The organism is Coleofasciculus sp., assembly GCF_046565525.1.
In the GTDB taxonomy this organism is placed as follows: Bacteria; Cyanobacteriota; Cyanobacteriia; order Cyanobacteriales; family Coleofasciculaceae; genus Coleofasciculus.
In genome coordinates, this window is sequence record NZ_JBKHUP010000004.1 from 57,672 (window position 1) to 147,943 (window position 90,272).

The 90,272-nt window shown below is 45.3% G+C and carries 62 protein-coding genes, 2 tRNA genes and 2 pseudogenes; 36 read left to right on the plus strand and 30 right to left on the minus strand.

All coding sequences use genetic code 11. The features are described from left to right. Positions 1–4: 4 nt before the first annotated feature. From ACLGGO_RS02190 to ACLGGO_RS02205, 4 genes are all read right to left on the minus strand, one after another. A complete protein-coding gene (locus ACLGGO_RS02190; protein WP_446418115.1) occupies positions 5–526 on the minus strand; it encodes a hypothetical protein in 522 nt (173 codons plus the stop codon). A gap of 19 nt (positions 527–545) precedes the next feature. Further along, positions 546–974, minus strand: a complete 429-nt coding sequence (locus ACLGGO_RS02195; protein ID WP_446418116.1) for a hypothetical protein — start codon at positions 972–974, stop codon at positions 546–548. A gap of 194 nt (positions 975–1,168) precedes the next feature. Next, a complete protein-coding gene (locus ACLGGO_RS02200) occupies positions 1,169–1,351 on the minus strand; it encodes a CsbD family protein (protein ID WP_446339927.1) in 183 nt (60 codons plus the stop codon). Between the two features lie 279 nt (positions 1,352–1,630). Continuing rightward, complete coding sequence (locus ACLGGO_RS02205) at positions 1,631–2,020, minus strand: hypothetical protein (RefSeq protein WP_446339925.1); 390 nt, start codon at positions 2,018–2,020, stop codon at positions 1,631–1,633. A gap of 303 nt (positions 2,021–2,323) precedes the next feature. On the opposite strand from ACLGGO_RS02205, the gene ACLGGO_RS02210 reads away from it, so the two are divergent. The 3 genes from ACLGGO_RS02210 to ACLGGO_RS02220 all read left to right on the plus strand — a co-directional run bounded on the left by ACLGGO_RS02210 (position 2,324) and on the right by ACLGGO_RS02220 (position 4,947). Beyond that, positions 2,324–3,172, plus strand: coding sequence for a tetratricopeptide repeat protein (locus ACLGGO_RS02210; protein ID WP_446418159.1), 849 nt, complete (start codon positions 2,324–2,326; stop codon positions 3,170–3,172). 277 nt (positions 3,173–3,449) lie between these two features. Continuing rightward, complete coding sequence (locus ACLGGO_RS02215) at positions 3,450–3,650, plus strand: hypothetical protein (protein WP_446418117.1); 201 nt, start codon at positions 3,450–3,452, stop codon at positions 3,648–3,650. A gap of 232 nt (positions 3,651–3,882) precedes the next feature. After that, positions 3,883–4,947, plus strand: coding sequence for a tetratricopeptide repeat protein (locus ACLGGO_RS02220; RefSeq protein WP_446418118.1), 1,065 nt, complete (start codon positions 3,883–3,885; stop codon positions 4,945–4,947). A 47-nt stretch (positions 4,948–4,994) separates the two neighbouring features. On the opposite strand, the gene trxB is transcribed toward ACLGGO_RS02220, so the two are convergent. From trxB to ACLGGO_RS02235, 3 genes are all read right to left on the minus strand, one after another. Beyond that, complete coding sequence (gene trxB / locus ACLGGO_RS02225) at positions 4,995–6,395, minus strand: thioredoxin-disulfide reductase (RefSeq protein ID WP_446418119.1); 1,401 nt, start codon at positions 6,393–6,395, stop codon at positions 4,995–4,997. 75 nt (positions 6,396–6,470) lie between these two features. Then, a complete protein-coding gene (locus ACLGGO_RS02230; RefSeq protein ID WP_446339919.1) occupies positions 6,471–6,728 on the minus strand; it encodes an LmeA family phospholipid-binding protein in 258 nt (85 codons plus the stop codon). A gap of 340 nt (positions 6,729–7,068) precedes the next feature. Continuing rightward, entirely contained in the window at positions 7,069–8,865 is a 1,797-nt protein-coding gene (locus tag ACLGGO_RS02235) for a hypothetical protein (RefSeq protein WP_446418120.1), read from the minus strand. A gap of 530 nt (positions 8,866–9,395) precedes the next feature. On the opposite strand from ACLGGO_RS02235, the gene ACLGGO_RS02240 reads away from it, so the two are divergent. From ACLGGO_RS02240 to ACLGGO_RS02255, 4 genes are all read left to right on the plus strand, one after another. Beyond that, on the plus strand, positions 9,396–14,999 hold the full coding sequence (locus ACLGGO_RS02240) for a trifunctional serine/threonine-protein kinase/ATP-binding protein/sensor histidine kinase (protein WP_446418121.1): 5,604 nt from the start codon (positions 9,396–9,398) through the stop codon (positions 14,997–14,999). Positions 15,000–15,090: 91 nt separating this feature from the next. Then, positions 15,091–15,486: a response regulator gene (locus ACLGGO_RS02245; protein WP_446339913.1), complete on the plus strand. Its 396-nt coding sequence runs from the start codon at positions 15,091–15,093 to the stop codon at positions 15,484–15,486. Between the two features lie 89 nt (positions 15,487–15,575). Continuing rightward, positions 15,576–17,726 carry a PAS domain S-box protein gene (locus tag ACLGGO_RS02250; protein WP_446418122.1) on the plus strand — a complete coding sequence of 717 codons (2,151 nt, stop codon included), beginning with the start codon at positions 15,576–15,578 and terminating at the stop codon, positions 17,724–17,726. A 3-nt stretch (positions 17,727–17,729) separates the two neighbouring features. Beyond that, the gene (locus tag ACLGGO_RS02255; RefSeq protein WP_446418123.1) at positions 17,730–17,909 is read left to right on the plus strand and encodes a hypothetical protein; all 180 of its coding nucleotides are present in this window, start codon (positions 17,730–17,732) and stop codon (positions 17,907–17,909) included. Positions 17,910–18,542: 633 nt separating this feature from the next. On the opposite strand, the gene ACLGGO_RS02260 is transcribed toward ACLGGO_RS02255, so the two are convergent. Beyond that, the gene (locus tag ACLGGO_RS02260; protein WP_446339907.1) at positions 18,543–18,683 is read right to left on the minus strand and encodes a hypothetical protein; all 141 of its coding nucleotides are present in this window, start codon (positions 18,681–18,683) and stop codon (positions 18,543–18,545) included. 79 nt (positions 18,684–18,762) lie between these two features. Here ACLGGO_RS02260 and sfsA point away from each other — a divergent pair, with 79 nt between their 5' ends. Further along, positions 18,763–19,512, plus strand: a complete 750-nt coding sequence (gene sfsA, locus ACLGGO_RS02265; RefSeq protein ID WP_446418124.1) for a DNA/RNA nuclease SfsA — start codon at positions 18,763–18,765, stop codon at positions 19,510–19,512. 64 nt (positions 19,513–19,576) lie between these two features. Here sfsA and ACLGGO_RS02270 read toward each other — a convergent pair whose 3' ends face one another. Beyond that, on the minus strand, positions 19,577–20,173 hold the full coding sequence (locus ACLGGO_RS02270; protein WP_446418125.1) for a restriction endonuclease: 597 nt from the start codon (positions 20,171–20,173) through the stop codon (positions 19,577–19,579). Next, positions 20,154–20,393: a helix-turn-helix domain-containing protein gene (locus tag ACLGGO_RS02275; RefSeq protein WP_446418126.1), complete on the minus strand. Its 240-nt coding sequence runs from the start codon at positions 20,391–20,393 to the stop codon at positions 20,154–20,156. Before ACLGGO_RS02275 ends, ACLGGO_RS02270 begins: the two co-directional genes overlap by 20 nt. A gap of 110 nt (positions 20,394–20,503) precedes the next feature. Between ACLGGO_RS02275 and ACLGGO_RS02280 the strand changes: the two genes are divergently transcribed. The 3 genes from ACLGGO_RS02280 to ACLGGO_RS02290 all read left to right on the plus strand — a co-directional run bounded on the left by ACLGGO_RS02280 (position 20,504) and on the right by ACLGGO_RS02290 (position 26,211). Further along, a complete protein-coding gene (locus tag ACLGGO_RS02280) occupies positions 20,504–21,778 on the plus strand; it encodes a DNA methyltransferase (protein ID WP_446418127.1) in 1,275 nt (424 codons plus the stop codon). Between the two features lie 326 nt (positions 21,779–22,104). Continuing rightward, positions 22,105–23,556, plus strand: a complete 1,452-nt coding sequence (locus ACLGGO_RS02285; RefSeq protein WP_446418128.1) for a polysaccharide biosynthesis/export family protein — start codon at positions 22,105–22,107, stop codon at positions 23,554–23,556. A gap of 300 nt (positions 23,557–23,856) precedes the next feature. Beyond that, a complete protein-coding gene (locus ACLGGO_RS02290; RefSeq protein ID WP_446418129.1) occupies positions 23,857–26,211 on the plus strand; it encodes a GumC family protein in 2,355 nt (784 codons plus the stop codon). A 133-nt stretch (positions 26,212–26,344) separates the two neighbouring features. Here ACLGGO_RS02290 and ACLGGO_RS02295 read toward each other — a convergent pair whose 3' ends face one another. After that, positions 26,345–27,349, minus strand: a complete 1,005-nt coding sequence (locus ACLGGO_RS02295) for an NAD-dependent epimerase (protein ID WP_446418130.1) — start codon at positions 27,347–27,349, stop codon at positions 26,345–26,347. A gap of 73 nt (positions 27,350–27,422) precedes the next feature. Here ACLGGO_RS02295 and ACLGGO_RS02300 point away from each other — a divergent pair, with 73 nt between their 5' ends. The 6 genes from ACLGGO_RS02300 to ACLGGO_RS02325 all read left to right on the plus strand — a co-directional run bounded on the left by ACLGGO_RS02300 (position 27,423) and on the right by ACLGGO_RS02325 (position 38,010). After that, positions 27,423–29,147 (plus strand): DUF6798 domain-containing protein, encoded by a 1,725-nt coding sequence (locus ACLGGO_RS02300; RefSeq protein ID WP_446418131.1) that lies wholly within the window; start codon positions 27,423–27,425, stop codon positions 29,145–29,147. After that, positions 29,122–30,873 (plus strand): hypothetical protein, encoded by a 1,752-nt coding sequence (locus ACLGGO_RS02305; RefSeq protein ID WP_446418132.1) that lies wholly within the window; start codon positions 29,122–29,124, stop codon positions 30,871–30,873. The genes ACLGGO_RS02300 and ACLGGO_RS02305 overlap by 26 nt, the downstream gene beginning before the upstream one ends. Positions 30,874–31,029: 156 nt before the next feature. Further along, the gene (locus tag ACLGGO_RS02310; RefSeq protein ID WP_446418133.1) at positions 31,030–32,739 is read left to right on the plus strand and encodes a hypothetical protein; all 1,710 of its coding nucleotides are present in this window, start codon (positions 31,030–31,032) and stop codon (positions 32,737–32,739) included. A gap of 136 nt (positions 32,740–32,875) precedes the next feature. Next, on the plus strand, positions 32,876–34,456 hold the full coding sequence (locus tag ACLGGO_RS02315; protein ID WP_446418134.1) for a glycosyltransferase family 39 protein: 1,581 nt from the start codon (positions 32,876–32,878) through the stop codon (positions 34,454–34,456). Between the two features lie 114 nt (positions 34,457–34,570). Further along, complete coding sequence (locus tag ACLGGO_RS02320) at positions 34,571–36,268, plus strand: hypothetical protein (RefSeq protein WP_446418135.1); 1,698 nt, start codon at positions 34,571–34,573, stop codon at positions 36,266–36,268. 122 nt (positions 36,269–36,390) lie between these two features. Next, positions 36,391–38,010: an ArnT family glycosyltransferase gene (locus ACLGGO_RS02325; RefSeq protein WP_446418136.1), complete on the plus strand. Its 1,620-nt coding sequence runs from the start codon at positions 36,391–36,393 to the stop codon at positions 38,008–38,010. A gap of 56 nt (positions 38,011–38,066) precedes the next feature. On the opposite strand, the gene ACLGGO_RS02330 is transcribed toward ACLGGO_RS02325, so the two are convergent. Then, positions 38,067–38,300: a hypothetical protein gene (locus tag ACLGGO_RS02330; RefSeq protein ID WP_446418137.1), complete on the minus strand. Its 234-nt coding sequence runs from the start codon at positions 38,298–38,300 to the stop codon at positions 38,067–38,069. Positions 38,301–38,720: 420 nt separating this feature from the next. On the opposite strand from ACLGGO_RS02330, the gene ACLGGO_RS02335 reads away from it, so the two are divergent. Then, positions 38,721–42,446 carry a PAS domain S-box protein gene (locus ACLGGO_RS02335; protein WP_446418138.1) on the plus strand — a complete coding sequence of 1,242 codons (3,726 nt, stop codon included), beginning with the start codon at positions 38,721–38,723 and terminating at the stop codon, positions 42,444–42,446. 160 nt (positions 42,447–42,606) lie between these two features. After that, positions 42,607–43,983, plus strand: coding sequence for a hybrid sensor histidine kinase/response regulator (locus tag ACLGGO_RS02340; protein ID WP_446418139.1), 1,377 nt, complete (start codon positions 42,607–42,609; stop codon positions 43,981–43,983). A gap of 142 nt (positions 43,984–44,125) precedes the next feature. On the opposite strand, the gene ACLGGO_RS02345 is transcribed toward ACLGGO_RS02340, so the two are convergent. Next, a complete protein-coding gene (locus ACLGGO_RS02345; protein ID WP_446418160.1) occupies positions 44,126–44,896 on the minus strand; it encodes a hypothetical protein in 771 nt (256 codons plus the stop codon). 248 nt (positions 44,897–45,144) lie between these two features. Here ACLGGO_RS02345 and ACLGGO_RS02350 point away from each other — a divergent pair, with 248 nt between their 5' ends. From ACLGGO_RS02350 to ACLGGO_RS02360, 3 genes and pseudogenes are all read left to right on the plus strand, one after another. Continuing rightward, complete coding sequence (locus tag ACLGGO_RS02350; RefSeq protein WP_446339879.1) at positions 45,145–46,407, plus strand: DUF3747 domain-containing protein; 1,263 nt, start codon at positions 45,145–45,147, stop codon at positions 46,405–46,407. Positions 46,408–46,444: 37 nt separating this feature from the next. After that, a complete protein-coding gene (locus tag ACLGGO_RS02355) occupies positions 46,445–47,110 on the plus strand; it encodes a class I SAM-dependent methyltransferase (RefSeq protein WP_446339877.1) in 666 nt (221 codons plus the stop codon). A 113-nt stretch (positions 47,111–47,223) separates the two neighbouring features. Beyond that, positions 47,224–47,403 (plus strand): annotated as a pseudogene (locus ACLGGO_RS02360) (FAD-dependent oxidoreductase); the annotation flags it as partial. A gap of 1 nt (position 47,404) precedes the next feature. Here the strand turns inward: ACLGGO_RS02360 and ACLGGO_RS02365 are convergent. Beyond that, entirely contained in the window at positions 47,405–48,625 is a 1,221-nt protein-coding gene (locus tag ACLGGO_RS02365) for an RNA-guided endonuclease InsQ/TnpB family protein (protein ID WP_446418140.1), read from the minus strand. A gap of 104 nt (positions 48,626–48,729) precedes the next feature. Between ACLGGO_RS02365 and ACLGGO_RS02370 the strand changes: the two are divergent. The 3 genes and pseudogenes from ACLGGO_RS02370 to ACLGGO_RS02380 form a co-directional block, all read left to right on the plus strand. Further along, a pseudogene (locus tag ACLGGO_RS02370) lies at positions 48,730–49,884 on the plus strand (NAD(P)/FAD-dependent oxidoreductase); the annotation flags it as partial. Positions 49,885–50,104: 220 nt separating this feature from the next. Continuing rightward, positions 50,105–50,404, plus strand: a complete 300-nt coding sequence (locus ACLGGO_RS02375; RefSeq protein WP_446340042.1) for a type II toxin-antitoxin system HigB family toxin — start codon at positions 50,105–50,107, stop codon at positions 50,402–50,404. Beyond that, entirely contained in the window at positions 50,388–50,807 is a 420-nt protein-coding gene (locus tag ACLGGO_RS02380) for a helix-turn-helix domain-containing protein (protein ID WP_446340040.1), read from the plus strand. Before ACLGGO_RS02375 ends, ACLGGO_RS02380 begins: the two co-directional genes overlap by 17 nt. Positions 50,808–50,972: 165 nt before the next feature. Here the strand turns inward: ACLGGO_RS02380 and ACLGGO_RS02385 are convergent, their stop codons facing one another. The 4 genes from ACLGGO_RS02385 to ACLGGO_RS02400 form a co-directional block, all read right to left on the minus strand. Then, positions 50,973–55,172, minus strand: a complete 4,200-nt coding sequence (locus tag ACLGGO_RS02385; RefSeq protein ID WP_446418141.1) for a CHAT domain-containing protein — start codon at positions 55,170–55,172, stop codon at positions 50,973–50,975. 120 nt (positions 55,173–55,292) lie between these two features. Further along, a complete protein-coding gene (locus tag ACLGGO_RS02390; RefSeq protein WP_446418142.1) occupies positions 55,293–56,249 on the minus strand; it encodes a succinylglutamate desuccinylase/aspartoacylase family protein in 957 nt (318 codons plus the stop codon). A 175-nt stretch (positions 56,250–56,424) separates the two neighbouring features. Next, positions 56,425–57,330 carry a 30S ribosomal protein S6--L-glutamate ligase gene (gene rimK / locus ACLGGO_RS02395; RefSeq protein WP_446340034.1) on the minus strand — a complete coding sequence of 302 codons (906 nt, stop codon included), beginning with the start codon at positions 57,328–57,330 and terminating at the stop codon, positions 56,425–56,427. Positions 57,331–57,337: 7 nt separating this feature from the next. Beyond that, on the minus strand, positions 57,338–57,802 hold the full coding sequence (locus ACLGGO_RS02400; RefSeq protein ID WP_446369279.1) for an ATP-dependent zinc protease family protein: 465 nt from the start codon (positions 57,800–57,802) through the stop codon (positions 57,338–57,340). 193 nt (positions 57,803–57,995) lie between these two features. Between ACLGGO_RS02400 and dapB the strand changes: the two genes are divergently transcribed. Both dapB and ACLGGO_RS02410 read left to right on the plus strand, forming a co-directional pair. Beyond that, complete coding sequence (dapB, locus tag ACLGGO_RS02405; protein ID WP_446340029.1) at positions 57,996–58,823, plus strand: 4-hydroxy-tetrahydrodipicolinate reductase; 828 nt, start codon at positions 57,996–57,998, stop codon at positions 58,821–58,823. 158 nt (positions 58,824–58,981) lie between these two features. Then, positions 58,982–59,680 (plus strand): phosphate ABC transporter permease, encoded by a 699-nt coding sequence (locus tag ACLGGO_RS02410; protein ID WP_446340027.1) that lies wholly within the window; start codon positions 58,982–58,984, stop codon positions 59,678–59,680. 177 nt (positions 59,681–59,857) lie between these two features. On the opposite strand, the gene ACLGGO_RS02415 is transcribed toward ACLGGO_RS02410, so the two are convergent. Beyond that, positions 59,858–60,487, minus strand: coding sequence for a precorrin-8X methylmutase (locus ACLGGO_RS02415; RefSeq protein ID WP_446340025.1), 630 nt, complete (start codon positions 60,485–60,487; stop codon positions 59,858–59,860). A gap of 303 nt (positions 60,488–60,790) precedes the next feature. On the opposite strand from ACLGGO_RS02415, the gene ACLGGO_RS02420 reads away from it, so the two are divergent. Continuing rightward, positions 60,791–61,987, plus strand: a complete 1,197-nt coding sequence (locus ACLGGO_RS02420; RefSeq protein WP_446418143.1) for a DNA cytosine methyltransferase — start codon at positions 60,791–60,793, stop codon at positions 61,985–61,987. Here ACLGGO_RS02420 and ACLGGO_RS02425 read toward each other — a convergent pair. Together ACLGGO_RS02425 and ACLGGO_RS02430 are read right to left on the minus strand one after the other, a co-directional pair. Beyond that, on the minus strand, positions 61,972–62,637 hold the full coding sequence (locus tag ACLGGO_RS02425) for a hypothetical protein (protein WP_446418144.1): 666 nt from the start codon (positions 62,635–62,637) through the stop codon (positions 61,972–61,974). The two genes, ACLGGO_RS02420 and ACLGGO_RS02425, sit on opposite strands and share 16 nt — an antisense overlap. Positions 62,638–62,653: 16 nt before the next feature. After that, positions 62,654–64,582 (minus strand): GTPase family protein, encoded by a 1,929-nt coding sequence (locus ACLGGO_RS02430; protein ID WP_446418145.1) that lies wholly within the window; start codon positions 64,580–64,582, stop codon positions 62,654–62,656. A gap of 316 nt (positions 64,583–64,898) precedes the next feature. On the opposite strand from ACLGGO_RS02430, the gene ACLGGO_RS02435 reads away from it, so the two are divergent. After that, positions 64,899–69,125 (plus strand): WD40 domain-containing protein, encoded by a 4,227-nt coding sequence (locus ACLGGO_RS02435; protein WP_446418146.1) that lies wholly within the window; start codon positions 64,899–64,901, stop codon positions 69,123–69,125. Between the two features lie 218 nt (positions 69,126–69,343). Here ACLGGO_RS02435 and ACLGGO_RS02440 read toward each other — a convergent pair whose 3' ends face one another. The 3 genes from ACLGGO_RS02440 to ACLGGO_RS02450 form a co-directional block, all read right to left on the minus strand. Further along, complete coding sequence (locus tag ACLGGO_RS02440; RefSeq protein ID WP_446418147.1) at positions 69,344–70,675, minus strand: GTPase family protein; 1,332 nt, start codon at positions 70,673–70,675, stop codon at positions 69,344–69,346. A gap of 64 nt (positions 70,676–70,739) precedes the next feature. Further along, positions 70,740–71,243 carry an AAA family ATPase gene (locus ACLGGO_RS02445; RefSeq protein WP_446418148.1) on the minus strand — a complete coding sequence of 168 codons (504 nt, stop codon included), beginning with the start codon at positions 71,241–71,243 and terminating at the stop codon, positions 70,740–70,742. 354 nt (positions 71,244–71,597) lie between these two features. Then, on the minus strand, positions 71,598–72,725 hold the full coding sequence (locus tag ACLGGO_RS02450) for a ferrochelatase (RefSeq protein WP_446418149.1): 1,128 nt from the start codon (positions 72,723–72,725) through the stop codon (positions 71,598–71,600). Positions 72,726–72,893: 168 nt separating this feature from the next. Between ACLGGO_RS02450 and ACLGGO_RS02455 the strand changes: the two genes are divergently transcribed. After that, complete coding sequence (locus ACLGGO_RS02455) at positions 72,894–73,061, plus strand: hypothetical protein (RefSeq protein ID WP_446418150.1); 168 nt, start codon at positions 72,894–72,896, stop codon at positions 73,059–73,061. A gap of 17 nt (positions 73,062–73,078) precedes the next feature. Here the strand turns inward: ACLGGO_RS02455 and ACLGGO_RS02460 are convergent. After that, positions 73,079–73,165: transfer RNA gene (locus tag ACLGGO_RS02460), tRNA-Ser, on the minus strand. 76 nt (positions 73,166–73,241) lie between these two features. On the opposite strand from ACLGGO_RS02460, the gene ACLGGO_RS02465 reads away from it, so the two are divergent. Beyond that, positions 73,242–73,610 (plus strand): 2Fe-2S iron-sulfur cluster-binding protein, encoded by a 369-nt coding sequence (locus tag ACLGGO_RS02465; RefSeq protein ID WP_446336472.1) that lies wholly within the window; start codon positions 73,242–73,244, stop codon positions 73,608–73,610. 142 nt (positions 73,611–73,752) lie between these two features. Next, positions 73,753–74,328, plus strand: coding sequence for a thermonuclease family protein (locus ACLGGO_RS02470; RefSeq protein WP_446336471.1), 576 nt, complete (start codon positions 73,753–73,755; stop codon positions 74,326–74,328). Between the two features lie 26 nt (positions 74,329–74,354). Here the strand turns inward: ACLGGO_RS02470 and ACLGGO_RS02475 are convergent, their stop codons facing one another. The 5 genes from ACLGGO_RS02475 to psbZ form a co-directional block, all read right to left on the minus strand. Further along, positions 74,355–75,617, minus strand: coding sequence for a glutamate-5-semialdehyde dehydrogenase (locus tag ACLGGO_RS02475; RefSeq protein ID WP_446418151.1), 1,263 nt, complete (start codon positions 75,615–75,617; stop codon positions 74,355–74,357). 9 nt (positions 75,618–75,626) lie between these two features. After that, positions 75,627–76,037, minus strand: a complete 411-nt coding sequence (locus tag ACLGGO_RS02480) for a hypothetical protein (RefSeq protein ID WP_446336469.1) — start codon at positions 76,035–76,037, stop codon at positions 75,627–75,629. A 324-nt stretch (positions 76,038–76,361) separates the two neighbouring features. Beyond that, positions 76,362–76,433 (minus strand) — tRNA-Gly (locus ACLGGO_RS02485). A gap of 123 nt (positions 76,434–76,556) precedes the next feature. After that, the gene (ribH, locus tag ACLGGO_RS02490) at positions 76,557–77,159 is read right to left on the minus strand and encodes a 6,7-dimethyl-8-ribityllumazine synthase (protein WP_446418152.1); all 603 of its coding nucleotides are present in this window, start codon (positions 77,157–77,159) and stop codon (positions 76,557–76,559) included. Between the two features lie 91 nt (positions 77,160–77,250). Then, the gene (psbZ, locus tag ACLGGO_RS02495) at positions 77,251–77,442 is read right to left on the minus strand and encodes a photosystem II reaction center protein PsbZ (RefSeq protein WP_006102213.1); all 192 of its coding nucleotides are present in this window, start codon (positions 77,440–77,442) and stop codon (positions 77,251–77,253) included. 145 nt (positions 77,443–77,587) lie between these two features. Here psbZ and ACLGGO_RS02500 point away from each other — a divergent pair, with 145 nt between their 5' ends. The 4 genes from ACLGGO_RS02500 to ACLGGO_RS02515 form a co-directional block, all read left to right on the plus strand. After that, positions 77,588–80,344 carry a CBS domain-containing protein gene (locus ACLGGO_RS02500; RefSeq protein ID WP_446418153.1) on the plus strand — a complete coding sequence of 919 codons (2,757 nt, stop codon included), beginning with the start codon at positions 77,588–77,590 and terminating at the stop codon, positions 80,342–80,344. Between the two features lie 17 nt (positions 80,345–80,361). Then, on the plus strand, positions 80,362–81,624 hold the full coding sequence (locus ACLGGO_RS02505) for a tetratricopeptide repeat protein (protein ID WP_446418154.1): 1,263 nt from the start codon (positions 80,362–80,364) through the stop codon (positions 81,622–81,624). A gap of 241 nt (positions 81,625–81,865) precedes the next feature. Continuing rightward, complete coding sequence (locus ACLGGO_RS02510) at positions 81,866–82,963, plus strand: tetratricopeptide repeat protein (RefSeq protein WP_446418155.1); 1,098 nt, start codon at positions 81,866–81,868, stop codon at positions 82,961–82,963. A gap of 1,202 nt (positions 82,964–84,165) precedes the next feature. After that, positions 84,166–90,272: two-partner secretion domain-containing protein (locus ACLGGO_RS02515; protein ID WP_446418156.1), on the plus strand; the 6,107-nt coding region annotated here is incomplete at its 3' end.

Below are 90,272 nucleotides of genomic sequence, written 5' to 3' on the forward strand. Positions count from 1 at the left end.
GTGATTAGCGACGATGTCCAAACCATTTTGAGGCAACTGCCCCCATAACCGCCCCCACCAAGGGATTGCTAAGGAATTTGACAATGGCAGGTTGATCGGCTAAAACCTCCTGGAAGATATCTGGATGAGAGTGATAGGTAAAGGCGGCGAGTTTAGCCACATCATCCTCTGTCATCCGACTGGCGTGATGGGTTGAAAGTCCCAGTTGCTTTTCTAAGTCGCGATCGCTCAATCCGCGTTTCTTGAGTTGCTTGAAAAACTCACGCGCCACATCATCCCGTTCATTGGGCTTAATCTGGGTGATAGCCTGTCGCAGTTCGGGTTCCATCTGACTGGGAGGAATGCGATCGGGATGCAGGGATCTGCCAAACAATTGGCGTCGTTCATCTCGCGAAGAACGTTGAGCAAAGTCATCAAAGTTTTGATACTCTTGCTCTGGCTTTTCTGGAACAGGTTCCAGAGATTCCGTATTACCACCCGCCAAATCATTCATGATCTGGCGTTTATACTGGTCGCTAGTTGCCATGGTTTATTATCTCCTTTTTTTATTGATACGTAACTTGATTGGACTGATTATTGTAATTCGCTGTCACAATGAGTTCTTTATCCGGGGCGTATACCAATACCTTCAGATCTCGATTGGGAAAATTCTGGTGAAACCCTTGAACTAAAGAGCGGGCTAAATCCTTAACCTCTTGGGGACGAACTTGCGGTGTAATCACAATACCTAACTTATCGTTATCGCGCACGTAGGCATCACTAATTAATCCCTTTGCCGTTTGTACCACCCACTTCCCAAACTCTTGACCTGCTGGCGTGTTACCTTGTTCTAATTGTTGATAGGTTACACTAGGATTTAGTGCCGTTGGCGCTTTTGCGTTGGTTTGGGTGGCTTGGCAAGCCGATGTTGTAGCTAGGACTAAAATTAAAGCCAAAGCTGTGAAAAAGTGGCGAGTTTTTTGACCTAAACTCACAGCAACCTCCTGATAAAAGTACTATTGGGTTTTGAAGAAATAACAAGAAGGTCTAGAGCAAGATTGCCTAGACCTCCCACTCTAGTAAGGCAAGTAGAAGTGAATCAGCCGACTAAAATAAAATCAGATACGGCTTTGGCGGCGTTCCCAATCGCGCACAACTATCTACCTGCTTCCTATTATTTACAATGCAATTAGTCAATTGCTTTTTTAGCTTTGTCTTTCACGTCTTCGACAGCGTGGCGAGCTTCAGCTTCCTTTTGCTTTGCCTTACCTTCTCCTTGATCTTCAGGATCACCAGTAACATTACCCATGGCTTCCTGTGCCTTACCTTCAATATTTTTGGCAGTTGCTTTAGCTTTATCTTCAGTACTCATATTTTAAGAGTCTCCCAATTATGATGATTATGAATTTGCCCACCAAGTAAATAATTGTTTAGGCAATTTCTTTTCCGTTAATATCCAATGTATCTGTATTTTTTATTACAATCGTCAATCTACGGGTAGATTATGCTGATCCCAGCCTTATACCTAAAGTATGAATGGGTTATATCCAATCGGGGTTTACTACTTCCTTTGTAGAGATTCCCCTACAAAATTGTCGAGACACTCTGCTAGAATATCTCGACACCCTGGAAGATAGAGTTTAACTAAAAATTAATCGAGATAACCAATCAGTTCATCAATTTCTTCCATAATATTGGAGGCGATGGGGCGATTCCCCAGAATCATTTCTGTGCCCGTAAGATGCAGGGTACTCACAGAAATCGGGCGATTTCCTGACACAGCCATGATATCTCGGACTTGCATGTTACTCGCCGAGATCGGGCGATCACCCATGGATGAAAATGTGCCAACAACTTGTAACTCACTGGTATCAACAGGACGCATCCCCCTTATTGAACCTTGATCACTCACTTTTAGGGAACTGGTGGCTATAGGACGATTTCCCGGTAGAGGGATTGAAGGTTCAACCAGAGAAACTTCCCCAGCTTGCTGCTTTTGAATAGCTAGCTTTGTTGATTGGGTTTCGTTATCTTTTGCCATGGTTGTTTCCTCGCTTTTTGTAGGGGTACGGCTATTAGTTTTACTATTAGCTTTTCTTTGGCTAGTGGCGCTACTTGCCATAGTCAATTCCTGAAATTTCTAACGGCATTTGTTAGAGAGTAGGAGACACAACCCCTGTTGGGGCGTTGTCGCTACTTTGGCTGAGACTTTGAGAATTATTATAAACGTATATCTATCTTAAAGAATAGGTATAAAACAATACAAACTTGTAAAGATTTGTAAAGATAGAGAAAAATCGACTGTGACCATTGAGGGGGAGCATCAGCAATAGACAAGAGTGAAATCGCCAGCTTTGACCAAGCGGGGGTGTTAAACCCCCAGGATACGCGCATCTGGCTGAATCGAGGCATAGCTTTGGCAGACTGGGGAAAGCATGAAGCCGCGATCGCGAGTTTTGATCAAGTGATTGAACGAGAACCCACACTTGCACAAGCCTGGAACTCTCGCGGGAGTTCCCTGATGATTCTGGAACGTAATCAAGAAGCCCTCGCCAGTTTCGATGAAGCGATCGCCTGTAATCCCAACTACGATAAAGCCTGGAGTAATCGCGGTAACGCCTTAACCAACCTCGGACGCCACAAAGCCGCCCTCAAGAGTTTCGCCAAAGCCCTGCAAATTAGTCCTGATCACCCGGAAATATGGTTCAACCAAGGCTGTCTGTTGATGAAACTCGAAAAACAAGACGATGCGATCGCGTCTTTTAACAAAGCCCTAGAACTCAAACCGAATCATGTCGGGAGTTGGATTAATAAAGGAATCGTCATTTCGGAAATGGGTCGTGAAAAAGAAGCATTACTCTACTACGAGAAAGCCTTAGAATTCGACCCCAATGAAACCCATTGCTGGAATAACCGAGGACTTACCCTGCGGCGATTGGGGCGTTTACAAGATGCTGTCGCTAGCTATGATCGGGCATTAGCATGTATGCCCGAAAATTATGAAGCATGGGACAATCGCGGCTATGCTTTAGTCAAGATGGGACGCTATGGGGAGGCGATGGCAAGTTTTGACAAGGCGTTAGAAGTGAATCCCCAGAAATATCTACCCGTAGCCAAAACTGACCCAGATTTGGAACGGTTGCGAAAAAATAAGCGGTTTCAGAAGATGATTGGAGGTGAGAAGGGGAAGTGATAAGCACGTCAGAATGATCACTCATCTGAACAATCAATGATTAACGATCAAGAATTTCTTTATGGTGCTGCATTTTTGCGGTTACTGAACTCTGGGCAAGCGATCACAATTACTCATGCCTCTTTTATACATCCATCGATTGACAGCTGATAAAAAACTGGTGCGTGCATTAGAAAGTTCACCTGACAGGGTTTATTACTTAGACAATTTTGTTATTCCGGATCTTCCTTAATTTGCATCGTGGAATGTACTCATTTAGCTGATAGGAAACTACTCTATGACGAAAGGTAAAATCGTCCTTATACCATTTCCCTTTAATGATTTATCTACAACCCAGGTACGTCCGGCTTTTTGTTTAACGAATCCTGTCGGGGTACACCGTCACGTTATCCTTGCCTTGATCACCAGTGTTATTCCAACAGATGTGATGGCAACAGATATTATATTAGATAGCAACCCAAAACTGATCCGGATTTAGGGGAGTTGGAGAAGAATAAGCAAGTAAAGGCGTTGACTAGGATAAGTGAGGAGACAACCCTAAGCCGTGAACGATCGCGGTTCTGATTGCTAAACCCTAAACCCTAAACCCCACATTCGTTTCCCGACTCCTTTATGTATTGCACTCAATCGAGAATCGTCAAGAACGTTCCCCCTCAACGCTGGAACCTGTGAAGCCAGGTCAAAAGCCTCTCATAGCCAAAAATACATCGATGAGTACTCTCCTTCTAGAAAACCCTCAAGCCGCAAACGTTAGCTACAATCACCCCTTGGAAGTCACAACCCATGAAGCTTGGTATAACTTGGGTATTGTACTGATCCAGTCCGGACAGTTTGAAGAAGCGATCGCGACGGTTGACCAAGTTTTAGAACGTGAACCGGATTTATACCAACTGTGGTATAACCGGGGAATCGCCCTGGATAAGGCGGGACGCCATGAAGAGGCGATTGCTAGCTATGACAAGGCGGTGAAATTGCAACCCGACTTTTACCAGGCTTGGTATAATCGGGGCAATGCGCTGGTGAATTTAGGACAGTATGAAGCGGCAAATGTCAGCTATAATAACGCCCTAGACCTTAAACCGAGCCTGCACCAAGGTTGGTACAATCGAGGCAATGTTCTGTTTAGCTTACAACGCTTTGTTGAAGCCATCGCTAGCTATCAAGAAGCCCTGAAAATTAAGCCGGATAAATACGAAGCTTGGTATAACCAAGGACATGCTTGGGTACACCTAAAACAGTTCCAAGAAGCCATCGCTAGCTATGATGAAGCTCTAAAAATTAAACCCGATGCTCACGAAGCTTGGAATAACCGAGGGGGTACACTGTATCGCCTTGAGCGTTTTCAAGAAGCCGTGGCAAGTTACAATGAAGCCCTAAAACTTAAGTATAAACAACATAGTACTTGGTATTATCGCGGCAATGTCCTCGTCAACTTGAGATACTTTCAAGATGCTGTAGCCAGTTACGACGAAGCCCTGAAAATCAAGCCCGACAAATATGAGGCTTGGTATAATCGAGGGTATGCATTTTTACAATTGGGAGACTACCCAGAAGCCTTGGTTAGTTTCGACAAAGTGATAGAGTTAAAACCTGACAGTGCTAATGCTTTTTACAATAAAGCTTGCTGTTATGCTTTGCAGGGCAATGTTGACCTAGCAATCGAAAACCTGCAAAAAACTATCAATCTGAATCCTGAGCAGTACCGAAATTTAGCCAAAAATGACTCCGATTTGGCTAGTATTCGGCAGGATGAGCGATTTCAGAAATTAATCTAGTCAACACCAGAGACGTTCCCCCGGAACGTCTCTACGAACGGCTATTACTAGACCGACGCTCTAGCTGCTGAAACTTCGGCGGGTAGGTACTTCTCAATCATCTGACGGTATTCGCTTTTTTGTTTTAATCCCTTGAGTTGATCTAAAATTTCTTTGTCTTTGAAAAATTGTACCGTAGGTGTCCCAGTAACCATAGCATTTTCAGCGATTTCGGGTTCCGCTTCAATATCAACCTCGACAAAGTGAATTTTGCCCTCATATTCATCCACCACTTTATTTAAAATTGGCTTCAGGGTATGACAAGGACCACAGTTGGGTGAAACATACTTAACTATGATCAGGCGGTGGCTATCGTGGAAGAGTTTGCGTAGGGCATAACCGCCAACATGCCGTGTCTCATTGATATCAAAGGTTTCTTCTGTATCTGCTGTCGGTTTATCTTCCAACCTCTGGATAGGTTGTTCAGATTCGGGTTTCTGGTGATATTCCTGAATCAGGTTATGGGTAGATAACCAGCGTTCGGCTAACATAGCTGCCATACAGCCGGTTCCCGCCGCCGTGATGGCTTGGCGAAATTCATGATCTTGCACATCACCCGCCGCATAAACCCCTTCTACGCTGGTTTCAACCGAACCCGGTTTGGTGATAATGTAGCCCACTTCATCCAGGTCGAGTTGTCCTTGGAACAGGGAGGTGTTGGGGGTATGACCAATCGCGTAAAATAATCCTTTAACCGGTAAGTCGCTCTCCTCGCCCGTTTGGATGTTGCGGAGTTTGACCCCACTCATCCGACCATTTTCGCCAAATACATCCACCGCCTCCGTATTCCAGTGAACGGTGATATTGGGATTATTTAGCACTCGATCTTGCATGGTTTTTGATGCCCGCAGTTGGTCGCGGCGCACCAATAAATGCACATGATCCCCGTATTTAGTTAAATACACGGCTTCTTCGGCGGCGGAGTCACCCCCACCCACCACGGCTAGGGATTGACCGTGAAACAGGGGAGTCGCACCATCGCAAATCGCACAGGCGGAGATCCCATGACTCCAATACTGATGTTCGCTCTTGAGTCCTAAACGTTTGGCGGTGGCACCGGTGGCGATTACAATACTGTGGGCTTGAACTTCTCGCTCGTCAGAACGGATAATAAAAGGATGCTGACTCAAATCCACAGACGTGACATCCTCGGTATAGCACTGTGTCCCCCAGCGTTCGGCTTGGGCTTTCATCCGTTGCATCAGTTGCGGACCTGTGATCCCTTCCGGAAAACCGGGAAAGTTTTCTACGTCGGTGGTAGTCATTAACTGACCGCCAGGAAGTCCCCCGGCTTGGAAGCCCTCAAACATCAGGGGTTTGAGGTTAGCACGGGCGGCGTAAATGGCAGCCGTGTAACCCGCAGGACCAGAACCGATAATCACCAGATTTTCTACAGTGGGTTTGGGCATATAAATAAACTCATAACGACTCCGTTTAAAGTTTAGTATAGCCGAATATGAACAGAGGAGTTTTGACCTCCCTTGCTAGTGCAGCGCGGCGGAAATACTTGAGCTTGACAGGCAAAGCATTTCACTCCTTGAGTCCCCAAAGAAATGTAGCTTCAAGATGAAGGAAGACTCTCCACATGAGATTGAGACTGAATCCGCCTTGCCCTGAACTGCCTTGAGGGGATTAGTCTGAATGTCTACATCCAACTCCTCCACCTCATCGAGTTGACTAGAAAACCCAGCTTCTGCTGCCTGACTGAATGCTTGTTCACTGAGTCCTTTATCCTTTGACATGATATCTCTATAGCTTTCATTTTTACTTCACTACTGGTCATTTTATAGACGGCGCGATCGCAATGTCTCTATTTAGGGATAGAATTTAGCATTTAAAGCCCAAACTCCGCCCGTCAAAATCACTAAATGATTGTCTATAATTAAGTTGATCGGGTTGTGGTTTTAAGTTCAATGGCACTGAAAAGCGTGGATTTTTGGTCGCCGAAACCCCTGATATACCCTAGGGTGGGCAATGCCTACCAACCTGATATACCGTAGGGTGGGCAATGCCCACCAGCCTTAAGCAGCATGCCATTGTTTTAAGTTTAATACTGTAGTCATAACAGTAAATCCTAACCGTTTAGCGATCGCGTCTTTTTTGTAAGATACACTCTGCCTCTAGAACCATCAATCCCTGTGTCTCCCAAACAGCACAATCACTTCTCAACGATGCCAACACAGGTTGTTTCCCCGCTTCAAGTTTAGCTATGGCTTGATTTGCCGCAGGTTGGTACTGCATCAACCAAGAATCATTAGCAATTGATTCGGCTGTTAATGGTGTAGTCGGTAGCAGCCAAAAATCAATCCCGTATTTTTTGATAAACTCCTGGACAATCGTTAAATCTGGACTATATTGCGCTTCAATTAAATCTGACATCCGCTGCCGAAATTGGCGATAATAACCCCAATGATAGGGAATCGCATATTCGCGACCGACTAAAATTGAGCGTTGTGCATAAGTGGGTAAATTATTCGCTTCTTCCACTAAGGATGCAATTTTACTGTCCTTGGGTTGCTGTTGAAAAAACTCATATAAAGTTGGGACATTACCACCAATATAAGCCGTCCAGGGAAACGTATTCAGAACCAAATGAGGATATCCCACGAGAGTAATCGCAATTAAACCTGTTAAACTCAGCGCCAAAGGTTTCGCCAATTTTGGAGAAATCTTGCTGACTGGGTTGGTAGTGGGCACTAAAGTGCCAGAAGCGCCGCCTCGCTGACGACAAAACTGAAAATTAGACTTAGCCGCCACCAAAACCGCGTCTAGGATTAGGGTGAGAACTATTGCCGCCGCCAGCGCGATCGCAATCCGCAGGCTATGCTGAGTATAACGGCTAGGCAGGTGCAGTTTGAACAGCAGGGCATGGGCGGCTAAAAATAAAATAGCTGACGCCAATAAAAACTTGACTAAAACTCCCATATTCCCAGTTATCTGCTTGGCGAGGGGAAAGCGAGAGGGATAGCTTAACACAACGGGTAATAGCAAGCCCAAATAACTCAGAGGCGGCGCTAAGGCTGTATCAATGCGGATACCACTGCGTCCATTAAACCAGAATGACCAAGCATCGTCGATAAAAAAGCGAGTTCGCCCTTGAGATAAGAAATCGGGTAAACTTTTGGCTTGTGTAGCCGTGATCACCGGGGCAAATTCTGACAGACTCATCCTGTAGGGTAATAACACCGCAAACGCCACCGCCAAACCCGTGAAACAGAAGACATAATCGCGGCGATTGTGAGACACAGAGGGAAATTTCCGGTTAAACCGCCACAAGTGCAAAATTAGAAACGCCGCACAGACTAGCACTAATGAGGGATAGAACAATCCTAACAGCGCGATCGCGATTCCCATCCCAATCAGTGACTGGCGCATCCTATAATACAAAAACCCTAACAGGATAGGATAGATAAACGCCTTGGGAGTTCCCGATATCAACCCATCCTGCATCCACAGATTTTGATTCAGCAGTACAGATGCGATAAATCCAGTCAAAGGTATTGGTAACAATTGCACCGCCACGCCAAAACAGTAACCTGTGGTAACTAATCCCAAAACCAGGGGCAAAACTTTACTCAAAACAATCGGATCAATCCCAATTCCTGCCATGAAATGGTATAGGACACGATATCCTAATGGTGCAACCGATTGGAAATAATCGGCAATGATATCATTAGGAAATAACTCTGGGTCTAAAAATCGCCGCATCCAGAAGACATGCTGTCGCGCATCATCCTGTACCACGTATTGGCTGCTGAAGGCAAACTGAAGGGCTAAAATTCCGTAAAGCGTGGAAATTACCAGGCTCAGCGTCAACCAAACAATCAAGTTATGCTTCGTTGTACCCGTGAGAAAACGGTGCAAATGGGTTATCCACATTCGGTCAATTAAAAGGGTTTCGATTTAGACTACAGGGACGCTAGTGCAGATGCAACATCTGGCGTCTGGAAGGACAAGAGTTTACGGTTGCTGTATTACAAGTCCTATAGATGTATGATAGAAAAAAGTAAGATCAAGCTGATTTTAAGAGTTCAATAATCCCTTAACCGAGTATAATTACATAAAACTGTGCCAAATAAAGGGAAGCCACGCTAACGCTTCATTTTAGGGTGTCATTTACCATTGCCTTTGCCAGGTGGGTTTCGCGATCGCTCTGTTATAGCTAACGTGAGTAGTATTTGCTATGCCAAATAGAGGGAAGCTACACTAACGCTTCATTTTAGGGTGTCATTTACCATCGTTGGTGAAGAGTTGGGGCGTTCGTCTACTCCCTAGGAGAACTCATAGAGTCATATTCGCGCCCAGATTTTTCGGTTCGACGGCTAAATTCATATCGCGACGGCTCTACGATTACCACATTATATGGTTTTTGTCAACTCTGAGTCCTCGATTTCCTATTCACACAACGTATGACGAATAACACCGCCTTAAAAATTGCCAATTACCGCATTCTGTCCCAACTCTACGAAAGTGCCAATACCTTAGTTTATCGCGGTATTCAACCAGAGGAACACAAACCTGTCATTCTCAAACTTCTCAAACAAGACTATCCCACACCCCAAGAGTTGACTCGCTATCGACAAGAGTATGAAATCACCCACCATCTGAATATCGATGGCGTGGTTAAGGCGTATAGTATCCAACCCTATCAGAGAACCTTAGTGATCATCTTAGAGGATTTTGGCGGTGAATCCTTACAGCAGTGGATGAGTAACCTGACAAAGACATCCTCGTCTCTACCCCTGCGGGACTTTCTCAAAATTGCGCTCACAATAGCGGAAACTTTAGCACAGATTCACGCTGTTCATGTCATTCACAAAGATATTAACCCAAGCAATATTGTCTTTAACCCCGAAACCGGACAACTCAAAATCATTGACTTTGGTATCTCCACCCAGCTTACCCGCGAAAATCCCACACTCAAAAATCCTCATGTCTTAGAAGGAACATTAGCCTATATTTCCCCCGAACAAACCGGGCGGATGAATCGTTCTTTAGACTATCGCACAGACTTTTACTCCCTAGGTGTCACCCTCTATGAACTGCTAACCGGAAAGCTGCCATTTGAGACAAAAGATGCCATGGAATTAGTCCATTGTCATATTGCAAAAGTCCCAACTCCTCCCCACGAACTCGTCGGGATGCACCGATGGGAAACCATTCCGCAAACCGTTGCAAATATTGTCATCAAGCTGATGGCAAAAACCGCCGAAGAACGGTATCAAAGTGCTGGGGGAATTGTCGCTGATTTGCAAACCTGTCTGAGACAATTAGCAGAAACTGGAACAATTGAAGACTTTCTTCTCGGTTCTCAAGATATTTCCGCACAATTCCAAATTCCCCAAAAACTCTATGGACGAGAAGCGGAAGTGGAAACCTTGCTCGCCGCTTATGATCGCGTCGCGAATCGAGACGACAAGGAAACCCAGAAATCGGCAGATACCCCCGTCGCTAAATGCCCACTTCCCACTCCCCATACCCCCATCGAGATGATGCTGGTGGCGGGGTATTCTGGTATTGGTAAATCATCCTTAATCGCCGAAATTCATAAACCTAACACTCGACTACGTGGCTATTTTATATCGGGCAAATTTGACCAGTTTCAACGCAACGTTCCCTACTCGGCTATTGTCAGCGCCTTTAAGGAATTGGTACAGCAAATTTTGACAGAAAGCGAAGCCCAACTTAATCAATGGCAAGAAAAACTCTTAGCCGCTTTAGGAAGAAATGGTCAAGTGATTATTGATATAATCCCTGAAGTCGAACGGATTGTCGGTCAACAGCCTGCGGTGCCAAAATTAGGGTCACAAGAAGCCCAAAATCGTTTTAATATTGTCTTCCAAAAATTCATTCGAGCATTTTGCTCACCCGAACATCCGTTAGTTATTTTTCTCGATGATTTGCAGTGGGCAGACTTGGCGACGCTCAAGTTAATTCAACTGATTATGACTGATAGCGAGATACATTATCTATTTTTAATCGGTACCTATCGGGATAATGAAGTCAGCGCGACTCATCCGTTGATGATGACACTGGATGGATTGAAAAAACAAAGAGCGACAGTTAACTGTATCACGTTATCTCCTTTAAAATTAGACCATATTAGCCAAATTATTTATGACACATTAAACCCCACAAAACAATCCGCCCACCATTTAGCCGAACTGGTGATGAACAAAACGGCAGGCAATCCATTTTTTGTGAATCAGTTTTTGAGGAATCTCTATGCTGAAAACTTAATCACCTTCAATTTTCAACATTATCAATGGCAGTGGGACATTAGTAAAATCAAGGAGAAAAATATTACCGATAACGTCGTCGAGTTGATGACCAACCGCTTAAAAAGGCTTCCCGATTCTACCCAGCACGTTTTACAATTAGCTGCTTGTATCGGTGCCAATTTCAACTTGTCCACGCTGGCAATCGTCTGTGAACAACCGGAGGATGTGATTTTCTCTAACTTAGTCACAGCCGTTCAATCTGAATTAATCATACCCCTATCTGAACTCAATCCCGATCTGCTGGTTCACGAGTATAAATTTTTGCATGATCGGGTACAACAAGCCGCGTATGCATTAATTGATGACTGCCATAAGAAAGAAATTCACCTACAAATTGGTCGTCTGCTTTGGCAAAGTACTGACTCTGAAACCTTGTCTGAGAATATATTTGAAATCGTTGATCATTTGAATCAAGGAATCGTCAATACGGGTGAAAACACATCGGGAGAAATTAGTCAGGATGAACGCCATCAAATCGCCAATTTGAATTTAATCGCTGGTCAGAAAGCCAAAAGCTCAGCCGCTTATGGCGCCGCGTTCAATTATTTAACTGTGGGACGAGAACTTCTCGGTGCAGATAGTTGGCAACAGGACTATGACTTAACCTTAGCCTTATATGAAGAAGCCGCAAAAGCCGCCTATTTAAGCGGAAATTTTACGGCGATGGATGAATTAATTGAAATTCTCTTGACCCATGCCAAAACCGTGCTGGAAAAAGTCAATGTGTATGAAGTTAAGATTCAAGCCATTGCCTCACAAAATAATCTTAAAGAAGCCATTCATATTGGACTGCAAGTACTAAAATTACTGAAAATCAGCTTACCCAAAGAACCCAGTTTTGCAGATTTACAAAACGGATTAGCAGAAACGGCTGCGATATTGGTCGAATATGAGATTGAAGATTTAATTAACCTTCCGGAAATGACCGCCGCTGAACCTCTAGCCGCTGTACTAATTCTATCCAATTTAATTGCCGCTGCTTATATCGCCGCACCGGAACTTTTTGTTCTGATTGCCTCATCTATGGTTCAGTTATCAGTTAAGTATGGTAACGCTCCGTTGTCAGCATTTGGGTATGCCTGTTATGGATGTATTTTATTGGATCGTCAGCAAAATTTCGAGGCGGGATATCAATTTGGTAAATTAGCGCTTAGTTTAGTGGATCAGTTTAATGCTCAGCAAGTCAAATGTAAAGTTTTAGAGGTGCTGGGCGCTCATAATTTGCATTGGAAAGAGCATTTTAGTCAAACTGTACCCATCCTGATTGAGGGCTATCACAGTGGTGTGGAAACGGGAGATTTTGAGTTTGCGGGGTATTGCGCCTTTTATACCTGCGATCATTTATATTTTAGTGCGGTTGAACTGACACAGGTGGAACAAGAAATCGCCACGTATAATCAGGCGGTGCGGCAAATTCGTCGGGAAAGTCCATTTAATTGGACAGCAATTTTTTTACAGGCGGTACAGAATTTACGGGGTCAAGGAGAAAATCCCACGCAGTTAACGGGGAAGGCGTACAATGAAGAGAAATCATTACCCCGGGCGCTGGCTGCAAATGACCGCACAGAACTGCATTTATTTTATTTGAATAAGCTGATTCTATGTTATCTATTTGGGGAGTTTGAGCAAGCGGTGAAAAATGCGGTTTTAGCCGAACAGTATTTAAATGGGGTTACGGCGATGATTGTGATTCCGATATTCTATTTTTATGATTCTCTCGCCCATCTTGCCATTTTTTCTGAGGCGACATCGGCACAAAAAGAGGCGTTAATTGATCGAGTTAACGCCAATCAAGAAAAAATGCAGATTTGGGCAAAGCATGGTGCGATGAATCAGCGCCATAAATTTGATTTAGTTGGAGCCGAAAAAGCGCGAGTTTTGGGTGAAGTGGTTACGGCGATGGAGTTATATGAACAAGCGATTAAAGGGGCGAGGGATAATGGCTATATTCAAGAGGAAGCCTTAGCCTACAATTTAGCCGCAATGTTTTATCAGAATCGCGGGATGGACAAGTTTGCTCATACTTATATTAAAGAAGCCCATTACGCTTACACGCGCTGGGGAGCGACGGCGAAGGCGAGAGATTTGAAAGCCCAGTATCCCCAGATTTTTGCTCCATCTTCTCGTGTCACTTTTATCACAGAAACCCGCACGACGGTGAGTAGTATTTCCGGGAGAAATCAGTCAGCATTAGATTTTGCGACGCTGATGAAAGCCTCTCAAGCCATTAGTAGTGAAATTAATCTGAATAAGTTACTGGCGGCTTTGATGGAAATTTTAATTGAAAATACGGGAGCGCAAACGGGAGTACTTGTTTTAAATAAATCGGGACAATGGGTAATTGAGGCATCGCTAAATGTCGAGACTAATCAAGTCAATGACTTGCAATCTTTATCGTTGGAAAATAACCTACCTTTATCGATTATTAACTATGTCACTCATACCAAAGAAACCGTAGTCGAAACCAATGCAGCTAAGGTCGGCAAGTTTACTAACGATCCTTATATTCAAACCCATCAAACCCAATCGATTTTGTGTGCGCCGCTACTGAATCAAGGTCAACTCAGTGGTATTGTTTATCTGGAAAATAATCTAACCACAGACGCCTTTACCCCAGACGGGCTGGAAGTTTTACAACTCCTATCCGGGCAAGCCGCGATCGCGATCGACAATGCCCGACTTTATAACAATCTAGAACAAAACGTTGCCGCACGCACCCAAGAGTTAAAAAACACTCTCGACTCTCTCAACGCCACGCAAGATGAACTGATTCAATCGGAAAAAATGGCAGCCTTGGGACAATTAATCGCTGGGATTGCCCATGAAATCAATACACCCTTGGGAGCGATTCGTTCCTCAGCCGGAAATATTTCTAAATTTTTACGCCAAACCTTGGAACAATTACCCACACTTTTTCAATCATTAACTTCAGAGGAAGGGCAGGATTTTCTCAAAATGTTGCAACGTTCACTCCAAAACGAATCGAATCTAACGGCGAAAGAAGAACGCAAACGACGGCGAGTATTAATTCGTCAATTGGAAACTGAAGATATTCAGGACGCTGATACCATAGCCGATACTTTAGTTGATATGGGGATTTATAACAACATTGAAGAATTCTTTCCTCTGTTGAAACGTCCCCATAGTTCGCACCTCTTAGAAACGGCTTACAAACTATCTGGATTACAACGGGGGACTCAAACCATCAATATAGCAACTGAACGAGCCTCTAAAGTAGTATTTGCATTAAAAAATTATGCCCGTTATGACCAATCAGGAACAATGATTCCGGCTAACCTAACAGCAGGCATTGAAACAGTGTTAACCCTCTATCAGAATCAACTAAAACATGGGATTAATGTGAGCCGAAACTATGAAGAGTTACCACCGATATTATGTTATGCAGATGAACTCAATCAAGTCTGGACGAATCTGATTCATAATGCTTTACAGGCAATGGATAATCAGGGAACATTAACCATTGATGTCAAGGGGCAAGACCAACAGATAAAAGTTAGTATTACCGATAGTGGGAAGGGAATCCCTCCAGAAATTAAAAGCAAAATATTTCATCCATTTTTTACGACTAAGTTAGCTGGAGAAGGAAGTGGATTAGGACTCGATATTGTGAAAAAGATTATTGAAAAGCATCAGGGAAAGATTGACGTTGAATCCATTCCAGGTAAAACCACTTTTACTGTTTCATTACCTTTTCGGACGGCGGGAGACTAGAGCAAGAAGGCAGAGGACAGAAGGAAACGAGTAATAATTGCTTATATAGACTTGATCTGACAAATGACCAATAACAAAGGACAAATGCCCAATGAATAAACCCGTCATTTTGTGTGTTGATGATGAAAAAGTCGTTCTCAAAAGTCTGAAGACTCAGCTCAAAGAAGCCTTTGGGGATGCTTATACTTATGAACTTGCAGAAGCGGCTGATGAAGCGTTAGAATTAATTGATGAGCTTGTTGAAGAAAATGTGAGCATTATTCTGATTGTGTCGGATTGGTTAATGCCGGGAATGAAAGGAGATGAGTTTCTGGTTCAGGTTCATCATAAGTTTCCCCATGTCATTAAAATTCTGCTGACAGGTCAAGCGGATGCAGAGGCGATTGAACAAGCAAAAAGGAAAGCAAACCTGCATTACTGCTTATACAAACCGTGGTCAGAAGCAGAATTAGTTGAAATCATTAAATTAGGATTATCTCAACTATAAGTTATTTATAAATTATCCAGCAAAGCCGATAATTCAAACCTAGTAAAAAATCCTTGTGACTTCTGCGTGACGGTATAGGTAACCTAAGTATGACTAAACAGGTAATTATTTGTGTCGATGATGAGAAAACAGTACTCAGAAGTCTAAAGGCTGAGCTTAAGGAGGCTCTTGGCAAGAATTATCTGATCGAAATTGCGGAAGCGGCAGAAGAGGGATTAGAGTTAATTAAAGAACTCTTAGAAGATAACTATGAGATTCCGTTAGTTATCTCTGACCATATCATGCCAGGGATGAAAGGTGATGAACTATTAAGGTGTGTTCATGAACTTTCACCCAAAACGCTAAAAATTATGCTAACCGGACAAGCTGATCTTGAAGCCATAGGCAATGCAATTAATTATGCTAAACTCTATCGTTATATCGCTAAGCCTTGGCAGGCTTCAGACCTAATTTTGACAGTAAAAGAAGCAATCAATAGTTATCTTCAAGATAAAAAAATGGCTGAACAAAATGCCAAACTTAAACAGTTGAATCAGGATTTAAAACAAGCTGTCAAATTACTCAGTGCTAGTGAGCTAAAATTTCGGGCAATTTTTAATCAGACATTTCAGTTTACGGGGATGCTGAGTGTTGATGGAATCGTCCTGGAAGTCAACCAAACTGCCCTTAATTTAGGTGAGTTACATTTAGATAATGTAGCAGGAAAACCCTTGTGGGAGTGTTACTGGTGGACTATTTCCTCCCAAACTCAAACTCAGTTAAAATTAGCCATTTCTCAAGCTGCTAGCGGTAAATTTATCCGTTATGAAGTTGATATTTTTGGCGAACAACAGCGCATTGCCACGATTGATTTTTCAATTAAACCGATTATTGATGAAAATGGTAGTATTGACTTTTTGATTGTTGAAGGTCGAGATATTAGCGATGTCTATTATGAGCTGCGTTTACGCAAACAAGCTGAAGCTGCACTGGTGAAGGCAGAACAAAAATATCGCTCTATTTTTGAAAATGCCCAAGAAGGAATCTTTCAGATTGCTCTCGATGGCAGTTATCTCAGTGCTAACCCCGCTTTAGCCCACATCTACGGCTACGATTCCCCCCAAGAATTGATCGCAATCCTTAACAGTATTCAGCATCACTTGTACGTTGATCCCCGTCGGCGTCAGGAATTTATGACACTTATGCAGCAGCATGGTGTTGTGTGTGAGTTTGAGTCAATGATCTGCCGCAAAAATGGCACAATTATCTGGATTAGTGAGAATGCCCGTACTGTTTATGATGCGTCTGGAACTCCAGTTTACTATCAGGGGTTTGTGGAAGATATTACATCTCGCAAACAAGCGGAGGCGGAGCGCATTCAGTTCACAAATGAACTGTTTCAACTCAATCAATCTTTTTCTCGTTTTGTCCCCAGTCAATTCTTACAGATCTTAAATAAACAAAGTGTCGTTGATGTACAATTAGGCGACCAAGTTCAGCAGGAAATGTCAGTCCTTTTCTCGGACATTCGGGATTTTACTACCCTCTCGGAACGGATGAATCCCCAGGAAAATTTCAAGTTTATTAATGCTTTTTTAAAGCGGATGGAGCCAGCCATTATCGAACATCATGGCTTTATTGATAAATATATGGGCGATGCGATTATGGCACTATTTAGTGGTATTGCTGATGATGCGGTTCAAGCCGGAATTTCTATGGTACAGCGGTTGTATGAGTATAATCTGCGTCGTCTGCAATCGGGTTATACGCCGATCAAAATTGGCATTGGTATTAACACCGGCTCATTGATGCTGGGTACAGTTGGGGGAAAACACAGGATAGATAGTACGGTGATTAGTGATGATGTTAATTTAGCGGCTCGCTTGGAGGGACTAACGAAACAGTATAAGGTGTCGTTATTAATATCGGGACAGACGTTGACTCGTTTACATAACCCAACGGAGTACAGCCTCCGCTTTGTGGAGCAGGTTAAGGTAAAAGGTAAGTCAAAAGCGGTGGCAGTTTTTGAAGTGTTTGATGGAGATTCGTTGAAAATTAAGGAGGGCAAGTTAGCCACAATCTCCATTTTTGAAGAAGGGTTGTTTCTCTACGCCAAGCAGGTGTTTGGCAAAGCGAAACAGCGGTTTGAAGAGGTTTTGAGAATTAATCCCCAAGATACGATTGCTCAAATTTATCTTAACCGTTCTCTGGCGCAACTCCAGCAAAAGGGGGTTTTTTTGACCATGAGGGATGAGGGATGAATTTTGGTGAAGATATCTAGGGTGGAAGAAGTAGGGGGAGCTGGGGGAGCAGAGGGAGCAGGGGGAGCAGGGGGAGCAGGGGGAGCTGGGGGAGCAGGGGGAGCTGAGGGAGCAGGAGGAGCTGGGGGAGCTGGGGGAGCTGGGGGAGACGTAAGGCGTGTAACTATGGCGATAAAAAATTAAATTAGAGCTTATTTCTTACCGTATTGGGTTGTAAGGTAACTTTAATTTTGTCTGACTACTTAGATATATTAGATATAATAGAGAGTAAAGAGCAAAATTAATTTGAACTCAGTCAACTCAGAGAAATCAATGCGGAAAACCGTACTTGTCGTTTTATTTATTTTAGGGCTAGTATTATCAACCACTTTCAGACTAGCTCCAGCGCAAGCGACACTCCCTGATACCCAAGTTTATACATGGGATTTTATTCGTCCAGGAAGCCAGCAATTAGTTTGTAAGCAAATTACTATCCATCCTGAAAAGGAGGTTGTTTCCCAAACCTCGCACCATAAATCGGTAAAGATGTCCTCTAAATCTACAATTGTTGAGGAGCGTTATTGTTCCCGTTTAACTAAACCGTCTCTATAGCAGGGATCGGTGTCACAATAGGTAATGTAGAGACGTAGGATGCTACGTCTCTACTAGCGTTTCAGCCTAGGCTTAAATCCCCAGTTATACCAAATCCGCATGTTCTCTCGAATAAACTAGCAGGATAACCCAAATTCTCTGGAGTTTTATGGTCAGTTTTTTCCAAAAGGTTATCGGGAAAACCCGCCCCGGAGAGAACTAATGGGAAGCTTTTGCTGTGAAGGTTTAACCTCGTGTCATTTTGATATGAGCCATAATCTGTTGCTTTTTAGCATCTGAAGTCATCGAAAAGCCTTGCTGAGGAATTGTGATCGAGCGTTTGATGTGTTCCATGATCCGCTGTTTCCGTTGGTCTGAGTTAGCCATTTTGAGTCCATTGAATGTCACTGCGTGTTAAGTTATTTTAATATATTTATTAAGTAATGTGAACAGTTCCCAAAAATTAATGGACGATAACTCCGATTGGATTTACAAATACCCGACATTAGAGCCGGGGACGTTACTCAGACGCTATAAGCGGTTTTTTGCCGATATTCAGCTTGCATCAGGGGAAACAATCATCGCTCATTGTCCGAATACCGGTCCAATGACAGGGGTTTCCACCCCTGGAAGTTTAGTTCAGGTATCTCACAGTAATAATCCCAAGCGAAAGTTAGCCTACACCTGGGAGATGATCCAAGTTAATGACACCCAACCGACTTGGGTAGGGATAAATACCGCACTCCCGAATCGGGTGATGAAGATTATCCTGGAACAAGGGCTAATTCCGGAATTAGCCAATCGCTACAGCCAAATTCGCCCAGAAGTGGTTTATGGTGAAAACCGGAAAAGTCGGGTTGATTTTGTACTGACGGGGGAGAATGAAGCGCCTCCCATCTATTTGGAAGTCAAGAATACGACTTGGGCGCAGGGAACCTTAGCCTTATTTCCTGATACTGTTACCACAAGGGGACAAAAGCACCTGCAAGAACTCCAGAAGTTATTGCCCAAAGCCAAGGCGATCATGCTTTATTTTATCAATCGGGGGGACTGCGATCGCTTTAGCCCGGGTGATAGTACTGATCCCGTTTATGGCAAACTCTTGCGAGAGGCGGTTCTCCAGGGGCTTGAGGTGTTACCCTGTCGTTTTGAGACGAATCCCCAAGGGATTCGTTATTTAGGGTTAGCCGAGTTTGTCACGTCTGTTCCCCTCTAATACCCAAAAATAGTGAAAACTTAATCAGCCGTTCAAAGACTCCTAATTAAAACGGCTCAAACAGCTAGCGTAAAGCTCGCCCGTCTGTTCCTTTGGGGATATGAGGAACATCTAGTGAATTACCATCATGTTCTACCTCGATTACAGCTAAAATTCCTTCCTCAACAGGGACAGCACGCCACAGAGTAAAATAGGGTTCAATCTCGTTAAAATTACCTATACGGTCTGTCAACCACTGGTACATTTCCCGTGATGGTACAATAAGGAAACCTCCAACAATTACACGTTGAAGTAGTCCAATTGCAATTTTGTTCAAAGCGCGGTGGCTTGAGGAAACATTACCAGTTTCCCATTCAACTACGAATTGTTTCTCATTAGAGAGTGTTTTAACGGCATCCACTGGACCAGGACGAGCATTAGTTATGATACTCATACGTTTCTCCTGTCGCCAACCAAAGTCGTACAGGACAGTCATACAGCTTTCCTTTATCGGCTTTACACCGTTTTTTTTCTTTTCCGGATAAAGGATAAACTGATTGTTGCCCGGTGGCCAGTGAACTGCACGAATAGCAGTATAAACTTCTTCCAGGACTTGTTCAAATTCCTCGGTATCAGCAAACGATCCTTTTCTGATGAGAAACTCAGTCCTGTTTATCTTCATTCAAGATGTCTTCTACTTCAGCCACAATGGATGCAGCCGACACACCAAGAGCTTCTGCCAGCCTGATAATTGTTGATAGGCTAGGCTGTCTTAGCCCCCCTTCCAGGCGAGAAATAAATGTCCTATCAAGCTGACTTCGGAAGGAAAGCTCTTCTTGTGAAAGTCGTTTCGCCTTCCTCAGACGCTGAAGAACCTTACCAAATGCTTTTTCCGGCGTCACGGTGTATCCTCCAAACAAGAGGGTATCCTGATTGACGGAAATGTGCAGTTGCCTATAGGCTACAAAAGCCTAACCTTAATCTTGTTGACACAGCGGAGAAAAGATTGCTCATGTCTGTAGCCCATCCATTTTTTAAAGCCCTTGGTATCAAATCCTATGATTTAGCCGCGATTAAGCAATTAGCTTCTGAAACAGGAATTTCTGTTGAACGACTTAAATACTACGATAAAAATAAAATTTTACCTTCAGATACAGATGTAGATAAAATTTGTTCGGTTATAAATATCCATCCATTAAAACTAAAGTTATTAATGGGCTGTCTTGATCGAAAAACCATTGCCGCAATACAGAACAAGGCTGAAGAAATTTATGAAATTATCAAAAGTGATAGTCAATCATCCCCTACTTCTACAACGACGCCAAGATTAATGCTCACAACTGATTATGGACATCTCTATCAGGGAGATTGCCTCGACTTGATGCGCGACATGGAAGCAGAAAGTGTTGATTTAGTTTTTGCTGATCCACCTTTTAACCTAAATAAAAAATATCCTTCAAAAATAGATGATTCATTGAAAAGTTCAGACTATTTAGATTGGTGTGAACTTTGGTTAAATGAATGTATTCGTATTTTGAAACCTGCTGGTAGCTTATTCCTTTGGAATTTGCCCAAGTGGAATAGTTATTTATCCGAATTCCTAAATAACCGCCTCACCTTTAGGCACTGGATATCTGTTGATATTAAATATAGATTTCCTATTGCCGGACGGTTATATCCTTCCCATTATTCACTATTGTACTATTGTAAGGGGGAAAAGCCAAAAACCTTTCATCCCGATAGACTTCCACTAGAGATATGCTCCAACTGCTATCAGGAGTTACACGATTACGGAGGCTATAAACACAAAATGAATCCCAAAGGTGTAAATCTAACCGATGTATGGTATGACATTCCACCAGTTAGACACAAGCGTTATAAGCAACGAGAAGGAGCCAATGAACTTTCCATCAAACTGATGGATCGGATTATTGAAATGGCTTCTAATCAAGGAGATCTCATTTTTGATCCGTTTGGTGGTGCAGGGACGACTTACGTAGTCGCAGAAATGAAACGTCGTCATTGGCTTGGGATTGAGATTGGTCCTGTCGATGATATTTTAAGGCGTTTCCAGACACTTGATCAGGAACGTGACTATTTAAAACAAATTCAAGAAAATTACAATTGCCTCTTTACAGACAAAACTTTGAAGGTAAGGACAGAGAAGGGGATATGGACGTCGGAATCGGTGAATAAAAAAGCAGATAACTGTGAAAATACGCGAATTAAGCACCAGAATAAAACCTTGGCAATTCAAACTGAACTTGACTTGTTTAGACATCAATGATCAGTAAAATTAACATGGCTAGCGATCGCACGCTGATAATCTCCCTGTTTTGCCGTACTGAAATTATATTAGACAGTGTTTAGAGCGTCCTTTAAGCCTTGCCGATACAGTTCTTTGTTCCCCGTTCCCTGATAGTCATGTGACACTTGAGGATAGCGAATGTGGACTATAACGTTCTGCGGGTATGAACTTTTTCGTGTCAATTAGCTTCAACGGTAATGGGAGCTAATCACGAATGAGCTAAGACATCTGTAATAAATATGACTAAACTAAGAATTAAAAGACCCATTGAGAGTTTTCGCACCATAGGGATCGGGAGGATCAACTTGAGCAAGCATTTAACACCATCTGTGGCAGGTTTAACCCTATTTGCCTTTTTTGCCGTAACCGCACCGCTTCCGGGAATAGCGCAAGTCCCCACATTTTCGCCCTCTACACCCACGACAGCCACGAATCCACCACCCGATTTACCCTATACCCTAGGACCAGGCGATCGCGTGGGCGTGACACTCTTTGATGTCCCAGAATACAGTGGGGAATACCAGGTTTTAGTCGATGGAACCCTCAATTTACCGATTGCCGGCAGTATCCCTGTGGAAGGGTTAACCATTAATGCTGCCACTCAACGAATTTCTGGGCGATACGCTCCCTTTGTCAGACGCCCCTTAGTCACTCTAACCCTGATTGATGCTCGCCCCCTAAAAATTGCGGTCGCCGGGGAAGTCAGTCGTCCGGGTTCCTACAGCGTCACCCTCAACGAAGGGCAACAATTTCCCACCGTGACTCAAGTGGTTCAGCTCGCTGGCGGAATTAGCCGCTCGGCTGATGTGCGAAACGTCCAAATCCGTCGCCGGATGAACCCAGCTACCCGACAAACCTATACGGTTAATCTCTGGGACTTATTGCAAAATAGCGATCTATCCCAAGACGTGACCTTGCGGGATGGTGATGAAATCTTAATCCCCACCACCACCGGCATTGACCCCCTGGAAAGCCGTCAACTGGCAACAGCGAGTTTTTCGCCAGAGGCGGTAAAGCCGATTAAAGTTGCCGTAGTCGGGGAAGTGGTGCGTCCAGGTCCTTATACCGTGACAGCCGCCACATCGGGAGCCGCTACGGCTGACAGCGCCCGTGGTGGTAGTGGCGGTGGCAATAACAATAACAATACAGAACCGCCAACGGTAACTCAAGCCATCCAAGTCGCCGGAGGTATTACTCAATCTGCTGATATTCGTAACGTGGAAGTGCGACGCACCACCAGAGATGGTACTGAGCAAGTACTTGTCATAAATCTGTGGGAGCTTTTACAAGAGGGAGATCTCTCTGAAGATGTGATTTTGCAACAGGGAGATACGATTAGAGTCCCCGAAGCCGAAACCCTGACAGCTTCAGAAGCCACGGAATTGGCATCAGCAAGCTTCTCAGCGGCAATTATCAATGTAAATGTGGTGGGAGAAGTCGAGAAACCGGGTGCAGTCTCCGTCCCCGCTAACGCCCCCTTGAATCAAGCCCTGCTAGCGGCGGGCGGATTTGATAACCGTCGCGCCCGTAAGAGTTCTGTGGAGTTAGTTCGTCTCCAACCGAATGGTACCGTTAGAAAACGGGAAATCGATGTGGATTTTACTGCCGATGTTAACGATCAAAGCAATCCGCCATTGCGCCCCAATGATGTGATTATCGTCAGACGTTCCGGTTTGACCCGAGTCACGGATACTTTGGGAACAATTGTCAGTCCGATTGGCAGCGTGTTCTCTGTGTTTAGATTTTTTGGATTTTAGAGCGTCGGTTGGCTGCTGTAGAGACGTTGCATGCAACGTCTCTACAGAAAAAAGGGAAGATATTGTCGCTTGTGTTACCGTTTTTGAGGAATTTCAGTAGATAATTGAATGACTGAATCGGTGTTCTAGGACAGATAGGGAATCAAGAGTTGATTTTAAGGGCTGATTCCCTACTCCCATCAAATTTGTAAATTTCAGCGGGATTGGTGACGATTTTGAGCCAAGCTGATACACAATTAAACAAGGTAAAATGATTTTTTGACAAACGCGCTCAATCCACGCAGAAGGAGTAGGGGGAAGATGGAGATCGGTCAGATTCAGGAACCATTATCACCCAATGGCAATGGGAAACACCCAAAGTATTCACCACCGCTAGTCTACCGGACTCCACCTCCGGAACCCGAGCCTGATGAATGGACATTGCGCCAGTTGGTCAGCGTGATTCGGCGTCGTGCTTTAGTAATTGCTGGAGTCGCGATCGCGGTAACCTCGGGGATCAGTTTTTGGACGTTGAATCAGACCCCTAAGTATGAGAGCAAGTTTCAACTGCTGGTTGAACCGGTTACTGAGGAAGGAGACTTAGACAAACTCACGGAAGTGGTGGGTGGCGGTGATGCACGGAATTCGGCACTGGATTACGATACCCAGATTCAGGTGTTACGCTCTCCTCAGCTAATGGACGCTATTGTCCAGGAGATCCAAAAGCACTACCCAGAGGTGAGCTATGATTCCTTAATGAGTCAGCTCATCGTTAGCCGACTGGGGGAAACCAAAATCCTAGAAGGGCGTTATCGAGATACTGAGCCGGAAAGAGTGCGGCGGGTTTTACACGAAGTCGCCAGAGGCTATCTACGTTACTCCTTACAAGAGCGACAACTGAACCTGAAACAGGGAATTCTGTTTGTTGATGATCAATTACCCGTGCTGCGCGATCGCGTGAATAAGCTGCAAGGACAACTGCAAGCCTTTCGCCAACAACACAACCTCCTTGACCCGGAAATCCAAGCCCAAGAGTTATCCCAACGGGTGAGTGGGATTGAACAGCAGCAGTTACAAACTCAGGTTGAGTATCAAGAAACGCGCTCCCTTTATAATACCCTTCTACAGCAGTTGGGATTATCACCCCAACAAGCCGTTGCCACAGTTACCCTCAGTGAAGCCCCTCGCTACCAACAGTTACTCAACCAACTCGCGGAACTTGAAGCCGAGATTGCCCTAGAATCGGCACGGTTTACGCCCCAAAGTCCCACGATGCAAGCCTTACGCCAAAAACGGGATAATCTCTTACCCTTACTCAACCAAGAATCCCAAAACGTGTTGGGCGTCAGCCTAAGCGAGGCTGGGGTGTCCGGTGCTTCTCCCAATTCGATTCGCACGCAATTGACCCAGCAACTGGTGCAAACCACCAACCAACTGCAAGTCCTGCAGGTGAAACAAAGTGCGATCGCGCGAGCCGCTCAACTGCTCAACCTCCAGGTTAAACAAATCCCCGTCATCGCCCGCCGCTACACAGATTTACAGCGAGAACTCCAAGTCGCCACCGATAGCTTAAATCGCTTTCTGGCGGTGCGGGAAAATCTGGAAATTGAAGCCGCCCAGAAAGCCTTACCTTGGCAGATTATCGTCAAGCCGCAAATTCCAGAAGTCCCCGTGTGGCCCAATACCCAGCGTAATATCACATTGGGTGCGATCGCGGGGTTATTGTTGGGCATGGGCGTTGCTTTGCTGATCGAACGTTTGGATAATGTCTTCCATTCTCCCGATGAACTTAAAGACTTAACCAAACTTCCCCTACTGGGCATTATCCCCTACCAAAAACAACTCAAACAGATGATGTCTACGGCAAACCTAACCCAGACGACATCAGCGCCCCCTTCCCCCAACCCGCGAAAATCTCGCCGCCCATCCCGAAACTACAATGCTTCTCCTTTTTTAGAATCGTTCCGTTCGCTCCAGACTAATATTCGGTTTCTGGGTAGCGATACGCCCGTTCACTCCATCATTGTGAGTTCAGCCACACCCTCAGAAGGAAAATCTACCGTTTCCGTCCATCTCGCCCAAGCCGCCGCCGCCATGGGTCAACGAGTTTTGCTAGTGGATGCAGACTTGCGACGCCCTCAGGTTCATCACTATTTGAACCTAGATAATAAAGTCGGCTTAAGTAATGTCATCGCCACGGGACTAACCGCGAAACAGGCAATCCAACGCATCCCGATGTGGGATCGGTTGTATGTCCTCACCGCCGGTCAAGTCCCGCCTGATCCGAGTCGTCTTCTGTGTTCTAAGAAGATGCAACATTTAATGGAGCAATTTCATGCGGTTTTTGACCTGGTGATTTACGATACACCACCTGTGTTAGGACTGGCTGATGGTCGTATCTTGGCGGCTCACGCTGATGGTGTAATCATGGTGGTTGGTTTGGGTAAAAGCGATCGCTCGGCATTAATGCAAGCCTTAGATACTATGAGAATTTCTAACGCGACCGTGTTCGGAGTGGTTGCCAATGGCGTTAAAGGGTATACCACCCGGTCTTACTATTACTATCACAATCACTATGGCACCGAATCCGATATCCTCAAAGCCAAACAGCTTTTGCTCAAACGGATGGAGGAAAATATCCAGCCGGATGACGAAATCCAGAAGGATGATAAATGAAAAAGGTTTGACCCTTCGCTTCGCTAGTTGGGAATGGTGTCTTTGTAGGGGCGGGTTTTACGACTATCTTTTCTGTTGCAAAAAGATGTGACTAAACCCGCCCCGATTCAATCTAAATTATTGACAAAATAGACTAAATGTTGTAATAAGACCGATACCATTGAACAAATTGTTCCACACCCACTTCAATGGGCGTATTTGGTCTAAATCCCACATCTTGGATTAAATCATCCACATCCGCATAAGTAATCGGCACATCTCCGGGTTGCATGGGTAGCATATTTTTCACAGCGGTTTTGCCCAAAGATTGTTCTAGGGTTTCGATGAGTTGTAGCAGTTCAATCGGTTGATTATTGCCAATGTTGTAGAGTTTATAAGGGGCAGAACTTTTTGATCCTGGTGAAGCATTTCCTGAAGCTTTCGGCTGCGGAATCTTACCCATGACTCGCACCACACCCTCGACGACATCATCAACGTAAGTAAAATCCCGTTGCATCCGACCATAATTAAACACATTAATCGGCTGCTCGGCGAGGATAGCTTTGGTAAATAAAAATAGTGCCATATCGGGACGATACCACGACCCGTAAACAGTAAAGAAGCGCAAGCCGGTTGTAGGTATGTTATACAGATGACTATAGGCATGAGCCATTAATTCATTCGCTTTCTTGGTGGCGGCATAGAGGCTAACGGGAGAATCGACATTATCCTGTACCGAAAACGGCACTTTCGTATTCGCGCCGTACACCGAACTCGATGAGGCAAACACCAGATGCTTAATGTCGGAATGGCGACACCCTTCCAGGATATTGGTAAAACCCACCAGGTTACTATCCACATAAACGTAGGGGTTTTTCAGGGAATAGCGAACACCCGCCTGCGCCGCCAGATGGACGACAAACTCAAAAGATTCTTGGGCAAATAACTGGGTAATCCCTTCACGGTCTGCTAAGTCTAGTTTATAAAAGCGAAACCCAGGTTTATTCTCTAGTTGTGCCAGTCGGGCTTGTTTGAGGGAGACATCATAGTAAGCATTCAGGTTATCCAGTCCAATTACGGTATCACCTTGGGCAAGTAACCGTTGACTGAGGTGATATCCGATAAAGCCGGCTGCACCTGTAACTAAAACGTTGACCACACTTTAATTCCTCTTGTAAACTTCGTTCGGGATTGGTTAATTTATCGCGTCCGCCTCGACAAATCAACGGGTTATGTGGCAAAGCTATTCACGAGACGCTGACACTACTATACTCAGCAACGATTATGCTTTAATTCTGGGAAGTATCACGCCAGTGACCAACAAGATGATATCAAGCCATTCCATACAAACCAATCCGGTTAATCAAGAACGAACCCACTGGAAGCAAGTCCTCGTTCAAATTCTGGTCGTAACTGCATTCCTCAGTTTGGGGTTCCTGCTGGATGGCAATATGGGCGGCGGTAATGAAGTCAATATTTTACCCTTTGCCAGACAGTATGCTGACCCGACTTGGATTCCCGGAGACTGGTATCTCAATCAGCCTCCGGGCTATCGCATCCCCTTCCTGGCGTTGTTTGGCTCAATGGCGGCGGCTTGGGGGTTTTTAGCCACGTCTTTAATCGGGCGGCTGCTGTGTTACACCCTGATGGCTTCAGGGTTAGTGTTTCTGGGTCGAAAGCTGGGGTTGAGTTTGCCGTTGCTGCTGCTGGCGGTTGGTTTGTTTCTATATGTGGATGACCATCAAGGGATAGTTGCCCGTGAATGGTTGGTGGGAGGAGTTGAGCCGAAAGCTGTAGCTTATGGTCTATTGCTGTTCGTCATTGGGCTGATGTTAACGGGTCACTATCGCCTAATGGCACTTCTTTTGGGGCTAGCTACATTCTTCCACATTTTTGTCGGGGGTTGGGCGTCTCTGGTGATAGGAGGATGGTTGCTCCTCAGACGCCACCACCATTTTAGAAGTATTCGGTATCTGGGTTCTATTGTGGGGATTTATCTGATAGCCAGTGCGCTATCGATTTACACAGTTGTGGAACATTTATTGACGCCTAGTCCCACAGGTGCTGTAGAACCGTCCTATGTTTATGTATTCATCCGCACTCCTCACCACCTGAATCCCCTGTATTGGTCACAACAGTGGTGGATTAAACTGGCTGTATACTTGTTGGTGTTGGCGCTGAGTGTGGGAGTACTGCGGCGCAAGCAACAGTCTTCAGAAAATGCGGTGCGGATGGGGCTGGCGGAGTTTACCCTACTGACTTTGATACCTTTTGGCTTAGGACTTGCGATCGCGCCATTTGATGATCAGGGTAAGTTCTTACAATATTACCCCTTTCGGCTGGGGGATGTTATGCTGCCCCTGAATACTTGTCTGCTTTTTGCTTGCGCCCTTGAGCAAAGCTTTACGGGTAAAGCGCGGCGCATTTTGTTATTCCTTTGCATCGTGCTATTGAGTGGGGCTTGTAGTATTCAAGCTGTACAATTTCACCAAGCTTTAGTTGCACTCTCTGAGTTTCCCAGTGAACAACAGGGGATAGATTCGGAAGGGAAAGCGCTATGTAATTGGATTCGCACGAACACCCCTGATGATGCTGTGATTGTTACACCACCCGCAGAACTTACTCCCTTTACTTGGTTGGCACAACGCCCCACCGTCGCCAAGTTTAAGTTTATCCCCCCGACTAAGGTGGGAGTGCTCGACTGGTATGAACGTCTGTCGGACTTGAGTGGTACATTCAACCCTTGGCCCCAACCGGGTGAACGAGTTACATTCAGTAAGATGAAGCAGGCGCTGATCACAGGTTATAACAGCTTAACCACTGACCAAGCCCAGGGGGTGATGAGTAAGTATGGAGCCGATTATTTGGTGACGAGTAGCACTCAACCTCTGGATTTAGCGATCGCGTATCGAAATTCGCGCTATATTCTCTATGCTAAGTCTTCAGACGGGGAATAGGGTACTGACTGGCAAAGTCTCTCGCACTCAGCAGGTGTTTTGGTTGAGTTTGAGCTTGACTTTTGCGGCTATTTATGCATATCCGGCATTACAAGAGGCTTTGAGTCATGACTATATTGTCCAGGATGATGCGCGGCAACATGTTTTTTGGATGCGTCGGTTTCTCGACTCACAGTTGTTTCCTGGGGATTTGATTGCCGATTATTTTCAATCGGTTGCACCGTGGGGATATGCTACATTCTATCGGCTCTTTGCCGCAGTAGGAATTGATCCGATGGCTTTAAGTAAGATTTTACCCCTGGGGCTGGGATTAGTGGCAACTGCCTACTGTTTTGGCATTACTCTACAAATTTTGCCTGTACCCGTTGCTGGGTTTATCGCGTCGTTGCTATTGAATCAAAATCTCTGGATGAGAGATGATTTAGTATCGGCTACACCTGTAGCCTTTGTCTATCCTTTGTTTCTCGCCTTTGTGTATTATTTATGGCGACGGTTGTTACTGCCAACTCTTGCCGCGATCGCGCTTTTGGGGTTATTTTATCCTCAGTGTGTCTTTATTGTGGCTGGATTGTTGATTGTTCAGCTAGGGCGGTGGGAACAAGGGCGGTTTCGCTTATCTGTAGTGCGCTCAGATTATTGGTTCTGTGGGTGGGGATTAGGAGTTGCATTTTTAGTTCTCTTACCCTATGCTTTAAATCCTTCAGAATTTGGTTCTGTGATTACGTTAACACAAGCGAGGATGTTACCCGCTTTTTCGGCTAAAGGATGGTCAAGTTTTTTTAATACTGACCCTTGGAATTATTGGATTTGCGGTAAGCGCAGTGGTATGCTGCCAACGGAGTGGTGTCGGTTGATGGCAAAGTATTCGATTCTTTTAGTGCCGCCACAGGTTTGGGTGAGTTTTTCTTTGCCGTTTCTGTTGAAATATCCCTCTCGGTTTCCTTTGGTTAAACGGGTTAGTAGAGGTATTTGGCTGTTACCTCAGATGCTGCTGGTATCGATGGGTATGTTTGCCGCTGCTCATTTGTTTCTATTTAAGCTACATCTTCCTAATCGCTATACAGAACACAGTTTGCGGATTTTGGTGGCGTTGGCGGCGGCTGTGGCGCTGACTATTTTATTGGATACAGTTTTACAGGTGGCTCAAACTAAAGGGAAACCGCTTTTGGCTATTGGGTTTACGGGGGTTTTGGCTGCTATTCTACTTTTTTATCCCAGTATTTTGCAAGCTAATGATTATCCATTTCCGATTAGTCGTTACACGGTAGGTGATGTGCCAGAACTTTACAAGTTTCTGCAACAACAACCGAAAGATACGCTGATTGCTTCGTTGACGGAGGAAGCGAATAGTCTACCGACGTTTGCCCAGCGTTCGATTTTAGTGGGGGGGGAAGGATATGCGTTGCCTTATCATTTGGATTATTACAATGAAATGTATCAGCGGACGGTTGATTTGATTGAGGCTCAGTATAGTTTAGATGAGGGATTGGTGCAAGATTTTATTCGGCGGTATGGGGTGGATTTATGGTTGGTGGAACGGGGGGCGTTTACGCCGGAGTATGTTATGGGTAATCGTTGGATTCAAGAGTATGAGTCGGCGGCGATAGGGGCAAGTGTGAGTCTGGCAGGGGGAGGGGTTCCGGTTTTGGTGGAGAGGATGGAACGATGTAAAGTGTTTGATGGGGAAGGGTTGGTTGTTTTGTCTGCGGATTGTTTGGGGGATTAGTTGTTGGTATTTTGTTGGGTTAGGTTTGTTGTCTCATGCTTTTTTTTTAACGCAGAGTAACGCAGAGGGAAGCGCAGAGGAACGCAGAGGTTTTTGCGGTATGTTAATGGGGGGATTGGCGGTTTTGGGGAGGGAAATTTTTTCTCGGAAAATGCTATGACAAATGAGGAAGGAGGAAGGAGGAAGGACAGATTATTCCGTTCTCAAAGTATTTTTTGGTTGAGTCTCAGTCTGACGTTTTCTGTGGTTTATAGTCTTTTGGCACTTCAGCAGGCGTTTAGTAGTGACTATTTGGTGGATAGTGATGCCAGACAGCATGTATTTTGGATGCAACGGTTTTTAGAGCCAGGGTTATTTGCTGATGATTTAATTGCTGATTATCATCAGTCGGTTGCTCCAGTTGGGTATGGGACGCTTTACCATAGTATGGCACGTTTGGGGATGAATCCCTTGGTATTTAATAAGCTGGTGCCGACTATTTTGGGGGTGATTACCACGGGTTACTGTTTTGGTATTGGTTTGGAATTGTTACCTGTGCCAATTGCTGGATTTACGGCGTCTCTATTGTTGAATCAAAATCTTTGGACAACCTATACTCTGGTTTCGGGTACGCCGAGAGCGTTTGTTTATCCGATAGTTTTGGCGTTTTTGTTCTATTTACTGCGGCGCTCACTGTTTCCTTGTTTGGGTGCGATCGCGCTTTTGGGGGTATTCTATCCTCAGTATGTGTTGATCTGTGCGGGAATCCTGATTTTGCAGATGGGAGACTGGGAAGGGGGGCGGTGGTGTCTTTCGGGTAATCGGCGGGATTATTGGTTGGGTGGGTTGGGATTGGCGGTGGCGGTTCTGGTTCTGCTACCATACAGTTTACAGTCTAGTGAATTTGGACCTGCGATCGCGGCGTCTACGGCGAGAGGGTTACCGGAATTTATGCCAGAGGGGAGAACCCCTTTTTTTGATGCGAATCCTTGGGAGTTTTGGCTGTTTGGTAAGCGTAGCAGTCTTTTGGGCGGATTGTCTCTACCGCCGTTATTGTATCTGGGGTTGCTACTGCCGGTGCTGTGGCGCTATCCTTCTCGCTTTCGGTTGGTGAAGCAGGTGAGGAGGGGTGTGGTTATTTTAGCTGAGATGGTGATAACGGCGGGTGTGACGTTTGTTCTCGCCCACCTTTTCTTGTTTAGGCTGCATCTGCCTATTCGTTATACTACCCATAGCCTGCGAATCGTTATGGCATTGGCGAGTGCGATCGCGTTTGTGGTAGTAGTGGATTCATTGGTTTATTGGGCAAGGGTTACGTCTCACCGCTTTAGAAGGTACTTCGCCTGGGTAGTTACGGCACTTTTGGGGATGATACTTATTTTATATCCCTGTTTTGTGAGTTTCCCGTTGACTCGATATAAACAGGGTCAATATCCCAGTTTATATGAATTTTTGGCTCAACAACCCAAGCCTAGTCTGATTGCTTCGGTTGATGAAGAAGCGAATAATTTGCCGACGTTTTCCCAGCAGCCTGTTTTAGTTAGTGAGATGTATGCGATTCCTTATCATGTCGGTTACTATAATCAGATTCGGCAACGGGCGATTGATTTAATTCAGGCTCAGTATAGTCCAGACTTATCCCAGGTACAAGAGTTTATTCAACGGTATGGCGTCACCTTTTTTTTAGTGCATCGTGCCGCGTTTACACCAGACTATATTGCGGGTAGTAATTGGTTGATGCAGTATCCCCCAGCTAAAGCCGCGATGACTCAGTTGCAGGCAGGAATAAGTCCCGCCTTGTCTAAAGTTACAGAACAGTGTAGTGTATTCGAGACCGATGCTTTGATGGTTTTAGAAGCGCAATGTATTATGGGGGTTGCTGAGTAAAGGAAGCCCGGTTGTCGGGGCGGGTTTTACAGATAACTTATGGCAAAAACGTTGTCGGGGCGGGTTTAGTTAGTAAAACCCGCCCCTACCTTAAACCCGCCCTTCTAGGGCAGCGGCAGGAAGTTAGGGTGAGAATATGAAAGACATTCGTCATCAGGTCATAATAGCTTGTGTAGCAATAACAATTATCTTGGGTTTATTTTTTCGCTTCGCCAACCTCGGAAAAAAGGTCTATTGGACGGATGAAATTTATACATCGGTTCGTGTATCCGGACGTACCATTCAAGAGTATAGTGAGGATAACTTCAACGGCGGGATGATTCGGGTTAAAGCCTTACAGGATTATCTACAACCTCGCCCCCAAAACGGCTTAAGTGATACGATGAAGGCGTTGGTCAATAAGTCTGAGCATCCACCGTTATATTATTTAATGGCTCATTTCTGGGTGCGCTGGTTTGGCAATACTCCCTCTGTCACTCGCAGTTTATCCGCCTTAATTAGTCTATTGGTATTTCCGGCAATGTATTGGCTATGTCGGGAGTTATTTGAATTTCCGATAACGGGATGGGTTGCTGTTGCCCTGATTGCTGTTTCTCCGATTCATGTCCTCTACGCCCAAGAAGCACGGCAATATAGTTTGTGGACGGTAACGATTTTACTATCCTGTGCCGCTTTATTCCGAGCAATGGGAATTAAAACGTCAAGAAATTGGGTGATTTATGCCGTAACCGTATCACTCCCCCTCTATTCTCATTTACTCTCATTTCTGGTGTTAATCGCTCAAGCCATCTACGTCGCCGCCATGAATAGCTGGCGGTTAACTCAACAAGTCAAGGCATATCTGTTGGCGTTAACTGGGGGAATTGTGGCATTCTTACCCTGGTTCGTCTTAATTCGCGAAGTTCGAGCCACAGGTTGGACATCAAAAGATATCCCACTGTGGATTCTTTTCAAACGCTGGATATTTAATCTCGCCGCCGTATTTTTTGATCCGCAAATTAGCTACGATAAGCAACTATTCGATATTCGCTATGGTGTGGATAACGGACTATTTGGGTTAAACTATCCATTAACCTATCTCGTCATCCCAATTTTACTCCTAGTAGCTTACGCCATCTATTTTCTGATTCGCACCACACCGAAACGGGTTTGGTTATTTGTCCTAATTTTAATCAGTGTCACAGCACTCCCTTTAGCCTTACCCGATTTACTGGGGCGGGGACAACGTTCGACGATTGCGCGTTACCTCATCCCTAGTTTTTTAGGGATTCAATTGGCAGTGGCTTACTTACTCACCGTCAAAATAACTTCCAGTTTGGCTAAACCTGGACAAAAAAAGCTATGGCAAGTAGGAACCGTTATCCTAATTTCCCTAGGCGTTTTATCCGGTGCGGTAAGTTCTCAGTCAGAAACCTGGTGGAACAAATACACCAATTATTATGACCCACAAGTCGCTCGGATTATCAATCAATCTGCCTCCCCTTTAGTCATCAGTAGCAGTGCCGTTAGAACCACCTCTCTTAGTTATTGGCTTAATCCAGAAACCCAGTTAATGGTACTCGAAGCCCCCCCACTTCCTGATAATCTGAATCAATTTAGTGATGTATTTTTATTTCAACCTACCAATGAGCTACGGGAGCAACTCGAACAGCAATCCCCCTATCAAATAAAACCAATCTATGACTTAGGATGGCTTTGGCAAATCCTCTCCCCCTAACTAAGCTTCATCAAAGAACAAAACCCCCTTCCCTCTGCGAACCTCTGCGCTTTCCCTCTGCGAACCTCTGCGTTAAAAAAATGCGCCATAGCACGTCTCTACATTACTCCCCCTATGCCAAACAATCACCAACAAAAAACCCTACTCTCCCTAATCACCCACAAATCCCAATCGGCGACAATTTCCTGGTTATCCCTAAGCCTCATAATTGCCACCAGTTATAGCCTTTTAGCCCTAAAACAAGCCTTCAATTCCCCTTATATTGTCCAGGATGACGCCAGACAGCATGTCTTTTGGATGCAGCGATATTTAGACCCCCAATTATTCCCCAATGATACCATTGCCGATTATTTCCAATCCGTCGTTCCCGTCGGCTACAAAACAGTCTACCAACTCATAGCAAACCTGGGAATCGCACCCCTAACCCTAAGTAAACTCCTCCCCCTAATCCTCACCCTAATCACCACAGTTTACGCCTTTGCGCTCACCCTACAACTCCTACCCATCCCCATCGCCGGATTTATAAGTTCTCTGCTAGTCAATCAAACCCTGTGGATGCGGGATGATTTAGTCTCCGCCACACCCAGGGCATTTGTCTACCCATTACTCCTGGGATTCTGGTATTATCTAATCAGGCGATCGCTAATTCCCAGTTTAGGTGCGATCGCGCTACAAGGATGGTTCTATCCCCAAAGTGTCCTCATCTCCAGTGGAGTCTTAATCCTCCAGTTAGGAAAATGGCAAGGGAAAAAGTTGCGACTGTCGCGGGAAAAGAAGGATTATTATTTCTGCGCGGCGGGTTTAGTCGTGGCGTTTTTTGTCCTGTTACCCTACGCCATCACCACATCCGACTTTGAGCCAATTATTACAGCCACCCAAGCGAGGGGAATGCGGGAATTCTGGGCGGGGGGGCGAGCCAGCTTTTTTACAGATAATTTCTGGGATTTCTGGTTGAATGGCGATCGCAGTGGTCTTCTCCCTCGACGCCAATCCCTTCCTATCTTACTATATGGTGCATTCTTATTACCGTTTTTGGGGAATTTTCCCAAACGCTTCCCCCTCACCACACAGGTAAACTCAGGAATCATCCTCCTCCCCCAAATTATCATCGTCTCCCTGACTCTATTTTTTACCGCCCATCTGCTACTCTTCCAACTCCATTTACCCAGTCGTTACACCGAACACACATTGCGACTCCTATTCCCCATAGCCACAGGAATCGCCTTAACCATTTTCTGTCATGGATTATTCCAGAAAACAAAAATACTCGCCCTCGGTTTCGCCACAATCCTCGCCGGGATACTCATATTCTATCCTCTTCTCGTCACCGACTTCCCCAAAACCGCCTACGAAATCGGAACCGCACCTGAACTTTACCAATTTTTTACCCATCAACCCAAAGATAGCCGCATCGCCTCCCTATCCCCAGAAGCCGATAACCTCCCCACCTTTTCTCACCGTTCCATTTTAGTCAGTTGGGAATATGCCATCCCCTATCATTTAGGCTATTACATCCCCTTGCGCCAACGCGCCATTGATTTAATTCGCGCTCAATACAGCCCCGACTTAAACGAGATCAAAGCATTCATACAAAACCATAATATAGACTTTTGGCTCATCGACCAATCCGCCTTCACCCCCGACTACATCACCCACAACAAATGGATACAACAATTTCAACCTGTCGCCACAGAAGCCAGCCTGAGAATAGAACAAGGAACCCCCTTAGCCCTCCCCCCCTTAATCCGCCAATGTACCATCTTTCACACCCAAAGATTTATTGTATTAGAAGCCAAATGTCTAGTCCAATAGTTTGGAGTTGCGAGGCGAGCGCCATAAACCCTGACATTGTGAACTAACTAAGTTGTCGGTTGGGTTGACGCTTCTATTATAATGACCCAAATGGAAATCACGGGAGGGAGGATAATCAGTTCATGAAGATTGCTGTACCATCAAAGACGTTTATCAATGGAGCCTTTTGCGGCTTAGTTTTTTTTAGTCTATTGATTAATGTTTGGGGAATTAACTGGGGGTTGCCCAGTTTCAACGGCTGGGCGGCGGATGAACTCACGCCGATACGAGTACTAGAAGCCGTTGAAGAAGGATTTGCCAACGGATGGCATTATAAGTATCCACCGTTTCATTTTTACGTACTTACCCTTGTCTATTCCCCTGTATTGCTCTTGCACAAACTGGGTGTCGTAAATGTCTATAGTTTACCCACCTATACCCTTTTATTTTATATCGGTAGAGTCCTGAGTCTGATTATGGCAGCCGGGATTTTAGGAATTGTGTATCTGATTGGGCAAGAAATCTATGATAAAAAATCGGCATTCTTCGCGGCAGTAATCGCTAGCTTAAATTTGCCCTTTATTTATTATGCCAAAACAATTAACCTGGATATTCCCTATTTATTTTGGTTTATGCTATCCCTATTCTTTTATATCCGACTCTTAAAAGAGCAAAAAACTAGGGATTATGTATTATTTGCAGCGACAGCCGCGATCGCAGTTGCGACTAAAGACCAAGCTTATGCCTTCTATTTCTTGACTCCTGGCTTTATTCTATGGCAGCACTATCGGTATTTGCAGCAACGTGATCCATCCATTACCCTAAAAAAAGCCCTCAAAGACCGAAAAATTGTTCTTTCCTTAGGAGTAGGAATTGCCCTATTCCTCGGTATCCATAATATTATATTTAACTTAAATGGCTTCTTTGCTCATGTCAATGATATTACATCAGGGGGCGCCACAATCAGTCCTCGGTTTGAGCGCAGCCTGAGCGGACACCTGACTATGTTTTGGCAAAGCTTGAGGCATATCAGAGTGTCTTTTGGCTGGCTCTTATACGGAGTCTGTATGCTGGGTTTGCTCAAGGCTTTTTGGCAACGAAAACATTATTATCTCTTCTGTTTACTGATTCCGATTGTCTCGTATTATTTATTTTTTGTGAGTATTGTCATGTACAATGCTCTACGTTATCTGTTTCCCGTTTGTCTGATTTTGGCGTTTTTTGGCGGTAAACTCATCGGGGATTTCCTCAACTCATCTGCCCAGCTATTTCGAGTTAAAGTATTATCCATTATTGCTGTATTTATTTATACCTTTTTTTATACCACATCTGTCAATGTATTGATCACCCATGATTCGCGATACCAGGTTGAACAATGGATGGCAAAAACCTTGACATCCAGTAATTTTATTTTAGGAGCCGGTGACGCTAAATATTTACCTCGACTAGAAAAGTTTAGCTCAGAAAGTCTCAAGCGCCCGACTCTGGAAACTCTCAAGCAGAAAAATCCAGATTATATTATTGGCACGAGTGCCTACGATAGTCGTCGCTTTGAACCCGGTACACCTGAGTATGAATTTTTCTCTAAACTAGAGACAGAAAAACTCGGCTACGATTTAGTTTTTCAGTATAAAGCTGACCCCCAATGGGATTTACTCAATCATGAAGAATTAGGTTATCGACATATCAATCGTATGTACGTTTACTCCAACTTTGATAAAATCAATCCTGAAATCAAGATTTACCGAAAAAGTCGTCAGTAAGTCAGCCCGATTTATTTTTTTTTAGAAAGGGATTTAATTAACGACAAATCGATACTCTAGGCGACAGGATGCAATTGAGGGGCTTTGGTAACTTTTTTGCGTTGGCTACTGCCAACAGTATAAGATCTGACAACAGAAAGCTCTAAAAGCTTGGATGTATTGAACCGTGAGTAGGGTTCAACCGATTCAGGCATGGCTTGGTAACAATGGGGACAGAACCAGTAGACTTGGTGAGAGCGAATGTGCCTAAGTAAGGTATGTGAACAACAAATACAGCTATGATTTAACATCTTTTTCCTTCCTATTTCCAGTAGAGCTAAATTCCAGTAAGATACTGTTCCCGGTTTGGGTTGACGAGTAGGTCTGGTGTGATATAATTAACAACTATTCAGCTTTATCTCTAGACTAAAACTGAAATCTGAGGAAATTCTGAGGAAATTCTGAGGAATGATATCTGTATTAAAACTTTACATTTTCCCGAAAAGCTAACCGGGTAAAACTATAAAGAAAACCTTAAATCTAAGGCATTCAATTTATTTCTGTGATAGGTAATCAGGCGGATAAAGGGTCACAGTATCAAACTGGGTTACCAAAATAGGGATTTGAGCGCGATCGCATTGTAGATAGTAATAAGCCCAAACCCGTGATATACCGCATCAATGGCGGAACATCGGGTTGGGGCGAAAGTCACGCGAAAGCAAGAATAAAGTATGGTTATCCATTACTCTGCTAGCAACCCCAGTCAAACCCAACCCACAAACCCGACTTCATGCCCGTTTCAGGAACAAAAGGGGAATTCTGATGCTTGTGCATTTCTGGCAATCTTCAATGACTCCCTCGATGCCATGGTTATTACCGACAGTCGGGGAAAAGTACTCAAGGCAAATCGAGCAGCTTGTGAGTTATTTAAATTATCTCACGATCAACTGCTGAATCGCCATCTCAAGGAGACTACACCGATTAGTATTCATCACTGGCGCCCCTTTCTCGCCCAAGGGCGAATCACCCATAACTTTTGTCTGTGGCGTTCCGATGGGACTCAACGAGATGTAGAATTAGAAGGCATCGCTAATATGTTGCCCGATCATCATCTATTAATTTTTCGAGATGTAACCGAACGTCAACAAGCGGAAAAGGCATTGCGGCAATCGCAGTATGTCATTGAACAAATTAGTCAATCCATTTCCGCCATTGTTTATATCTACGACTTCATTGAACAGCGTAATATCTATAGTAATCGAACCATCACTGATATTTTGGGGTATTCTCCTGAAGCAGTCCAAGCCATGGGAGAAACACTATTCCCTCAACTGATACACCCGGACGATTTAGCCAACGTATCGGCACGAATGGAACGCTTGGCGACAGCTTCAGATCGAGAAATTATCGAAACCGAGTACCGAATGCGTCGTGCAAATGGGGAATGGTGCTGGCTTTATAGCCGAGATACAGTATTTACCCAAACCCCCGATGGCAAACCCCAACAAATTTTAGGCATCGCCACCGATATCACCACGATAAAATTAGCCGAAGCCAAAATATTAAGATTGAATGCTGAATTGGAACAACGGGTGAAAGAACGAACCGAAGCCTTAGAGCAAGCCAATGAAGAACTCAAACGGGAAATTCGCGATCGCCAACAGATTGAAAAAACGCTCCGAGAGAGTGAAGAACGATTCCGTTCTATTTTTGAGAATGTATCGGTGGGAATTGTCCTGCTGGATCTCGACGGGTATATTTTGACAGCGAACGAAGCCAATTGTCGTTTTTTAGGCTACTCCTCGGAGGAAATCCTAGGGATTCATTTTTCTCGGTTAACGCACCCCGAAGACTTGTGCCGGGATACCGATTTATTTAATTCACTGGTGCGCGGAAAACGCAAAAACTACACTATTGATAAACGCTATCTTCGCCAAGATGGTGCCTGTGTTTGGGGTCGATTAACAGTATCTGTGATTAAAAACGACGATGGTTCCCCACGATATATCGCCGTCGTTTGTGAAGATATTAATGATCGCAAACAAATGGAAGAGGTACTGCGAGAAAGCCAGCAGAAATATCAAACCCTATTTAAAATCTTTCCCATCGGTATTTCCATTACTGATGAAGTAGGTAATGTGATTGAAGCCAATTCCGCCAGTGAAGAAATTTTAGGACTATCCCGTCAAGAACACACCAGTCGTACTTATGATGCTCCCAGTTGGCAAATTATTCGACTAGATGGCACTCCCATGCCAGCATCAGAATTTGCCAGTGTTCGCGCTTTAACCGAAAACCGAGTTGTGGGAAACGTGGAAATGGGAATCGTCAAAGCCAAGGATAAAATTACTTGGATTAATGTCACAGCCGCGCCCATTCCACTGAAGGATTACGGCGTCGCCATAGCCTACATTGACATTAGCGATCGCAAGCGCATGGAAAAGGCATTACGGGAAAGCCAACAAAAATATAAAACCCTGTTCCAAATCTTACCCATTGGCATTTCGATCACCGATAAACAGGGAAATCTTATTGAAGCGAATGCGGCGAGTGAGAAAATTTTGTCACTATCCGTTTCTGACCAAATCAACGCCAAATATGTTTCGCCCAACTTAAAAGTTATCCGACCTGATGGTACCGTGATGCCACGAGCAGAATTTGCCAATGTTAGAGCGTTAACCGAAAACAAAGTTATCAAAAACCATGAATCGGGAATCGTTAAGCCAGATGGAAAAATCACTTGGATCAGTTCCACAGCTTCACCCATTCCGTTACGCGATTCTGGTGTCGTTATTGCCTATTTAGATATTACAGAACGCAAGCAAGCCGAAGAAGCCCTCCAGAAAGCGACAGAATTAGCCGTTCGAGAAGCCGCACGCAGCGAAATTGCTAACCGGGCAAAAAGCGAATTCTTGACCAATATGAGTCATGAACTCCGCACACCTCTGAATGGGATTTTAGGATATGCTCAACTTCTCAGACAAGACACAACCTTAAGTAACCAACAGCACCATAATTTGACCATCATTCACCAATGTGGTGAACACCTGCTCACTTTAATCAATGATATTCTCGACTTAGCTAAAATTGAAGCCCAAAAGATGGAACTCTATCCCACAGAGTTTCACTTACCGAACTTTCTCAATAGTCTTGCTGATTTATTTCAGTTACGTGCCCAACAAAAAGATATTATCTTTACTTATCAAGTTCTTTCGCCACTCCCTAACGGGATTATGGCGGATAACAAACGACTGCGACAGGTTCTGTGTAATTTACTCAGTAATGCGATTAAGTTTACGGATCGGGGTGAGGTAACATTTACGGTGAGTGTTGTTAACCGCTTTGATGTAAAATCGGCTTCTACAAATCAGATTTACCCTTTGCCAAGCGAAGCGTTAACACTCAGTCAGGGCGGGTTTAGTCACATTCGGGCGAGTCACAAAACGATAGACGTGAAACCCGCCCCTACAAACCATGATCTTGATCCAATAGAAGGGTCAACCATCAACTATCAACCATCAGCAAAAATCCGCTTTCAAATCAAAGATACGGGTGTGGGTATTGAGCCAAATCAATTAGCCCAAATCTTTTTACCCTTCCATCAAGTCAGCGCTCATAGCCATGCGACTGAAGGAACGGGACTAGGATTGGCTATTAGCCAGAAATTAATTCAACTGATGGGGAGTGAAATTAAAGTGAAGAGTACTCCCGGTCAAGGAAGTGTATTCTGGTTTGATATTAATTTACCCTTAGTCTCAGGATGGCAGGAACCCAATCCATCTAGCAAACGCCGGATTACAGGCTTCAAAGGGGACAAACGCAAATTAATGATTGTGGATGATAATAAAGTCAATCGTACCCTCTTGCGGGCGATGCTAAAGCCCTACGGGTTTGAAATCTTAGAGGCGGTTGATGGTTCAGACTGTTTGCACAAGGTTGTCGAGTTTTATCCTGATCTGATTTTAATCGACTTAGTGATGCCAAGGATGGATGGATTGGAAACCACCCGGCGAATGCTAAAGTTACCCCAACTTCAGGATCGGGATATCGTCGCGATCGCGCTTTCTGCGAGTGTCTACCCCCAAATTCAGCAGGAGAGCCTCGCCGCCGGCTGTCGGGGTTTCCTCCCCAAGCCTGTGGAAACCCAGCAACTTCTCGACGCGATCGCGTTACATTTAGGGCTCGAATGGATTTATTCCCAAGCGCAATCCCCCTCCCTCACTGAGTCAGCTAACTTCACCCAGATGCCGATTAGTTGCCTACCCCCTTCAGAAATAACGGCGTTAGCTGATTTGGTTAAAATGGGAGATATCCAAGGCATTATCGAACGCGCTGAATCTCTTGCCCAACATAATTCACAATTTGAACCATTGACAACCCAACTTTGTCAGTTAGCGAGGGAGTTTAAATTAAAACAACTTCGCCAACTGATTCAAGATTATCTCATTGATTGTTGATTTGTTATTAGCGAAGTGATTGTACTCCTTCTCCTCGAAGCCAGTTACATTGTTCAACCAATCACGGATTACTCCTATATTCATCCGTTGCCTTCTGATGCCTTATCCATTGCCATATTTATTAACCTATTGGTTCCCTGATTCATAATCATCATTTATTATGACCGTTCCAGTTCCGGATCAAAGTAAACTACTTATTGTCGATGATAACCCAACCAATTTAGGGTTCCTCTTCGAGTATTTAACCAAATCTGGCTTCAAAGTATTAGTGGCGTTGGATGGGGAAAGTGCGATTGAACAAGTGAAATATGCCCAGCCCGATCTGATTTTGTTGGACGTCATGATGCCAGGAGTCGATGGATTTACAACCTGCAAACGCCTCAAAGCCGATCCATCGACCCAAGATATTCCCCTAATTTTTATGACCGCTCTTTCCGATACGGTTGATAAAGTCCAAGGCTTTAAAATTGGTGCGGTTGATTATATTACGAAACCCCTACAACCTGAAGAAGTGTTGTGTCGAATCCAAACTCACCTCACGTTGAGAAATCTGCAAAAGCAACTGATTACCCAAAATAAAACATTATTCCAGTTAAAAGAGAAAGAACAGCAAAGAGCATTAGAACTTGAACAGACATTAATAAAACTACAACAAACCCAACTCCAACTCATTCAATCCGAAAAAATGTCAAGCTTGGGTCGGATGGTTGCTGGGATTGCTCATGAAATCAATAATCCTTTAAATTTTATCTACAGCAATGTTTCGATTACCAAAGACTATATTAAAGACCTATTCCACTTAATTCATTCCTATCAACGTAACTACAGTAAGCCGAATGCCGAAATCATCGCAGAAACTGAAGCCATTGACCTGGATTTTTTGGAGTCAGACTTACCTAAAATTCTCAATTCAATGCAGGTGGGAGCTGAACGCATTTGTCAGATTATTCTTTTATTGCGAAGCTTTTCCCATTTGGATGAATCTGATTTCAAGTTAACGGATATTCATCAAGGAATCAATAATACACTATTTTTGTTGCAGCACAATTTTAAGCCTCAGTCAGGACGACCCGCCATTCGAGTGATTAAGGACTATAGCAATTTGCCTAAAGTTTGGTGTTATGGCGGTCAGCTCAACCAAGTATTTACGAATATTCTCACTAATGCCATTGAAGCCATTGATCAGGAGACAGAGAGATGGAAAGTAGCCAATGATAGTTTGGCAATCAATCCTCCCAAACCCGTGATTCGGATTTGTACGCAAGTGAAAGACAACACCAGTGTGCTTGTTAGAATTGCTGATAATGGTTCGGGGATGGATGATGATGTAAAACGCCGACTCTTTGATCCCTTTTTTACAACAAAGCCAGTGGGTTCTGGAACAGGTTTAGGTTTAGCCATTAGCTATCAGATTATTGTGGAAAGGCATAAGGGTCAATTACAGGTGAATAGTAAACTGGGGAAAGGAACAGAATTTTTTATAGAGATTCCCCTAAGTTTAACAGAGGATTATAAACGAGAAATGCTGGATAATTAAAGCTTTGGTATGGTAGCATTGCCTGTATTTTATTCCCTATTTCCTGTTCCTCAATCTCTAGTTGACGGGTATACCGATAATTTATCAATAAAACCCGCCCTCTTGTCGTTTACAGTTGAGCCAAATGACAAATGACAACAAATTAGGCTGTCTTGAAAAACCGGATAATTTCCCGAACGTGATCCAGGAATTGACTGTCTGTGGTTAATTGAGCGATCGCTTGTTGGGCTTCCCGCGCTAAACGCTTGTGTTCAGCCTCATTCTGGGCTTCGAGTTGATCTAAAGAAGCACCCAGACGGGCGACATCTTTGCGCGTTTGTTCCCAGTTACGATTCTGCTTCGCCACCCAAGAATGATCATTTTGGGGATCGAGTTGGGGTTGTATCTGGTCAATATTCTGTTCTAAAATCATCACGCGATCGCGCAATTGATAAACATCCTCGCGGGGATACTTAAATTCTTGGCGAATCATCGCTAAACGGGTGGCTAAATATTCGTAGAGTCGGATCGCTGGACGTAAAACGGTTAACAACAATGCCGCACCAGAACTAATATAACCCACCGCACTAATTCCCGTAGCCGCTAGGGTGTAAAGTCCGAGAGTAGATAGAATATGTAAAGCAATGGCAACAGTGAGCGATCGCGTTGCCACAACTTTGGCATAATTAACTTGTTTGGCGTCTATCTCAATCCCTTTTTCCGCCGATTGCTCCGCATCTACCAAAACAGACTTGGCTTCAAAGTAGACATTCCAGGGAACTGTCACAACCACCAACAGCCACCAAAAGCTAGCAACTCCAATCACCCAATCCAGAAAATGACCCGCACTGATATGCAACCATTGCAGTATGCCAAATAGGAGTAGGGTAATGATTCCCAAGGCGGCACTCCATCCGATAAAGTTAAAGAACATACCTATAACCTGCAAATGTGAAACCTTTTCCCCGATCATGCTTAGGGATTCCCGGGACAGGGGTTGAGCTTGTGATAGTTTCTGTTGTTTCACAACCGTTGAACTCTCTTGTTCATTGTTAAGAGATATTAAGGATACGCCAAATTTTGGGGAATCTGGGAAACTTTTACATAGCAGAGTCATCACAGACGTTGTGCATAGAAAACTGGTTGAAGGACTACACACCTAAAAGGATTGAAGCGGAACAGATGAGAAAGCGTGCATTTTTCACACAAGTAGCCACCCTAGCCACGATCGCCCTATCTAGCCTAATCGCCAATAAATCAGTCGCGGCGACATTTGAGCAAATTCCGGTTGAACAAAATAAATTTATTGCTATTGCTGCACCCTTTGGCGAGAGTTCCCATCAACTGCTGATTATTGAACAAAAAAGTAATGCGCGGGATTGTTGGAGTGAAAGTGGGAGTAATCCCGTTATCGTCGATCCACTATTATTGAACTTTGACTTTACTGGAATTTGCGGACGTAGCACGGATAGTAATGGGTATTCGATCCGCGTGGCGGGTCAAGATTTGGGATTAGATTATCTGTTAAGAATCGTCAGACGCGATGGCGAATTGTTACTGGTGGGGACGAATAGCCGCGATCGCAATGCACCAGATATTGTGGTGGGTAGAACCCAAGGGTTAGCCAATGGGTTTGTCAAGATACTCTTAGAACCCGGTTGGGAATTTGCCCGACGTTCCTATCAAGGTAAAGCTTTGGGTCATATTTATCTGGCAAATAGTCAATCCTTAAGTAGTATTGGTACAGGATCGGGTTCGGGTACAGGTTCCAACCCAGGTTCGGGTTCGGGTACAGGTTCTAATCCAGGTTCGGGTTCGGGTACAGGTTCCGGTTCTGGCGGCGGTACAATGGTGACATTTCCAGATATTGCCAATGATATTTATGCCAATGAAATTCAGCAAGCCGTGGCAATGGGATTTATCGCTGGATTTAGAGAGGATAACACGTTCAGACCGCAAGCGGTTTTAACCCGTGAACAATTGGTTTCGATTATTTTTGAAGCCATGAATCAACTCCCCAACGCCAATCTACAACTTCCGACTCAAGTCTTATCTCGTCCTTATCCCGATGTTGATCCATCCCGGTGGAGTGCAGCAAAGATTCAATGGGCGCGGGATAATAATATCATCAGTGGCTATGCCGATGGGCGATTTCGACCCACACAACCCGTGACTCGTGCTGAACTGATGGCAATGGAACGGCGGGCGGCGGAGTTTGCTTTAAGCCTTCAAGGTCAGCAACCGACGCTTACGGGGAATCAGTCTGCTTTAGAGTTTAATGATACTCAAGGTCATTGGGCAGATGCGCTAATTACCCAAATGTCTGCCTATTGCCGAGTTGCGTCTCCTTTGAATGAAAGGGGGAATGCTTTTTCTCCAAATAGCCAAGCCCAACGGAATTATGCGGCGGCGGCTACGGTGCGAATGCTCAATTGTGTTAAATAATTTGTCTGATATCATTATTGCCTGTTCCCTATTGCCTATGTCTAATAAAACCCTGGGTTTAGATACCCAACTCTACAAATATTTGTTATCGGTTTCATGGCGAGAACCCGATATCCTGCAAAAATTACGGCAAGAAACTGCCACCCATCCGGATAGCACAATGCAAATAGCCCCGGAACAAGGGCAGTTTATGGCGTTGTTGGTTCAGCTTATGGGTGCCAAGAAAACCTTAGAAATTGGCGTATTTACAGGCTATAGTGCTTTAGCCGTAGCATTAGCGCTACCAGAGGATGGCAAAATTGTCGCCTGTGATGTGAGTGAAGACTATACAGCTATTGCCCGCCGATACTGGGACGCAGCCGGAGTATCTGATAAAATAGATTTGCGATTAGCGCCTGCTTTAGAGACATTAGACGACTTATTGGCAGCAGGGCAAGCTGGAAGTTTTGATTTTGCTTTTATTGATGCCGATAAAGTAAATTATCTGGCATACTATGAGCGATCGCGGCAATTAATTCGTCCGGGTGGTTTAATTGCCATTGATAATGTCTTGTGGGGGGGGCGAGTGGCTGATTCTCAGGTTCAAGATAAAAATACAGCCGCGATTCGGGCATTTAACCAAGCCATCAGTCAAGATGAAGGGGTTATCTTGAGTTTAGTCCCCATTGCTGATGGACTGACTTTGGCATTGAAGCGGCGTTAGATCCGCCAAGACTGTTAGGACAGATCATTTATGTAGAGACGTTGCATGCCACGTCTCTACTCAAGACAAATGATGACCTATAATTATGCCGACTGCTTTAGGAACGATAACTGATGGTTAATGCAGCAAGTGATAATAAATCCCCGGAACATCTGGTGATTATCGGCGGTGGGTTTGGCGGACTTTATGCCGCCCAGTCGCTGGGGAGGGCGTCGGTTCGGGTAACGTTAATTGATAAACGTAATTTTCATTTATTTCAGCCTCTATTGTACCAAATAAACTACTCAGGCTTGCCTAACGGCTGAAGCCTGAGTTTTCAGTAGCCCTGAAGTCATCAAACAAGTTAAGCTGAACGTATCTCTGTGTTCTGTTTAACTTGCACGATAACCCCGTGCCTCCAGGCTGGTTTATAGACAGCCCCACAAGTGCGATGTTGTTGGCTCCATTGAAATCAGCATCTCCACACCATCCGCAATGACCACATTTGAAAATCTTGCCACTGCGATAAGACTTGCCCTTTACAGGGTGAATGTGCAGACAATTGTTGCACATTTGGGAGGTATAGGCAGGGGGGATTGGGATAACTTGAACACCAGCACTCCTGCTTTTGTACTCAATGAACATTCGCAGTTGATAAAATGCCCACGAATTCGAGCGTCTGCGTTCTGTCTTGCTTCTTGGTTGCTGGTTGGTTCTTTCCCTAATTCCCGTAAGGTCTTCTATAGCAATTGAGGCACTTAACTCAACTGCCCGTTTAACCACCGATTTAGAAATGTTGTGATTGAGCCATTGTTGATAGCGCTTTTCCCTTCCCGACAGCCGTTTCAAGATTTCTCGACATCTACGCCGAGTCGTCCTCGTGCCTTTCGGGGCTTTATTCTGGAGAGATGCTCTAACTTGGGAAAACTTATCTCTGACCTGTTGGATGTCTGTACCGTCCCACTTCTGGCCAACGGAAGTTACCGCAATATCGCGTCGTCCCAAGTCAATGCCAAGAGTCTTCTTGGTGTCGGTTGGTTCGGGTGCCAGGTTCTTAATCTGAATGTGCAGGTAGTAGTGACCATCACCGTGTCTGCATAGCTGAGCCGAAGTTGGATTTCTCCCTTTAAGTTTTCCTCTTTGGTAATTCCCCGCCTTCAGTTCAATTCGTTCTCTGCCGTGAATGGTAGCAAGGCTTATTGTCCAGTCTTGTTCTCTGAATCGAAACAAGTCTTTATCACAGTCCATGCTACTTGGCGCAAAACCCTTAATAGGCTTACCTTTGTGTTTGGCAACCTTGCGGTTAGCGGCAACTCTCGCACAAGCCCTGACTGCCATGTTTGCCACCAAATTAAACTTCTCCTTGATGGTTTGGTAAACCAGAGACTGGATAGCAATTTTGTTGGTTAGCTTAGGATCTGTGTTTTCGTTCACATAGTTACAAGCGTCCGCAAACGCCTGAAGGGTTGCCTCTAAGAAGGCAACTTGTTCAAGCGTTGGTTGGAGTTTTACAACTATCGTGAGAACTTGTTTCATAGCTAAATTATACGACCTAGTGGGACAGGGATTGAAAATACTTCGGGGATTGACCCCTCGTATTTTCCGCTATCCCCCTACCCCTTACTTCGTTGAAGGGGTAGCCCCTCGCGATTCAGGTGGCTACAGGTGGTTTATCCCCTGGAGATATTTCTTCTCCCCTACGCGCCGTACTTAAGCGTCAGAAAAATACTCAGGTATTGATGGGAGAGGTGATAGATATCAATCCCCAGGATTGCTTGATTAAACTTAAAGATGGTAACACGATTAAGTATGATACCTTAATTGTGGCGACAGGTGTAAGTCATCACTATTTCGGCAATGATCAATGGGCAGAGAAAGCGCCCGGATTGAAAACCATTGAAGATGCTTTAGAAATGCGGCGGCGCATCTTACTGGCATTTGAAAGGGCAGAAAAAGAAACCAATCGAGATCAACGTCGGGCGTGGTTAACCTTTGTGATTGTCGGCGGTGGACCGACAGGGGTAGAATTGGCAGGGGCATTAGCCGAACTTGCTCATACGACGTTACACCAAGATTTCCGCCACATTGACACAAAAGAAACTAAGATTATTTTATTAGAAGGGATGGATCGAGTTTTGCCTCCCTATCCGCCTCAGTTGTCCGCCGAAGCACAAGGGGAACTTGAGCATTTAGGCGTTCAGGTACAGACGAAGACACTGGTTACGAATATAGACGAGGATCAGGTAACAATTCGGACTGGCGATCGCACAGAACAGATTACCGCAAAAACCATCCTCTGGGCAGCCGGGATGAAAGCCTCCCCAATAGGAGAGGTGCTGGCTAAGGCTACAGAAGCAACGTGCGATCGCGCCGGACGAGTGATTGTTAATCCTGATCTCACTGTACCAGGATATGGCAATATTTTTGTCATTGGTGACTTAGCCAATTTCCCCCACCAATACGACGATGGCAAACCCTTACCCGGTGTCGCCCCCGTTGCCATGCAAGAGGGACAATATGTGGCTTCTTTAATTCAGAAACGCCTCAAAGGAGAAGCATTACCCCCGTTTCATTATACAGACTACGGCAATTTAGCCGTGATTGGACGCAATGCGGCTGTGGTGAATCTAGGTTTTATACAATTTTCCGGATTTTTGGCGTGGTTAGCCTGGATTTTTGTTCATATCTTTTTCCTGATTGAATTTGATAATAAAATTATCGTCATGGTGCAATGGGCATGGGGATATTTCACCCGTAACCGTGGCGCTAGGTTGATTACTAATTCAGAGGATTAGTTGGCTACTCTTACTTCAATCTATCGGGGCGCACGTAGCCTGTGCCCTATCGATGTGTACCAAGACAATAACATCGGGGTATTATGCGCCTTCTGATTAGGATAAGAGCGATCGCACTATTTTCCTGGTATACTTTTAAAATGGAAAAATATGTGCGCCTGTAGATAGGGTTTCGCTGTTTAAAACTGGCAACGGATACAGGCTACAGAGAAAAGAAGGGATGCATGTAATCAGTAAAGTCAAATTACGGGAATTCTGGGTAGAACACGCTGATTCTGAAGATGCTCTCAATGACTGGTATAACTTTGCATCTAAAGCGAAGTGGTCGAATTTATTAGATGTTCAGAAAAAGTATCCCAAGGCAGAAGCGGTTGGTAATTTTACTGTGTTCAACATCAAAGGTAATAACTATCGGTTGATTGTGGATATTAAATATTCCAGGCAGACAATTTTTATTAAATATATTATGACTCATGCTGAATACGATAAGGAAAGGTGGAAAAATGATCCCTACTTCTAGTGAAAAAACCTATGCTGACTTACTAATTCAGTATCAGCCTAAGCTCATTAACACAGAGGCGGAGTATCAGAGAGCCTTGAGTGTAGTAGAGGGGATGATGTCGGGTGAGTTGACGGAAGCGGAAACGATGCTTTTTGATTTGTTAGTTTTTCTGATTGAGACTTACGAGGCTCAACATTATCCGATGGGTAAGTCTACTCTTGTCGCTACAATGGAGTCCCTAATGCACGAGTTTGATGTGCAACCTGCTACTTTGGTGGAGATTTTTGGTTCTCTTGAGCTTGTCAGGGAGATTGTTAATGGTGAAAGGGGCATTAGCAAATTTCAAGCTGAGTCTCTAGCTAAGTTGTTTAATGATTTGAGTCCTGGACTTTCCCTGACGGCTAAAGACTTTGGCAAATAAGCCAATGATACCAGGAACGGAATCCAACTTACAAGATAGGCGATCGCATTCCTCAGTCAGGGCGGGTTTAGTTACATCTGGGTAAAGGAAGAAACGATAGTAGTGAAACCCGCCCCTACAAAAATGCCCTCTTTCTGACGTGAATGGTTAAGATTAAAAATTTTATTACCATGGACTTCCCACTAAGGTAAAAGCACTCCAATAATACGGATGAGTTAATTCCTTATCTGGCAAATTAGCTAATTCTGGCGGTAAGGTAATGCGACGATTTGGTGTGATCAAGTAACCCCCTTCCAATCGCACTTGTCCCCGAGTCATGGCTAATTGTGCCTGTCGCAATGCCTCTGATTTCAGAGACGCTTGCTGTAATTGTTCATAGAAGTTAATCATTAACCCTAAAGTACCTTCATCACTGACATACCATAAACTTCCCAGGGCGGATTTAACCCCAGCTTGTACCGCTAACCCTGTAAATCCTAACTCCGCCTCTTCATCCCCTAAAGCCGTCCGACAGGCACTTAATACCATCAGTTCAACGGTGGGGTCATGTAATCCCAACTGGCGGATATCACTCAGTTTAAGTTTACTATCCCAAAACTGAATATAGGAAGAATTTGGCTTACCGGGTTTAAATTCGCCATGGGTAGCTAAATGGATGATACCAAAGGGATGGGATGCCCGCGCTGTTTTCAAATTGGCGGCGGTAAAGGTTTCATTGAGGAACGATTCACCCTGCCATAATTGAGTCGCGATCGCGGATAATTCAGTAGGTACAGCCGGTAATGGGTTTTGATCCGTAAATTGGGACGCACCCATGGCTAAAACCTGCAAATTTCTCACATCTCGATAGCGGGTATCGGTGAGAGAAAGGCTGGGCATGAAACCGATACTATATTCTTCAATTATAAATTTTTCCCCATCATGCAAAACCGCCAGGGGTAGGGAACGCAATCCCTGATCCATAATGAAGGCGAGATTATTAATTTCTTGCGTCTTTAATTCTGTTTCTAAGGGGGCAATTAACCACTGATAAAGCTGTTGGGCATAACTTTCATAGGGAAGAGGGATGTGAGTATCGGTAACGGCGCGACGTAATTCGTTGGCGGTATCCATTACTTTTTCGCGGGTTGCACCGGGTATAGTGCGGCGTATGAGTTGCCCATTCGCAGTAACGAGGATAACTTCAAGTTTATCACTATTTCGTGAGGGAGATGCATCAGTTGAGAATTGACTATCTTGACTGGCAATTGTAGTGGGTACAAAAATGGCGTAGATAAGCGCAGGTTTCGCCCCTGTAGCTTGTTCGATACGATGTAGAGTTTCCCGGGCATCTGCGAGAGTCAGAATGGAAATATCCTTGAGTTCCAAATAGGTTTCATAGTCGCGAGTTAATGATTCTTCCCATTTGGCAACTTGGGTATCAACTTCAACTAGGGGAAGTTTGCCGAGTTCGTCTTCGTCGGTGTAGAAAGGGGTTTCAGTGACAGGTTTAAGTAAATTAACAGGATTGATAGGAGGATTCGTTTCATCTGTATTCGGAATCGGTTGAGGCGTTGAAATCGGTGGGGAATCAACGCTGATAATCTGAATATTACCTACCTTCTGAGTAAACAGAAAGGATTGAGTTGGGGAAATAGTGAAATCGCCACTGGTAATCGTTCCCCTGGTTCCATTGGTTGTCCCATCACCCACGATAAAGGGAGTGACACCATCTCCACCATGTCTGAGCGTGATAGAATTTCCACCCAATCCCCCAGCCGTAGAGATGCTAGCGTTAATCCCATCCCGGTCAATAAATGTTCCCGTGGCGCGGAAAAATTGACCAGCAGTACTATCAACTTTACCCCCTTGACCATTATTTCCCCCTTGAGCGTTGATAAAGGTAACTTGGATATCACCAATGGGGTCTAAAGTAACATTACCACCATCGCTGATAGTACCACTGCTATTAATTTTTCCCGTTGTAATTGCCGTCGCCGCATCAATTAAAATATCACCGCCACTGAATCCAGAACTGTTGAGATCATTCGTGATAATTTCTCCATCACGGCTGGTTAAAGTGATGGTTGCACCTTGACCATTTCCACCGGAACTGCTGTCAATATTGCCTGTGGTAATATCCCGAACAGCAGTTAGAGTAATCGCTCCCCCATTGCTGGTTTGATCATGACTATCAAGGATTCCAGCACGGGTATTAATCGAACCATTACTTGTTAGGGTAATCCTACGACCTGGATTGATAATAGTACCCGTGGTGACACTTTGATTAGCTTGTAGCGTAATCGTGGCATCCTGAGTGCCAGTCAGGGTAAAACCTGTGGTATCAATTGCCCCTGAACCAACTAGCGATCGCAAAATTACGGGGACTTTAAACGTGATATCATCTGTCAATGTAATTGTACCCTGATTATCTTCCCCACCAATCACAAGTTGCTCAAATCCCTCTTGGAATAAATTCAGTTTATCGCTATCCAGATTCCAGGTATTCCTATTACTATTGGTTGTATCTCCAATGGTTATATTTACAGTCGGGTCAAGGGGGGATAACACCACCGTTCCTGTCCCTTGAATTTGTGGCGTTTGCGGGATATTTGGAGTATCCACTACCCGAATCTGATCCGCGATCAAGGTTGTTGTACTCTCTCCCGTTCCTCTGGCTTGAATAAAACCATCTTGCACATTAATCCCGGCTGCACCATTAGCACCGATTCCCTCCAGGGTTAGAGTTCCGTCGGCGGTTGTCTCCACACCACCCCCTCTTAAATCAATGCCATAGTTATTTTCTCCTGTTCCCTTACCCACACCGACTAGAGTAATCGCACCATCCCTCGCCGTAATCCGAGAGGGATTATTTTCACCCAATTCCTGAACCCTAATCCCATGATTTTCTGTTATTCCCGCGCCAGCAATTCCCTCAATCGTAATAGTTCCCTTTCCTGTCACCTCAACAATAGAACCCCGAAACAGTTCAACCCCATGGTTAAATTGATCCGGTCCAGTTCCCGCCTCACCAACAAACTGAATATCCCCATCTTTGCTACTAACTAAACCACCTAAATCAAGTTTTATCCCTTGACTACCATGTAACGTTCCGTCTCCTCCATTCCCTCCAGTTCCCTCAACAATAATCATTCCTGTTCCTGTTGACTGGACACTTCCCCCCTGACCACCAATAGAAACCCCATAATGTAAACCATTGTCTCCAGAACCCCCAGTACCGATGAGATGAATAGTGCCATCTTGGGAAGATACTGTAGCGTTTTCAATCGAGATTCCCCGATTACCTCGATTATTATCTTCGCTGAAATTTCCGCCGCTTCCTCCTGTACCGTTTAAAGTAATTATTCCTTGTCCAATCGCTTCGACACGGCTTCCCTGACTAATTTGGATACCAGGAATATTTGAGGTAGTATTCTCTTCGGTTCCGCCAATTCCCAAGATCGAAATATGACCTGTACCTGACTCAACTTTTCCTGACGCGATCGCAACCCCAACCTGACTTGGTATAATCCTCCCAGAATCCGTCTGTATCTCTCCCGATGCAGTTACCTCTACCCCAGTTTCCACAATATTGCCTGAACCCGTTAACAACGCGGCTAAATCCAGAGGATTTTTGGGTAACGCTAACCCCCCATTATTCCTCGGTAACTCCACCTCGAAACTTAACACTTGTCCCGGTTGGGAGATTTTCACCAAACGAGAATTCGGCACCGCCGCGATTGTAATCGTTCCCCCGGATGCTGTCAGCTCTCCCGTATTCACAACTTGTCCACCCAGTAGCGCTAAATCCCGTCCGGGTTCAACCGCCAATTCACCCCCATTAATAATTATTCCCCCTTGGGATAAGTCAAAGGCAAATTGACTGGGGTCTCCGACAAACTGCTGATAATTATTGTTACTAAATGCATTAAACCAGTTATTCCCAAACCCAATTCCTGTCGCCGTCGTTGCCGTAAAGTCAGCCGGAACATTGAGTTGAGCATCAGACCCAAAAACAATTCCCGCCGGATTCATTAAATATAAGTTTGCCGTTCCCCCAGTCATCTGAATCAACCCGTTAATAATGGAGGAATTTTCCCCCATCACTCGTCCCAGAATATTTCTCATGTTTGGAGTTGCCAGAAAATTAGCAATTTGACCCGAATCAATGCCAAACTCTTGGAAACTGTGGAATAAATTTGTCTCATCACTTGACAAACTGCCACCTTGAATATCAAACTGATTGCCATTTTGAGTGACAGTTGTTCCTGTATCGTCTGAGGCGGGGATAATCGATTGAGCCAAAACTGGAGCAGCCGTTACTAGGCGTAGAGTTCCAGCTAAGAGAGTAAACAGTCCGGTCAAGCACCACTGAGCAGATTTCATCAGGTGAATTTCCTGGCACAAACAGACTGAATTTTATCTTAGTGTTCTTGTTTATTTTTTCTCTAGCAACAAAAATTTAAATGAGTTTAATTTTCTACTATCTATTGTCATACTTATTCCCTAATCACTCAAAACCGCTAAATGCAAAATCCCATCGCCCTGATTCACCAATGGATTCTGCGTGTGACCAATAACTAAGCCATCAAAGGGTGCATAAGCTTTAGTGCTATTCTCACCAAAGGCATCAGAAATAATACATAAAATTTGCTTTTTGTCAACTCGCTGACCTAATCGAACATTAAGACGCAAAATCCCACTACGGGGCGCTCGTACCCACTTAGTTTCCTTAACTTCTAATGATGGGTGCAAAGAATGAGGAAACGCCAACTCAATCATATTTAACCCCACCATCATCCGTAGGATACCGTCTACACCGATTGCGATCGCATCCGGGTCAAATCGCAACGCCTCACCCCCCTCATACACAAGGATCGGGATACCTCGTTTTGTCGCCGCTTGGCGCAAAGATCCATCACGCATTGTTGAATGCATCAGCAGGGGTGCAGCAAAAGCTTTAGCACAGTAATAAGTATCTGGGTCATCCAAATTCGCCCGAATTTGCGGTAAATTCGTGCGATGTTGAGCCGCCGTGTGCAAGTCAATCCCATGGGTACAGCGACTCACTACTTCAGTCATAAACAAATCCGCCAAACGAGAGGCTAAAGAACCACGAGAGGAACCAGGAAACGAACGATTTAAATCTCTGCGATCGGGCAAATAACGCGATTGTTCAATAAAGCCAAAAACATTAACAATTGGCACCGCAATCAGGATACCCTGAAGCTGAGACGGATTAATCCGTTCTAAGACTTGGCGAATAATTTCCACCCCATTAATTTCATCGCCATGAATCGCCGCACTAATCCACAGTCGTGGTCCAGCCTCAACGCCATTAATCACAGTAACCGGTAGCGAGAGCAGCGTTTGCGTCGGTAGGCGGGCGACCGGAATTTCTGTGCGTTTCCGTTCTCCGGGTGCAACACTAATCCCACCAATTGTTATAGTTTCATGATTCACAGTTCAATGTAGAGACGTGCCATGGCGCGTCTTTAGTTTTGAATTTTGAGTGTGTAGGGGCGGGTTTTACCGATAACGTTTAGGAGAAAACCCCTAACTTAACTAAACCCGCCCTGACTAAGGTTTGAGTTCTAGAATTCACTATTGCCTGTTCCCTGTTCCCTGTTCCCTAAGATTAATACTGAATGCGATCGCGCGTTTTTCCTGATGCTGCATTTTTTTGCAAAAATTCAATAATTTTCCCCGCCACATCCACACCCGTAGCGTTTTCAATTCCTTCTAAACCAGGGGATGAGTTAACTTCCATCACCACCGGACCATGATTAGAGCGCAACAAATCCACACCAGCGACTCTCAATCCCATCGCTTTCGCCGCCCGTACCGCCGTACTCCGTTCCTCTGGAGTTAACTTAATTTTTTCAGCATTACCGCCCCGATGCAGATTAGAACGAAATTCGCCCGGTGCGCCTTGTCGCTTCATCGACGCCACAACTTTGTTATCAATCACAAAGCAGCGAATATCCATACCCCCAGCTTCTTTAATAAACTCCTGCACCAAAATATTGGCATCTAAACCGCGAAACGCTTCAATCACCGACTTCGCCGCTTGATGAGTTTCTGCCAAAACCACACCAATCCCTTGAGTCCCTTCGAGCAATTTAATCACCAGAGGCGCACCGCCAACGATGTCAATTAACCCATCAATATCTTGAGTGGAGTGAGCAAACCCAGTCACCGGAAGTCCCACACCTTCACGGGAGAGAATCTGAAGACAGCGTAACTTATCGCGGGAACGAGAAATGGCTTGGGATTCATTCGCCGTAAACACACCCATCACTTCAAATTGGCGCACCACAGCCGTCCCATAGAACGTCTTAGACGCACCGATGCGGGGAATAATCGCATCCAACTGTTCCAAAACTTGCCCTTGATACACAACTTTTGGCTTATGAGACGTAATATTCATATAACAGCGCAGGTAATTAATCACCCGCATGTCATGACCCCGCGCTTCCCCCGCTTCCTTGAGGCGTCGCGTGGAATATAGCGAAGCATCCTGGGACAAGATAGCTATTTTCATACCAGAACTATAGAGTCGTTTGCTTAACTTTGCGCTTCCCGGTTGAACTTTGGACAAAAGACCGACCCGCATCGACTAAAAAACGTTTGCGGATAGCTTGACGCCCTAACAGCATCCGGAATCCCATGACATCTCGGTTGGTCAGAGTGAGTTCAATCAACCAGCGCTCCCCGTTTAGTTCTACCATAGTTTGGATGACGGGTCGTAACTGGGCGTGACCCCCAGAATTGCGAACCTGTCGCTGGTCAATCAGTTCAGCTTCGGCACAGACAGTGCGATGATTATCCCGTTGGTAGGGATGGACTTTGAACCGAACCCTGGTTTTGCCATCCCGTGAGAAGGTTTCTACATCAAAAGCGTGTAAGGCGGAGGAACGCGCTCCGGTATCAATTTTAGCTTTGATCTGGGAAATTCCTAAATTAGGCAAGGCAACTCGTTCCCGCCAGCCGATAATAGATAAGGACTTGGACATAAATTTTGTTCACACTTGCTGGAATAGGGAAAACACTTACGTTTTATTGGCGGTGCTGGCAATACCTGTAGGGGCACGGCAATGCCTGTAGGGGCACGGCAATGCCATGCCCCTACTATTGTGTTCTACAACGCCGCCTATCGCCAAAAGAAGCTAAAATTCCCTTGACGAGTCTCAAGGATAAAGCAAAACCATGTCAAATGCATCTCCCATCCCCGTTGTTGTCAACGGTGCGGCGGGTAAAATGGGTCGTGAAGTGATTAAGGCAATCAGTCAAGCCGAAGATATGACCTTAATTGGTGCTGTCGATAGCAACCCGCACTATATGGGTCAAGATGTTGGGGAAGTCGCGGGTTGTGGTGCATTGGAAATTCCCATTCTGAACGACCTGCAAGCAACCCTAGTCATGGCGACTCAGGAAAAAGTGCAGGGGGTGATGGTGGATTTTACCCACCCTGACAGCGTTTATGAGAATGTCCGCACCGCGATTGCTTATGGGGTTCGTCCGGTTGTCGGCACAACTGGACTCACGAGTGATCAAATCCAAGACTTGGGTGAGTTTGCCGAAAAAGCCACCACAGGTGCCTTAATTATTCCCAATTTTTCCATTGGTATGGTCTTATTGCAACAAGCCGCCATCCAAGCCTCCCACTACTTTGACCACGTTGAAATTATCGAACTCCACCACAATCAAAAAGCTGACGCCCCAAGCGGTACAGCGATTCAAACCGCTCAACAATTAGCCGGATTGGGCAAAACCTATAATCCAGCTACGGTAGAAGAAACGGAAAAATTAGCCGGGGCTAGGGGTAGTGTCGCCAATGACAACATTCGCATTCACAGTGTCCGCTTACCCGGTTTAATCGCTCACCAAGAAGTTATCTTTGGTGCTACTGGTCAAATCTACACCCTGCGTCATGATACCAGCGATCGCTCTTGTTATATGCCAGGAGTCTTGCTTGCCATTCGCAAGGTAACTCAGCTCAAATCTCTCATCTACGGATTAGATAAAATATTGTAATGTTATTCGTCATTCGTCCTTTGTCATATTTGCTCTCGAAAAGAAGCACGCTACGTCTTTTGTTTTTTCCTAGTCTTCAATGTGACTCAATGACCAATGACCAATGACCAATGACCAATGACCAATGACCAATGACCAATGACCAATGACTAAAACCCATGCTAGTACCACTTACCCGCCAGACCTTTGAGCAAATCATTCCCTTGATTGCGACAGCTCCCCAGTATTCTTACTACTGGGGTAAGTTCCCAGAGTTTTTAAGGCGACTGCTGATTTCGGTTGTCGCTGTAGTCGTCGTATTGCTCTTAGGACTCTTTTTGGGTGAGGGGTTTGATCCCTTACGCTTTCTCTTAGTTATTATCACTGGGTTGTACTGGTTTTGGAGCCCTGTCTATTGGGCAAGTCGGCGTAATCTGGAGGTACGTCGCTATAAATATAGCGGCTTCTGGCAAGGTCGAGTATTGGATGTATTTGTCACCGAAGAATTGATTGGTACTGAAGAAAATGTCAACAATCGGGGTGAGTTGGTGATTGTGGAAAATCGGGAGCGATGCCTTAATCTAGAAGTCGGTGACGAGACTGGATTTACCACGCTTCTACAAGTCCCTCTACGCCGCACTCACAAAGGCATTGTTCCCGGTCAAATTGCCCAGATGGTGGTGATGTCTAATCAGCCTGATTTATCCCGTATTACCAAAAGCAGTGATATTTATATTCCTCGTTTGAATATCTGGGTAAGTGACTATCCTTACTTACAGCATGATGTGTTTAACCAGGTTAGTCGCAAGTTAACTCAAGCCGAGGAGGATGATTATCCAGCTAAGCGTGTGGTTAAGACTCGCCGTCGCCGACGTTGAGGGGATGGGGGAGCCGGGGAAGCTGGGGAAGTAGGCTGCATTAGTCAGGGCGGGTGCGAGTTACATCTGGGTAAGGAAAGAAACGATAGCAGTAAAACCCGCCCCTACACACAACTCAACACCATGCAATCGAGGGTCGCGAAGGGTCAAAACTTCCCTACGCTCGCGCACCAAAATTCAACTGACACCCGCACTATCCTGCCCATACGCCTGCCATGCTAAGTCTACCAGTCCATTAACAATAGCCGCCCCCACAACCGATGAACCTTTGCGCCCTTCTATGCGAATATGAGGCACTAAGGAATCTTCGAGTCGGGATTTAGCAACATCCACCTCAACAAATCCTGAAGGCGTACCAATAACAAGTGCGGGGCGGATTTCCTCAGCCTCGATCAATTCCACCAAAGCCGTTAGCGCCGTTTGCGCTTGACCCACGACAAAAATCCCCTCTGGGTAGCGTCTGGCTAGGGTTTGAATTCCCCAAGCCGCCTTCGTCTTTTCTTTTTGCGGGCGCGTGATGGCTTCCATGCTGCAATAGACGGGATTGGCAAAGGTTTCTTGGATGTGAGGCGTAATTCCCACCTGTACCATCGGCACATCAACCACAATCGTAGTACGAGCCGCTAGCGCCGCCGCACCGGCTTGTAAGGCACGTTCGGAAAAGCGAATCAGCTTTTGATACTCAAAGTCGGCTGTTGCATAAATCACCCGGCGCACAATTTCGTACTCGGCGGGTGAAAAGGTATGAGCGCCAATTTCGCGATCGATAATTGCCAAACTTTGAGCATCTGTTCCGTGCCATTCCATGGTGTCTCTCAATGCCAACCCGATTTTTGAGCCGTGACAACTTTAGGGCTGACCCTAAGTCAGCTTCCTAGATAGCTTATCAGACTATTCTGACATTCAGTAGACCGAAAACTTTCGCGATCGCTCAGTTTCATCCCTCGGATAAATCGCGAGGGAGCCTGCACCATCGCTTATCCTGTAAAACTAGCCAACGTGTCACCAGGAGCAATCTGGATGATATTGCCGCTTTCATTTTTTTAGCAGGTATTTTTGCTCAGAAAATAAAGGTTTATAATCGATTGACTAGATATTCAAGACCCATTTATGGCAGCATCATCTTGGCATCAAGGTTGGGACATCACTGACGAGGAACGAGAGGTTTACCGGAAACGTTCTCAGGCGTCGAGTCGAGCCAAAGCCAAAGCTGTTCGGGGTGAGGGACGAACTCCAATTCATCCGATTAACGTACCTAGGCTCAATCCTGACAACTTGATACCACAATTAGCTAAGAACGGTTTGCGATCGCTCTCTTTATTCAGTGGTGGTGGCGGTCTAGATCTGGGCTTTGATCGCGCTGGATTTACCCATGTTGCATCTTACGATATTTTACCTGAATCGGGTGTTACTCTGAAGAACGTTCGACCCGAATGGAAGGTGTTTGCGGGTGAACCTGGGGATGTTACCCAGGTAAACTGGCGACACTATCGAGGCTTGGTTGATATTATTCATGGTGGTCCACCCTGTCAACCCTTTTCTGTAGCCGGTCGTCAGAAAGGGAAAGAAGACAGCCGTGATATGTTTCCAGAATTTATCCGGGCGGTATTAGAAATTGAGCCAATTGCGTTTGTGGCGGAAAATGTCACCGCATTGGTGGGCAAAAAATTCAGTTCCTATCTTAAAGAGGTGATTGAACGTCCCCTGAGTCAAAACTATACACTCATGCGAGTTATCCTCTCAGCGTCATCCTTCGGAATTCCCCAAAAGAGAAAGCGCGTGTTTTTTGTGGGGTTTCGTCAGGAAAAAATGGCGACAACGTATCAGTCTCCTCTCCCCACCCACGCTTGGAATCATTTGCCCACTGATAATGCTAAAACACCTGTTCAACTTGATCTATTTCCGCTTCTAGAGCAGTCTGAAACTTTACAACCTTGTATGGGGGTGCGTGAAGCATTAGGATTACCCGATATCGGATTTGATTCCTTATCTCCTACTATTCGCAGTTCTCTTACAGGTCCCCGTCATACCACGTCCGTATTGAGTAGTGTTTCCGCCCAAAAGATTTGGGAAAAACTACAAATTTGGCCCAATGGAGTCGCTTTAAATCGAGAACAAGCACGTTTATTTGTGCCAGATAATGGTCACTTTAGGTTATCTGTACCTGACTGTGCCATTTTGCAAGGCTTTCCTGAATCTTGGTCATTTAATGGCGCTGTTTATAAAGCCCTTGGTCAAATTGGTAATGCTGTTCCCCCACCAATGGCGTATAAAGTTGCTGTGTCTATTGCTCAAGCTTTATCGTGAAGTGCTTCCGCTACCAGTTCCCGCAGACGTTGAGCATGATTTTCGGTAATCCGTTTCCAATCTCGAAAATAAGACGCCGGAATGTGAGGATTATTTAAGGTTGAACCTCTCTCTATTAAATATTGACATCTATCCTTTAAGATGGAAAGCATTCGTTCAGGTGAATAGCCCTGAAATAAATCCATCTGGTTACGATACTGCTGGATTGTGTACTGTTTCTTTTGTAGACGACGAGCGTCTTCCAGTGTATAAACCTGCTTTTCTCCCAGAATTTCGTAAAGCACATCAATAGTTAGCAATTCAGGTGCAAGTTGAGCGAGTTTATAGTCAGGTAAGATATAAGCTTCTTTTTCGTTAATCCATTTTTCCATGGCTTGGGGAGAACCATAGAGACAATAGTTTAATTTTGTGCCATTTTTATTGTAGAAACAAAATAACCAGTGTTTGCCTTGCCACTTTTGAATATGAGTTGACCCAAAATCACGAACAGTTGTTACAGAAGAACTTGTCGTTGATTTCAATTCAAAGGGGATATAGCGTTCATTGAAATAGAGAACAGCATCTGTACCGCTGCGAGTGGCGTTGGCAGGTTTTTGGAGTTGAAATAGACTAATCAATTCGTTTTCTCGACGATCATCTTGAACCGTCATTTTTGCCCTTGTTCACCTACTGGGAGTTTTCTTGTTGGTTTAGATAAAACTTAAACTTTTCTCGTAATTGTTCAATACTTAAATGCTGTGTCCAATATTCCACCAAGGCGTGACCAAATGCCCAGGCATTGCGATCGGGAGAAGACGAATTATCTAACAATAATGACCAAAGCGATCGCAAGTCCAATTTGATCTGGGTATCCTCTGCATTTAGCAAGGAGAATAAGTCATACGCCATCTGTAATTTACCAATCACTACAGGTAACTGTTCGACGGGAATTTGTTCAGCGAGGGCAAACGCTAACATGGGAGATCCTGTTGTCAATGTGGATACAAACTGTAGCACAGGACTTTTGAGAAACGCCGCTAACCCCTGAGTCGTTGCCATCTGAAATGTATAATGGTCAATGATTTTAGCTGCTTCTACCAGGCGGGCTTCTCGGTTTCGCAAAAAGCGGGCTAGACGCAGTTGTTTAGCGGGTGCGATCGCGTCAACTAATGCTAACGATAGCGCCTCGATATTCCAAGGGGTGCGCCCGGTTTTCACATCAGCCGTCACCACGGGTAAGACGCGATCGCACCATTTCCCTAAACTCTGGGCGCGATACTCCGTCGCTTCCCGAATCGCTTTTTCTTTGGTACCTTCACCCCATTGCCAATCATAAGGGGGTTGCCATTCTCGGATCGGGCGCAGGCGATCGACTTGGGTGACAATGGTAATCGCGGGTAAGTCTTCAATATCGGCTTCGATTTCCTGGAGAAACTCCGCATCACTATGTAGCGCCGGATCGAGGGCGGGGGTTACCAGTAGCAGTAAATCGGCGTTCGTGGCATAATCGAGTACCAAGTCCCGTAAATCGGATCGGTTGACTTGTTCATATCCCGGCGTATCCCACAGCGTCAGGGTTTCTCCGGTTGGGGTTTGCCAGTGGTAATTCTGGATGCGATCGGTACTGGGTAAGACATCGACTTCGGCACGGTCTGCCTGGAATAATGTATTAATTAGGCTACTTTTACCTGATCCAGTACGCCCCACCAGTAATATACTCACCGGCTTTTGTGCAACCACTTCCACGGGTTCGGCTTGTTCTAGGATATCCCGCAGGGTTTTAGTTTTTACCTGGGGGAGTTGGGGTTTGGGTGGGGAGATGGTAGCTGAACCCGGTGGGGTACTTCCACTATAAAGCGCGATCGCTTGTCGAGATAAGTTCTTTAGCGCCGCTTCTCGCAGCATTTGCCCTAAATTTACCAACAGTTGCTGAGTGGCTTGATTACTCGAACGCTGACTCGCTTGTCTTGCTAGCGCCGCCACTGGATTCATTACCCACTGCGCCCAACTCCAGGCTTGCCAAAGTTTCCGGGCGGAGGGTTCCAGTTTCTGGTACACTTTATAGGCTTGCAATCCCTGTCCCACGGTTACTTGATTCAGCGCTGGCGATAATTTCTGCATCCACTGATCTAAGTCATCCACCGTTCCTCGAATTAACCCGTAAGCTTGGGGAATGTAGATATTTAGTAAGGGATATTTCGCCTCTGGCTGATAGATATGGGCGATGGCGATAACAAGTTCCTGACATCGTTGCCAAAACCTTTGCCAATCTTCCCACATCGGCGGATCATCCTGTGCCTTTTTCAGCACCGTTTCCAGGGCGGTTTCGGCGGTTTGAGTCGCCTCATCGGTGGCTCTTAAGGTGGTTGTTTCCTCTGTGGTGGCGTCGAGTTGATCCCTAACCTCCGCCACTGCTGCTTCTACTTGATCGACGGTTGATCTGGTCCATTTCACCAGCAGCCAACGCCAACCCGCGAAGATCAGGATAAAGATACCCCAGATCCAATTAATCCCCCATTCGTGGATTTGCCAACCTGCCGATAGGAGTAAGAATATAATGATGGACGCGATCGGCATTGCCAATACGATCCATTGCCACGTTTTTAATCGCACCATTGTCTGATCCCTGCCACAGAAAAGCCTCAGTTATAGCTATCCTAAATGAAATGACAGCCAATGTAGGGCGTAGGGGCGCCATTGGTGTCAACTATCCCTGGGTATGGTAGGGGTACGGCGATCGCGTCCTGGGCTGGGTGTTCAGGGGGTAATATACTTTCAAATGAATTAAGTTCGGAAGTTGTGAGTTGAGTATTCATAATGTCCACATCGGCTAATTCAGGGATAGTTAGCCTCAATCAGAATAAGTTGTCATATCTTTTGTTTCTTTTTCCCTCAACTCACTACAATAAATAAATAATGTAGGAGTTAAGACTTGAACGATTTTACTCTAGCCAATCAGGAGTCTTTAGATGAATTAGCCTGGGCAATGGAAGCCTCTCAGGGACAGTTTTGCCTGATGTTGGCGCGTTGTAACTATGGGTATTTGCAACAACGCCTAATCCAGCAACTGCAAGAGGAATGCACCTTTGACATCCGAGTCATTCACCTGAAGCCAGAAGATAGAACCCTATTTAGCACCGTGCGATCGCAACTGGGACAAGAGATGCCTTCTGCCCTTATGGTATCTGGTTTTGCCGCTTTAGACAATGTGGATGATATGTTCGCGGCGATGAATCAGGTGCGGGAAGAGTTTCGCAAGAATTTTCCTTTTCCTTTCATCTTATGGATGAATGATCGGGTTTATATTCGACTGTTGAGAATTGCACCCGATTTCGAGAGTTGGGCAACAACAACCGCATTTGCGATACCAACAGATGACTTAATTAATGCTCTCCAGCAGGCTGTCAAGTCTCTATTCGCCAAAGCCTTAGCCGTAAATTCTCCTCAATCTTTATATAAATTAGCCAACATTTTAGACCTAAATTACTTAACTCGTTCAGAATTCGAGGTAGCCTTAAAAGAATTATCCCAGCGAAAACTAGACTTAACCCCCCAGTTTGAGGCAGATTTAGCATTTCTACGCGGATTAAATGCCGGGGATAGTCCAGAAGCCTTAGATTATTTCCAGAAAAGCCTAGAATTTTGGCAACAACAAACCCACGTAGGGGCGGGTTTTACAGCTAACCCTTCGGCTGAAACTGATAACGTAACTAAACCCGCCCCGTTTCCAGCCGTCGATGTCAATTTTACCGATACTCGTTCTAATCAAACTGATAATCTAAATCAACCTGCCCAGTTTTCAACTATCGATGTCAATTTTACCGATACTCGTTCCAATCAAACCGATAATCTAAATCAACCAACCCTTATTGCCAAACCCGGAGAAACGATTAACCCCAAATTAAAAATCGGGTTAGTATTATTTCACATTGGACTCTACCACTATTACGCCGTTGATCGAACAAAACACCGCGAAGTAAATTGGCAAACCGCCAAGATTCCATTACAGCAAACTTTGGACATCTTTGAACAAGAAAACCGCCCCGATTTAGCGGCAAAATCCATTACCCAACTCGAACGAGTCTTGCAACGGATGCAATCCTGGGATGAATTAGAAGAAATAGCGCGAAAGGCGGTATCCTTGCATCAACGGTATGGAATTACCAATAAATTAGCCCAAGATTATAGCTTTTTAGCCGAAGTTGCCTTACAGCAACAGCGCTGGGAAGATAGTCGCCAAGCTGCACAACAAGCTGTGAATATTTTAGCGCAACTCCCGGAACAGAAGCGATGGGTTCAGGGATTAAACTTGCTATTTTTAGCCCAATCCGAACGACAAATCGGGAATAAAAACGACGCGATCGCGCATTTGGTGCAAGCCAGAGATTTAGGCGATCGAGGACATCCTTTAGTATATATCCGAATTCTCGTAGAATTACGCGACCTTTATTTTGAAGAAAAGCATTATTTAGCAGCATTTGCCACAAAGCAACTGCGGCTCTCTATTGAACAACAATATAGTATTCGAGCTTTTATTGGTGCGGGAAGACTCCAACCCCATCGACAAGAAGCATCAGCTAAAACCGATAATCAAGAGACGGTTGCGCCGGAAATTATCGCATCAGGGCGTCAGCGAGATTTAGAGCGATTATTGGAGCGAATTGGCAGAAATGATAGTAAGTTAATCGTGATTCATGGGCTATCTGGAGTCGGCAAAAGTTCCCTAGTGAATGCGGGATTAATTCCAGCGTTGAAGCAGAGAGTTATTGGAATTCACGATAATTTTCCTATCTTAATCCGAGTTTATACTAATTGGGTAGAAGAATTAAGTAGGCAGTTAACAACAAATTTCGGCACAGATGGATTCGAGGAAGAAAACACGGATAATAATCCTGTCGGGGCGGGTTTAGACGATAACCTTTCTAGAGAACCATCAACCTCCCCCCAAAACCAGCCCTACGCCAAAATCCTGGAACAGTTAAAGCAAAATGAACAGCACAATATTAGGACAGTGCTAATTTTTGACCAGTTTGAAGAATTCTTCTTTGTTTATCCCAATTTAGCCCAACGGCGACCGTTTTGGGACTTTTTGGGAGAATGTCTGAATATTTTATCAGTCAAGGTAATTTTATCGCTGCGGGAGGATTACCTCCATTATCTACTAGAGTGCAATCGGCTCGATAGCATGAGTGTCATTAGTCATGATATTTTAGGCAAAAATGTGCTGTATGGGTTAGGAAATTTTTCACCTGCAGATGCTCGCTCAATTATAGAAGATTTAACCACGCGATCGCGCTTTTATCTAGAACCTGCCTTAATTGATGAATTGGTCAAAGATTTAGCAGGTCAAACGGGGGAAATATTACCCATTGAGTTACAGATTGTCGGGGCGCAACTGCAAGCGGAAAACATTAAAACCTTGGCTGATTATAGAGAGGTAGGGACGAAGGAAGAGTTAGTTAAGCACTATGTCGAAGCTGTAATTGAGGATTGTGGTGTTGAGAATCGGCAAGCAGCGGAATTAATGTTGTATTTGCTGACGGATGAAAAGGGGACTCGTCCGCTAAAGACTCGCGCTGAGTTGGAACGGGATTTAAAGGAATTTGTTGATGATTTAACAACAGATGCGAGTAAATTAGATTTGGTACTCAGGATTTTTGTTGAATCAGGTTTAGTGTTTCTCTTACCAGAGATGCCTTCTGATCGGTATCAATTAGTTCATGATTATCTAGCCGCGTTTATTCGTCAGCAGCAACAACTCGGATTATTAGTGGAATTGGCAGAAGCAAGGGAGAAGCAGAAGTTAACCGAAGCCCAATTAAGGCAAGCCCTAAAAGAGAAAGAAGCGGCATTGCGTAAAGAACAACAGGAACGTCAACGGGCAGGAATTGCTGAGATTGAAGCTTTGACATCTTTATCTGAAGCTCGATGGTTATCGCACGATCAATTAGGAGCATTGTTAGCTAGTGTTAAAGCTGGACTAAAATTGAAGTCCATAGAAGTATCATCTGAAATGAAAATTAAGGCGTTAGGTAAACTATGGCAAACAGTCTACTCGGTGAAAGAGTGTAATCGCTTTTATGGTCATAGTGGCGCAGTCAATAGCGTTAGCTTTAGTCCTGATGGTCAGAGAATTGCCTCGGCTGGGGATGATAGTACGGTAAAACTTTGGCGTTTAGATGGCATTCTATTGCAAACTTTGTCTGAACATCACCGTGGAGTCAATTGTGTCAGCTTCAGTCCCAATAATCAGATGATTGCTTCAGCTAGTGGTGGAGGAACCGTGAAACTTTGGCACAGTGATGGCAATTTAGCGTACACTTTTCAGGAGCGTGGCTACGGCGTTAATAGTTTGAGATTCAGTCCCGATAGTCAGATGATTGCCTTTGCTAGTTCCAATGGGATAGTATCACTTTGGAATCTGAATGGTACTCTATTGCAAACCTTTCAGGGACATAACCGTGGAGTTAGTTGTGTTAGCTTCAGCCCTGATGGTCAAATGATTGCTTCGGCTAGCCATGACCATACAATTAAACTCTGGTATTTGGATGGTAATCTCGTACAAACCATAGAGGGACATAACCGTGGAGTCAGTGGCGTTAGCTTCAGTCCAGATGGGCAGATAATTGCCTCAGCTAGTGAAGATGGTACAGTAAAACTCTGGCGCATCAATGGCGAACTCATCAGAACTTTTCAAAAGCATGGTGATAAAGTCTATAGTGTCAGTTTTAGTCCTGATGGTCAAATAATTGCTTCGGCTGATACGGATGGTAAAGTAAAACTTTGGCGTTTGGATGGAACTGTATTGCAAACCTTTCAAGGACATAGCGATTGGGTCAATAGTGTCAGTTTCAGTCCTGACGGTCAAATGATTGCTTCGGCTAGTAGTGATGGTACAGTGAAACTCTGGTGCATTGATGGTAATTTAGTACATACCTTTCAAGGACATCAGGATGAAGTTAAGAGTGTGAGATTCAGTCCTGACGGTCAACTAATTGCTTCGGCTAGTAAGGATGGTACTGTGAAACTGTGGGATTTGGCTCTAGAAAGTTTACTGGTACGTGGTTGTAATTGGCTTCGAGATTATCTCAAAACTAACCCAAATGTAAGTGAGAGCGATCGCAAACTCTGTGAGGGTGTTGAGAGAAGCGGGAAATGATAGTATCTAGTCGTTAAGTTACCCTCTTTTTGCCACGGCGATTGAAATCGCTGCTACACAAACAAAGTCCGCCTACGCGGACTGGGTTATAACGGGGGTAGGGACACCCGGATTTAGTATAAAAGCTAAAGTTGAAGACGACTGAATAAGAATTTTAGTCCATTAAAATGGACTTGGGCTATTAGCCCGGAGTTTGAACTCCGGGCTGGTTTTCGGGTTTACTTTATACCCTTAAACCGTTCTTTCGCCGACTGAAACGCTTCTTGCATCACCGATTGAATCTTCTGGGGATCGGGTTTTTTCCCGCCCATTAAATCCCCAAAATAAACACAAGCCCCTTCACCTAACGCCCAGGTATAAGCCGCCGCCCAAGACGCCGCGATCGCACTCCCTAAACCGGGCAAAAATTTGATTAATTCTCGACCCACGGCTTGCGCCACAAAACCCCCCGCGATCGCACTCACGACTCCCCCAGCTTGAGAAGGCGTCAGCGTCTGTCCATATAATTTCCCCAACAACCCAACCAGTGAGACTTGCAGCGCGGTTAAAACGGGCATTGTGGCAAAAGGTAATGGTACAGCCGCCAAGGTTGCTGCCATAATCGAAAATGCTAAAATATAACGTCGCCCGACATCCCGGTAGAGATTACCAAGTTGCTGACTGGCGTCTCCCTGTGCCAATAATTGCGAAATCGCCCTGGATTCTGCTTCTGGTAATAACTCAGCTAAGGCATCGCTGAGCGCCTCTAAGCCATAAAATACAGGATTATACTCATCTTCTTCTAAGGTAAAATCAATCATCACCGCCCGATTATAAAGTCCCTTAAAGGTGTCCTGAATCGCCTCAAATGCGCGATTGACCTCTTCATACTCCGGCGGATAAGCAGGATGATCAGTAATATCAGTTGGATAAAGTTCATGTAAGCAGGTGACAGCCAATAAACAGGGAATCTGGGGATATTCCTGTTGTAACTGTTCAGCCACCTGTCTCAGTGTATCCGTAGCAAAGTCATTAATTTTCACCGTCAAAATCAGGATTCTGGCACGATGAGTATCCTGTTCCAATTCACCCGCCAATTCCTGAATAATGATCGGTGTTTCTCGGTTAACATCACCCAAACCCACGGTATCGGTGAAAATCAGCAACGGTAGGTCATTGGACGGATAAGCATAACGCTCAGTATATTGTGTATGGGGGCGAAATCCCTGACCCACAATCTCCGCCGAAACCCCTGTCAATCCCCGCACTATAGAACTTTTCCCCGATTGGGGTTTGCCAATCAGCAACGCTTCGGTTGTGGGTAGTTCTTTCCGCACCGACGCCAAAATCTCAGCGACTTGAGTTTCATTAACACTAAACCAGTCAATAACGGTTTGTGTCACTTGTTCTGTGGGAAGGAGTTTCTGTAAGCGATCAGTTGCTGTACTCCAGAGTCCAGCCATGCGATTGGTCCAGGAGTTATCAACCGATTTTGGGGTTGTCCCTTCCCTCGGTTCCTGCACCTTCTGAGAATCAGTCGATGGCACGTCAGCCTTACGTTTGTCACTCATCCTAAATAAAACGAGGAATCCCTTCAATCTAAGATTACAAGTAGAGACGCGCCATGGCGCATCTCTACCGATTGATTGGTTGAACATGGGTCCCGATATCCGATTCTGTATCCGCTATATTGACCGAATTCACCGCTAAAAATCCCTCGCTGGTTTGAGGCGGGTGATCTCGCAATGTGCGATAAAAATCCTCAATCACCTGATCAGGGACTTGGCGCTGGCGCTGTCGGTTCCAAGCTTTGCAGGTTTCCAGGGGAGTGGTGAGATACCAGGCTAGCCAGCGCACGGTTTCACCGGATATATTGGGCAACAGCGATCGCCGCCATTCGGGTTTGGCATTGGTTGCATCGTAAATCACCGGGTTTCCATCGGCAATTGATCGATGAATTTGCTGTAACACTTGCGCCTCAATCAACGACCAATCCCCTTGGATATTCTCATCACCAAATAGCTGCGCCCGGATCGCGTCTGTGGACACAATCACGGCTTTGGGTTCAAGTTGAGTCAGTTTGGTAGCTAGGGTAGACTTACCAGAACTAGGAGGACCTATGAGAAAATGACAAATCATCAATAAATTGTTTCAAACCCGATTTACCTGACAATTAAACGATTAATAATCACAATTACATGACTTCTGTCAATACTAATTTATACCTAATTTTAGAGAACCTATCACTAATATAGGGTTTTCCACCACAAGTACGGGAGAGCCCTATCTCTTAGACTTGGCACAGCTTCCCCGGCTGTTTCGATGGGAGGTTCGGGAAGGTTAAATAATTAGATCCCCAACTTCTTGAAGAAGTCAGGGATATTAAGTTGAATGGTACTGACTGATATGCTGGTGGGCAGTGCCCACCCTACGATATATTAAGGGTTTCGGTAAGCCAAAAATGCACACTTTTCAGTGCCATTCATCTTACGTTTAGTGATCGTGGTGATGATGATGATGATGACTCGATGCCAATTCCGGATTAACCGCGATCGCTGTTTCGCTTAAAAGCGCTTCAATCTGAGGATTTGCCCAATCTGCCACCATGGCTAAAAAGTCAGGATGATCATTGACACAGGGCATCTGTACATAAGTCACATTAGGGCTACGATGCTCTAAAGCGTGGATGATATGATGAACATCCAGCAGGGTTTCATGATTTTCTGTGGCAAAGCCAATCGGCATAAATACGATCGCTTTTGCCCCTAAATCAATCAGATTCTTCGCCGCTAACTCAGCATTGGGCTGTGTCCACTTAATCAGAGGGGTTTGGTGATTCAGCCAACCTACGGAAATGAGGGGATACTTATAAATCAGCTTCTCCCGTACCCGTTCATAAAGTGCCTCACTTTCCATGATGCCCGAGGTAAACCCCTTTGCCTCGTGGGGACAGCCGTGGTTCATCAGGATAATGCCAATTTGAGAGGGTAAGTAGGCGCTGGCTAAATCAGCCGCGATTTTTTCCTCTACCATTTGCGCCATCAAGTTAATGTAGGCGGGTTCGTTGTAAAACGAGGGGATATAACGTTGTCCTTTGATCCAATGTTCGTCGCCCTCGGTCAAATGGACTAAGGCATTATTCACCTGTTCGACAGCAATTCCACTGGTGAAGATAGAATCAACGACGAGGAGAGGATAGATCAGGAGTTTATCAAAGCCTTGGGCTTTAATCTGCTCCAGCACCTGTTCCGGTAAAAACGGAGCGCAGAAGTTAAACGCCTTAAAGACTTGTACGCGCTCGCCCCATTTTTCTTGCAGGCGTTGTTCAATCCCCGCCCGTTGATCCTCAAAAATCTGGTTGTGGGGGGAGATGAAGTTGTTGTGCTGATGTCCCCACTCATGGAAATCAAAAATGGCTAGCAGTTTGGCTAAGGGGGGATACACCCAGGTGGGTACAGGCGCAAACTTAGCGGTTAGTAAATTTAAGGCTTGCTCATTATAGTTGGCAAAGTCTTCGTAACTTTCGACTTCCCCGTAACCCATGAGTAAGACAGCAACGCGATCGTCGCCTTCTGGGTTAGATGTGGGTATTGATTGGACTTTTTCAGGAGTGGCAACCACAAGACTATCCTATCAATGATGGAACATTCACTGGGGTCTGTTCCGAGGGTGGAATCAATACTCCCCAGTTAACCTTAGGGTAGCATCCCCGGTAGGGGCATGATTCACCTGCCTCGCTACAATTAATTCATCTGAAGCAATACACCAATCCGGGTTGACAACGAACTAATGCATGAGCCAGAGCCGAAAAATTGGCATCAAAAGACCTGGGTGAGAATCCTGCTCCTCGTCTTTGCCGTGCTGATCGCGGGGGGTCTTTACCTGATTTCTATCCGCATTGCCACTCAGAGACCTCGAACTGTTCCGGCTACACCAGACACCTCAGGCTTAGAATGATTCAACCATCTTGTCAACGGAGAGGGAGGGATTCGAACCCTCGTTAGAGTTTCCCCTAAACAGCATTTCCAGTGCTGCGCCTTAAACCGCTCGGCCACCTCTCCAGGAAGTTTATTATGATCTGTGCGAGACTTAACAGTATCAAACTTAGCACACAATCTGTAATTATACACGAAAGGGATGACTCGATTCTATAAAATTACCATTCACCATCGCCAAACCAACACCCAACAGACCCTAGAAGTTCCCAGCGATCGCTACATTCTACAAGCCGCAGAAGACCAAGGGGTAGAACTGCCGTTTTCTTGTCGCAATGGCGCTTGCACCACCTGTGCGGTGCGTGTTCTCTCCGGTGAAATCTATCAACCCGAAGCCATGGGACTGTCTCCATCGCTGCGCCAAAAAGGTTATGCGCTTTTATGTGTGGGTTATCCCCGTTCCGACTTAGAAGTCGAAACCCAAGACGAGGATGAAGTCTACGAACTCCAGTTTGGGCGCTATTTTGGTAAAGGCAAGATTCGGTTTGGATTGCCCTTAGATGAGGATTAAACAGCACACTCGCCCCCTCTATTTCAGTCACTCCCCCCTGATAGATCCCCCTTCCGTCCCCCTTCAAAAGGGGGAAACCAGCGGATGCTTCGCTTCGATTTCTCCGGGGGGTTGGGGGGGATCGAAACGCCAAACAGTTAACGTGAACAGCAATACAGTCTTAACTGCTTATAAGAGCCGTCTCATCGCCCTCCTGATTGGCTGTGGTTTCCTCTTTTTGCTCGGAGGATGTCAATCTAAAAAAGTTCCTCCTAGTATCCCTGTACAAGTTCAACAGGTTGTCAGTGGACAAACCATTGAGGTATTAGATACCACCCAACAACCCGCCTTAATTGTACGAGTGCGGTTAATTGGCATAGAAGCACCAGATTTGAGACAACAGCCTTGGGGAACGGCGGCTAAAACTCGTATTGAGCAACTTATCGGTGAAACGAGGGGTCAGCAACTGATACTGCAACCTGTTTTCTTAGAACCCGATGTGCAAACCAAAGATAGTTTTGGTCGCTGGTTAGCCTATGTTTGGCATGATGGAGTCATGATCAACGAACAACTGGTTAAAGAAGGATATGTCCTAGCGACGCCGCGATCGCCGAATAATAAATATGATGAACGTCTGATCCGCGCTCAGGAATACGCCAGGATTATGGGATATGGTATCTGGAACCCCGAACAACCCCTACGCTTGACCCCGGCTGAATTTCGGCGACGCAATCCTTAGGCGTTTTTGTCACAAATGACTAACGACTAAAACTCTCCATTCCCCTGAACCACCTGTTTCAGGGTGGTTAACGTCTCCAGAGTAATCATCCCGCGACGATAGCCTTTCTGATTAGACATCCCCAGAAACACCGAGTCCCCACGTTTGGGGTTGCGGGAAAATTGGGGTGAGGAATTGAGATAAACCGAAGCACTATCAACTTTCAGGGAAAATTGACGACTTTCCAGGTAAGACTCGGTAACTAAGCAGTCAGCGTGGCGACTACTGTATTGATTAATCCACGCGATCGCATCTTCGGTGTTATCGACTAATTTAAAGGCTACAAGCTTATCCAGATAAGGTTGACTCCATTCCGATTCGGATGCTAAAGTTAGCTGTTCCGGGAATTTTGCCGCCAACTCAGCATCCGCTTTGAGTTTAAAGCCCTTTTCGCTCAAACTCTTACATAGATTCATTACAGAGGATGGCTTTTGATTGCGATGGATTAAGACTTTCTCAATCGCATTCACCGGATCAGGGATACTGGCGTGGCTGTCTAAAATAATCGACCGTACCACATCCCAACTTCCAGATGCTGACCAATAGAGATAGCAGTTCCCCATCGCTGACCTTAAAACCGGTGCGGTTGATTGTTGCAAGACTTGCTGCACTAGCGTTGGGCGTCCGTAGGGAATCACCAAGTTTAAATAGTCATCCCGTGTGACTAAATCTCGAATAGAAGCCCCCTGTTCCGAGGGAAATAATTCCAAACAGCCTGAGGGTAAACCCGTGTCGTCCAAGGCATTTTGTAATGCTTGGGCAATGACTTGATTCGATTGACTAGCTTCACTACTTCCTTTTAATATCAAACTATTCCCCGTTTTAATACAAAAACCCGCCGCGATCGCACCTAACTCAGGGAATGCTTCATAAATTAAAGCAATCACGCCCAACGGCATCATCTGGCAATAGGTTTGGGAATGGTCAAGTTGATAAGATGCATTCATCACCCGACGGATGGGATCAGATAATTCCCCAATCCGCTGCAAAATCCCAATCGCAATTTGTAGTCGTTCTGGAGTCAGCTTCAGCCAGTCTAATACCAAGTCGGGAACTGCCATTTCTCGACTGGCTTCCAAGTCCATGGTATTGGCATCCAAAATATCATCAAAAGCGCTTTGCAGGGCTTTTACCATGGCGTGAACACCACGGGATCGATCAACACCTTTTGTGGTTGCCAACGCCACAGATGCCCGGTAAGCCCGGATCATTACACTGTTGACCTGAGGTGTAGGGTCAGAGGCTTCCATATCCATCATTTACGAACGCCGATAAGCTAACCAAACCATTAGGGCTGGCAGCACTGCTAAAATAACTGCTAGTAATGCCCATATAATAATAGAAGGACCTGTGGGAGAACGCAGGGCTAGGGGTAACCAGACAATCAGCAAAACCAGCACGATTAAGAGGGCTACAGGTAGATAGCTTTCCCCAAGATTACCTTGGGTACTCACCCAGCGATGACCTGTCCAACGCCAGGTTTTTTTGTAGGGATAAGTCGTCGATAATTGCTCGATTGTATACCCACTTTCTTCAACGACAAAAATTTGTTGGCAGCGATTACAGCCAAAGGCTTCCGTCAGGATAATCGGTACTAACCCTCCCCGCCGCCGACAAGGGCAGGGATATTCCTGACTTAAATCAATCTTTTGAGCTTTCTGAGGTGGCACAAGCGCTATTCAAAACCAAGATTATGATTGAGTGTTCCTGATTACACAGTCAACGACCGCACCCACAAGGGGATGCGGCTTGCCTCTCATCCCCACCCACTTTTGGGATGGGGTTTCCCCGGCAATCTTTATAAAGTTGCATAGTGAATCACTATAGCTTAAACTTATCCCCATAAATTCCCAACAGAGATTTTCTTGGAGACGCCCATGCTCTAATATTAGCGCTTTCCTTTCCCTTAACCAATTTTTGACTTGGCATCGATAAACTACATACAACACACTATATACAATAAGCGAAGCCTTTGCAGCTTCGCTTTCTCCTTAAGCGGGTAACGCGATTCGAACGCGCGACATTCACCTTGGCAAGGTGACGCTCTACCACTGAGCTATACCCGCAATTATTTTGCTTTTTACAGTTTCTCAGAATAATCCAGATTTGTCAAGTTATTATTTGTTATATGCCATTGCTTCCCTACTCCGAGACATGCCATGGCATATATCTGCATGATTCTGGCTGGCTTATGAATTCCCTGACTCATTGTATTCTGAAGCTGACTCTGAAGGAAGAGACCGCCCTGATGAAACAGGCAAGGACGGAGGCGTTACTGCCGGATCATAAGCATTATAAGGCGTTGCTCCATTTTGCCCCTTAAACTGTTGCATTAAACTCGCCATTTCTAAGGCATTCATGGCATATTCCCAACCCTTATTACTCTTAATTCCTGCCCTTTCTAAGGCTTGCTGCATCGTATCAGCCGTTAGAATACCAAAGACTACGGGTATACCAGTTTGAAAGCTAGCGGCGGCAATACCCTTGGAAACTTCAGCCGCCACATAATCAAAATGAGGGGTTTGACCGCGAATGACAGCGCCCAAGCAAATTACCGCATCATAGCGATGGCTAAGGGCTGCTTGACGAGCCATGAGAGGGACTTCAAAACTACCCGGCACCCAAATATAATCAACTTGGGAGCCATGAGGATTGGGATCGACACCGTGGCGTTTCAGGCAATCTTGACACCCGGCTAATAGCTTCTCTGTCACTAGGTCATTAAATCGACCGATAATAATAGCCAAGCGCAGGGAGCTGGCTGATGTAAAATTTCCCTCAAAAACTGCCATGGCTATCTTTGCCCTCTCGCGTCATGAGCATCTGAATCTGTTGGTGAATAAGCCCCGCCTGAATCATCGAAGAATTCAGACGGGGAGAAGGTCAGGCTACCACAAAATAGTTCAGGATGCCAACCACAATGACCAGAGCCAGCCAAAGCCCTGAACCTAGCCAAATCAAATTTTTTGATTGCTCCCAGTTTTGGGGGGTAGCGTAGGCGACGGGGACGCCCACAACCATGACGAATGACAAAATAACCAAAGCTGCCAGTGATATTTGAAATAAGATAGACATTTCCTGTTGTGCCTTTTGACGTTAAACCCTTCTGATTAGTAAGCTACCAAAAATTGACCCGCTTTTTTGAAAAAACTGAAAATCAACAAAAAGGTAGATGGCACAAGGAGACAAATGACGAATCACGAATCACGAATGACCAATCATGGACTTAATCTTGTGCCACACGATTAGCGACTTTGACGCCCTAGGAGCAGCCGTCGGGCTGACGCGCCTGAAACCCGGAGCGAAACTCGTCTTAACGGGGGGCGCTCACCCGGCGGTTCGGGATTTTTTGGCGCTGCATCGGGATGAGTATGCTTTAATTGAACGGCGTTCGGTTAAAGTAGAGCAAATTCACTCCCTTATCGTAGTGGATACCCAAAAGCGCGATCGCTTGGGTAAAGCTGCTCAATGGTTAGACTTACCCCATCTTACTGCCATTGAACTTTACGACCATCACGGTAACACTCCTAGTGATATTCCTGTCACATTCCGACAGGTTGAACCCGTCGGTGCCACCACAACGCTCATCGTCGAGCAATTACAACAAACCCCCATCCAATTAACCACAGCCGAAGCCACAGTGATGGCACTCGGTATCCATGTGGATACAGGTTCCTTAACCTTTGACCAAACCACCCCACGGGATGCCATGGCTCTGGCTTGGTTAATGACACAAGGAGCAAATATACGTCAGATTGCCGACTATGTTGATCCAGGACTTTCGCCCCAGTTGCAACAACTGCTCACTACAGCCCTAGAGCAGTTACAATCCCAAAATCACCAAGGTTATACCCTTTCCTGGGTGTTCCTGAAAACCCCAGACTATGTACCAGGATTATCCAGTTTAGCCTCGCGATTAGTTGACCTGACTGAAAGTGACGCCCTACTGCTGGCGGCTATGTATGGGGGAGCAGGGGGAGCAGGGGGAGCAGAGGGAGCAGGGAGGCATTCTGAATCCAACACTCAACAATCAAAATCATCCCGTCTAACGATTATCGGGCGATCGCGAATTCCTGGCACTAATTTGAATGCGCTCTTGCAACCTCTGGGTGGAGGTGGGCATTCTCAAGCCGCCGCCGTAACCCTACGCCATGAAAATCCCCCAGAAGTTTTGCCCCAACTTGTTCATCAATTCAAGGAGCAAATTCCTCAACCCCTAAGCGCCCTAGAATTAATGTCATCCCCGGTGCGAACCATTCGCCCCGATACCACCGTTGGCGAAGCACAGCGGATTTTGCTGCGTTATGGGCATTCTGGGCTTTCGGTTGTCGATGAACAGGATCAGTTAATCGGGATTATTTCACGGCGAGATATTGATCTGGCACTGCATCACGGTTTAGGTCATGCTCCAGTTAAAGGGTACATGACCCGAAACCTAAAAACGATTACCCCCCAAACCTTACTGCCAGAAATTGAGTCGCTGATGGTAACCTACGATATTGGACGCTTACCTGTTTTAGAGGATGGGCAGTTAGTCGGTATTGTGACTCGTACCGATGTCCTGCGACATATTCGCCAAGATCAAGAGCGCTGGGGAGAGACTTGCCCAATCCAGATGACCTATCCCTCATCCCGCCTCCTGAATGTGCAAGAACGCCTTGCTCCTGCCCTTTGGCAGTTGCTTACTCAAGCCGCCCAGGAAGCCCAGGAACGGGGTTGGCATCTTTATTTGGTGGGGGGAGCCGTTCGGGATATTTTGCTGGCAGATGAGAGCCAACCGCTGCTTCTAGAAGATGTGGATTTGGTGGTTGATGGCTTTCATCGGGCGGCTGATGTGGGCGCGGGAGTAAGCTTAGCCAAAGCCTTGCGAGAACGGTATCCGAATGCTCGCTTAGAAGTTCATGGGGCGTTTCAAACGGCAGCGCTGCTGTGGCATAATGACCCGGTGCTGGATTCCCTGTGGATTGATATTGCCACTGCCAGGACTGAGTTTTACCCCTATCCGGCGGCGAATCCGGAAGTGGAAGCCAGTTCGATTCGCCAGGATCTCTATCGGCGAGACTTTACCATTAACGCGATAGCAGCCCGACTGACGGGGAGGCGGGGTGAAGCGTTGCCCTTACTGGATTTTTTTGGTGGCATGTTGGATTTGCGATCGCGTCTGATTCGCGTCTTGCACGCCAATAGTTTTATTGAAGATCCGACTCGCATTTATCGAGCGGTGCGGTTTGCGGTGCGCTTAGGCTTTGAACTGGAACCCCAAACTCAAGACTATATTCAGTATGCATTAGAGAGTGGTGTTTATGAGCGATCGCTTGGTGCAAATACCCGAGCGCCTGCCCTAGAAACCCGCTTGAAAGCCGAATTAAAGTACATCCTAGAAGCTCGCTATTGGCAACGGGCATTACAACTCATCGGGTCACTTGAAGCATTGCGCTGTCTTCATCCCAACCTCAAGCTTGACCCGTCGTTATGGTGGCGTGTCCGTCTGATTGACCGTTGGTTACGACGCTTTGACCCTGATCAAACCCTAAAACATTGGCAGATGCGTCTTGAGGTGTTAATTGCTCATTTAGAGCCTCAAGAACGCGGCAAGGTGGCAGAAAATTTACAACTGCCTATTGATAGTATTGAGCGACTTGAGCATCTAGAACCAGCCCAAACCGATGTGGTGGCGTCTCTACCCCAATGTCAGCGTCCCAGTGAAGTGGTTTGGCTGCTACGTCAGTACAAATTACCCCTATTGGTTTTGATTGCTGTACACAGTTCTCGAGCAATTCGGCGCAAGTTGTGGCACTATTTCACCAACTTGGCAACCGTGCAAGCTCCTCTTAATGGGAATGATCTCAAAGGTTTGGGGTATAAGCCCGGACCTCACTATAAAGAAATGTTGGATGCGTTGTTAGCCGCTACCTTAGATGGTGTGATTCAAGATCAGGCAGATGCCAAAGTCTTTCTAGAGCAACATTTCAACTAGGATGTCACCATTTTCCCATGAATGCTTTTGATGTAGAGAATGCACTCGATCGCTATACTGACGCGCTGACGAAGCTGGAAGCATTGACAGTTACGAAACGAAAGCGGAACGAGCAAAATGCCACAGAAATTGTTCTCGACGTTCTGGTTAGTCGCGATCGCATCCAGTCGCTTTTAGCCCAAACCTGCCAGAATCCCAAGAAAACCTTACTGACGCTGAGTGAACTCGACCAACGCTTAAAACAAAAAGCGGATGTGATCGTTCAAATTGCTCCTTTAGCGCAATGGCGGGATATTTTAAATCCGCCCAAAACTGCCTGGTGGTGGTTTTTCGATACGTTGGAGTATGTCCATGCCTGGGATCGCTATGATTGGCTCTGGGGCGCGATTACGATGCCGATTTTGACGGTAAATTTTAGCTTAGTTGTGGCGATTTCGTCCCGATTTTTGAGTGGTGGCGTGGATGCACTGGGTGCGTTTGCAGTGGTGGGTCAGGCGGTACTAGCGCTAACGGCGGCGAGTGGTACGCTGACTAAGACGGGGCAACATACGGTGGAGAAGGTGCTGGAAAGTCTGAAGATTCCCCAACATTTTTGGCATGAGGTGAAGCTGGGTGGAACGTTGTTGGTTTTGGTGAGTCTGATTAGTTTGCACGCATCGTTACCTAAAATTGCTAAGTTTTATGTCGAGCAGGGCAAGCAGGATCAGTTGGCTGGACAATTTATTAATGCGCTGCAAAATTATCGTCGGGCGACTGAACTTGATCCAAGTAATATGGAAGCGCATTTTCGATTGGGTTCCGCTTACGAGAACTTGCTAGACTTTAAAAAAGCGAAAACTTACTACCAAATTGCCATGTTAGGCGGTGAGGTTAGTGCCTATAGTAATCTCGGTCGTTTGTATATTCTCGATAAGAACTATTCCGGTGCTGCTTTTTTATTGAAACAGGGTATTCTACAACCTCATGATCCAGAATTAGGGTACTTTCTACTTAAAAATTTAGGCTGGGCGCGGCTGAAACAGGGTCGGTATGACGAAGCGGATGCTCATCTGAAAGAAGCGATCGATATAAACAGCGATCGCGCTTCGGGTTATTGCCTGTTGGCTCAAGTTGAAGAGGCAAAAGGGAAGCAAAAAGCGGCACTTCTATTCTGGGAAAAGTGTCGGGATTTAGTGGATGGACTGAATCCCGATGAAGATCGATGGTTTGACCAAGCTCAGCAACGTTTAACATTGACTTCAGAGAAAGCCACTCCGGGAGCTACCCCTGATAATCCCTAGCATATTGGTTTATGTAATCGTATTTAGTGGAAAAAGTTAAACATTCAACTAGGAATTGTTGAGTAGTGGATGTTATCATCTGTTTAACGAATCCAAATGGGCAGATTGAAGCGATAGAAATCTAAGTATATTTACTTGTTCAGGGTACATCAGTTGAGCAACTTCTAACAGACAACCTCGATAACTGAGGTGATTGTTGGTCGTTAAGTATATTCCTAATCAGAGAAAAAACTGAGGAAGTATGATAAAGCTGCCAATGATGCAACGGAGATATCATTTTGTCCTCTTAGGGCTAACCCTGAGTATTCTACCGACAGTAGCGATCGCGGCTCAAAATCGAGTGGCTGAGGGACGGGTTATGCTCAAACGGGAGGGATGGTCAAGTTTCAGAACGGTTACGGCGGGTACACCCCTGCATCACAAGGATCAACTGCAAGCCATACAGGGGGAAACGGCAAAAATTGTTTGTCAAGGGAAATCGACTCATAGAGTCCCGTCGGCTCAAATCTATCCGGTTTCTTACTTTTGCGGAACACCACGTTCTTTAATTTCGACACGGACTGAGCGAATTCTCAAACCAACCAATAGCGTTGGTGGCGATGATCCCACGATTCCTTACATGATTACGCCCCATCGCGGAAAAATACTCGATGGTAAACCGACGATACGTTGGAATCCAGTGGCGGGAGTGAGTCAGTATACGGTGCGCGTCACAGGTTCCGGGGTGTATTGGGAGACTCAGGTGAGTGGGACTGAGGTGGTTTATCCCGGTGAACCCGTGTTACAGCCAGGAAAAGACTATCTAGTAGTTGTCGAGGCGAATGGAACGTCATCCCAGTTGGATAAAGGCGGGGACTACCGATTTAAGCTGGTTTACCCGGAGGTAGCACAGCGGGTTCAGGAAAAGATTGAGGCGATCGCACAATCGGATATGCCAGAAGCAGCCCAAGCGTTGACGATGGCGGATGTGTATTTTGAGGAAGATCTCGATAGTGAGGCGATCGCAATTCTGGAGTCCTTGGTTAAGTCAGGAAGCCAAACGGTTCAAGTGTATCAGCTTCTCGGTGATCTCTATGCTCATAAGGGATTAAATCTGCTGGCGCAGGAACGGTATGAACAGGCGATTGAGTTAGCCATAGCCAGTGAGGATATTGAAGGTCAAGCCAAGGCTCAAGTGGGGTTGGCGGAAGTGATGATTATGCTGGGGAAACCGGAGCAAGCAATTCGCTTATTCAACCAAGCGCAAGCCGGCTATGAAGCGTTAGGGCACTCCCAACGGGTGGAAGAATTGCATATTCGGACTCAAGAGTTAGCGGTGTTTAATTTTGGCACTCGTTAACGGCTGATTTTATCCCTTATTAGGAATTCAATTATCATTCAAAATTAAGCCAAATTATCCCCCAATTATTCCCAAATTGTAGGGTGCGTTAGCGCAGCGTAACGCACCATTATTTGTTCCGGTAGCACAGACGTGTGCTTCACTTGTTAGCCTTTATTACCCCTTTTGCCACGGCGATTGAAATCGCTGCTACACTTGCCTTTCGTCCGCCTGCGCGGACTGGGTTATAAGGCTCTCCGGGAGTTATGGTGATAAGGAAAAATTATTGAATTTGGTCAAAGGCTTGCTGGATAAGGATTTTCCTGTTCCCTGTTCCCTGTTCCCTAAACACTAGATTTTCCACCACAAGTACCAAAAAGCCGTTGGTATGAATGCGTAGGGGCGGGTTTTACTACTATATTTTCGATTGCACCCAGATGGGACTAAACCCGCCCCGATTCACAGGGTTTGCGTTTCCTCTTAAGTTGACACCAATGACGGAGCGTGCGCCCCTAAGGTTTCTGTGAGCGTTACCCTTCAAACTCGCGATCGCGAATCACCATCCTGAACAAACCTGAACTATACCTGAACCATACCTGAACTATATCCCTGAATTTTTCTGAACTCATTAATTGAATCAAGCAGCACAATATAACTGTATCGAACTTCAGGGAAATGACACTGGAATCAGAGAGGTTTGTAGTTGGGACGAAGCGTGCCTCCCGTGCTAAAGCACTGACTACAAACCATTATTTCCTTCTGGGTAATTATCAACTACCAAATGCCTAAAACCCTAATTTTGCAGGAAAATCCAATCGGTATTTTCCTAACGACAGGGACGCATCAATTTTAGCGACAGGAAACCAAAGCTATTCGAGTTCCCTCTCGGTTCCTTCCCGGTTCCCTCCCCTTGATAAGGGGAGGGTTAGGGTGGGGTCAGATCAAGGTATCGCTTTCTTTGTGAGCTTAAGTTGACACCACCGACGTGCGCCCAGACAAGGCTTTTACCCAGCCCACTGTGCCACGCCACCCCAAAAAAACAACTGGAGGATTAATTTTTGTAACAGACTATATTCTCCAATGAGAAATAATCTAAGCTTCATTTAATTCCCCTCGTAGCTTTTCTGTCAATCGACTAATTTTCAGGGTTTCGCATCTTACTAACAACGCTGACGCTAACACACAGCTAGCTGGATGTAGCTGCCACGATGAGGTATTTAATCATGCGAAAAACAACAGGTTACGCTTCAATTCTGAGCAGTCTCTCGGTTAGTATTTTGACGAGTTTGAGTCCAGTTTCGGCTCAAATTGTGCCGGATAATACACTTCCGGTCAATTCACAGGTGACAGGGTGTCCGGTTTGCATCATTGAAGGGGGAACAGTACGGGGAGTGAATCTGTTCCATAGTTTTGAAGAGTTTTCGGTGCAGACGGGGGGTGAGGCATTTTTTAATAATGCCTTGGATATTCAGAATATTTTGGGACGGGTGACGGGGACTAATATTTCGGATATTGATGGGTGGATTCGGGCGAATGGAACGGCAAATTTGTTTTTAATTAATCCCAATGGGATTGTGTTTGGTGAGAATGCGCGGTTGGATATTGGCGGTTCGTTTGTGGCGAGTACAGCGAATAGTTTTACGTTTCCTGATGGTAGTGAGTTTAGTGCCACGAATCCCCAAGCGCCGCCCTTGTTGACGATTAATGTGACGCCGGGATTGCAGTATGGTACGCCACCGACGGGAGATATTAATCATCAGGGAAATTTAGCCGTAGAGTCGGGACAAACTTTAGCGTTATACGGGAATCAAGTGACGAGTACAGGTTCTCTAACCGCACCAGGGGGAACAGTAATGGTGTTGGGAGAGAGGATTGGTTTATTGGATAGCACTGAAATTGATGTGTCCTCACAGATAGGCGGCGGGACAGTATTAATTGGTGGTGGATTTCAAGGTCAAGGTACGATTCCCACTGCAGCACGAACTGTGGTTGAGCCGAATGTGACGATTAATGCTAATGCCTTAATCGACGGGGATGGAGGTACGGTGGTTTTGTGGGCAGATGAGGTGACGGGGTTTTATGGGACGATTAACGCCCGTGGGGGAGTTGATGGGGGAAATGGCGGATTGGTTGAGGTATCGGGGAAACAACATCTGATATTTCGTGGAAACGTGGATACCAGTGCAGTTTTTGGGTTAGCGGGGACGTTGTTGCTTGACCCGACGGATATTCGGATTGCTAATGGTAATGGGGATAGTGGGGTTGATGGTGAGGATAGTTTTGCCGGGAATAATTCGGGAGTGACGGGGGCGATTCTGAGTACACCGTTGAGTGAGATTGATGATACAGCACCAACGACGATTTATGAGTCGGAGTTAGAAGGATTGGCGGGGGATACAAATATTGTTTTACAGGCAACTAACGATATTCGGATTGATGATTTAGCAGATGATGCTTTAGATTTTGCGTCTGGGAGTGGGGGGATTGCGTTCACAGCAGATGCAGATGGGGATGGGGTTGGTTCGGTAGTGATGGAGGATACTGTTGCCGATACTCTGAATACAAATGGGCGAGATATTGAGATGTCTGGTGCGAGTTTGACGCTGGGGAATATCAATACCTTAAGTCCGCTTGAGGGGGGTGAATTGATAGCAACGGTTGATGTGGATGCAGGGGGACCAATTCCTGAAACGGGAACCTCTGGAACAGCGAATTTTACATTCACCGTGCCAGATTTAGGACAACCCGTCGGTAACTTGGATGTGCGGTTTTCAGCAGCACATACTTATGACTCTGACCTCCGTGTTTCTCTCACGTCGCCAGGTGGAACAACATTAGAGTTATTTGACTTTGTGGGAGGTAGTGGTGATAATTTTCAGGACACCCTGCTGGATGATGAAGCGGCAACAGTTATTACTGATGGTACAGCTCCCTTTAACGGGTCATTTCGACCCCAAGTGATTGGCGGCGAATTGGCTATGTTTGAAGGTGAGAATCCCGCTGGGATTTGGACTTTGGCAGTGCGTGACTTATTCCTAGGGGATTCTGGCACATTATTCCGGGCGGGTGATACGGCACCTTGGGGAGAAGCGATAGGAACACAACTGCAGTTTAGGACTCCTATTCGTGCTAGTGGAGAGAGTGGCTCAATTAATCTTAGTGCTACCCACGGCAGTATGAGTGTTGGCAACTTAAATACTGCTCATCCTTTAACTAGAGGTGGTAAAATTATCCTTAATGCCGAGGGAAATCTTTTCGCTAATTCTCTCAACTCTTCTTCGGTCAGTGGGGATGGAGGCGCGATTTCAATTGATGTAAATGGTGACATTGTTACAGAAAATAGGATCTTCCGGATCAACTCCAGATCTGATCATGGAAAGGGGGGTGACATTTCTCTGAGAGTTAACGGCAACATCACCACAATTAATGGACTCTTTGAGATGGACTCTAGCTCTTTTGGTGAAGGAAATGGAGGCGACATCTCTCTTAGCGTTAACGGCAACATCACCACAGAAAATGGGAACTTCTTAATCTTCAGTCAGGGAAATATAAATGGGGGTATCATTTCCCTTAACGCTTACGGCAATATCATCACAGACTATGGAGATTTTTGGTTAGACTCCAGCTCTCGTCAGGGAAATGGGGGAACAGTTTCCCTTAATGTTCATGACAATATTATTACTACAAGAAATGCTGATTTCAGACTGTACACCCATTCGAGATCAGAAAATGGAGGCAATGGGGGTACAATTTCCCTTAGTGCTAACGATATTATTACTACAGGAGATGGAGATTTTCTGTTGTTTGCTTTCTCACAATCGGGAAATGGCGGCATGATTTCCTTGAATACTCAGGGGAATATCATCACAAAGGATAGAGACTTTGATGTGAATGCTTACTCAGCATCAGGAAATGGTGGCACTATTTCCTTGAATGCTAACGGCAATATCACTACAGAAAATGGAGACTTCGACCTTGATGCAAGGTCAGAATCAGGAAATGGCGGCACTATTTTCTTGAATGCTAACGGCAATATCACTACAGAAAATGGAGACTTCGACCTTGATACAAAGTCAAGATCAGGAAATGGCGGCACTATTTCCTTGAATGCAAATGGCAATATCACTACAGAAGATGGAAAATTCTGGCTTCGTTCCTACTCAAGATCAGGCAATGGGAATGGAGGGAATATTTCCCTTAGCGCTCATGATATTTTCACGCCAGAGGATGGAGTATTCTGGCTGCATGGTTACTCAACGGAAGGTCAGGGTGGCACAATTACGCTTAACAGCCATGACATTCTTATACAAGAAGAGGGAAACTTTGAGCTTCGGTCACATTCAGGGTTAGGTAATGGCGGTGATATTTCCATTAATGCACACGACATTATTACTGCAAATACAGGGAATTTGGTGGGGGGATTTAAAATATATTCGTCTTCTAATCAGGGAAATGGGGGAGCCATTTTTCTGAATGCTAACAACATTATCACGTCAGATCAGGGGGTATTTGTGATAAACTCTATCTCTTTTGACCAGGGAAGTGGGGGTACAATTTCCATTAATGCTACTGGCAACATCACCACTAGAGAAAATCAATTCTTCAGCTTGTTATCTAACTCGAGTAATGGCAATGGAGGGAAAATTTCCATTCACGCTAACGGTAACATCATGTTTGAAAATGGGATTGCCGAGTTCTCTTCCAGCTCCAGTGATGGAGATGGGGGTTCTATCAGCCTCACAAGCCAATCAGGAGAAGTCTCATTTCTTGGCAGCCTAATCAATAGCGAAATATTTGGGGGTCAAACTGGCGGATCTCTGGAAATCAAGGGAGAATCAGTTACATTAGCCAATACTCCCCTAACTACTACGGCTTCTGAAGGGACAAATATGGGGTCTGTCTTTCTCAATGGCAGGAACTTTGTTGAGCTTAGCAATAGTCGGCTCTCTACAGCTTTAGAACCAGGATCAACGGGTAAAGGTGGATATGTAACAATTGAGGGGGGTAATATATCTCTATCTAACTTTACCGTTGATACGGCAACTTATGGGTATGGGGACGCGGGTAATGTTTTTCTATTAGCCTCTGAGTCTATCGACCTTACCCGTAGCGCCATTTTTAGTATTACAAATAGTCCCAGCAATGCAGGAAACGTAACGATTAAGGCAGGGGGAACTATTTCCTTAGCACAAAACAGTACGATTAGCACGGCTGTAGATAAACAAAGTACAGGCAATGGGGGTAACATTGATATCACCGCAGATTCTCTGTCCTTAACTGGAGGTTCCCAACTGCAAGCCCTAACACGGGGCGAGGGAAATTCAGGTAAGATTAACCTTCAAATTGCAGATGCTCTTACTATCTCCGGAATTGGGGTCGATGGATTTTTAAGTGGAGTTTTCACCTCTTCGGAAGAAGTCAATAGTGGTCAAGGTGGAAATATCGAGATTACTACGGGGGGGACTGTTCGAGTTACCGATGGTGCGGTGTTAAGCGCTCAAACGAACAGTTACCATGATGGCGGTGATATTACAATCAATGCTAATCAATTAGAACTGAGTCATGGGGGACAGTTGCTCACCAATACATTTAGTAGTGGGCGAGCAGGTAATATTACAGTCAATGTGACTGATAAAATCAGCCTGACGGGTATCGATTCTAGTTTTAATCAGCGTGTTAACCCTCAACCTTTACTCAGGGATGAAGTTTCCGTTGATGCTTTTTCTGAACCTCAACCCGAACAAGAGCCAAATAATTCAATACATCAAGCCCAATCTCTTGATAATCTATTCTCAATTAATAGTATTGACCAGGCGAACGAGGATATTGAGTTTTCTACCCGAATTCCTTATGTCTCTCTCAATAATTCTGAAGCCAACCCTGAACAACCCTCATTAGATTACTACTCATTTGAAGTGACGATAGGGGGAACGCGGGTAATTGTTGATATCGATGAGAGCTTTTCGTTTATTGATACAGCGATAGCTCTATTCGATGAGCAAGGAAATTTGCTGGCATCGAACGACAATGCTTCGGATTCCTTGGGTGGTGAGGGTAGTTATTTTGATGGGATAGATTCATATCTCACTCACGTTTTTAGTGACCCTGGTACTTACGTCATCGCCGTCGGTGAATCTCAGGGGGTAGACAATATTTCTAGTACAGCAGACCTGGCACCGATATCTTCATCTAATACCTATACCCTGCAAGTTTCTTTGGATACCCCCAGAGTGGCAACCAGTATCATCAATACTAACCCAGCTAGTGGGTTATTCGCTCGGTCTGAAGGCATTGGTGCGGCAGGTAATGTGACTGTTAATACTCCACAGTTATCCATCCAGGATGGAGCGCAGATATCGACATTAACCCGTTCTGCTTCAGGCGGAGATATCAGGTTACAGGGTTTGGAATCTTTACAAGTCAATAACGGTAGTGAAATTTCAGCCTCGACTCAAATCGGTCAAGCTGGAAACATAAGCCTTAATGCTAACTCCAATCCGGCTAATTCTGTGCGAGTGAGTGACAACAGTCGCTTAGAAGCTCAAGCAACGGGAGAAGGGGGCAATGCTGGAGAAATTCGCCTCAATACCCAGCAATTGCGGCTTGAGAATGAAGGTAAAGTCTCTGCGGCAAATATTTCTGGAGAAAGTCAGGGTATCAGCCTGCAAGGTTTGCAAACCCTGGAACTATTCAATGACAGCGAAATCTCTGCTTCTACCCAAAGGGGTCAAGCGGGAAGCGTGAGTGTCAATGAAGGAGAAAATCCAGTTGAGTCGGTATCTCTTAATAACAGTCGCCTCTCCGTGGAAGCCACCTCTGAAGGTGGGAAAGCTGGGGGTGTAACGATAAATACTCAACAGTTAAGCTTAAATGAGCGATCGCAGCTATCAGCCTCCAACATTTCTGGTGAAAGTCAAGACATTATTTTACAAGGGTTAGAGAACGTACAGTTAACCAACGGTAGTGAAATATCAGCCTCGACACAAACCGGAACAGCCGGAAGTCTGAGTATTAATGCAGGCGAAAATCCAGTTGAGTCAGTATCTGTCAGCAATAGTAATCTATCCGTTGCGGCTACTGGTGAAGGTGGGAAAGCTGGGGGAGTAACGATAAATACCGAACAGTTAAGCTTGAATGCGCGATCGCAGCTATCAGCCTCCAACATCTCTGGTGAGAGCCAAGACATTATTTTACAAGGTTTAGAGAACGTACAGTTAACCAACAACAGTGAAATATCAGCCTCGACACAAACAGGAACAGCCGGAAGTCTGAGTATTAATGCAGGCGAAAATCCAGTTGAGTCAGTATCTGTCAGCAATAGTAATCTATC

Bases quoted from the DNA above. Each gene is read 5' to 3' on its own strand.
- ACLGGO_RS02350 (WP_446339879.1), top strand. From the start codon at position 45,145: ATGAGAAAGCGTGCATTTTTCACACAAGTAGCCACCCTAGCCACGATC.
- ACLGGO_RS02345 (WP_446418160.1), bottom strand. From the start codon at position 44,896: ATGTTCTTTAACTTTATCGGATGGAGTGCCGCCTTGGGAATCATTACC.
- ACLGGO_RS02215 (WP_446418117.1), top strand. From the start codon at position 3,450: ATGACGAAAGGTAAAATCGTCCTTATACCATTTCCCTTTAATGATTTA.
- ACLGGO_RS02505 (WP_446418154.1), top strand. From the start codon at position 80,362: ATGAATGCTTTTGATGTAGAGAATGCACTCGATCGCTATACTGACGCG.
- ACLGGO_RS02205 (WP_446339925.1), bottom strand. From the start codon at position 2,020: ATGGCAAAAGATAACGAAACCCAATCAACAAAGCTAGCTATTCAAAAG.
- ACLGGO_RS02410 (WP_446340027.1), top strand. From the start codon at position 58,982: ATGCTAGTACCACTTACCCGCCAGACCTTTGAGCAAATCATTCCCTTG.
- ACLGGO_RS02250 (WP_446418122.1), top strand. From the start codon at position 15,576: ATGACTAAACAGGTAATTATTTGTGTCGATGATGAGAAAACAGTACTC.
- ACLGGO_RS02300 (WP_446418131.1), top strand. From the start codon at position 27,423: ATGTGGCAAAGCTATTCACGAGACGCTGACACTACTATACTCAGCAAC.
- ACLGGO_RS02325 (WP_446418136.1), top strand. From the start codon at position 36,391: ATGAAGATTGCTGTACCATCAAAGACGTTTATCAATGGAGCCTTTTGC.
- ACLGGO_RS02245 (WP_446339913.1), top strand. From the start codon at position 15,091: ATGAATAAACCCGTCATTTTGTGTGTTGATGATGAAAAAGTCGTTCTC.
- rimK (WP_446340034.1), bottom strand. From the start codon at position 57,330: ATGAAAATAGCTATCTTGTCCCAGGATGCTTCGCTATATTCCACGCGA.
- ACLGGO_RS02315 (WP_446418134.1), top strand. From the start codon at position 32,876: ATGAAAGACATTCGTCATCAGGTCATAATAGCTTGTGTAGCAATAACA.
- ACLGGO_RS02510 (WP_446418155.1), top strand. From the start codon at position 81,866: ATGATAAAGCTGCCAATGATGCAACGGAGATATCATTTTGTCCTCTTA.
- ACLGGO_RS02280 (WP_446418127.1), top strand. From the start codon at position 20,504: ATGTCTGTAGCCCATCCATTTTTTAAAGCCCTTGGTATCAAATCCTAT.
- ACLGGO_RS02425 (WP_446418144.1), bottom strand. From the start codon at position 62,637: ATGACGGTTCAAGATGATCGTCGAGAAAACGAATTGATTAGTCTATTT.
- ACLGGO_RS02310 (WP_446418133.1), top strand. From the start codon at position 31,030: ATGACAAATGAGGAAGGAGGAAGGAGGAAGGACAGATTATTCCGTTCT.
- psbZ (WP_006102213.1), bottom strand. From the start codon at position 77,442: ATGTCTATCTTATTTCAAATATCACTGGCAGCTTTGGTTATTTTGTCA.
- ACLGGO_RS02305 (WP_446418132.1), top strand. From the start codon at position 29,122: ATGCTAAGTCTTCAGACGGGGAATAGGGTACTGACTGGCAAAGTCTCT.
- ACLGGO_RS02240 (WP_446418121.1), top strand. From the start codon at position 9,396: ATGACGAATAACACCGCCTTAAAAATTGCCAATTACCGCATTCTGTCC.
- ACLGGO_RS02270 (WP_446418125.1), bottom strand. From the start codon at position 20,173: ATGAAGATAAACAGGACTGAGTTTCTCATCAGAAAAGGATCGTTTGCT.
- ACLGGO_RS02335 (WP_446418138.1), top strand. From the start codon at position 38,721: ATGGTTATCCATTACTCTGCTAGCAACCCCAGTCAAACCCAACCCACA.
- ACLGGO_RS02380 (WP_446340040.1), top strand. From the start codon at position 50,388: ATGATCCCTACTTCTAGTGAAAAAACCTATGCTGACTTACTAATTCAG.
- ACLGGO_RS02475 (WP_446418151.1), bottom strand. From the start codon at position 75,617: ATGGAAGCCTCTGACCCTACACCTCAGGTCAACAGTGTAATGATCCGG.
- ACLGGO_RS02260 (WP_446339907.1), bottom strand. From the start codon at position 18,683: ATGGCTAACTCAGACCAACGGAAACAGCGGATCATGGAACACATCAAA.
- ACLGGO_RS02235 (WP_446418120.1), bottom strand. From the start codon at position 8,865: ATGTGGATAACCCATTTGCACCGTTTTCTCACGGGTACAACGAAGCAT.
- ACLGGO_RS02455 (WP_446418150.1), top strand. From the start codon at position 72,894: ATGCATGAGCCAGAGCCGAAAAATTGGCATCAAAAGACCTGGGTGAGA.
- ACLGGO_RS02440 (WP_446418147.1), bottom strand. From the start codon at position 70,675: ATGAGTGACAAACGTAAGGCTGACGTGCCATCGACTGATTCTCAGAAG.
- ACLGGO_RS02500 (WP_446418153.1), top strand. From the start codon at position 77,588: ATGGACTTAATCTTGTGCCACACGATTAGCGACTTTGACGCCCTAGGA.
- ACLGGO_RS02375 (WP_446340042.1), top strand. From the start codon at position 50,105: ATGCATGTAATCAGTAAAGTCAAATTACGGGAATTCTGGGTAGAACAC.
- ACLGGO_RS02220 (WP_446418118.1), top strand. From the start codon at position 3,883: ATGAGTACTCTCCTTCTAGAAAACCCTCAAGCCGCAAACGTTAGCTAC.
- ACLGGO_RS02430 (WP_446418145.1), bottom strand. From the start codon at position 64,582: ATGGTGCGATTAAAAACGTGGCAATGGATCGTATTGGCAATGCCGATC.
- ACLGGO_RS02420 (WP_446418143.1), top strand. From the start codon at position 60,791: ATGGCAGCATCATCTTGGCATCAAGGTTGGGACATCACTGACGAGGAA.
- ACLGGO_RS02465 (WP_446336472.1), top strand. From the start codon at position 73,242: ATGACTCGATTCTATAAAATTACCATTCACCATCGCCAAACCAACACC.
- ACLGGO_RS02400 (WP_446369279.1), bottom strand. From the start codon at position 57,802: ATGTCCAAGTCCTTATCTATTATCGGCTGGCGGGAACGAGTTGCCTTG.
- sfsA (WP_446418124.1), top strand. From the start codon at position 18,763: ATGGACGATAACTCCGATTGGATTTACAAATACCCGACATTAGAGCCG.
- ACLGGO_RS02290 (WP_446418129.1), top strand. From the start codon at position 23,857: ATGGAGATCGGTCAGATTCAGGAACCATTATCACCCAATGGCAATGGG.
- trxB (WP_446418119.1), bottom strand. From the start codon at position 6,395: ATGCCCAAACCCACTGTAGAAAATCTGGTGATTATCGGTTCTGGTCCT.
- ACLGGO_RS02190 (WP_446418115.1), bottom strand. From the start codon at position 526: ATGGCAACTAGCGACCAGTATAAACGCCAGATCATGAATGATTTGGCG.
- ACLGGO_RS02355 (WP_446339877.1), top strand. From the start codon at position 46,445: ATGTCTAATAAAACCCTGGGTTTAGATACCCAACTCTACAAATATTTG.
- ACLGGO_RS02230 (WP_446339919.1), bottom strand. From the start codon at position 6,728: ATGTCAAAGGATAAAGGACTCAGTGAACAAGCATTCAGTCAGGCAGCA.
- ribH (WP_446418152.1), bottom strand. From the start codon at position 77,159: ATGGCAGTTTTTGAGGGAAATTTTACATCAGCCAGCTCCCTGCGCTTG.
- ACLGGO_RS02330 (WP_446418137.1), bottom strand. From the start codon at position 38,300: ATGTTAAATCATAGCTGTATTTGTTGTTCACATACCTTACTTAGGCAC.
- ACLGGO_RS02200 (WP_446339927.1), bottom strand. From the start codon at position 1,351: ATGAGTACTGAAGATAAAGCTAAAGCAACTGCCAAAAATATTGAAGGT.
- ACLGGO_RS02415 (WP_446340025.1), bottom strand. From the start codon at position 60,487: ATGGAATGGCACGGAACAGATGCTCAAAGTTTGGCAATTATCGATCGC.
- ACLGGO_RS02320 (WP_446418135.1), top strand. From the start codon at position 34,571: ATGCCAAACAATCACCAACAAAAAACCCTACTCTCCCTAATCACCCAC.
- ACLGGO_RS02445 (WP_446418148.1), bottom strand. From the start codon at position 71,243: ATGATTTGTCATTTTCTCATAGGTCCTCCTAGTTCTGGTAAGTCTACC.
- ACLGGO_RS02385 (WP_446418141.1), bottom strand. From the start codon at position 55,172: ATGAAATCTGCTCAGTGGTGCTTGACCGGACTGTTTACTCTCTTAGCT.
- dapB (WP_446340029.1), top strand. From the start codon at position 57,996: ATGTCAAATGCATCTCCCATCCCCGTTGTTGTCAACGGTGCGGCGGGT.
- ACLGGO_RS02365 (WP_446418140.1), bottom strand. From the start codon at position 48,625: ATGAAACAAGTTCTCACGATAGTTGTAAAACTCCAACCAACGCTTGAA.
- ACLGGO_RS02340 (WP_446418139.1), top strand. From the start codon at position 42,607: ATGACCGTTCCAGTTCCGGATCAAAGTAAACTACTTATTGTCGATGAT.